The sequence below is a fragment of the Streptomyces sp. 7R007 genome (genome assembly GCF_054850255.1).
Window position 1 is genome coordinate 1 of the sequence record NZ_JBTWMV010000021.1, and the last position, 114,095, is coordinate 114,095.

A 114,095-nucleotide genomic window follows, 5' to 3' on the forward strand; every position below is an offset into this window, starting at 1 on the left:
GTGTCTCCCCTCAGCCCTTCTTGGGGTGCGGTGTCGAGCCGTATGCCGTCAGGAACCTGTCGCGGAACGCGCTCATCTTCCAGACCGGGGCGTTGTGGGCCGGGCGTAGGCCGTCGGTCCAGCCCCAGGAGGAGATTTTCGCCAGGACTTTGGGGTCCTTGGCCACGATGGAGATCGGGACGTCCCTGCTGGCGTGGTTGCCGCTGACCCTGGCTATGGGCTGGTGGTCGCCCAGGAAGACCAGGACGGTGTCCTTGGTGCCGTAGCGCTCCAGCCACTCGGTGAGGGCCGTGACCGAGTACTGGACCGACTTGCCGTACTCCGCCTGCGACTTGGGCGAGCTGGTGATGATGTCCGAGGGCTTCTTGCCCGCCTTCTGGATGGCGTTGAAGACCGAGCCGTCGCCCAGGTCCTCCCAGGGGACCATCTTGGGGATCGGCGCCCAGGGCTGGTGGCTTGAGGTCAGGATCACCAGGGACATCAGCGGCTTGCTGCGCTTCTTGCTGTGTTCCAGGTCCTGGAAGGCCTGGAGGGCGTACTGGTCGGGCATCGTCGACCAGCTGAACTTCGGTCCCTTGTAACCCATCTGGAAGGCGTTGCGGTAGGAGTCGAGGCCGTAGAAGGCCGATTCCGGCCAGCCCTTCTGGACGCCCGGCATGATGCCGACCGTGTCCCAGGCGCCCGACTTCTGGAACGCCCCGGTGAGGCTGAGGTGGTCGCTCGCCATCACCGTGCGGTAGCGCTGCTGGTTGTCGATCCACAGGCCCGACATGGTGGTGGAGTGGCCGAGCCAGCTGCTGCCGCCGTAGGTCGCCGACGTCAGCCAGCCGCTCTTGGCGTGGAAACCCGCCTTGGCGAGGGCCTGCGTGCGTGCGTCGAGCGTCTTGTCCACGCCGGGCGCCTCCACCGGGTCCTCGATCGCGCTGCGGCCGTAGCTCTCGATGAAGGTGAAGACCACGTCCTTGCCGCGCAGGTCGGGGACGAGCTGGCTCGGTGGGGTGTTGCCGAAGGCGTCCACCTTGGCGACCTTCTGGAACTCCGCCTCGTCGCGCAGGGTGTCCCGGACGCGGCGTGCCTGAATGCCCAGCGCCGCGACGGTTCGGTCGGAGGCGACGGGGACTCCCGAGATCTGCAGGCCCAGTGCCGAGCACAGGACCCAGACGACGGTGGCGATCAGCGTGCCGCGGGTCGCCGTCGGGCGGTGGCGGGCCAGCACGTTGCTCAGGTGGACCGTCGCCAGCGCCATGACGGTGAGGACGAGGAGGACCAGGACGAAGACGCCGACGGTGGCGGCGATCGCCACGGACTTGCCCATCGCGTCCTCGACGTAGGACTGCGCGTCGGGGAGCAGCTCCCAGTCCAGGACCAGGTTGAAGCCCCGGCCCAGGTACTCCAGGAAGCCCATGTCCAGGAAGTTGACGATCGTCATCGCGCCCAGGGCCACCCCGGAGAGCACCGCCAGCAGGAGGCGGGGGCGGCGGGGGAGGGCGAGGGCCACCGCCGCTCCGATGATCGCCTCCACCGGTATGCGGGTGAAACGGTCCGTCTGGAGGGCCTCGATGCGGTTCGGCAGCAGGAGTGCGCCCAGGACGAGGACCGTGCTGAGCGTGGTGAGGGCCCAGCGGGCGTTGCGTACGGCGGTGGGGTGGGCCGCTCGCCAGGCGGTCAGGCGGGGGCGGATGCCGGTTTGGGGCGGAGTGGCTTCCGGTTCGGTCTCGGGGGCTGTGTCGGTTGTTTCCGGCTGCTGGCGAAGGCGCGTGAAGACAGGCACCCGGGGGTCCTTCCGTCCGTGCGTGGCCCATGAGGAGGCGGGCCACGCGAGGAGGAGGGCCCGCCACCAACTCGTACGCTGCCTTGCATCGGCTTGTTCACGACTTACGGCAAACACCCGGCAAACGGCTGGTCAACGCCCTGAGGGGCGCGGAGTGCTACGCGCCTCCGACCGCCGTCAGCAGGGCCAGGGGGGCCGCCGCCGAGCGGGACTCCCGCACGCACGCATGCGGGTACGGCACCGGTTCCCCGTGCGTGTCCCGGCCGTAGCCGGCCAGGACCTCCGGCAGGCGGTGTCCCGTCGCCGTCGCCGCGTCCACCAGGGCGTGGGCGACCGTGCGGGCCTCGTCGTGCAGGCCGTAGCGGGCCAGGCCGAGGGTGATCAGGGCGTTGTCGTGCGGCCACACCGAACCGCGGTGGTAGGAGAGCGGGTGGTACGCCGGCTGGCCGGAGGCGAGGGTGCGCACCCCCCAGCCCGAGAAGAAGTCCGGCTCCAGCAGGCGCCGGCCCACCAGCTCGCCGTACTCCTTGTCGAGCAGGCCGGACCAGAGCAGGTGTCCGGCGTCCGACGCCAGCGCGTCGACCTGGCGGCCCTCGCCGTCCAGGGCGAGGGCGGGGAAGGCGCGGTCCGGCATCCAGAAGTCCCGCTGGAAGCGGTCGCGCAGGTCACCGGCCGCCTGTTCCAGCAGCGCGCCGTACGTCTCGTCCGCCCACACCGTGCGCGCGAGCCACGCCGTGCGGCGCAGGGCGTCGTAGGCGTAACCCTGGGCCCCGGCCGCCATCACCGGGCCGGTCGGACGGGTTCCGTCGGCGGAGCAGATCGCGCCGGGGGAGTCCTTCCAGTTCTGGTTGGCCAGGCCGCCCTGGTCGGCGCGGTAGACCAGGTAGCCGCGGGAGGTGAGGCCGCCGTGGTCCAGCATCCAGCCGATCGCCGCGCGGGCGTGGGATTCCAGGCGGCGGGCCAGGGCGGTGTCGCCGGTGCGCTCCACGTACGCGCCCAGGAGGACGAGGAAGAGCGGGGTGGCGTCCACCGAGCCGTAGTAGCGGCCGTAGGGGACCTGGCCGAAGTGGGCCAGTTCGCCGTGGCGCACCTCGTGCACGATCTTGCCGGGCTGGGCCACCGCGCCCGCGCCGGTCTCGGTGGCCTGCGCGGCGGCGAGGGCCGGGAGGGTGGCGGCAGCCAGCCGGGGGCGGTAGGGGAGGGCGAAGAGGGAGGTCAGGAGGGCGTCCCGGCCCAGCAAGGTGAGGAACCAGGGGGCTCCCGCGGCGGGCACGCGCAGCTCCTCGCCGTCCGGGCCCGTGGCGGGGACCTGGAGGGAGGCGAGGTCGGCCAGGCCGCGGGCGCAGGCCGCCGCCAGTTCCGGCCAGCCGGTGGGGAAGGCCACGCCCTCCACGAACTCGCCCTCCAGCGCGAGGAGTTCGTCGTTGAGGGCGGTGGGGGAGGACGGGACGCGGCGGGCGCGTTTGTCGCCGTGCGGGCGGGCCATCACGCGCAGCGCCAGCTCCGTCGTGCCGTGGGGGGCCAGGTCCAGGGTCCACACGAGGCGGCGGGCGCCGGTGCCGGTCTCCTCGACCGCGGCGGGGGCGGGGTCCGCCGTCACCGTCGTGCACGAGCGCCATTCGCCGCGCTGGTAGGTGAACTCCAGGCCGTCGTCCAGGACATGGCGGGAGCGGGTGGCGCCGATCTTGGTGTAGGTGCGGTGGTCCGAGCGCAGTTCGAACTGGTCGGTGAAGTCGGCGTCGACGGTGAGCGCCAGGCGGACGGTGGTGGGGACCGGGCGGTTGCTGGTGAGGCGGAGGGACTCGACGAACGATCCGTCGCCGACCGCCTGTTCGCGGAAGATGGTGAAGGCCGGGGGTTCCTGGCGGCCGCCGCGCGGGACGAGGACACAGCGGGCCGTGTCCCCGTCCGCGACCGGCGTGAGCGGCTCCGGCACCGCGCCGTCGGCCGTCAGTTGCCAACGGCTCAGGTGGCGGGCGTCACGCACGAACAACCCGTCCGGGGAGCCCGCGCCCCGCACTCCGCTGATGTCCCCGCCGTCGCCCACGGCTGCGAACGTCCCACCGCGCACGAGCAGATGAAGCCGGTCCGTCATCCCCGGTCCCCTCCTTTGTCCTCTTGCTCGAACGGGCCGATGCCCGTCGGGGACACGCCCTGGGTGGGGCGTGAATGGAGCAGATCCAGCGTCAGCGCGGCGGTCCAGCCGAAGCCGGTCGCGCCGCAGGCCTCGCCGGTGTACGGGTCGGCGTACTCCGCGAAACCGGAGGCGCCGGCCAGGTCGAGGACCGCGTCGCGCAGGGCGTCGGCGCGGTCCTGTTCGCCGTGGGTGCGCAGGCCGCGCTCCAGCAGCCAGCTCGTGTTGAACCAGGCCGGGCCGCGCCAGTAGCGGTGCGGGTCGAAGGCCTCGCCCAGGAGGTCGTAGGACGGGGGCAGGCGGGTGGTGTCGCCGAGGCCGAAGTGGGGGCCGTGCAGGGTGCGGACGAGCGCCTGCGCGATCTCGCGGGGGAGATCGGGGAGGAGGAGGGGGATCAGGCCGGAGACGCTCCGCTCGGGGATCAGCGAGCCCGAGCCTGCGGGGGAGCGGTGCTCTGGAGTGCGAGCGGTGCTCTCGGAGCTGGCGGGGGAGCGGTGCTCTGGAGTGCGAGCGGTGCTCTCGGAGCCGGCGGGGGAGCGGTGCTCTGTGGTGCGAGCGGTGCTCTCCGGTGCGGCCAGGGAGCGGTGCTCCGGTGTGTGAGCGGTGCTCTCCGTCGGCTCTCCTCGCAGGTCCCGGCACAGGAACATGCCGCTCTGCTCGTCCCACAGGCGCTCCACCAGCGCCGTCGTCAGGCGCTCCGCACGGGCGTGCCGCGCCGTGCCCGGCGCGCCCAGTTCCGCGGCGATGCGGGCCAGCGCGTGCTCGGAGGCGATGAGCAGGGCGTTGAACGCCGGGTCCTCGACGGCGAAGGCGTTCGCCCCGTCGGCGTACTCGGCGTCCCGGTAGTCCGTCGCCAGCCGTACGTACCGCCCGTAGTCCAGGTCCGTCGGCCGGTCCTCGGGGGCGCCGTGGGCGAGGTCGGCGCGGCGGAAGGAGCGCGACGGGGCCGGGGTGACGCGGGAGAGGGGGCCGTCCCAGCAAGGGCTGTTGTCCATGCCCTGCTCCCAGGGGTGGACGACGGACGCCAGGCCGCCGCCGCCCAGGTCGCGGCGGTGCAGCAGATAGCGGTGCCAGGCGGCCAGGCGGGGGTAGGCGCGGGTGAGGAAGCCGCGGGCGCGGGACAGGCCGGGGTCGGCGCAGTGCACCAGCCAGGCCGCCAGCGCGTGGACCGGTGGCTGCACGATGCCGGAGGTCTGTACGGTGCGCGGGGCGCCCGCAGCGCGCCCCGCGGTCGAGGAGCGCCAGAAGTCGGGGCTCGGGAAGTACGCGTCGAGCGGCACGGAGGGGTTGAAGACGATGTGCGGGATGCGGCCGTCGCCCCACTGCGCGGCCAGCAGCGTCTCCAGCTCCGTCTGGGCCCGTAACGGCGACAGATGGCGCAGGCCGATCGCGATGAACGCCGAGTCCCAGGACCACTGGTGCGGATACAGGCCCCGGGAGGGCACCGTGGAGGTGCCGGTCCAGTTGGCCTCCAGCACCTGCGCGGCCCTGACGTGCAGCGATGTCGACGCGATGTCCGGTTCGTATACGACGGCGTGCCGCAGGGCAGGGGCGGTCAGCTGGGTGGTGCGATCCACTCGGGGCTCCCCGAAGACGTTCGGCCGATCGGTTCGGTCGGGACTACCGTAGAGTTACGTCTATTTAACACGCAAAACTCAATATGTAATGCAGTCTTGAGAAACACAAGGGGGTGCGCATGACGGGACGAGGGCAGGCGAGCGCCGGAGATCTGCTCGAACTGGTACGAAGCGGGCGCGCGACCACGCGCGGAGCGCTCCAGCAGGCCACCGGACTCTCCCGTGCCACCGTCGGTCAGCGCCTCGACCGCCTCTTCCGCGCGGGCTGGCTGCGCGAGGGGGCCGGGGGACCGGTGGACTCGCCGCTGGGCGGTCGGCCCTCCATCACGCTGGAGTTCGACGACGAGCACGCCGTCGTCCTCGCCGCCGACCTCGACACCCGGCACGCGCGCGCGGCCGTGCTGTCGCTGACCGGCGAGATCCTCGCCGAGCACGCGGGCACGCTCGTCATCGAGGACGGGCCGGACGCGGTGCTGGGCGAACTCGGGCGCTGGTTCGCCCAGTTGCTGGAGCGCAGCGGCCGGCGGGCGCAGGACGTGTGCGGGATCGGGCTCGCCGTGCCCGGGCCGGTCGACAGCGAGACCGGGCGGGTGGTGCAGCCGCCGATCATGCCGGGCTGGGACGGCTACGACATAAGAGGCCGGCTGGGGCGGGCCTTTCGCGAGCGGACGGGCGTCCCGGCGGTGCCGGTGTTCGTCGACAACGACGCGAACCTGATGGCGTACGGCGAACAGCGCACGGGCTACGCCGGCTGCTCGGCGTTCGTGCTGGTGAAGGTGAGCACCGGCATCGGCGCCGGGGTCGTGGTCAACGGCTCCGTCTACCGGGGCGTCGACGGGGGCGCCGGGGACATCGGGCACATCCGGGTGGGCGCCGAGGCGCTGTGCCGGTGCGGTTCCTACGGCTGCCTCGCCGCCGTCGCCAGCGGTGGCGCGGTGGCGCGGCGGCTGGCCGAGGCGGGGGTGCCGGCGGCCTCCGGCTCGGATGTGCGGGACCTGCTGGCGGCCGGGCACCCGGAGGCGGTCGGGCTCGCCCGGGAGGCGGGGCGGCGGGTGGGGGACGTCCTGGCGACCGTGGTGACGCTGCTCAACCCCGGCGTGCTGATGATCGCGGGAGATCTGGCCGGGACCGCCTTCCTCACGGGGGTGCGCGAGCTGCTGTACCAGCGGGCGCTGCCGCGCTCCACCGCTCATCTGGAGGTGGTGACCGCGCGGCTCGGCGAGCGGGCGGGACTGGTGGGGGCCGGGGCAATGGTCGTGGAGTCCCTGTACGCGCCGGAGCGGGTGGAGGAGCGGCTGTCCGCGATGGGCGTGTGACGTCCGCGTTTCCGGCCGGGAGGTGTCTCGTGACACCGTCCGCATGGTGATATCCGGTCGTCTGTGGCAGCGTGATTCTCGCCACCCTTGATAAGGGTTGCGCTCAGATGAGCGGATCTTGGCCGACTGTACTTCTCCAAGGGGTGGCACCGAGTGCCACCCCTTGATCGTTCATCGAGCGAAATCAGGCGTGCCGAACTATGCTCAGATGAGCGCTCTTGAGCGCTTACGAGGGTTGCTGTGTTCAAGAAGTGAAAACATAAGCGGCTGGTTGCTTGCCGAGCTTTGACTTTCGATCCGCTGGCGGACGAGTGGTTACAGGCGTATGACGCGTGAGTAGACGTACCCAGACGCCTTTGATCTGGGTATGTTCCTCGCCGTCAGGGCAGCCACCGCGTCCCGAGGGAGTCGAGACCCGTGTCGGAAAACAAAGAATCCCACGTAACGAAGTTCGTCTACGACTTCACCGAGGGAAACAAGGACCTCAAGGACCTCCTCGGCGGCAAGGGCGCCAACCTCGCCGAGATGACCAACCTGGGACTCCCCGTTCCCCCCGGCTTCACCATCACGACCGAAGCCTGCAAGGTCTACCTCGACAGCGGCGAGGAGCCGGCGGCACTGCGTGACGAGGTGAGTGCGCACCTCGACGCGCTGGAGCAGCGGATGGGCAAGAAGCTCGGCCAGCCGGACAACCCCCTGCTGGTCTCGGTCCGTTCCGGCGCCAAATTCTCCATGCCGGGCATGATGGACACCGTCCTGAACATCGGCCTCTCCGACAAGTCCGTGAAGGGCCTCGCCGACCAGGCCGGCGACGAGCGGTTCGCGTGGGACTCGTACCGCCGCCTCATCCAGATGTTCGGCAAGACGGTCCTGGGCGTCGAGGGCGACCTCTTCGAGGACGCCCTCGAGAAGGCCAAGGAGGCCAAGAAGGTCACGGTCGACACCGAGCTGGAGGCCGCGGACCTGAAGAAGCTGGTCGCCACCTTCAAGAAGATCGTCAAGAAGGAGGCCGGCCGGGACTTCCCGCAGGACCCGCGCGAGCAGATGGACCTCGCCATCAAGGCGGTCTTCGACTCCTGGAACGGCGACCGCGCCAAGCTCTACCGCCGCCAGGAGCGCATCCCGCACGACCTCGGCACGGCCGTCAACGTCTGCTCCATGGTCTTCGGCAACCTCGGTCCCGACTCCGGCACCGGCGTCGCCTTCACCCGCGACCCCGCCAGCGGCCACCAGGGCGTCTACGGCGACTACCTGCAGAACGCGCAGGGCGAGGACGTGGTCGCGGGCATCCGCAACACCGTGCCGCTCGCGGAGCTGGAGCGGATCGACAAGAAGTCGTACGACCAGCTGATGCAGATCATGGAGACCCTGGAGAACCACTACAAGGATCTCTGCGACATCGAGTTCACCATCGAGCGCGGGCAGCTGTGGATGCTGCAGACCCGCGTCGGCAAGCGCACGGCCGGTGCCGCCTTCCGCATCGCGACCCAGCTGGTGGACCAGGGCCTGATCGACGAGACCGAGGCGCTCCAGCGCGTCACCGGCGCCCAGCTCGCGCAGCTGATGTTCCCCCGCTTCGACGAGCAGGCCAAGACCCAGCAGGTCGGCCGGGGCATCGCGGCCTCGCCGGGCGCGGCGGTCGGCAAGGCGGTCTTCGACTCGTACACGGCCGTGAAGTGGTCGCGCTCGGGCGAGAAGGTCATCCTGGTGCGCCGGGAGACCAACCCCGACGACCTCGACGGCATGATCGCGGCCGAGGGCATCCTGACCAGCCGCGGCGGCAAGACCTCCCACGCGGCCGTCGTGGCGCGCGGCATGGGCAAGACCTGTGTGTGCGGCGCGGAGGAGCTGGAGGTCGACACCAAGCGGCGCCGGATGACCGTGCCCGGCGGGCACGTCGTCGAGGAGGGCGACGTCATCTCCATCGACGGCTCCAGCGGCAAGGTCTACCTGGGCGAGGTCCCGGTCGTCCCCTCGCCGGTCGTGGAGTACTTCGAGGGCCGGATGCACGCCGGCGCCCAGGACGCCGACGAACTGGTCGAGGCCGTGCACCGGATCATGGCCTTCGCCGACCGCAAGCGCCGGCTGCGGGTGCGCGCCAACGCGGACAACGCCGAGGACGCGCTGCGCGCCCGCCGCTTCGGGGCGCAGGGCATCGGGCTGTGCCGTACCGAGCACATGTTCCTCGGCGAGCGCCGCGAGATGGTCGAGAAGCTGATCCTCGCCGACACCGAGGAGGAGCGCGAGGCCGCGCTGGCGCAGCTGCTGCCGCTGCAGAAGAAGGACTTCGTCGAGCTGTTCTCGGCGATGGACGGACTGCCGGTGACGGTACGGCTGCTCGACCCGCCGCTGCACGAGTTCCTGCCGGACATCACCGAGCTGTCGGTGCGCGTCGCGCTCGCCGAGTCCCGTCAGGAGTCGCACGAGAACGACCTGCGCCTGCTCCAGGCCGTGCACCGGCTGCACGAGCAGAACCCGATGCTGGGCCTGCGCGGCGTACGCCTCGGCCTGGTCATCCCCGGACTGTTCACCATGCAGGTCCGCGCGATCGCGGAGGCCGCCGCCGAGCGCAAGAACGCCAAGGGCGACCCGCGCGCCGAGATCATGATCCCGCTCGTCGGCACGGTGCAGGAGCTGGAGATCGTGCGCGAGGAGGCCGACCAGGTCATCGCGGAGGTCGAGGCGGCGACGGGTACGCAGCTGAAGCTGTCCATCGGCACGATGATCGAGCTGCCGCGAGCCGCCCTCACCGCCGGGCAGATCGCGGAGGCGGCGGAGTTCTTCTCCTTCGGCACGAACGACCTGACGCAGACGGTGTGGGGCTTCAGCCGCGACGACGTCGAGGCGTCCTTCTTCACCGCCTACCTGGAGAAGGGCATCTTCGGCGTCAGCCCCTTCGAGACGATCGACAAGGACGGCGTCGGCTCGCTGGTCAAGGCGGCGGCGAAGGCGGGCCGCGAGACCCGTCCCGACCTCAAGCTGGGGGTCTGCGGCGAGCACGGCGGCGACCCGGAGTCGGTCCACTTCTTCCACGAGGCCGGTCTGGACTACGTCTCCTGCTCCCCGTTCCGCATCCCGGTCGCCCGCCTGGAGGCGGGCCGCGCGGCCACCCAGTCGGAGGGCAGCGACCACCGCTGACCCACCCGGGCCCCGGAGCCGCCGCCCGTCCCCGACCCTCAACCGATGGGGGGCGGCTCCGGATCACGAAAAGAGAGGGCGGCACCTTGTGCGGAGGTGCCGCCCTCGCTCGTGTCCGTCACTCGCAGGCCACGCCGTCGCCGTCGCGGTCGAGGTGGGAGTCGTAGCCGGGGTCGCCGCTGTGGAGCGGGGTGACACCGGCCGCGCGGGCCTCGGTGCAGTTCGCGTAGTAGACGCTGCCGCCGGCGTCGGAGTCATCCGCCGCGGCCGGTTCGGCGGTGACCGTCCTGGTCGCCTTCACGGTCGTTCTGACCGTCTTCGTGGCGGTCACCGTGGCGGCCGGCTCCGGGTTCGCCGTCTCGGTCGCGGTGGCGGTGACCGTCGCTGTCACGGTCGGCCGCGGCCTGGCGGCGGCCGGCTTCGCGTCGTCGGTGGTGTCCCCGCCGGAGGCGCCGGCGCCGATGCCTATGAAGAAGGCCAGTCCCAGGGCCGGGAGCACATAGCGCTTGCGGGCCCAGCGCGGTGCCGTGCGGACGGGCGCGGGCACGGGCGCGGTGTACGGGTTGGTCATGTCGTCCCCCTCGGTGCGGCTTGAGTGGCATGACCGTAGGACCCGGATGGGACATGCGGAGGGGATGTGTCCTTCTCGTGACTCGACGGTGAGCGGCGTACCGCCGTTGGATCGTCTGCGTCCCCGGCTTACAGGGAGCCCCCGCTGTCCACCACCAGGTCCGTGCCGACGACCGACGCCGCGTCGTCCGAGGCCAGGTAGAGGACGGCCGCCGCGATCTCCCCGGTGGTGGAGATGCGGCCCAACGGCAGGGTGGCCGCGGCGCGTTCGGTGCGGTCGGAGTCCGTCTCTCCCGGGCGCAGCGACATGGGGGTGTCCGTCGCGCCGGGGCTGACCACGTTGATGCGGACGCCGTCGCGGATGTGGTCCCGGGCCGCGCCCCGGCTCAGGGCCGTCACCGCGGCCTTGGTCGCCGAGTAGGCGGCCGCCCCGGCGGGACTGGTGTGCGCCCCGAAGGTGGAGGAGACGTTGACGATCGCGCCGCCGGAGGGCTGCGCGCGCATCTGCCGGACCTGGGCGCGCAGGGCGAGGAAGACGCCGGTGACGTTGGTGTCGAGCTGGGTGCGCCAGTCCTCTTCGGTGAGGTCGGCCAGGGGGCCGCCGCCGCGGAAGACGCCTGCGTTGTTGACGGCCACGTCGAGGGAGCCGAAGCGGTCCACGGCGGCCCGGACCAGCGCCTCGGCGTCGGCGGCCCGAGAGACGTCCGCGGTGACCGCGAGCGCCTTGCCGCCCGCCCCCTCGATCAGGGCGACCGTCTCCTCCAGCGGCTCCCGTCGCCGGCCGGCCACGACCACCTGCGCGCCCTCGGCGGCGAACCCGAGGGCGATCGCCCTGCCGATGCCGGACCCGGCACCGGTGACGACGGCCGTCCTGCCGGTGAAACGCGTGGTGGTCATGAGCTCCCCTGTTCTCGGGCGGTCTTTATTTGACTGATCGGTTCAGTATGGCGGCAGCAAAAAGCGCCCCCGTGAGGGCGCGATGTCCGACGTGCGTGCTCAGTCCAGCAGCCGCAGCGCCTGTTCCGCCGCGTCACGCACCCGCGCCGGGTCGGCCGACGCCTTGCCGACCACGCGCAGGCCCTGCGTCAGCACCAGCAGCGTGCGGGCCAGGGCGAGCGGGTCGCGGTCGGCGGGGAGCTCCCCCTGCGCCTGGGCGCGGGCGAGGGCCGCGTGCAGGACGGTCTCCAGCTGGTCCCAGTTGCGCTCCACGCGCCGGGCCGCCACCGGGTCGTGCGGGGCGAGCTCGCTCGCCGTGTTCGTGACCAGGCAGCCGTTCAGCCGCAGGCGCTCGTCGGCGGCCTCCGCCGCGTACCGCCGTACGACCGCGCGCACGGCCGGCAGGGCGGGGCCCGGCTGGGACAGCTCCCGCACGATCGGCGGGAGCCCGGCCCGGTCGTAGCGCTCCAGCGCCTTCAGGTACAACTCGTGCTTGCTGCCGAAGGTCGCGTAGAGGCTGGCGCGTCCGATGCCGAGGTGCTCGACCAGGTCGGACATCGACGTCGCCTCGTAGCCGCGCCGCCAGAACAGCTCCAGGGCTGCCTGCAGCGCGGCCTCCGGATCGAACTCCTTGGTCCTGGCCACGTGCCGCAGCCTAGGTCCAAGGAGAACGATCGGTCAAGAAAACAGCCTTCCAGGCGGTCGGGGACGTCCTACGCGGCCCGCACCTCGTACGTGGCGATCCGCACCGTCTCGTCGTCCAGGCACTGCCCGGTCTCCAGGTCGAACCGCTGCTTCAGCAGCGGGGAGGCCACGAACGGGCGGCCCTGGTGGGTGCCGGTCAGGCCGCGGGAGAGGACCGCCGCGCCGACGAAGGGATCGCGGTTGTCGATGCCGTACAGGCTGCCGGCGCGGTCGCGGAAGAGGGCCACCTGGCGGCCGTCGGGCAGCAGCGCCGCGACGCCGCGGCCCGGCGTCAGCTGGTTGAGGTCGCAGACCGTCAGCCAGCCCTCGTCCAGCTGGAGTTGAACCTTCAGGTCGGTCGTCTCGGGTGCCAGGGTCATCGCTGGGCGCTTCCTTCCAGGGGACGGTGGCCGATGGTGAGCAGCGGCAGGTCGGGCTTGATCTGGTCGCGCTCGGGGACGAAGCCGACCACCGGGTCGGGCGTGTCGGGCGCGTTGACGAAGGAGACGAAGCGGGCGAGCTTCTCGGGGTTGTTGATGGTCTCCGCCCACTCGTCGCGGTAGTTCGAGACGTGCGCGGCCATCAGGGACTCCAGCTCCTCGCAGATGCCGAGGGAGTCCTCCACGATCACGTCCCGGACGTGGTCCAGGCCGCCGGGGATCCGCTCCAGCCACACGCTGGTGCGCTCCAGGCGGTCCGCGGTGCGGATGTAGAACATCAGGAACCGGTCGATCAGACGGATCAGTTCGGCGTCGGAGAGGTCCTTGGCCAGCAGGTCCGCGTGGCGCGGGGTGGCGCCGCCGTTGCCGCCGACGTAGAGGTTCCAGCCGTTGGCGGTGGCGATCACGCCGAAGTCCTTCGACTGGGCCTCGGCGCACTCGCGCTGGCAGCCGGAGACCGCCGACTTCAGCTTGTGCGGCGAGCGCAACCCCCGGTAGCGCAGCTCCAGTTCGATCGCCATGCGCACCGAGTCCTGGACGCCGTAACGGCACCAGGTGGAGCCCACGCAGGACTTCACCGTGCGCAGCGCCTTGCCGTAGGCGTGGCCCGACTCGAAGCCGGCGTCCACCAGACGGGCCCAGATCAGCGGCAGCTGCTCGACGCGGGCGCCGAACATGTCGATGCGCTGACCGCCGGTGATCTTCGTGTAGAGGCCGAAGTCCCGGGCGATCTCGCCGATCACGATCAGGCCCTCGGGGGTGATCTCACCGCCGGGGATGCGCGGCACGACCGAGTACGAGCCGTTCTTCTGCAGGTTGGCCAGGAAGTGGTCGTTGGTGTCCTGAAGGGCGGCCTGCTCGCCGTCCAGGACGTAGCCGCTCGCGCCGATCGTCGGGGCGAGGGAGGCGATGATCGAGCCGACGGCCGGCTTGCAGACCTCGCAGCCGTCGCCGCCCCGGGCGCCCTCGCGGCCGTAGCGGTCGAGCAGGTCCTGGTAGGTGTTGATGCGCAGGGCGAGGACGATCTCGTACAGCTCCTCACGGGTCTGCGAGAAGCAGCCGCACAGGCCCTTGTCGACCTCGACGCCGGACGCCTCCAGCTCGGCGGTGACCAGCTGGCCGAGCACCTTCACACAACTGCCGCAGCCCGTACCGGCCTTGGTGCACTTCTTGACCTCCGGCACGGTGGTGCACTGGTGGTCGGTGACCGCGGCGCGGATCGTGCCCTTGCTGACGTTGTGGCAGGAGCAGATGATCGCCTCGTCCGGCAGCGCGGACGGGCCGAGCTGGGCGCCGCCGCCCGAACCGGCGGGCAGCACCAGGGACTCGGGGGAGACCGGCGGGACCGAGCCGGTCAGCGCGCGCAGGGTGCCGTACGCCTCCGCGTCGCCGACCAGGATGCCGCCGAGCAGCGTGCCGTCGCGGCCGATGACCAGCTTCTTGTACAGGCCGGCCCGGGAGTCGGAGTAGACGACGTCGAGGCAGTCCTCGGTGGTGCCGTGCGCGTCGCCGAAGGAGGCCACGTCCACGCCGAGCAGCTTCAGCTTGGTGGACAGGTCGGCGCCGGTGAAGGCGGCCTCGTCGGCGGCGATGGTGGCGGCGGCCGTCTCGGCCTGCTCGTAGCCGGGGGCGACCAGGCCGTAGACCCGGCCGTCGGAGGCCAGCGCGCACTCGCCGATCGCGAAGACGTGCGGGTCGGAAACGGTACGGCACTGCTCGTCGACCGCGATGCCGCCGCGCTCGCCGACGGTCAGGCCGCAGTCCCGGGCGAGCTGGTCGCGCGGGCGGACGCCGGCGCTGAACACCACGAGGTCGGTGGCGAGTTCGGAGCCGTCGGACAGCTTCATGCCGGTGACGGCGCCGTCCTCGCCGACCACGATCTCCTGCGTGCCGACGCCCGTGTGGACGGTCAGGCCCATCTCCTCGATGGTGCGCAGCAGGGCCGCGCCGCCGCCCTCGTCCACCTGGACCGGCATCAGCCGGGGCGCGAACTCCACGATGTGGGAGGTCAGTCCGAGGCCCTTGAGCGCGCCGGCCGCCTCCAGCCCCAGCAGACCGCCGCCGACCACGGCGCCCGTCGTCGCCCTCGACTTCGCGTACTCCTCGATCGCGAGCAGGTCCTCGATCGTGCGGTAGACGAAGCAGCCGGTGGCGTCCTTGCCCGGGACCGGCGGCACGAACGGGTAGGAGCCGGTGGCCAGGACGAGGATGTCGTACTCGAAGACCTGACCGGACCGGGCGGTGACCTTGCGCGCCTCACGGTCGATCGTCTCCGCCGGGTCGCCGACGTACAGCTCGATGCCGTGCGTGGCGATGAACTCCATGTCGGTCATGGACAGTTCCTCGGGCGTCCGGCCCGAGAAGTACGAGGTGAGGGCGACGCGGTCGTACGCCGGACGCGGCTCCTCGCACAGCACGACCACGCGGTGCGTGGCGGTCAGGCCGCGCTCGGCGAGCGCTTCGAGGAAGCGCTGGCCGACCATGCCGTGGCCGACGAGCACGATCGTGGGGGTAGCCGCGGTGGCGGTCATCAGGAGCCTCCATCGTTGGTGAGCAGGTGGAGCAGGGGGCCGCCGTCGGACGGGAGCGGCTCTGCTCCCTCCCAGGCGCGGGCGAGCGCGCCGACGGTGCCGAGTTCGCCGACGAGGACCCCGCCGACCAGGCGGTCGTCGCGGACGACGACCTTGCGGTAGGTGCCGCGGGTGGCGTCGGTGAGCTGCACGACGTCGTCGCCGGGGCGGGCCTCCGTCTCGCCGAACGCGGCGAGGTCGAAGGCGGTGTGCCCGGCGAGGGTGAGCCGGGTCAGCGAACGGGTGCCGGTGTAGCGGGCGTCGGCGTTGCCGGCGAGCGACTCGGCGAGCACGTCGGCCTGTTCGAGCGCCGGGGCGGCGAGCCCGTACACCGTGCCGTCGTGCTGCGCGCAGTCGCCGATGGCCCGGATGTGCGGGTCGGAGGTGCGCAGCTCGTCGTCGACGAGGACGCCCTTGTGGACGGCGAGGCCCGCGTCCTGGGCCAGGCCGACGCGCGGGTGGACCCCGCAGGCGATGACGACGAGGTCCGCGTCCAGGGCGTATCCGTCGTGCATCTCGACCGAGCGGACCGCGCCGCCGACCGAGCGCACGTCCCGGACCCGGCACTCGGTGTGCACCTCGACGCCGAGGTCCTTGAGGTGCCGGCGGACCAGCTTCGAGGCGGCCGGGTCGAGTTGACGCTCCATCAACCGCTCGGACTGCTGGGCGAGGACGACCTGGGCGCCGCGCTGGGCGAGCGCGCGGGCCGCGGAGACCCCGAGGAGCCCGCCGCCGATGACGACCGCGCGCACGCCCGGCCGTACGGCCTTCGACAGGCCGAGGCAGTCGTCCAGGGTCCGGAAGGCGTGGACGCCTTCGGGCAGCACGTGGTCCGGCGTGAACAACCCGCGCAGCGGCGGGAGCACCGGGTTCGAGCCTGTGGCCAGGACGAGCGTGTCGTATGCGATCTTGGAACCGTCCGCGAGGCGCACGGCTCGCGCCTCGCGGTCGATGTCCGTGACCCGGCCGCGGGTCAGCTCCGCGGGCGCGGGCAGCGCGATCACGTCGGGGCTGTACCGCCCGGCCAGCACCTCGGCGAGCAGCACCCTGTTGTACGGGCGGTGCTCCTCCTCGCCGACGAGCGTCACCGGCGTGCCGAGCTCACCGAGCCGCCGGGCGAGACGGACGCCCGCGAGGCCGGCGCCGATCACCACCACACGCGTATTCGAGGTCATGTTCAGGAGCCTGCGGGGCGGGTGTTACCCGACCGCATCACCTCTGTTTCCCGCGAGGAACGCTGCCCTCAGCGGGAGCGCGGGAAGGGTGTGAGGGTTCGGGGCGGGCGCCGGGGGCGTGCTGTGAGGCGGGGCCGGGCGCGCCGGGGGTGGGGCAAACCGAACCACCGGGTTCCGTGCAGGCACCATCGTCTACGACCGCGGGTCCCGGGATGCTGGTGTGACCGCGTTTCACCAGCTCACACCCAGGGGGAAGCATGCTCGACACCAGCAGGGACCGGCCGGCCGGGAACGGGGTCGGCGAAGGGGTGCGCAGGGTCCTGCGCGAACCCTTCACCGCCGGGACCTGGCGCCGTTTCGTGTACCAAGTGATCGCGTTCCCGGTCGGTGTGGCATGCGTCCCACTGGCGCTGTGCGGGGCGCCGACGGGGCGGTGGCAGCGTGCGCTGCTCCGGCGGTGGCTGGGCGCCGACCTGGGGGACGGGCCCCGCGCCGGGCTGCGGCACGCGCTCCTCGCGACGCCGCTGAACCTGGCCGCGGCCTTCGTCACCGTGTACGGCTGGTCGATCGTCCCGATGAACCTCGGCTGGCCCCTGCGCGCCGGCTCGGACTACTCCGACGCGTGGGGCGGTCCCACGTTCGCCGGGGCGTGGGCGTTCCACGCAGTGGTGGGAGGCGGGGGATTCCTGCTGGTGATGCCGTGGGTGGGGCGGGGTCTTGGATGGGCGCAGGCGCGGCTGGGGAGGCGGCTTCTGACGGGGCGGCGGGCGGAGGCCGGCGGGGCCGGGGGTGCGGCGTGAGGGGACTGGCGCGGGGGTGCGAGGTGAGGGGGTGTGAAATGACGGCATTGGTGCAAGGGGTGCGCAGTGACCGGATGGGTGCGAGGGGTGTGAGGTGACGGGAGGCGACGGGATGGGAGGTTGACCCCGTGACCCGTATCCGCTCCCTGCTCGGCACTGCGCTGCTCGGTTCCTTCGGCCCGCGTGCCCTTGCCGTGCTGTTCTACGGCGTGCTCTCCTTCCCGCTCGCGCTCGTCGGGGGTTTCGTGACGCTGGCCGGGCTGGTGTTCGGCGGGGCGTTGTCCGTGACGACGCTCGGGCTGTGGCTGCTGGCGGCGACCGTGCGGGGCGCCTCCGCGCTGGGGGCGGTGCAGCGGCGGCTGGCCCGGCGGCTGCTCGGGGTGGAGATCGAGGAGCCGGCGCGGGCGGCGGGCCGGGGTCTCCTCGGCTGGCGGCGGGCCACGCTGGCGGACCGGGCCGGCTGGCGAGCCGTCGGCTGCGCGCTGCTGACCCCGTTCACGGCGGTCTTCCCGTACGCGGCCGTCTTCGTCGGCTACGTCTACGGCGCCCTCTTCACCCTCCACCCCCTGCTCGCGCCCTGGAACCAGCACACCGTCCACCACCGCGACGGCACCGTCACCCACGTCTCCCTGGAGGTCTTCGGCCACCAGGTCGACACCTGGCCGCGCTGGCTGATCCCCGTCACCGCGGGCCTGGTCCTGCTCACGGCGGCCCCCCGCCTCCTCCGCCACGCCCTCGGCCCGCACCGCGCCCTGCTCACCGTCCTGCTCGGTCCCGACGCCGCCGAACGCCGTATCCGCACCCTTCAGGAGACCCGCGCGCAGGCCGTCGAGGACGCCGCCGCCACCCTGCGCCGTATCGAACGCAACCTGCACGACGGCACCCAGGCCCGCCTGGTCGGCCTCGCCATGCACCTGACGATGATCCGCGAACTGCTCGGCGCCGGGGCCGCCCCCGACCGCGTCCTCGCCGTCGTCGACACCGCCCAGGGCAACGCCACCCAGGCCATCGCCGACCTGCGCGCCCTGGTCAAGGGCATCCACCCGCCCGTCCTCGACGAGGGACTGCCCGCCGCCCTCGCCACCCTGGCCGCGGACAGCGCCCTGCCCGTCGACCTCAGCACCGACATCCCCGAACGCCCCGCCCCCGCCGTCGAGTCCATCGCCTACTTCTGCGCCGCCGAACTCCTCGCCAACGCCGCCAAACACAGCGGTGCCCGGTCGGCGTCCGTGACCGTCACCGCCCGCGACGGCCTGCTGCGCCTGCGCGTCGCCGACGACGGCCGCGGCGGCGCGGTGATCGGCACCGGCTCCGGCCTCACCGGCCTGCGCGCCCGCGCCCGCACGGTGGACGGCACCCTGACCTGCGACAGCCCCCCGGGCGGCCCTACGATCGTCACGGTCGAGCTCCCTTACGGCTGACCGGTGGCCCTACCGTGGTCACGGTCACGGTCACGCCCGTCCCGGCCGGCCGTGCACCGTCCGACCGAGCCACCCCCTGATCGGAGCCGTATGCGGGTCGTCATCGCCGAGGACTCGGCCATCCTGCGCGACGGGCTGGCGCAGCTGCTCCGGCTGCGCGGGGTCGAGGTCGCCGCGGCCGTCGCGGACGCCGACGCCCTGCTCGCCGCCGTCGCCGAGCACGCCCCGGACGTCGCGGTCGTCGACATCCGGCTGCCGCCCACCCAGACCGACGAGGGCGTCCGGGCCGCCGTACGCCTGCGCGAGCGGCACCGCGGCACCGGTGTGCTGCTGTTTTCCCAGTACGTGGAGACCACGCACGCGGCGCGGCTGCTGTCCGACCCGGCCGGCTTCGGCTACCTCCTGAAGGAACGGGTCGTCGACATCGGCGAGTTCGTCGGCGCGCTGGAGCGGGTCGCGGCCGGCGGCACCGCGCTCGACCCCGAGGTGGTGTCCCAGCTGTTCGGCGCGAGCCGCCGCGCCTCGGCCCTGGACGCGCTGACCCCGCGGGAGCGCGAGGTGCTCACGCTGATGGCCGAGGGCCGCACGAACCACGCGATCGCGACCGCGTTCACGGTCACCGAACGCGCCGTGGAGAAGCACGTCGCCAACATCTTCGCCAAGCTCGACCTGCCCCCCTCCGAGACGGGCCACCGCCGGGTGCTCGCGGTCCTGCGCTACCTGGAATCCACGAGCTGAGACGGCCGTCCCGACGTTACGGTGACCCCCGTGACGACTCAGGTGATCGTGCTCAACGGCGGTTCCAGCTCCGGCAAGTCCGGGATCGTGCGGTGTCTTCAGGCGGTGCTGCCCGAGCCGTGGCTGGCGTGCGCGATCGACGCGTTCGTCGCGTCCCTGCCTGCCTCGCTGCAGGCGGCGCTCGTCTCGGCGGACGGCGGGGTGCACGTGGGGCCGGAGTTCCGGGCGCTGCAGACGGCGTGGCAGGAGGGCGTCGCGGCGACCGCGCGGGCGGGCGCCCGGGTCGTGATCGACGACGTCTTCCTCGGCGGCACCCACTCCCAGGAGGGGTGGCGCAAGGCCCTCGGCGGCCTCGACGTGCTGTGGGTCGGCGTGCGGTGCGAGCCGGCCGTCGCCGCGGGGCGGGAGATCGCGCGGGGCGACCGGGTGCCGGGGATGGCCGAGCGGCAGGCGGAGCTCGTCCACCGGGGCGTGGTCTACGACGTCGAGGTGGACACCACCCGCGCCGAGTCCCTGGAGTGCGCCCGCACCATCGCCGCGGCCGTGCTCAGCGGCTCCCGGTGAGGTGCGCGAAGACGACCACGTTGCCCTGGTAGCCGGTGGCCCGGGAGTAGCCCCCGCCGCAGGTGATCACCCGCAGTTCGGGCCGGCCGGCGGCGCCGTACACCTTCTCGTCCGGGAAGTGCCGGGCGTCGTAGACCTCCACCGCGTCCACCGTGAACACCGCGACGCTCCCGTCCCGCCGGTCGACCTCGACCCGGCTGCCCTTGCGCAGGGCGCCGAGGTCGTAGAAGACGGCGGGACCGTCGGCGTTGTCGACGTGGCCGGCGACGATCGCCGTGCCCCGCTCCCCGGGGGTGGTGCCGGACTCGTACCAGCCGGCGAGGTTCTTCCTCCCGGCCGGCGGCGCGTCGAGGCTGCCCGTGGGGGTCAGGCCGAGGCCCGTCAGGGGGGCGTCCACGCGGATCGACGGGATGCGGATGCGGTCCGGCGGGGAGGGGGGCAGCGCGGGGGCGCCGGGCAGCTCGCCGGAGCGGCCGGCGCCCGCCTGCGCGGCCGACGGCTGCGGCGGGGGGTGCGGCGCCGTGCCGTGGCCCAGCAGCCAGGCGCCCGCGCACAGGGCGACGGCGGTGACGGCCCCTATGGCGGCATTGCTGATCCTGCGCATACGAGCCTCCTGCCAGACGGGCTGGTCCAGACGGGCCCGGTCCCCCTCCGGGCCGCGAGGGGCGTCGGACCCGGAGGGGGAGGGGACATGCGGTACCGGCGGACGGACAGCGGAGGGTGTCCGTCAGATCCCGTCGCCTCTCGCCCGACGATGCAGGAGCCAGGTACCGCCCGCGGCGGCGACGGCGAGAGCCGCCACGCCGGCCGCGGTCTGCACGGGATCGGGGCCCAGAGCGCCGCCGACCCCCGTCTTCACACTTCCTCTGGGGTGCACCTGGCCGCGCGCCGACGTCAGCGTGACCACCAGGTCGCCGGAGACCTCCCGGTCGCCCTCGGCGCACCGCGCGACGATCTCGTACGTCCCCGGCTGCGCGCTCGGCGGCACCCTGAACTGCCCGATCGCCTCGCCCTCGTGCGCGCTCGGCGCCAGCGTGAAGGTCCCGGCGCCCACCGCGCCGGCGTCCCCCGCCGCCGTACCGTCGTCGCCGCACTCCGCGGTGTCCACGGTGACCCGCCCGCCCGGCACCACCGACGAGGGATACACCTCCAGGCCGCCCTCGCCGTCCCCGTCGTCGGCGTGGGCCGGTGCCGCGAGGCAGGCCGCGGCCGCGACGGTGAGCGCGGTACCGGTCAGCAGACGGGCGGTACGTCGCATCGGTGCTCCTCCGAGCTGTTCGGTGTCCCCTGCTCTATCGAGGTAAGTGGCAGCGGGCCGAGCGCGCTTCCTGAAGCGGTGTCAGAAATGGGGTGAATGGGTGTCAGCTCGGGTGGCCGGACGCCGGGTGCCGGGGAGTTTCAGCAGGTCAACGCCGTACGCGGGCCGCTGTGGCAAGTGCACCCGAAGGGCGCAGGCCGGAGGTGTGAACGGGTGACGGGGCCCCGGTCGGCCCGCGAACCGGCGCCCGTCTCGCGAGCCGGTGCCGCCGGCCGGGAACGGACCGGCCGGGACCGGCGTTGATCCGGACGGCAAGTCCCGTCGGTGTGCGGCGGGTTCGGCCGAGAGGAGCACACTGTGACCCAGGACGGCGGCGCCGCCGTGGAGATCGACACCAGCAGACCGCACCCCGCGCGGATCTACGACTACCTGCTGGGCGGCAAGGACCACTACGAGGTGGACCAGCGGGCCGGTGACGCGCTGGTCGCCGTCGCCCCCGAGGCCCGCGTCGGAGTCCGCGCCAACCGCGCCTTCCTGCACCGGGCCGTCCGGCACGTCGTCGCCGACGGCGTCCGCCAGATCCTGGACATCGGCACCGGGCTGCCCACCTCGCCGAACGTGCACGAGGTCGCCCGCGCGGCGGCGCCGGACGTCCGCGTCGCCTACGTGGACAACGACCCCATCGTCAAGGCGCACGCCGACGCCCTGCTCAGCGGCTCCGGCGCGACCAGCGTCGTCCTGGCCGACCTGCGCGACCCGCAGTCCATCCTGGGCCATCCCGACATCGCCCGGTTGATCGACTTCGACGAGCCGGTCGCCGTGCTGCTCGTCGCGATCCTGCACTTCGTCAGGGACGCGGAGCGGCCGGCCGAGATCGTCGCCGCCCTGCGCGACGCCCTGCGGCCCGGCAGCTACCTGGTCCTCTCGCACGCCACCGGCGACTTCGCCGAACGCGACCAGGCCCAGGCTGTGTACGACAACGCCTCCGCCACCATGAACCTGCGCACCCGCGCCGAGGTCGAGCGTTTCTTCGACGGCTTCGACCTGGTCGACCCGGGACTGGTCCAAGTCCCCTTCTGGCGCCCGGAGTCGACGCCCGGGGCGCGGGCGCGCGAGATCGGCTTCTACGGGGGCGTGGCGCGCAAGAGCGGCTGAGCCGCCCTACGGCCGCCCCGGGCCGAGCCCCCGGGGCGGCCGGGCCGGCTCAGTTGACGTTGACCGCGCTCCAGGCGGCGGCCACCGCGGCGTACTCCGTGCTGCCGGCGCCGTAGAGGTCCTTGGCGGCGTTGAGGGTCGCCGTCCGGGCGCCGGCGTAGTTCGTCGACGACGTCATGTACACCGTCAGCGCCCGGTACCAGATCCGCCCGAGCTTCTCCCGCCCGATCCCGGTGACCGTGGCGCCGTTGTAGGTGGGCGAGTCGTAGCCGACCCCGTTGACGGTCTTCGGGCCGCTGCCCTCCGCCAGCAGGTAGGCGAAGTGGTTGGCGACGCCCGAGGAGTAGTGGACGTCGAGGCTGCCGACCGAACTGCTCCAGTAGTCGGCGGAGTTGCCGTCCCTCGACGGCTTGTCCATGTAGCGCAGCGCCTCCCGGCCGAAGCCGGACTTCACGACCTTCTCGCCGATCAGGTAGTCCCCGGGGTCGGAGGCGTTGCCGGCGTACCACTCCACCAGGGTGCCGAGGATGTCGGAGGTCGCCTCGTTGAGCCCGCCGGACTCGCCCGAGTAGGTCAGGGCGGCCGTCTTCGACGTCACGCCGTGGGTCATCTCGTGGCCCGCCACGTCCAGCGACACCAGCGGCCCGAAGGTCGTCCCGTCACCGTCGCCGTACGTCATGCAGAAGCAGCTGTCGTCCCAGAAGGCGTTGTTGTAGCGGGTGCCGTAGTGGACGCGGTTGTACGACCCCTTGCCGTCGCCGGCGATGCCGTTGCGGCCGAACTCGTTCTTGTAGAAGTCCCAGGTGACGTCCGTGCCGTACTGGGCGTCCACCGCCGCCGAGGCGCGGTCGTCCGCCGTTCCGTTGCCCCAGTGGTTGTCGGAGTCGGTGAACACCGTCGAGGGGGCGCGGCTGATGCAGATGCTGGTCAGGAAGCACAGGTCGGTCTTGTTCGCCGCGTCGCCCGTGTAGGTGTTCCCGCGGGTGGGGTCCTTGAGCTGGTACGTCGAGCCGGAGGACGTCGTCTCCAGCGCAACAGTGCCGCTGTACAGCGACCTGCCGTCGCCACTCGCCGTCTCGATGTCGTCCCAGGCGTCGATCTGCGCGCCGGTGCGGGCGTCGGTGAGGACCGTGCGGGCGACCGGGTTGCCGAGGGAGTCCTGCGCCGCCGCCTGCGTCCGCCAGGCCAGCTTCGGGGTGCCGTGCAGGGCGTCGACGACCAGCTGGGGCGTGGCCGTCAGCTTCCGCAGCGTCTCGCCGAGGTTGACGGCGCGCAGGGCGTTGGCCGCGATGTCGGCGGCCTTCGGCGCGGAGACGGCCGGGGTGGTCGAGGCGAGGGATATCGTGCCGCGGGTCGCCCGGTCGGCGCTGCGGTAGTCGCCGTTCGGCGCCAGGTGGACCACGAAGTCGCCGCCCAGGACCGGCAGTTCGCGGTAGGTGCGGTCGTAGCGGACGTGCTGGGTGCCGTCGCTGTCGACGATCACGTCCCGGACCGAGGTGTCCTCGGCGGAGGTGAGCCCGAGGCTCGTGGCGTGTGCGAGGAGGGCGGAGGCCGCGTTCGCGAGGGCGGTCGCCGTGGTCGGTCTGCCGTCCGCGACGGCGGCGGGGGAGAGGGCGGAGGCCAGCAGGGTGGCGGTGGTCGCGGCCACGCCGGCGGCGGCGAGACGACGGGAACCTCGGACGTACGGCCGTATCCGGCTCATCGGTCTCCTCGGGAAGGCGCCAACGGGCGCGTGGGGGGCGCTGCGTTGACCAAGATTTAAGAGGCCATGACATGTCGAGGTCCATAGGGCGTACGCGGAGGTGTGTGAAGAGAGAGAATCGTTTTTGTGAGCCCCCGACTGCCCTTCTTCGTCTACGGCACCCTGCGCCCCGGCGAGCCCAACCACGACCTCTTCCTGCGCGGCCGCACCCACGCCGAGGAACCGGCCCGCCTGAGCGGCGCGGTGCTGTACGAGGGCCCCGGCTACCCGTACGCGGTGGAGCGGCCCGGCGGGGTGGTGCACGGCGAGCTCGTCACGGCCCGCCCCGAGGAGTACGCGCGGCTGCTGGCCGACCTGGACCGCCTGGAGGAGTACGCCCCCGGCGACCCCCGCAACCTCTACGAACGCGTCCCCCGCAAGGCCCTGCGCGCCGCCGACGGCACCCTCACCGAGGCCTGGGTCTACCTCGCCGCCCCCACCGTCACCGCCCGCCTGCGCACCCACGGCAGGCTGATCGCGAGCGGCGACTGGTCGAACCGGAGCTGACGGCTCACTCCGCCTCGACGGGCGTCGACGAGGGCCGCAGAAAGGTGCGGTCGAACCGGCGGATGCAGCCGGTGCGTTCGCCGAGCTCCCACAGCCGGCGCGCCTCCGGGTCCTGCCGGATGGCCTCCCGGTAGACCTCGTACGCGGCGAGGCTGGGGAAGGAGAACAGGGCGTAGGCGATGTCGTTGGCCCCTTCGTGCGGCAGGAAGCAGCCGTGATGGACGCCCCCGAGCCGCCGCACGATCGGGATCCAGCCCGTCACGTACCGCTCGAACGCCGGGAGTTGACGCGGATCTATCTCGTAGCGCAGATGGCAGGTGATCACCGCGCCATTGTCGGCGAGGAGCCCGGCCGGCGCCTCCGCACTACGGCGTGACCGCCTCCAGACGCACCGCGCACGCCTTGAACTCCGGCATCCGGGAGGTGGGGTCCAGGGCGGGGTTGGTGAGGGTGTTGGCGCGGCCCTCCCCGGGCCAGTGGAAGGGCATGAAGACGGTGTCGGGGCGGATGCCGGTGGTGATGCGGGCCGGGGCCACCGCGCGCCCGCGCCGGGAGACCACGGCCACCGGGTCGCCCTCGGCCGCGCCGAGCCGCTCGGCGAGACGCGGGTGCAGCTCCACGAAGGGGCCCGGCGCGGCGGCGTTCAGCTCGTCCACGCGGCGGGTCTGGGCGCCGGACTGGTACTGGGAGACGACCCGGCCGGTCGTCAGCAGCACCGGGTACTCCTCGTCCGGCTCCTCCGCGAGCGCCCGGTGCGCGACCGGCACGAACCGGGCCCGGCCGTCCGGCGTGGCGAAGCGGTCCAGGAAGAGGCGGGGCGTGCCGGGGTGCGGCCCGTCGTCCCCGGCCGGACAGGGCCAGAACACCCCGTTCTCCTCGGCGAGCCGGCGGTAGGTGATCCCGGAGTAGTCCGCGGGCCCGCCCGCGCTGGCCCGGCGCAGCTCCTCGAAGACCTCCTCCGGGTCGGTCGGGAAGCCCTTCTCCACACCCAGCCGGTCGGCGAGCTCCCGCAGCACCTCCAGGTCGCTGCGCACCCCCTCGGGCGGGCTGATCGCGCGCCGGCGCAACAGCACCCTGCCCTCCAGACTGGTCGTCGTCCCCGTCTCCTCCGCCCACTGGGTGACCGGCAGCACGACGTCCGCAAGGGCCGCCGTCTCGGACAGCACCACGTCGCACACGGCCAGGAAGTCGAGGGACGTCAGCCGCTCCTCGACATGCGCGGCGCGCGGCGCGGAGACCACCGGGTTGGAGCCCATCAGCAGCAGCGAGCGGATGTCCGTGCCCAGCGCGTCGAGCAGCTCGTACGCGCTGCGCCCCGGCCCCGGCAGCGAGTCGGGGTCGACCCCCCACACCTCCGCCACGTGCCGCCGCGCCGCCGGGTCGTCCAGCTTGCGGTAGCCGGGCAACTGGTCGGCCTTCTGGCCGTGTTCGCGCCCGCCCTGCCCGTTGCCCTGCCCGGTCAGACAGCCGTACCCGCTCAGCGGCCGGCCCGCCCGTCCCGTAGCCAGGCACAGGTTGATCCACGCGCCCACGGTGTCGGTGCCCTTGGACTGCTGCTCGGGTCCGCGCGCCGTGAGCACCATCGCCGCCTCGGGCTCGCAGAACAGCCGCACCGCCTCCCGCAGTTCGGGAACGGACACCCCCGTGATCCGCTCCACGTACTCCGGCCAGTGCGCCATCGCCGCGGCCCGCGCCTCCTCCCAGCCGACGGTCCGCCCGGCCACGTACTCCTCGTCGACCCGCCCCTCGGCGACGACCAGGTGCAACAGCCCGAGGGCGAGGGCGAGATCGGTGCCGGGCCGCGGCGCCAGGTGCAGGTCGGCCTGCTCGGCGGTCCGGGTGCGGCGCGGGTCGACGACGATCAGCGTGCCGCCGTTCTCCTTCAGCTCGCTGAAGAACCGCAGCGACGGCGGCATGGTCTCGGCGAGGTTGGACCCCACCAGGATCACGCAGCCCGTCTTCGGGATGTCCTCCAGCGGAAACGGCAGCCCCCGGTCGAGCCCGAACGCCTTGATCCCGGCCGCCGCCGCCGACGACATGCAGAAACGGCCGTTGTAGTCGATCTGCGAGGTGCCGAGCGCCACCCGCGCGAACTTGCCGAGCGTGTACGCCTTCTCGTTCGTCAGCCCGCCCCCGCCGAACACCCCGACCGCGTCCGGCCCGTGCTCGGCGCGCGTGCGGCGCAGCCCCGCGGCGATCCGGTCCAGTGCCTCGTCCCAGGAGGCGGGCACCAGCGTGCCCGCGGAGCGCACCAGCGGGGAGGTGAGGCGCACCCGGGACGAGAGCACGGCCGGCGCCGTACGGCCCTTGCCGCACAGCGCACCCCGGTTCACCGGGAAGTCCGCGCGCTCGCTCACCTCGACCGTGCCGTCCGGTGCGGGCGTCAGGTTCATCCCGCACTGCAGGGCGCAGTAGGGGCAGTGGGTGGGCGTCACGGTGTTCTGCATACCGGCCAGCGTGCTTCGGCCGTGTTACGTGCGGCGCGGCCCCTTGTTACGCGGGCGGGACGGCGACCTCCCCGCGCCGTGCGGGCCCGCGTGAGCCGCGCCGTCACCGGGCGTCGGCCAGCGCCTTCGCCACGCCCGTCTCCTTGCGCCCGAGGAACCGCGGGTCCGGCTGGAACACGGCGTCCAGCGCCGCCTTGCCGGCCGCGAAGATCTCCCGGGTGCCGCCGTAGTACCAGGTGACGTCGTGCTTGTCCTGGACCCCGACGCCGTACGACGTCACGCCCGCCGCCTCGCACAGCGCGACCGCCCGCCGGATGTGGAAGGCCTGGCTGACGAGCACCGCCCGGTCGACGCCGAAGATCTTCTTGGCGCGCACGCAGGAGTCCCAGGTGTCGAAACCGGCGTAGTCGCCGACGATCCGCGAGCCCGGCACGCCGTGCTCTTGCAGGTAGGCGCGCATGGCGTCCGGCTCGTCGTAGTCCTCGCGGCTGTTGTCGCCGGTGACCAGGACGACCTCGATGCGGTGCTCCCGGTACAGCTCGGCCGCCGCGTCCAGGCGGTGGGCGAGATACGGGGACGGCTCGCCGTCCCACAGCCCCGCGCCGAAGACGACGGCGACCTCGGTGCGGGGCACGTCGGCCGTCGTGCGCAGCCGGTCGCCGGTCGCGACGTACAGCCACGTCGCCGGAAGCAGCGCCAGCACGCACACCGCCATCACGCCCTGCACCAGCCGCCGCCACCCGGCACGGGTGCGGGGCAGACGCGGTCTCGGCAGCCTCGGTCGGCGCATGGACGGTCCCCTCCCTGGCCCTCGGTCTCGACAGCCAGAGACGTCCCGGCAGGCCCCACGGTTCGGCGCACCGTACGTGACGAGCTTCACCGCGGCCGGTGAAACCGCAGGTCACCTCGGCTCACACAGCCCACCCACCCCACCGTGAACCGCCGGAAAACCCCCGTGACCCCTCCGCAACGGGGCGGCAACGTCCCCCGGTCAGGATCGGTGCATGACGGACAGCACGGCGCACCTCATGAGCCAGATCGGCAGCCGCCTCGCCGGCCAGCTCAGCCTCATCTCCCTCGACGGCCGACGCCGCCCCGGCCCGCCCGCGCTGGTGGTCGTGGCCCACGGCAGCCGCGACCCGCGCGCCCTGAACACCGTCCGCGCCCTCCTGGAGCGGGTCCGCGAGCGGCGCCCCGGCCTTGCGGTCCACCTGGGCCACATCGAACTGAACGACCCCCTGCTCCCCGACACCCTGGCCGCCCTCGGCTCCCGGGAGGCGGTCCTCGTCCCCCTCCTGCTCAGCCGCGGCTACCACATCAAGCGGGACATCCCCGAGATGGCCGCCGCGTCGGACGTCCACGCGCGCGTGGCCGGCGCCCTGGGCCCCCACGCCCTCCTCGTGGACGCCCTGTACGCCCGGCTGGTCGAGGCCGGCTGGCGCACGCGGACGACCGAGGCGACGCGCCGGGAGAGCGCCGTCGTCCTGGCCGCGGCGGGCTCCCGCGACCCCGAGTCCCGCCTCGACACCAACCGCACGGCCGAGCTCCTCGCCGAACGCCTGGGAGTCCCGGTGGTCCCCGCCTACGCCACGACGGCCGCCCCGACGGTCCCGGACGCGATCAGCGCCCTGAAGGAGAGGGGCCGCCACCGGGTCGCCGTGGCCTCCTACTTCACGGCCCCCGGCCGCTTCGCGACGGAATGCGCGGAGGCGGCCCCGTGGATCGCGTCGGCTCCCTTGGGCACGCACCCGGCGATGGCCGACCTGGTGCTGCACAGGTATGACCAGACATGGTCAACGCCCGCCGGGGGCAACGCCCCAAGGGGCGCGGGGCTGTGTCGATCTGCGGCTCCGCCGCGGGGCGCGAACAACCCCACACAACCCGCACTCGCCGTATGACAGCGCCCGGCAGACGCACAGGCGGATTGTCAGCCCCTGCCCTTACTGTCGAGACATGTCGTACGACGCGCACTCGACCGAACGCTGGGCCCCCGAACCCGACAAACGCCCCGGCCGCACGGCCTTCCAGCGCGACCGTGCGCGCATCCTGCACAGTGCGGCACTCCGCAGGCTCGCCGGCAAGACCCAGGTCGTCACACCGGGAACCCGCACCCAGGTCTGGGACGCGAGCCCCCGCACCCGCCTCACCCACTCCCTCGAATGCGCCCAGGTCGGCCGGGAGCTCGGCGCGGCCCTCGGCTGCGACCCCGACCTCGTCGAAGCCGCCTGCCTCTCCCACGACCTCGGCCACCCGCCCTTCGGGCACAACGGCGAACAGGCCCTCAACGAGTTCGCGCAGGACTGCGGCGGCTTCGAGGGCAACGCCCAGTCCCTGAGGCTCCTCACCCGCATCGAGCCCAAGCGCTTCACCGAGGAAGGCTCGGTGGGCCTCAACCTCACCAGGGCCACCCTCGACGCGGCCACCAAGTACCCCTGGCCGCGCGGCACGTACGCGACCCCGAAGTTCGGCGTCTACGAGGACGACCTGCCGGTCTTCGAGTGGGTCCGCAAGGACGCCCCCGGCACCCGCACCTGCTTCGAGGCCCAGGTCATGGACTGGTCCGACGACGTGGCCTACTCCGTGCACGACGTCGAGGACGGCCTGCACGCGGGCCACATCGACCCCAACCTCCTGCACGCGGACCCGGAACGCGCGGAGGTCTTCGCGGTCGCCCGCGGCCGCTACGTCCCCGAAGACACCGACCCGGCGGAGCTGGCCGCCGCCCTCGACCGCCTCCAGGACCAGGAGTGGTGGCCGCACGGCTACGACGGCTCCGCCGTCGCGCAGGCCCGCCTCAAGGACGCCACCAGCCAGCTCATCGGCCGCTTCTGCCTCGCCGCCGAGGGTGCCACCCGCGCGCGGTACGGCACCGGACCGCTCACCCGGTACACCGCCGAACTCGTCGTACCGCGCGAGACCCGCCTGGAGTGCGCCGTCCTCAAGGCCGTCGCCGACCGGTACGTCATGCAGCGCGCCGAACAGGAGCGGCTGCGCGCGGACCAGCGGATCGTCGTCGCCGAACTCGCCGACGCGCTCACCGCCCGCGCCCCCGACGGCCTCGACCCGCAGTTCCGCGCGCTGTTCGACCAGGCGTCCGACGACCGGGCGCGCAAGCGGGTGATCGTGGACCAGATCGCCTCACTCACCGACGCGTCGGCACGCTCGCTTCACGCTCGTCTCATGGGACACATGTAGAACACACGCGACAGGAGTGATGGGGAAACAGGCCCGAATGTGACCCTCCGTGGCCTGATCGGGCCACTCCCTCTTCCCCCATCACGCTGCGTGCGGGACGCTCGCATGTGGCGGCACCCTTACGAGGAGGCATCAAGTGGTCGACGCGGATCAGACATTCGTCATCGTCGGAGGCGGACTCGCCGGCGCGAAGGCGGCCGAGACGCTCCGAGCGGAGGGCTTCACCGGCCGCGTGATACTGATCTGCGACGAGCGCGACCACCCCTACGAGCGTCCTCCCCTCTCCAAGGGCTACCTGCTGGGCAAGGAGGAACGCGACAGCGTCTTCGTCCACGAGCCCGCCTGGTACGCGCGCAACGACATCGAGCTGCACCTGGGCCAGACCGTCGAGTCCATCGACCGCGCGGCGAAGACGGTCCGCTTCGGCGAGGACGGCACGGTCGTGCACTACGACAAGCTGCTGCTGGCGACCGGCGCCGAGCCGCGCCGCCTCGACATCCCGGGGACGGACCTGGCCGGCGTGCACCACCTGCGCCGGCTCGCCCACGCCGAGCGGCTCAAGGGCGTCCTCGCGGCCCTCGGCCGGGACAACGGCCACATCGTGATCGCCGGCGCCGGCTGGATCGGCCTGGAGGTGGCGGCGGCGGCCCGGGAGTACGGCGCCGAGGTCACCGTCGTCGAGCCGGAGCCGACGCCGCTGCACGGCGTGCTCGGCCCCGAACTCGGCACCCTCTTCGCCGAGCTGCACCGCGAGCACGGCGTCCGGTTCCACTTCGGCGCCCGGCTGACCGAGATCACCGGCCAGGACGGCATGGTCCTGGCGGCCCGTACCGACGACGGCGAGGAGCACCCGGCGCACGACGTCCTCGCGGCGATCGGCGCGGCCCCGCGCACCGGCCTCGCGGAGGCGGCGGGCCTGGAGATCGCCGGGCGGGCGCACGGGGGAGGGGTGGTGGTCGACGACCGGCTGCGCACCTCCGACCCCGACATCTACGCGGCCGGCGACGTCGCCTCCTTCCACCACGCCCTGTTCGAGACCCGGCTGCGCGTCGAGCACTGGGCCAACGCGCTCAACGGCGGCCCGGCGGCGGCCCGCGCGATGCTCGGCCGGGACGTCACCTACGACCGCGTGCCCTACTTCTTCTCCGACCAGTACGACCTGGGGATGGAGTACAGCGGGTGGGCGCCGCCGGGGTCCTACGACGAAGTGGTGATCCGGGGGGACGCCGGCAAGCGTGAGTTCATCGCCTTCTGGGTCCGGGACGGCCGGGTGCTGGCCGGGATGAACGTCAATGTGTGGGACGTCACGGACCCCATCCAGCAGCTGATCAGGTCGAAGACCCGGGTGGACACGGAGCGGCTGGCGGACCCGCACGTTCCGCTCGAAAGCCTCGTCCCGTGAGTGTCGGTGCACCCCCGTAGAATCACCTCGTGGCAGGACGGATCAACGACGAGGACGTGAAGGCGGTACGGGACGCGGTCCCGATCGACGCCGTGGTGTCCGAGTACCTCCAGCTGCGCAACGCGGGCGGCGGCAACCTCAAGGGGCTGTGCCCGTTCCACGACGAGAAGTCGCCGTCCTTCCAGGTCAGCCCCAGCAAGGGACTCTTCCACTGCTTCGGCTGCCAGGAGGGCGGCGACACCATCACGTTCGTGATGAAGGTCGACCACCTCTCCTTCTCCGAGGCGGTCGAGCGCCTCGCCGCCCAGGCCGGCATCACCCTGCGCTACGAGGAGGGCGGCTACAACCCCTCCCACCAGCGCGGCGAGCGCATCCGGCTGGTCGAGGCGCACAAGATCGCCGCCGAGTGGTACGCCGAACAGCTCGCCACCAGCCCCGAGGCCGACGCCGGCCGGATCTTCCTCGCCGAGCGCGGCTTCGACCAGGCGGCCGCCGTCCACTTCGGCGTCGGCTACAGCCCCCAGGGGTGGGACCACCTCACCCGCTATCTGCGCGGCAAGGGCTTCACCGACAAGGAGCTCGTCCTCTCCGGCCTCTCCCAGGAGGGCCGCCGCGGCCCCATCGACCGCTTCCGCGGCCGCCTGATGTGGCCCATCCGCGACATCGGCGGCGACGTCGTCGGCTTCGGCGCCCGCAAGCTCTACGAGGCGGACAACGGCCCCAAGTACCTCAACACCCCCGACACGGCGATCTACAAGAAGTCCCAGGTCCTGTACGGCATCGACCTGGCGAAGAAGGACATCGCCAAGGCGTCCCGCGCCGTCGTCGTCGAGGGCTACACCGACGTCATGGCCTGCCACCTCGCCGGTGTGACGACGGCGATCGCCACCTGCGGCACGGCCTTCGGCTCCGACCACATCAAGATCCTGCGCCGGCTGCTCATGGACAACGGCTCGGCCCGCGTGATCTTCACCTTCGACGGCGACGCGGCCGGCCAGAAGGCGGCCCTGCGCGCCTTCGAGGACGACCAGAAGTTCGCCGCCGAGACGTACATCGCCATCGCGCCGGACGGCATGGACCCCTGCGAACTCCGGCTCGCCAAGGGCGACGAGGCGGTGGCCGACCTGGTCGAACCCCGCACCCCGCTCTTCGAGTTCGCGCTGCGCCAGATCGTCGTCCGCTACGACCTGGACACCCCCGCCGGCCGCGCGGCGGCCCTCGACGAGGCCGCGCCCATCGTCGCGAGGATCAAGAACACCGGCGCCCAGCACGAGGTCGCCGTCCAGCTCGCCGGCATGCTCGGCATCCTCGACACCCAGTTCGTCGTCAAGCGCGTGGCCCAGCTGGCCCGCTGGGCCCGGGACCGCGGCGGCAGGGGCCCGGCGCCGAGCAGCCGCGGCCCGCAGCAGCCGTACGACGCCGCCCCCCGCCCCGCCACCTCCGGCCCCGCCCTCACCCTGCGCAACCCCGTCTACGCCACCGAGCGCGAACTGCTCAAACTCGCCCTCCAGCGGCCCGAGTTGGTCTCCCCGGCCTTCGACGCGTACGGCGTGGACGAGTTCACCGCCGCGCCCTACGCCGCCGTACGCCAGGCCGTCATGGACGCCGGCGGCGCCGAGTACGGCACCCAGGACCCGCAGGAGTACCTGGTCCGCGTCCGCGAGGCCGCACCCGACGACACCGTCCGCGCGATGGTCACCGAGCTGGCCGTCGAGCCGATCATGCGGCGCGCGGTGGACGAGGTGTACGCCGGCACCGTGCTCGTCCAGGTCCGGCGGCGCGCGGTGGAGCGCCGTATCCGCGACGTCCAGTCCCAGATGACCCGCCTCTCCGCCGGCGGCGACCCGGCCCAGCTGGCCGCCGTACAGAACGAGTTGTGGGTGCTCCAGCAGTACGACCAGGCGCTGCGCGAGCACGGCGCCGCCGCGCTCTAGGCAGGCCGTACGGCGCGGTAACCGCGCGGTCACGGGCCGATTGCAAAAAGTCACCGCACGCCCCTCGTGGCGGCGATGTGTCGTACCCCACACTGGGTTCCGGTGCCTGAGTCCTCGGAGCGCGGCCGATCCGTCCCACACGGGTCACAGACCCCCGCGGTTCCGCTCAACGCGTACGGGACGGACAGCGGCGTGGCCGCCGACTCCGCCCCTGAAGTACCGCTGCCGCACACCTCTGCAGCGATCACCCTGGAGGTCGCCCTCGTGCAGACCCAGACCCTCACCCAGACCGACGTCAGCACGGACGGCACGGACGCCGACACCGACGTTCTCGTCGCGGTCCCGCCGCAGACCCGTGTCGTGCACCACCCCGAGGCGGAGCCCGACGAGCCGCCCGCCGAAGCGCTGGGGACCGCGGAGCCCGCCGAGCCCGCCGAACCGGTCGAGGCGCCCGAACCGGCCCGCGGCCGCGCCGACACCAGCGGCCCCTCCTCGGACCTGTTCCGCCAGTACCTGCGGGAGATCGGCCGCATCCCGCTGCTCACCGCCGCCGAGGAGGTCGAACTCGCCCGCCGTGTGGAGGCTGGCCTGTTCGCCGAGGAGAAGCTGGCCGGCACGCCCGACCTGGACAGCCAGCTCGCCCTCGACCTGGACCGGCTCGTCGTCATGGGCCGCATGGCCAAGCGCCGCCTCATCGAGGCCAACCTGCGGCTGGTCGTCTCGGTGGCCAAGCGCTACGTCGGCCGCGGGCTCACCATGCTCGACCTCGTGCAGGAGGGCAACCTCGGCCTGATCCGGGCCGTCGAGAAGTTCGACTACGCCCGCGGCTACAAGTTCTCCACCTACGCCACCTGGTGGATCCGCCAGGCCATGTCCCGCGCCCTCGCCGACCAGGCCCGCACCATCCGCGTCCCGGTCCACGTCGTCGAGCTCATCAACCGGGTCGTACGGGTGCAGCGCCGCATGCTTCAGGAACGCGGCTACGAGCCGACGCCCGAGGAGGTCGCCGCCCACCTCGACCTGCCGCCCGAGCGGGTCGGCGAGGTGCTGCGGCTGGCGCAGGAGCCGGTGTCGCTGCACGCCCCCGTCGGCGAGGAGGACGACGTCGCCCTCGGCGACCTCATCGAGGACGGCGACGCCACGTCACCCGTGGAGTCGGCGGCGTTCCTGCTGCTGCGCGAGCACCTGGAGGCCGTGCTCTCCACGCTCGGCGAGCGCGAACGCAAGGTCGTACAGCTGCGGTACGGGCTGGTCGACGGGCGTCCGCGCACGCTGGAGGAGATAGGCCGCATCTTCGGGGTGACCCGGGAGCGGATACGGCAGATCGAGTCGAAGACACTCAACAAGCTCCGCGATCACGCATTCGCGGATCAGCTTCGGGGTTATCTGGACTGATGCCGGGTGCGGGTGTGCGGGGGCTGGTCGCGCAGTTCCCCGCGCCCCCAAAAGCAACCAGCCCCCGGATGATCAGTCCACCTCCGCCACCGCCTGCGCGAACTGCGCCTTGTACAGGCGTGCGTACGCCCCGTCGGCCGCCAGCAGGTCCTCGTGCGTGCCCTGTTCGACGATCGCGCCGTTCTCCATCACCAGGATCGTGTCCGCGTCCCGGATGGTGGAGAGCCGGTGCGCGATCACGAACGACGTGCGCCCGTGGGCCAGTTTGGCCATCGCCTTCTGGATGAGCACCTCGGTCCGGGTGTCGACGGAGCTGGTCGCCTCGTCCAGGACCAGGATCGTCGGGTCGGACAGGAACGCCCGCGCGATGGTGATGAGCTGCTTCTCGCCGGCGCTGACCCCCGTGCCCTCGTCGTCGATGACCGTGTCGTAACCGTCGGGCAGGGTGCGGACGAACCGGTCGGCGTGGGCCGCCCGCGCCGCCTCCTCGATCTCCCCGCGGGTGACCTCGCGCGTGGCGCCGTACGCGATGTTCTCCGCGATCGTGCCGCCGAACAGCCAGGTGTCCTGCAGCACCATGCCGATGTGGGAGCGCAGTTCGTCCCGGGACATCCTCGCGATGTCGACGCCGTCGAGGGTGATGCGTCCGCCGGAGACCTCGTAGAACCGCATCAGCAGGTTGACGAGGGTCGTCTTGCCGGCGCCGGTCGGGCCGACGATGGCGACCGTGTGCCCGGGTTCCGCCTTCAGCGAGAGGTCCTCGATGAGCGGCTTGTCGGGGTCGTAGCGGAAGGAGACGTGCTCCAGCGCGACCCGCCCGCGCAGTTCCTCGGGCCGCTCGGCCTGCTGCGGGTCCGGCTCCTGCTCCTCCGCGTCCAGGAGTTCGAAGATCCGCTCGGCCGAGGCGACACCCGACTGCACCAGGTTCGCCATGGAGGCCACCTGCGTCAGCGGCATCGAGAACTGCCGCGAGTACTGGATGAAGGCCTGCACGTCACCGATGGACAGCGCGCCCGAGGCCACCCGCAGCCCGCCGACGACGGCGACCAGCACGTAGTTGAGGTTCGAGACGAACATCATCAGCGGCTGCATGATCCCGCTGTTGAACTGCGCCTTGAACCCGGCCTCGTACAGCGCCTCGTTCTGCTCGGCGAACTGCTGCGCCGACTCGTCCTGCCGTCCGAACACCTTCACCAGGGTATGCCCGGTGTACATCTCCTCGACATGGGCGTTGAGCTTGCCCGTCGAACGCCACTGCTGCACGAAGTGCGGCTGGGACCGCTTGCCGACGCGCGTGGCGACGACGAACGACAGCGGCACGGTGACCAGCGCGACCAGCGCCAGCAGCCAGGAGACGTAGAACATCATCGCCAGCACGCCGATGATCGTCAGCAGCGAGTTGATGAGCTGGCCCATCGACTGCTGGAGCGTCTGCCCGATGTTGTCGATGTCGTTGGTCGCGCGCGAGAGAACCTCGCCGCGCTGGCGCTTGTCGAAGTACGACAGCGGCAGCCGCGACAGCTTCGTCTGCACGTCCTCGCGCATCCGGTACATCGTGCGGTTCACGGTCCGGTTGACCAGCCGGGTCGCGATCGCCATCAGCACACCGGCGAGCAGGAACGTGCCGAGCGCCAGCAGCAGCACGCTGCCGACCGAACCGAAGTCGATGCCCTTGCCCGGCGTGAAGTCGGTGCTGCGCAGCATGTCGGCGATCTGGCCCTGCCCGCGCTGCCGCATCGAGTCCAGGACCTGTTCCTTGGTGGCGCCGGCCGGCATCTGCCGCCCGATGATCCCGGCGAAGACCAGGTCGGTCGCCTTGCCGAGGATCTTGGGTCCGACCACGTTGAGGCCGACGCTGAGGACCACGCAGCACAACAGCGCGTAGATCGTGAGGCGTTCCGGTTTGAAGCGGGCGAGCAGGCGTTTGCCCGACACCTTGAAGTCCATCGAACGGCTGTCGGGGCCGCCGCCCTGCCCCATCATCCGCGCCATCGGCCCGGCCATCAGGCAGCCTCCGCTTCCGTCAGTTGGGAGAGCACGATCTCCCGGTAGGTCTCGTTGTCCGCCATCAGTTCGTGGTGACGGCCGGTGCCGACGACCCGTCCCTCGTCGAGGACGACGATCCGGTCGGCGTCCCGGATGGTGGCCACCCGCTGGGCGACGATCACCACGGTCGCCTCCGCGGTCTCCTGGGCCAGGGCCGCGCGCAGGGCCGCGTCGGTGGCGTAGTCGAGGGCGGAGAAGGAGTCGTCGAAGAGGTAGATCTCGGGGCGCTGCACCAGCGTGCGCGCGATGGCGAGCCGCTGGCGCTGACCGCCCGACACGTTCGTGCCGCCCTGCGCGATCGGCGCGTCGAGCCGGCCCTCCAGCCTGGAGACGAAGTCCTTGGCCTGCGCCACCTCCAGCGCGTGCCACAGCTCCTCGTCGGTGGCGTCCGGATTGCCGTAGCGCAGGTTGGTCGCCACGGTCCCGGCGAAGAGGTACGGCTTCTGCGGCACCAGCCCGACCGTCCGGGCCAGCAGCTTCGGATCGATGGCCGACACGTCGACGCCGTCCACCAGCACCTCGCCGTCGGTGGCGTCGAACAGCCGCGGCACCAGCCCCAGCAGCGTCGACTTGCCGCTGCCGGTCGAGCCGATCACGGCGGTCACCTCGCCGGGCCGGGCCACCAGGTCGATCGCCTTGAGCACGGGCTCCTCGGCGCCCGGATAGCGGAAGCCCGCGCCCCGCATCTCCAGATACCCGTGCCGGCGCAGCTCGCGCACCGGACTGGCCGGCGGCACCACGCTGGAGGAGGTGTCCAGGACCTCCTCGATGCGCTCGGCGCACACCTCCGCGCGCGGCACCATCATGAACATGAAGGTGGCCATCATCACGGACATGACGATCTGCATCAGATAGGCGAGGAACGCGGTCAGGTCACCGATCTGCATCCCGCCGCTGTCGATGCGGTGGGCGCCGAACCACACCACCGCGATCGACGACAGGTTCACCGTCGTCATGACCACCGGGAACATCAGCGCGAGCAGGTTGCCGGTCTTCAGCGACATCTCGGTCAGGTCGCCGTTGGCCTTCCGGAACCGGCCCTCCTCGTACTCGTCGCGCACGAAGGCCCGGATCACCCGGTTGCCGGTGATCTGCTCGCGCAGCACCCGGTTGACCGTGTCCAGGCGCACCTGCATCGACCGGAACAGCGGCCTGAGGCGCCGCACGATCAGCGTCACGCAGATGCCCAGCACCGGCACGACGGCCACCAGCACGCCGGACAGCGGCACGTCGAGACCGAGGGCCAGCACGATGCCGCCCACGCACATGATCGGCGCGGACACCATGAGCGTGAACGTCATCAGGGCCAGCATCTGGACCTGCTGCACGTCGTTGGTCGTACGGGTGATCAGCGAGGGCGCGCCGAAGTGGCCCACCTCGCGCGCGGAGAACGACTGCACCCGGTCGAAGACGGCGGCGCGCACGTCCCGGCCGAGCGCGGACGCGGTCCGGGCGCCGTAGTAGACGGCACCGATGTTGCACACGACCTGCGCCAGCGAGATGCCGATCATCAGGGCGCCGAAGGAGAGGATGTAGCCGGTGTCACCCTTCACGACGCCGTTGTCGATGATGTGCGCGTTCAGCGTGGGCAGGTAGAGAGTGGCGCAGGTCTGCAGGAACTGCAGCAGCACCAGCACACTGATGGGTTTCTTGTAGGGCCTGAGATAGGTCCGCAGTAGTCGTATGAGCACGCTACGTCTCTCGGAGTCGGCGACAGAGCGGGCTGAATGCCCGAGGCTCCTATCGTCCGACACTCCACCCGCGTTACCTCAACCGATTAAGCCGACAGCAGTGCGCTTTGCAGTCTTACGGGCGGAAGGCTCCGGGGTGGGTCTGGTCCCGTACGGACACGTACTGCTGACGCACCGCCTGCCCCACCGCCAGTTCGTCGCCGGGCTCCAGGACCTGCGCCGCCGCGCCCTGCCAGGGCGGCGGGGTGCGCGGGTCGAGCGTGCCCTGCGAGACGCCGAGCGCCCAGGCGGCCTGCCGGGCGGCGCCGATCGCCGCGTAGTCCGCGGGCTGCGGTACGACGACCTGCGCGCCGAAGAGCGCGGGCGCCGCGGCCTGCACGGCGGGCAGCTCGGCGGCGGCCCCCAGCAGGAAGATCCGCCGCACCTCCACGCCCCGGCCGCGCAGCACGTCCAGCGCGTCGGCGAGTCCGCACAGCATGCCCTCGAACGCGGCCCGGGCGAAGTGCTCCGGCTTCATCGACTCCCGGCGCAGCCCGGCCAGGGTGCCCGCGGTGTGCGGCAGGTTCGGCGTCCGCTCGCCCTCCAGATACGGCAGCAGCACCAGCCCGTGCGAGCCCGGGGTGGACTTCATCGCCAGGTCGGACAGGCTCTCCAGATCGGGCAGCCCGAGCATCTCGGCGGCCCCGCGCAGGGTCCGTACGGCGTTCAGGGTGGTGACGACGGGCAGGTGCATGCCGGTCGCGTCGGCGAGGGCGGTGATCATCCCGGTGTTGTCGACGAGGGCCTCGGGATGGACGGCCATGACGGACCCGGAGGCGCCGAGCGAGACCACCGCGTCGCCGAGCCCGATGCCGAGCCCGAAGGCGGCGGCCATGGTCTCGCCGGTGCCCGCCGATATCAGCAGCCCCTCCGGGGTCGTACCGGCCGCGTCCGCCGGCCCGATCACCTCGGGCAGCATGGCCTGGTGACCGAGGGCCAGCTCCACCAGGTCGGGCCGGTAGTTGCCGGTGGCCGCGGACCAGTAGCCGGTGCCGGAGGCGCCGCCCCGGTCGGTCGTCCTGCGGACCGGCCGCCCGAGCAGCTGCCACACCAGCCAGTCGTGGGCCTGCAGGAGGATCGCCGAGCGCAGCGCCGCGTCCGGTTCGTTCTTCGCCAGCCAGCGCAGCTTCGTCACCGGCTGCGCGGCCTGCGGCACACACCCCACGGCCTGCGCCCACGCCTCGCGCCCGCCCAGCGCGTCGATCAGGTCGGCCGCCGCGACCTGGGTGCGCTTGTCGCCGCCGACCATCGCCGGGCGGACGGTGTTGCCCTGGGCGTCCAGCGGGACCACCGCGTTCTGCTGCGCCGACACGCCGATGGCCTGCACGCTCTCCAGCAGCCCGCCGCCGGCCGCCTCGCCGAGCGAGAGCAGCCACGCCTGCGGATCCACGTCGGCGGGGCGGTCGCCGTCCAGCGGGTGGGGGGCGTACCCCTGCCTGAGCACGGCACCGGTGTCCGTGTCGCAGACGACGATGCGAGTGAAATCGGGCGAACTGTCCAGCCCGGCGACTATCCCCATGGCGGAAATTCTATGGGGGGCCCGCGGTGGCAGTGCGGGGGCTTTGCCGGGTGCGGAGACCGCGGCCGCCCCCGGGGTGCCTTAAGTGTCGCTCGTGCCCCACTCGTCCGCGCCCGTGCCGTTGGCGTTGCGGTCGCGCAGCTGACGCACGCGCTGGGCCACCGAGTCGGGGACCCGGTCGCCCACCTTCTCGCTCACGGCGTGGTACGCCTTGCCCGCGAACTCACGGCCCTGCTGCGCCGCCGTCTCGGCGGTGTTGCGCACGGCGGGGTTCTGGGACACCTGGCGTGCCGACTTCTTCAGCTGCTCGTAGCGTTCGCGTCCGGCGCGTGTGCCCAGGACGTAACCCAGTGCCAGTCCGACGACGAACGTGAGCTTGTAGCGCATGGAGGCCACCCTTCCCTCGTGTAGGTCGGCGCCGGGGGAACCGATTGGCGGAGCACCCCCCTGCTTGCGCTAATGTATGTGTCGCAGCGAGCGCCCGCCCCCTGGCGAATACCCAGGTAGGTACGTTCGATGCAACGAGGCATTCCTCCGTAGCTCAATTGGCAGAGCAGCCGGCTGTTAACCGGCAGGTTACTGGTTCGAGTCCAGTCGGGGGAGCTCGGTCCTCCGTAGCTCAATTGGCAGAGCAGCCGGCTGTTAACCGGCAGGTTACTGGTTCGAGTCCAGTCGGGGGAGCACGCTGAACGAGGACCCCGCAGGGGTCCTTTTTCATGTCCGGCGGCGCGCCACGGGAACCGTGCAGGTCATGGCGGAGTCCTGAAGGGCGTGCGAAGTCGCCCCTACGAAGCAGGAGATCGTATGAGCGGCTATGCTGCGGCAGACGGCGCGCACACATGTACGCGACACGCCGCTATGGGGCGGTAGCTCAGCCGGTTAGAGCAGCGGACTCATAATCCGTCGGCCGTGGGTTCGAGTCCCACCCGCCCCACCAGAAAGAGGCCCTGCTCTGCGGAAACGTCTCTTCTTGGCGGAGAGATCGCAATTCTGGCTCGATGGAGAAGATCCGCTGCTCAGAGGTGCTGTAGGAAGCCGCGGAGGGTCGCCTTGCTGATCCTGGCAGGGTCCTGACCTGCGGTAACATGAGCGTCTGGGCGCACCGGGAGCCACCTCGCGGCTCTGTGGTCCAAGATCCAGTGGACGCACAGTGGACGCGAGGACGTCGAGTTGGTCGCAGAGCGGTACGGCCGGTTCGGGGACCAAGAGGATCGGCGGAGCGGTTGTCCAAGCTCGAAGTGTCTGCCCCATCCGGGCAGGAGGCGCGTCAGGTGGCCTTGGGGGCGGGGAACCGCATGCACCAGGTCGAAACGTGATCCCGGCGCCCGGTTGTGGACGGCACTGACCGGCGCAGCGGATGTTGACGGCGCCCGTGACGGCCAGGGCCGAGCGGCTGTCGCGGAGCGGGCACCGCGGCGGGCGAGATGGATAGCGGTGCGGATGCGGCGCGGGCGCGATCTTCGCTGCGCTACGGCACAGGCGGCTGCGCCACGCCGCACCGACGTGCTGGTGTTGGTGCTGGGTGTCGCGCCAGGGGGGCGGCCTACAGGTCGTCGGGTAGGAGCCGGAAGGCGGGGTGGCCGGTCAGGGGGCGGACCATGCGGAAGTGATGGTCGGTAGTGAGGAGGGCGTCGGTGCGGTAGGCGGCGGCCAGAGCGACGTTCATGGCGTCGGTCAGTCCGATGCCTTTTCCGCCGTCGGCGTCGGCGTACCCCTCTGCGACAGCGATCGCCGCGCTCAGGTGTGCGCTGACGGGCGGTACCTCGAATCGGCGCGTCGCTACGTTGCGTTCAATGAACCGGGCCGCCGCCAGGGCTTTGCGGGCTCCGGCGCGTGTCGCAATCAGGTAGTCGAGTTCGGCCAGAACCAGGGGGGAGATGACCAGGTGGCTGGTCGCTGCCAGGGCCTTCTTGTGCTCCTGGTGTCCGGTGAGGTTCGGGTCGAGCAGGCGGTACAGGCCGTTGGTATCGGCGATGGCGACGAGGGTCACGTGCCCATCCCCTTGAGCGTGTCCTCGATCTCGTCGTCGGTGAGGTCGGGCAGGCCGAGGTCGGGCAGGTCGAGGTCCCCCATGGGGTCGGTCGGGTACGGGGGAATGTCGGTATCGCCTATCGGTACGACCCGAGCCACAGGGGTGCCGTTCTTGGTGACTGTGACGGTCTCGCCACGGGCCGCGGCGGCAAGGATCTGCGAGGACTTCTGGTTGAACTCGCGAGCAGTGGTCTCCATGTAGTACATGTTACTACCCTGGGCTGTCGGCGACGGACGGTGCCGCTCATTCGGTGTCCCAGCGAAACAGCCGGAACGCGAGTGCTGACGCCCCCAGGAGGGGGTACGGCCGCCTCGCACGCCTTGGCACGCCGCCCTGGCGTTACGCCGGGGGCATCACCCCATGAATCCGAGACAGGGTGAACACCCGCTCCGCGTCGCGTAGATGACACCAGGCGTATAGATACGGAGGGTCGAGGTCGAGGCCGCTGATGGTGCGGATCGTGCGGCTGCCCGTGGTGGCGACGTACTCGATGGTGACCGCCGTCCCGCTGTCAACGGCGTGGGCGAGTTGACGGACGTCGGCGTGGGGGATCTGGGTCGCGTATCCGGCGATGACCTCTTCGGTATCGGTGGCGAAGGGGATGCCGTCGCAGGGGTCGGGGGCGGGGTGGGCCAGTGGGGCGCCCGCGAGTCGGACGGCCAGCGCGGCCAGCTCGACCTGCTTCGGGGGTGCGGTCGTACGGGATGAGGTGTTGGGCCAGCTGACCGCTCTGCGCGGGGGCGGTACCGGCGCGGTCACCCGGGGGCTGCGGGGTCGTTCGACGCGCACGGTTCCGTCGGCTGTCTCCGCGACCGGCGCGTATCCCTCGGTCCGCAGTGCGGCGAGGGTTTTCTCCAGCGGGGTGCGGCTGAGGAGGACGGTCGGGGCAAGGTGCCTCAGGCCCAGTTTGGAGAGTTTGCGGTGGGCGGCGATCTCGGTGAGGAGGGCGGGTTCCTCGCTGTGGATGACGCAGGCGGCCGAGGCGATGCGGATCCGGCCGTGGCTGCGTGCCGTGTCCGTGATCAGATAGGACAGGGGCTGGGGCAGCGGGTTGATGGCGACGGCAGCCAGGTCGGCCTCGATGGAGTCCGGCCCGCGGCCGGCGTCCAGGGCGCGGCGGACGCTCGCCGGGCTGAACCGCCACAGTGAGGCCGTGCCACCGGTCTTCCGGTCTGCGACCGAGTCCAGCAGCGTGACCAGGCGCGCGGCGGGCGTGCCGGTGACGACAGCGGTCAGGTCGCTGCCGAAGCGGGCCGTCACGGTGGCGGCAGGAAGCAAGCGGTGGCAGGCGGCGGCCAGTTCCTCGGTGCTTTCAGCCAGCAGAGCGGCGCCGATCGGGGACAGCGCACCGCGAGCGAGGACACCGAGCAGCTCCGCCTCCCGGATCACGGTGGCGAACGGCGTCGCGTCCTGTAGCAGCACCTCGGCGAGCGGCCTCGACCAGTGGGCAAGAGGACCAAGTTCGGCTGCGTTCTTCGCGCCTTGTCCGGCCGGAAGCCGGGAAGCGGCGGTGAGCAGCCCCTTCCGGGCCTGGAGACAGCCGGTGCAGGACGAGGTTCCGGCCAGGGCGGGCAGCACCTTGTTGTCGTTGTCCCGGGCCTGCGAGGGGGTGAGCCCAAGTGCCCACCAAGCGTGCAGCAATACCGGAAGTCGTTCTGCGGGCTCCGACTCGGCCCAGATGTCGTAGGTGTCCGTCGTCGCGACCCTGTCCCCGTCACGGGCCATGAGACCGGCCTTGCACGCCGTCTCAAGGGTGAGGCGTACGAAGGGCTCCTCGCATCGTGCCGCCTTGCCGATCCTGGCCAGTTCGCGGGCCCCGACGCCGCCGGACTTCAACCGGGCGGGCGGAGTCGTCGCGCACACCGACAGGACCGAGGCGGCGTGATCGGCGAAGGCCGTGGCCGCGGCGGACGCCTCACTGTCGACCTCCGCCGGGGAGACGGGTACCAGAGGTGTGATGGGTGGCGTGGGGTCGAACGGAGCATGCCAGCCTGGCCCGCGCAGCGCGAGCGCCACCTCGGCGGGCATCCGTACAGGGCCGTAGCCGTATCGCCCCTGGACCAGCAGTCCCCGCTCCAGCGCCCAGCGTGCACCTGGTTCGGGGGCGTCCTGCCCCCCGAAGAGGACGAATGCCTGCGGTCGGTATGCGGGGTCCGCCTTGCGTTCCAGCAGTTTCCGGGTCTCGGCCGGTGCCTGTGCGACCACCGCGGCGACGCGTGCCGGGTCGCTGTGGTGCTCCACGAGCGTCGTGAGGCGCTGCGGTTTGGTGCCGGGAGGCCGCACGTCCAGAGCCGTGAGCATGCGGCGCAACTCCTCGGAGGCCGTGTCCTTCAACAGCGTCGCCAGCGGCTGGTCCAGTCCGAGCGGCGTGTCCCACGCCTGCCGCAGGGGCGTGGCCATGCGCAGTGTTCCCTCGCTGTCCGGCCAGACCAGCGCATACGTGGACAGTGTCTGGAGCGCCGCTTCCAGACCGCGTGCGGTCTCGTCCTCCGTCGCCTCCAGCAGGTCCGTCAGGACCTCCCGAGAGGCCGGCGCACTCAGTGCCGCCAGTGCCTCGGCTGTCTGCAGGGCGGGCAGCGTGAGTCGGGGCAGCGCGAGGGCAACCGAGCCCGGGCGTTGCAGGCGTTCGGCCAGTTCGCTTACAGAGCGGGGCTCCGGCGGGGACACGGCATCCGGCCGTGCCGCGAGTACCTGCTCCAAGTCTTCGGCGTCGAGGCGGTGGAGCCATGCTGCGAGGGTCGACTTACCGGACTTCAAATCAGTGCACCTCGTTGGGGAAACGCCGCGCTTCACGCCGACACGCTGGGCGAGACGTGCTGTGCCGTACGGCCTCCAAGCATGGCGCACCGGGCGGGTGCCGCAGGGCCGTCATCAGAGGAGAGGGGACCGTAGCCGTGCGGAGGGCTGCACGGTGGGCCGGTAGTGGACAGGCAGTGGATGGAAGGATCGGTAACGATCAGGAAGACCCGAGCAGGAAGCGGCAGTCGTCACCATTGTGACCTGCACAAACAGGAAGATCAGGGAAGGAATCCAGACGGGAGCGAAACACCCGCAAGGACTCATAATCCGTCGGCCGTGGGTTCGAGTCCCACCCGCCCCACTTCGTGGTTCTGCTGGAGAACCGTTTCGACCTGTGGCTCCGTGGGAGCGGGCGGCGGGTCGTCCGGTCAGGTGCCGTCCGTGCTCGTGCCGTCGGCTGCCGGGGCGCCGCTGTTCCCTGCGTCTCCGCCGTTGCCTCCGTCCCCGCCGTTCTCCCCGTACCCGCTGTTCCCGCCGTCCACGTCACCGGTCGCCGTGGAGGACGTGTCCGGGTCCGGGGACGGGTCCGTTGAGGGATCGGCCCCGGCCGTCGGCGACGCCGAGGCCGCCGCGACCCTCAGTGTGACCGTCGAGCCGGGGGCCACCGTGCTGTCGGCGGCCGGGTCGGTCGAGGTGACGGTGCCCTCCGGCTGGTCGGACTCGGGGTCGGGTTCGGTGACCGGCTGGAGGCCGAGCTGCCGCAGCTGCTCGCTCGCCGCGTCCGCCGACTGGCCCACCAGGTCGGGCACGGTGACGGTGGCCGGCACGGTCCGGTCCGCCGCCCAGCCGTCCGCGCCCACCTGGCGCACGATGTCGGCGTCGGGATGGTCCGGGTCCGCGAGGACCAGGCTCTTGCGGCGCACGTCGCTCTTCTTGACCTTCACCATCCGCTTCTTGTCGAAGCGCCACTTCCCGCTGCCCTTGAACTCGACCTTGATCTTGACGTCGATGTCCGTCTTCGCCGTGGTCAGCGGGTTGCCGCAGTTGCACTTGACGGCGGGTACGCCGTGGATGTCGACGAGCACGGCCATCCCGGCCTCCAGCACGGAGTCGTAGCCGTTGGCCTTGCCCTTCCTCTTGTCGTAGCCGTGGTTGCGGACGAGGGTGTCGTTGCCGAGGAGCACCGGCGTCACCTCGTGCAGGAGGAAGTGCCCGATCCGGTCCGGGGACAGGCCCAGGATCTGCGCCCAGGCCGCGGACTTCTTCCGGTTGGCGGGATTCTTCAGGAAGGTGAGGAGGCGTCGGACGTCGCAGGTCGACCTCTTCAGGCTGCCGCCGTACAGGCCGACCGTGCCGCCGGCGTACTCACCGCCCTTGTGCAGGGTTTCGCGGGCGAGAGCGCGCTCGCCCGAGGCGACGGCGCCTCGGACGAAGCCCGACTCCGCGATGTAGCCGACGGATTCGCCGGCCACGGCCACCGCTTCCGGGGCGCAGGCCGCCGCCGTCAGGCCGAGCGCCAGAGCGAGAGTGACGAAGATCGCCGCGATGCGCCGGACGGGCGCAGCAGAAACCGGACGCGCCATGACAGTCCCCCGTGGTCCGTTCGCGAAGCGTCCACGGTCTCGCGCCGGCCACGCGACGGCCATACGCCACGGAGCGTATTCACAGGCTCGGCACAGGGACGGAAGAACCGCTGGCGAAGTCGTATGGCGCGCGCGAAGGGGTGGGTCACTGTGCGTGCACGGAGTGGTGCCCTAGTCGTCGTGCCGGAGGGCAGGGCGCGAAAGTGCCGTGGGGTTCAGGCGCCGGACGCTTCGGCCTGGGCGCGCAACGCGTCCCGCAGCAGGCGCAGTTCGTCCGCGTGGCGGCCCAGGCCGTTGAGGCGCAGGCGGGTCGCCTCGGTGCGGGAGTCGGGGCGGAGGGTGAAGGCGAGGTTGAGGGACTCGCGCAGCATCCAGAGGTCGTAGGCGAGGAGGCAGGCCGCCCGGGCCCGCGCCGAGGCCAGCTCCGGGTCGGTGATCTGCAGGTCCTGCAACCGGGTGCGCAGCCGGTGCAGTGCGATGCTCTGCCGCCCGCACAGCTGTGCCGTCTGCCGCGACACCGGCCCCGGCTCGCCGCACGCGGCCACCGCCGCGTCGGCCGGGGTCTGCGCGCGCACCGCCTCGTCCAGCACCGCGACCAGCGCGCGGAGTTGGGCCGGACGGGAGGGGCGGGCCGGGGCCGGGCGGCGCAGCCGGCGGGCGAGGAGGTGGGCGGCGCGGCAGCGGACGGCGGTCACCGTGGGAGCGGTCCGCGCGGGATGCGGACGTAGGCGCAGACGCATGGCTCCTCCTCGGCGTCGGCCCCGGGCGTACCCGGTCGGGCATCGCCGGTGCGCCTCCAGTGTGCTGCGGCTTCCGGCCGCCAACCAGGACCTCGTCCAGCCCACCCCGCCATCCCCTCCCATCCCCTCCTCTCCTTCTGCGAAAACCGGGTCGCAGGAGGACGATGAGAGCAGCGGTGCCCGTGTGCGCACCGGGTTCGCGGGGCCGTGTTCTGCAGAAGGAGGCCGGCCATGGCTGACTCCGGTTCCGGGACCGCGACCCACGCGGACCTTCCCCTGGGCGGCACCGAGAAGGAACGCCACCCCTGGGAGATACAGCTGGTCAAGCACCCCAAGCGGTTCGAGTCCGCACAGTTCCGCGCCGCCAAGCAGACGGCGGGGAGAATCCTGGACGAGATGAGGGAACAGCAAGGGGAGGACGAACTGCCGTACGGGCCCGGGCCCTACGAGATGCACCACGGCGGGAGCCTGTGGGTGAAGGGCGACGGCGGCTGGCGGATGTACCGGGCACGGGTCGGCATCGAGTGGAGCATGCAGTTCTGCGCCGACCCCGCGAAGATCGACCGGCTGCGCAGGGAGGCCGCGGACCTGGTCGCCGCCTTCCCGGAGACGCTCCCCGCGCTGGAGGCCCTCGGCTACAAGCGGGCCCGCAAGCTGCTGGAGACGCCCATCGAGGACGCGGACGGGGTGGCCGCCTGGACCGACTGCCTGTTCAACTCGTGCGTGCCGCTGGCCAGGCCCCACCACCAGGGCATCCTGCCCAAGGCGGCCGGCGAGCACCACTACCCCTGGCCGGTCAAGGGCGCGGACTTCTTCCGCTACGACGACTTCAACCTGTGGGTCACCCTGCCCGACGGCACCCACGCGGGCGTCGTCCCCGTCGCCCCCCGCGGCTCCGGCGACGGACATCTGCGCATCGTCCACGCCCGGCACGGCACCCCCGCCGGCGACGCCCTGGCCGAGGCGCAGCGGCGCCGGGTGATGGCGGTGCTGCCGCCGGACAGCCCCATGGCCCTCGAAGCGTTCCAGCAGCAGATACGGCCCGGGGCGCGCACCGCCTCCGGCCCGCTGCGACGCCGCCGCTAGCCGGGGAGCCGTCATGCCGCGCAAGATCGTCGTCTGTCTCGACGGCACCGCCAACCAGGTCGGCGCCCGCAACCCCACCAACGTCGTCCGGCTGTACGAGATGCTGGAGAGCGAGGACCCCTCCGGGCAGCTGCTCTACTACGACCCCGGCGTCGGCACCATGGCCGCGGCCACCGCGCGCGGGCCGCTGGGCCGCGGGCTGTCCCGGCTCGGCGGCCTCGCCTTCGGCGCCGGCCTGCGGGCCAACCTCGCCGAGGCGTACACGTACCTGATGCGGACCTGGCAGCCGGGCGACGCCGTGTACGTCTTCGGCTTCAGCCGCGGCGCCTATACGGCCCGTGCGCTGGTCGGCATGCTCAACAAGCCCGGGCTGATGCGCCCGGGCGCGGAGAACCTCGTGCCGTACGCCGTCGCCAGGTACGCCTTCAACCAGGACATCGACCGCAGCGAGCAGCAGGTCGCCCGCTTCTCGCACGCCTTCTGCCGGCGCACCGAGGACGAGCCGCTGTGGCCGCAGGTCAAGCGCAACGACCCCCGCCAGGTCTCCCACCACGCCCTGCCGGTCGCCTACCTGGGCGTCTGGGACACCGTGAAGGCGGCGGGCGTCCTGCGTCTGGGCACCCTGCGCTGGCCGTACACCCACTCCCTGCCCAACGCGGCCCGCATCCGGCACGCCGTCTCCCTGGACGAGAAACGGCGGCCCTACCGGGAGTTCCTGGTCCGGCCCCGGGAGCCCGACCCGGAGACCGGCGAGAGCACGGCGGAGGAGGTGTGGTTCGCCGGGGTCCACTGCGACGTCGGCGGCACCTTCGACCACGCCCCGGGCGATCCGCTGCTCTCCACGATCGCGCTGAAGTGGATCACCGACGGGGTCCGCGACGAGCTGGACTTCCGCGAGGACGCCTACGCCGAGCAGACCGCGGTGACCGAGGCCTTCGCCGAGGCGCCCGTCCACCACAACGGCCCGCTGTGGGTCCTCGTCGGCCGGCGTTCCCGTCCCGTGCCCCCGGCGGCTGTCCTGCACTCCAGCGTCCGTCTGCGCCGCGAACGGCACCCCGGCTACCACCCGGAGCTGGCCGGACGCACCCTGTGGGCCGACCCGGACTGGATCAAGCCGGAGGGCGACTGACGGAGCGCACCGTCGTGACGGCTCAGGGCAGGAGTGAGGCATCGGCTCGGTGCCGGCAGCGGGACGCCGTCTCGGCGCGGGCAGCGGGATGTCGCCTCAGTGCAGGCAGTGGGTTATCGCCCGGCGCAGCGCGCTGCGCACCTCGGGCGGCGGGGGCGGGGCGTTCGTCTCGGTGACCGCGGTGACCGCGGCGGCCACCGTGCGCAGTTTGGTGTTGGACAGCTGGGACGCCTCCCGCAGGATGTTCCACGCCTCGTCCGAGGTGCAGGACTGGGTGGCCATCAGCACGCCCCGCGCCTGGTCGATCACCGGCCGGGAGACGATGGCGTGCCGCAGCTGCTCGACCTCCTCCTGAAGGAGCCGCAGCTGCTCCGCGCGCTCCCGGGCCACCGCGGACCGCGGCGGGGACCCCGGTTCGGGGGCCGGGTGCCGGACGGGGGAGCGCAGGGGCGCGTCGGCGTCGAGGCCGGCGAGCTCCAGGATGCGGCGCGGCTGGCCGTTCCAGTTCCGCGTGCGCACCGGAACGCGGTGCAGATCGCCGTACGCCTGCAGCAGGTCCAGGAACTGCAGGCCGGCCGTGTCCATGAACACCACGCCGGACATGTCCAGCTCGACGCGGTCGGGCTCGACCGGCAGCTGGGTCAGTGTCCTGGACAGGGTGTGCGCGCAACCGTGGACGAGTTCCCCGCGCGGCATGAGCAGTGCCTGTCCGTCGGCCAGCTGGGCCTCGATGACCAGGGTGTTCAGTCGTCCCGCCCGAGATGTGTGTGCCGCTGAGGTCATGGTCCGCCTCGCTGCTCCCGACTGTCGTCACGACGTTGAGTCATCGATCGCCGCCGGGCACCGACACGGTGGGTCGAACTGCGCTCCGCGGGGGCCTGGCGGTGCTGACAGTGCACCTGCCCGCAGTGGGCCGCGCTACACGCCGTCCCGCGGAATGGCGCATTCGGCGCGGGGGGAGGCGTTCACGCGGGGAGAATGCGGGAAGGTGACCGGGAGGAACGAGGAGAGTCGGCAGACGTACGCACAGTCGGGAGAGGGTGTGGGCGACCACGACCGGGCGACGCCGTCCGGAGCGCACCGGGTGTCCGGAACGCGCGGCGGGTCCGGGGGCCTGACCGTGGTGCCCTGGCAGGGGCGGCCGGGCCTGCGGATGACCGGTGAGGTCGGGCTCGCGACCCGCGCCGTGTGGCAGGGCGCACTGGACCGGGCGGTGGACGCGCACTGGAGTTCGCGTGTGTACTGGCTGGAGCTGTCCGCCGTGACCTTCGTCGACGTGGCCGGCACCGGAGCCCTCGCGGCCGCCGCGAACCGTCTCGACGACGGACGGCGTCTCCTCCTGTACCGGCCGCCGACGACCCTGCGCCGGGCACTGGGGTTGTTCTGGCCGGACCACGAAGGGATCGAGGTGTCGCTGTCATGAGCGCGGACGTGATGGACGGCGCAGCCACGGACCCCTTCGTGCACCCCGCCCTCTTCTACGAGGACGAGCAGAGCTACCTCAGCGGCACCGTCCCCTTCGTCCGCGCCGCGCTCACGGCCGGCGAACCGGTCGCGGTGGCCGTCCCCGAGGAGAACCTGCGCCTGATCCGCGACGCCCTCGGCGAGGCCGCCGGATCGGTACGGTTCCTGGACATGCGCCAGGCCGGGCGCAACCCGGGCCGGATCATCCCCGGCGTGCTGCGCGCCTTCGCCGACGCCCACCCCACCGCCGAGCGCGTCAGCATCATCGGCGAGCCGATCTGGGCCGGCCGCTCGGTCACCGAGTACCCGGCCTGCGTCCAGCACGAGGCGCTGATCAACGCCGCCTTCCAGGGTCGCGCGGCGACTATCCTGTGCCCGTACGACACCCGGCGCCTGGACCCGCGGATCATCGCCGACGCGCACGCCACGCACCCCACACTGCGCTACGCCGGCGACGGGCGGGAGCAGCAGAGCCACGCCTACGCGCCGGGGGACGTCGTCGCCCGCTACAACGAGCCGCTGCCGCCCGCGCCGGACGTGCCGGAGATCCGCTTCGACGCGGACTCGCTCTCCGCCTCCCGCCACATGGCCGCCGACGAGGCCGCGCGGCTCGGCCTGAGCGGCGCCCGCCTGGACGACCTGACGCTGGCCGTCGCCGAGCTGGCCACCAACAGCGTGGTGCACGGCGGGGGTTCGGGCACGCTCGGGGTGTGGGCCGAGGACGGGCACGTGGTGTGCGAGGTGCGCGACAAGGGCCACCTCACCGACCCGCTGGCCGGACGCCGGCCGGCCCCCCGCGACCGGCGCGGCGGCCGGGGTCTGCTGCTGGTCAACCTCGTCGCCGACCTGGTCCGTGTGCACACCGGCCCGGAGGGCACCGCGATCCGCTGCTGGTTCGCGCTCTGAGCCGCGCGATCGGTCTCACAGCGGCGCCTGCCAGATCACCGTCGAGCCGTTTGAGCCGTTTGAGCTGTCGGAGCTGTCGGAGCTGTCCGAGCCGTCTGAGCTCTCCGAGCCGCCACCCGCGCCCTCGCCCTCCCCGTCGTCGGTGACCGTCAACCGTACGGCGTCCCGTCCGTCCGGCAGGCGTGCCGTCGCGTCGACCGTGACCTCGATACGGGAGACGCCGGGGCGCCGGGAGGCGGCGGCGAGGGCGCGGCGCAGGGCGGTGAGCAGGTGGCCCGCGACCGGGTCCGGGACGCGGGCGTCGACGGCGCCCGTGAAGCGCGTGGACGGCTGGAAGCCCAGCAGCGCGCCCGCGCCCGCCGTCTCCCTCAGCACCCGGCCGCGGAAGGTGGCCGGCGCCTCGGCGGGCGGCTGCTGGAGGGCGAAGATCGCGGTGCGCACCTCCTGGACGGTCGACTGGAGCTGGTCGACGGCACGCGCCAGGATGGCGCCCACCTCGTCGTCGGCCGGGCCCTTGCGCCGGGTGGACTCCAGCATCATGCCGGTGGCGAACAGCCGTTGGATCACCAGGTCGTGCAGGTCGCGGGCGATGCGGTCGCGGTCCTCGTAGACGGCGAGGCGTTCGCGGCCGTACGCCGCGTCGGCGAGGACGAGGGCGAGCGCGGCCTGCGAGGCGAACTGGGTGGCCAGCAGCCGCTCGACGGAGGTGTACGGGCGGTCGCCGCGCCGGCGGGGCAGGGCGAGGGTGCCGATGAGCCGCCCCTCCGCCCGCAGCGGCAGCATCATGCTGGGCCCGAACCGGTGCCGTACATGGGTCGTCATCCTCGGGTCGGTCGCCGAGTCGTCGATGAACACCGGTTCGCCGCCGAGGAGTTGAACCAGCACCGGGCTGCCCGGCTGGATGGTCGTACCGACGATGTCGCCCGGGTCGTCGTGCGTGGAGGCGGTCACGATCTCCATGCCGCCCTCCTCGGTGGGCTGCAGGATGACGCCGGCGGCGGCGTCGGCCAGGACGCGGGCGCGTTCGGCGACCGTCATCAGGGCGTTCGCCGTCCGCTCGCCGGTCAGCAGGGCGGTGGTGACGGCCGCCGCGCCCTCGATCCACCGCTCCCGCTGCCGGGCCGCCTCGTACAGCCGGGCGTTGCCGATGGCGATGCCGGCCTGGACGGCGAGGACGTGCAGCACCTGTTCGTCCTCGGCGGTGAAACGGGTGCCGTCCTGCTTGCCGGCCAGGTGCAGCTCCCCGAACTCCGCGCCCTGCACGCGGATCGGCACGTCGAGGGCGTCCGGCGCGGGCGGCGGGGCCGAGGCGGTGTGGATCTCGGCGAGTCCGTCCCGGCCGGGGTCCTTGGTGCCGAGTGCCGCGTAGCTCGCGCCGGTCAGTTCGGCGGCGCTGTCGACGATGTGCTGGAGGGTGGTGCGCAGTTCGAGGTCGGTGCCGACGGCGAGAACGGCTTCCAGCAGCGGTGGCAGGGGATCGCTCACGTGGCCAGCGGGTCGAGCACCAGCGGCTCGATCTTGCCCTCCAGCATGGCGCCCAGCCCCTGGGCCGCGCAGATGTCGGGCCGCTCCGCGATGTGCACGGGCATGCCGGTGGCCTGCCGCAGCATCTGGTCGAACCCGGGCAGCAGGGCGGTGCCGCCGACCATGGTGATCCCGCGGTCGGCGAGGTCGGCGACCAGGTCGGGCGGGCAGTCGCGCAGCACCTTGCCGATGCCGTCGAGGACGGCGGTGAGCGGGGTCTGGATGGCGTCTCGTACGGCGGCGGTGTCGACCTGCACGGAGCGGGCGAGGCCGGTGGCGACGTCCCGTCCGTGGATCTCGGTGGAGGCCGGTCCGTGCGGGGTGAGCCCGTTGCCGGACAGGGCGAGCTGCAGGGGCCGTACGGATTGGCTGGGCAGCATCAGTTCGTGCTGGTGGCGCAGGTGCTGCACGATCGCGTGGTCGACGGCCTCACCGCCGACCGGGATGCGCTCGGCCGTGACGATCGAGCCCAGCGACAGCACGGCGACCTGGGTGGCCGCCGCGCCGCACACCATGATCATGGTGGCCTCGGGCCGCTCCACGGGCAGCCCGCAGCCGACGGCGGCGGCGATGAGCGTGTCCACCAGTTCCACGCGCCGGGCGCCGAGCCCGACCAGCGTCTCGATCGTGGCGCGCTGGGCGAGCGGGTCGGCGTCGTGCGGGGTGCAGGCGGCGGCCCGCAGGAACGGCTTGCGGCGCAGGGCGCGGCGGATCTTGTCGCCGAGCAGGTGCCGCAGCATGCGCTGGGCCATCTCGATGTCGACGACCGTGCCGCCGGAGACGGGCCGGACGACGCGGATGTAGTCGGGCGTACGGCCCGTCATCTTCTCGGCGAACTCGCCGACCGCGATCAGCGCGCCGGTCCGGGTGTTCACGGCGGCGGCGGAGGGCTGGTCGACCACGAGGCCGGCGCCCTTGACGTAGACGCGGGTCCGGGCGGCTCCCAGGTCGACGGCGAAGTGGCAGCGTCGCAACTGCTCCAGACTGGCGGTCATGGCAGGTCCTCCCGAGAGCACAGACCGTGGGGGCCGCCGGTGGGCGGCGGTACCGGGCCGCCGGGCGGCGGGCCTCTCTGGCATCGTGCGGGGGGCGGGGGAGGGGGCGCGTGTTGTGGTGGGCCGGGCGGGGCGCCGCTGAATGGGGGGTTTTGTCGCTTATGTGCCAAATAAGCAACACGTAAAGACCTGCGGAGCCCGGGTGAGGGCTTATAAGGCACGGGCGGCTTCGAGGCTTGGCGGCTGGGTGGCGGGCGGCAGGCGGCTCGGCGAGGGTGACGCGGTGGCGGGTCGGGGCGCGTCCGGCGGGGCCTGCGGCCCCGGCTCCTCCGGGCGGTCCCGCGGCAGCCGGTCCCCGGCACGCCCGTGCCCCTCCCCGTCACGGGCGGTGTGGGGCGCCGTCGCTGAGGGGGGCCGCGCCCGCGATGCCGCGGATCACGCCCAGCTCCACCAAGTCCTGTGGACGGACGCGGAGTTGGTCGGCCGTCGCCTCCACCTGGGTCGGCGGGCGCTTGAGGATGGCGGCGGCGAGCTCCGGGGCGATGACGGAGAAGTAACTGTCCGGCGTGGCGTACGTGTTGCCGGGGGCCGCCAGCGCCAGCGCGCCGCCGGAGCCGCCCTCGCCGACGACGAGCGTGGTCACCGGCGTGCGGGCCGCCGCCACCGCGCCGAAGACGTCGGCGATCGCCGCGCCCGCGCCCTCCCGCTCGGCCTCTGCGTCGTTGGCCGCGCCGGGCGTGTCCACCAGGGTCAGCACCGGGATCCCGAGCCGGTCCGCGAGCCGGATCAGCCGGGCGGCGGTGCGGTAGCCGGCGGGCCGGGTGGCGGCGCCGGTCTGGGCGGCGTAGGCGACGGTACGGCCCTCGTGCTCGCCGAAGCCGCAGAGCATGCCGTCGGGGTCGGTGCCCCCGGCGCGGTCGCCGCTGATGGCGACCCGGTGGCTGAAGTAGGCGTCCAGGTAGGCCCGGGCGCGCGGGCGTTCGGGGGAGCGGGCGCGCTGGACGGCGGCCCAGCCGGTGGCGGGGAGGGCGGCGGTGCCGAGGGCGGCGGGGACGGGGGCGGGCTCGGGCGCCGGCCGGGGCGCCGCGTGCCCGGCGCCGGTGCCGGGCCCACGCGCCGCCGCGCCGTTGTCACTGCGGGGCTCCCGCACCCTGTCCCCGTGCCGCGCCACACCGTCCGTGAGCAGCCGCAGCCACCGGCCCAGCACCTCGCGCAGCTGCGCCGGCGGCACCACCGCGTCCGCCGCCCCCGCCGCGACCTGGGCCTCGGCCGTGTACGCCGCCGGGTCGGCGTCGGCCGGGCGGACCCGGGAGCCCGCGAAGCCGACCTGGGCGGCGGGCAGGGCGAGGACGACATCGGCGCCCGCGCCCAGGGTGGCCCAGCCGCCGCCGGTCGTCGGGTCGCGCAGCACCGCGATCTGCGGCAGCCCGGCCTCCCTGGTGAGCGCCGACTGGCGCGCCACACGCTGGAGTTGGGTCAGCGCGAGCATGCCCTCCTGCATGCGGCTGCCGCCGGTGGCGACCAACGGCACGACCGGCAGCCGGTGTTCACGCGCGTACGTGTAGGCCGCCACCAGCCGGTCCCCGGTGCGTTCGCCCAGCGAGCCGCCGAGGAAGCCGAACTCGAAGGCGATCAGCACGGCTTGCGTGCCCTCGACGCTCGCCGTCCCGCACACCACCGACTCCTCCTCGCCGGTGCGCGCGGCGGCGCGGGCGCGCGAGGCGTCGTAGCCCTGCCAGGCGAGGGGGCCGTCGGGCTTGGCTTCGCTTACGGGGTGCGGGAGTTCGGTGAAGGTGGCGTCGTCCGTGACCAGGGACAGGAACGCGCGCGCGGAGAGGCGTTCAGTCACGCGTCAGCGCCCGCTTCATGATCTTCCCCATGTCGTTGCGGGGCAGCGCGTCGAGGTGGTGCACCACGCGCGGCCGCTTGTGCGGGGCGAGCCGGCGGGCGACGTGGTCGGCCAGTTCCTCGACGCCGGGCGGCGCCTGCGGGTCCGCCGGCACCACCCAGGCCACGATCCGCTCACCGAGATCCGCGTCCGGCTCGCCGGTCACCGCGGCCTCCCGCACCCCCGGGTGCTCCAGCAGCGCGTTCTCGATCTCACCGGCACCGATCTTGTACCCGCCGCTCTTGATCAGGTCGGTGGCCTTGCGGCCGACGATCCGCACGTACCCGTCGGGATCGCGCACCGCCATGTCACCGGTCCGGAACCACCCGTCGGCGGTGAAGGCCGCCTCGGTGGCGTCCGGCCGGTTGAGGTAGCCGCTGAACAGGTTCGGCCCGCGCACCTGGATCTCGCCGACGGTCTCCCCGTCGTACGACGTGATCCGCGAGCCGTCCTCCTCCACGAGCCGCAGCTCGACCCCCGGCAGCGGCACCCCCACCGTGCCGGCGCGCGCCTCCCCGTCGGCGCGCACGCTGGTGTTCATCAGCGTCTCCGTCATGCCGTACCGCTCGATCACCCGGCGTCCGGTCGCGGCGGCGATCCGCTCGTGGTCGTGCACGGGCAGCGCGGCGGAACCGGACACCAGCAGCCGCGCCCCGCTCAGCGCCTCGACCAGCTCCGGGTCACCGGACAGCGCCTCCGCGAGCCGGTGGTACATCGTCGGCACCCCGAACAGCATGGTCGCCCCGCTGTTCAGCTCCCGTGCCACGCCCTCCGGAGTGAACCGCCCGAGGTGCCGCACCGAGCCCCCGCGCCGGAGCGGCCCCAGGATGCCCAGCACCAGCCCGTGCACATGGAACAACGGCAGCCCGTGCACGAGCACGTCCGCGCCGGTCCACTGCCAGGCGTCGGCGAGCGCGTCCAGGGTGGTGGCGAGGGCGCGGCGGGGCAGGACGGCGCCCTTGGGCGGGCCGGTGGTGCCGGACGTGTAGACGATCAGGGCCGGGTCCTCCGCGGCGGCCTGCTCCGCCGGGAGCGTCCCGGTCCCGTGCACGTCGACGTCGATACGCTCCAAGTCCCGTACCGGAGGCGGCAGTTCGTCACCCGGAGCGGCCAGCACCAGCCGGGGCGCGCTGTCGCCCAGGATGTGCCCGAGCTCCTTCTCGCCCGACTTCGGATTGAGCGGCACCGCCGCCGCCCCCGCCTCCAGCACCGCCACCACACCCACGGCGGTCTCCAGCGCCGGCGTGGCCCACACGGCCACCCGCCCACCCCGCGGCAACCGCCCGGCCAGCCCACCGGCCGCGGCGGCCAGCCCGGCGTAGCTGAGGAAACGGTCACCGAAGCGGAGGGCGGTCTGGTCACCCGGTCCGTGCGTCAGGGCCGGAAAGAGAACGGACACGTGGGGCACTCCTCGTCGTGGACAACACCACCGTTCCTACACCAGCCGCCCTACCCCCGTGCGTCACCCCTCAGGCAGTCGTTTCCACCACATCCGCCACCACGCAGCTGACGTTGTCCGGGCCGCCCGCTTCGTTCGCCTCGGTGATCAGGGCGTGGACCGTCTCGTCCGGGGTGCCGGTGGAGGTGAGGAGGGTGCGGATGCGGGCGTCGGGGACGGCCGTGGTGAGGCCGTCGGAGCACAGCAGGTAGCGGTCGCCCGGTTCGGCGTCGTGCAGTGCGACGTCCGGGGCGCCCGTGGTGAGGGCCTTCAGGAGAAGGGCGCGCTGGGGGTGGGCCGTCGCCTCCTCCGGCGTCAGGCGGCCCTCGTCGATCAGCGACTGGACCACCGTGTGGTCGTGGGTGATGCGGAAGAGGGCGCCGGACCGCAGCAGGTAGGCCCGGCAGTCGCCGATGTGCACCAGGGCGAGGCGGGAGCCGGTCCACAGCAGGGCGGTGAGGGTCGTGCCGTCCTCGTCGGAGCCGTCGGTCGCGTCCCGGACCGCCTCGGTGGCGCCCTGCACGGCGTCCTCCAGGAGGTTGAGCACGTCGCCCGCCGGCAGCTCCTCGGCGTCCAGGAAGCGCAGCGCCTCCACGACGGCGCTGCTGGCCGGCGCGCCCGCCGGTCCGAAGCCGTCGGCGACCGCGAGCAGCCGGGTGCCGGCGTAGGCGGTGTCCTGGTTGGCGGGGCGGACCCGGCCGGGGTCGGAGTGGGCGGAGTACCGCAGTTCCAGCATGGTGGTGTCCTTCCGGGGCTGGTGTGAGAGGTGGTCCACGAGGAACGCGGCGAGGTCCCGCCGTACCGCCGTCTCCGCCTCGACCCGCGCCCAGTACGCGCGGATCTCCACGGCCGCCGCCGCCCGGTCCAGCGCGCGGACCTCGCGGATGCGGGCCAGCGGCATGCCGAGCCGCCGCAGCCACGCCACCAGCCGCGCCTGTTCCAGCTGCGCGGGGGCGTAGTAACGGTAGCCGGTGCCGGGGTCGACGCGGGCCGGACGCAGCAGGTCCAGCTCGTCGTAGAGGCGCAGCGCCTTCGGCGACAGCCGGGACGCCTTGGCGAAGGCTCCGATGGTCAGCATGTCCGTCTGCACCCTTGCGTCCGCATTCACCGCGACTCGACCCCTTTCCGTTCCCGCCACCGATGCTGGGGCTTCCCCGAAGGGGAAGGTCAAATGGGTTGCGGCGGTTGCGGCACGGCTGGTTAGCCTGCGGGCGGATCACCCCGGACCGCCCCCGCACCCGAACGGAGCGCCACCGTGCCCCGAGTCGCCCTCGTCACCTACGATTCCCGGCCCCAGCCCCACCGCGACCGCGACCTGCCCGTGCTGCTCGACGCGCTGCGGGCGGCCGGGGCCGAGGCGGACCGCGTCTTCTGGGACGATCCGGAGGCCGACTGGGCGGCCTACGACCTCGCCGTCATCCGCTCCACCTGGGACTACAGCTGGCGCGCGGCCGAGTTCGCGGCCTGGGCGGAGCGGTGCGGCAAGCTCACGCGGCTGGCCAACCCGGCCGACGTCGTGCGCTGGAACACCGACAAGCGCTACCTCGGCGACCTGGCGGCGGCCGGAGTGCCCGTCGTGCCGACCCGCTACCTCCCGCCCGGCGCGGCGGCCGACTTCCCCGCCGCCGGCGAGTACGTGGTCAAGCCCACCTCCGGCGCGGGCGCCCGGTACGCGGCCCGCTACCGGCCCGAGGAGCACGACAGCGCCGTACGGCATCTCGCGCGCCTGCACGACGAGGGGTTCACGGCGATGGTGCAGCCGTACATGCGCGGCATCGACGCCGGCGGCGAGCGGGCCCTGCAGTTCTTCGGGGGCCGGCTGCTGCACGCCAGCCGCAAGCGCGCGGTCCTGGAGCGGGGCGTGGCCTACGACGCCGACAAGGTGGCCCACCCCGACCTGGAACCGTGGACGCCGGCGCCGGCCGAGCTCGCCGTCGCCGAGCGCGCCCTGGCCGCCGTACCGGAGGCGCCGGAGCTGCTGTACGCGCGCGTGGACCTCGTCGACGGGGACGACGGGCAGCCGCGGGTGATGGAGCTGGAGCTGGTCGAGCCGAACCTCTTCCTGTTCCTGCACCCGGGGTCGGTGCCGCGCGTGACCGAGGCGATCCTGGCGACGGCCACCGCCACCGGCTGATCGCGGGCTGCTACCGGCCGGTCTGCCACCGTTGCAGCAGCCCCCACGTGAACTCCGCGACGACCTCCCGTCGCACCCCCTCCTCGTCCGGTGCCGTGAAGGCGAGGCCCCAGCGGGTCGGGGCCGTGCCCTCCAGGGGGCGGGCGGGGGCGAAGGCGCGGGCGGCCTCGTCGACCGTGCACGACCAGGGGGCGAGGTCGGCGACGGTCGCGAGGTGCGGGCCCGGCGCTCCGGGGGCGCGGACCAGCCACTCGTTCCAGACCGCCCCGTTCGGGGCGAGCAGCACCTCGAAGCGCAGGTCGGGCCAGAGCGGGACGGGCCACAGCCACGCCTCGCAGTCCAGGTCGCCGACCTTGCGGCGCACGGTGGTCTCCGGCTCGCCCAGGACCGAGCGGTACCGAGAGGCGGCGGCCCGCGCACGCGGGGAGTGCAGCATCGCCTGCCACCGCTTGTTGGCCTCCCGCATGTCGGCGATCGAGGCGCCCAGCGCGTGGCGGGCGTCCTCCACCAGGTCCGGGTTGTGGTCGGCCATGCGGCGCAGCAGCACGAGCTGGAAGTCGAGCGGGGTGAAGGGGCTAGCGGGGCGTTTCGCGGACGGCATGCCTCCTATCGTCGCCGACGCCGCCGGCACCGGGGCGGCGGCCGTCCGGGAGGAAGAGGACGGAGTTGACGTACCGCGGATGGCTGCGGAAGGGCAGGACGCGGCCCAGCAGGCCCTGGGCGACCACGTGCGAGACGCTCGCCTGGTGCTCCTCCAGGGGGAACTTGGCCAGCGGCACCCAGCGCCTGCCGGGCAGCACCCAGCCCTCGTAGCCGAGCAGCGAGAGATGGCTGACGACCGGTGCGACGGGCTGGATGCGGGTCTCCAACTCGACGAAGAGCGCGGGCCGGTCGCGGGTCAGCAGACCGGTCGCCCCGCGCAGCACGGCGAGTTCGCTGCCGTCGACGTCGATCTTGACGAAGCCGACGTCCCGCAGGCCCAGTTCGTCGAGCGTCACACAGCGGACGTCCACCGCGTGGGTGTGGATGTCCCGGCGCACCAGCGAGGACACGCCCCGGTCGCCCGCGTCGCCGGACGGCAGCCACAGGCGGGCGGTGCCCGCGTGGTCGGAGGCGGCGGCCTGGATCACCCGGACGTTGGCCGGGGCGCCCGCCGCCAGCAGCCGCGCCAGGTGCGGCACCGGTTCGACGGTGACCACCCGGCGTGCCCGTCCGGCGAGCCGGCGGGTCCAGGGGCCGTACCAGCCGCCGACGTCCACGGCGGTGCCGCAGCCCGGCGGGCACAGCTCGGCCAGCCGGGCCAGCTCCGGCTCGAAGCGCGGGTAGACGGCCCGGGCGACGGCGGCCACCAGCCGGGTCGGCAGCCGGCGGGCCAGCCGGGCGGCCGGCGTGGTCATGAGGACATCCTCTTGAGCAACTGCTCGTGCTCGTCGTCCGAGACCTGCTCCCCGGAGGACGGCAGCAGCTGCGGGATGCCGTCGACGATCGGGTAACGGCGGTGCAGGCGCGGGTTGTAGAGGGCCTCCCCGGCCGCCGGCCCGTCCGGTGCGAGAAGGTGCAGCGGGCCCTTGTCGAGGGGGCACGCGAGTATCTTCAGCAGCGGGTCGTCGGGATTCATGGCGGAGTCAACTCCTTGGCACCGATGGGGGGTTGAGGCGACGCGGTGTCCTGCCGGGGCATGGTCAGCAGAACGCAGACGGCGAGCGCGGTGCCCGCCACGCGCAGGGCGAGCCGCAGCGGGTCGTGCGGCAGCGCCTCGCCGAACGAGAGCGTGCCGAGCACCGCCGTGTACAGACAGGTCACGGTCGTGCACACCGGCACGATCAGCGAGGCCCGGCAGCGCTGGAGCGCCGCCTGCGACATCACCAGGCCGAACGCGCCGGTGAACAGCAGCAGATACGGGTACGGGGAGCGCAGCAGCCCGGTCACCGCGCCGCCCAGCCCCCTGGTCGTCAGACAGCTCGACACGCCCTTGATGGCGAGCGAGCTCACCCCGTACAGCAGTCCCACCGCCACGCCGTACTCGACGCCGGTCGTCGGCGCCCGGTGCCGGTGGCGGGCGCGCCGCTCGGTGGCCCGGTACAGCCACACGCCCGCCGCCAGCGACGGCACGCACACCAGCAGGATCAGCTGGTACGGGGCGCTGCGGCTGACCGTGTCGGAGCTCTCCCTGAGCGACAGCACGACCATGATCAGCGCGGCCAGGATCGCCCCGAGCGCGTACCGCTCCCGCCCGCTGGTCCGCTCGCCCAGCAGCCGCGCCGACAGCAGCACCAGCAGCACCAGGCCGGAGACGAAGATGCCCTGGGCGGCGGCGATCGGCAGGGTCCGGTAGACCAGGAGCTGGGCACCGAAGCCGGCCGCCAGGGACAGGGAGCCGCCGATCCACAGCGGGCTGCCGAGGACGAGCCGCAGCAGCCGGGCCGGCCGGCGCACGTCCACCTCGGGCAGGGCCGCGAGCGCCCGTTTCTCCAGCACGAAGCCCACGCTGTACAGGAGATTCGCCAGCAGCGCGGCGGCCACCCCCCACCACACGGCTACGTCCTTCGCGCGTGCAGCAGCAGGATCGAGGCGAGGGACGGTCTGGCACACGCGAGCCGGTCGAACGGCCGCAGCGGGCGCGGTACGCCGTGGAAGGGCGCCCCGGCCAGTCGTACGACGTCGAAGCCGGCGGCGGCCACGAACTCGCGCAGCGCGCGGGCCGTCGCCAGCCGCAGGTGGCCGACCACCTCCCGGCCCGGCCGGCCGTGGACGGCGCGCAGACTGACCTCGGAGAAGACGGGCTGCACCCCGGCGAGCAGCAGGGCGCGGTTGTACCAGGCGGCCAGGTTCGGTGTGGAGAGCATGAGATGGCCTCCCGGGCGCAGGACACGGCGGATCTCGTCGAGCGCCGCGTCCGGGTCGACGAGGTGCTCGATCACCTCGCTGAACAGCACGGCGTCGGCCGAGGCGGACCTGAACGGCAGGCCGCCGCCGGTGAGTTCACCGCGCACCACGTACGGCAGCCGGGTGCGCGCCCGCCCGAGCGCGTCCTGGGACCAGTCGACGCCGATCAGCCGGTGGCCGGGCAGCAGCGGGGCGGCCGTGGCGGCGGCGGTGCCGTCGCCGCAGCCGATGTCGAGGATCGTGCGCGCGGTCGTGCCGGCCAGGGCGGCGGCCAGCATGCGGGCCTGGCGCAGGCTGCGGGGGGTGCCGGAGGCGACCGGCACGGACGGGTCCTCGTAGAAGTCGCGCAGCCCCTTCGGGGGCGTCGCGGTGGTCGGCACGCCGGTGGTCATGCGCCCACCTCCGTGGTGTGCAGGTGGTGCTCGAACAGGTCCCGCAGATGGACGCCGTCGCCGTGCCCGAGCAGCGCCCGCGACCAGCGCAGGGCCAGGTGCAGACGGCCGGCGGTGGAGGCGGTGGTGACGGTCAGGCCGCGGGGCATGCGGGCGGGCGCGGAGAACCACACGGCGTGCGCGCGGCCCGCCTCCTCGCCGAAGTCCAGCGGGTACGGGATGCGGCCGATGTTGCTGAGCAGGGTGGTCGACGTCCAGGGCGCGGCGGCCCTGCGCAGCCCGCGGGTGAGGGCGGCGCGCCAGGCGACGGGGGTGACGGGGGCGGTCAGCAGGGCCGCGCCGTGGCCAAGTTGAGGGCGCGGGAGGGACTTGAGGGCGCGCGTGCGGGCGGCTGTGCGCCGTAGCAGCTCGGGAAGCTGATGGTCAGTCAACTCACTTGTACTGAAAGGAACTTCGACCAGCCGCGTCCCGTTTCCGATGGGCATGGTGGCGTCGCGGGGGCGGTCGTCGACGGGCATGGTGATGCGCAGGGGGCGGGGGCGGGCGCCGTGCTCGCGGTTCCAGTGGGCGATCGTCAGGGCCGTGGCCACCATGAGCTGGTCGTTGACCGTGTAGGGGGCGCCCTTGGGACGGTGCGGGAGGGGGAGGTCGGTGACGAGCATGCCGTTGCCGGGGGAGGGCTCGGGCGTGCCGGGGGCGACGCGGGCGGGCGGGGACCAGTTGGAGGGGGTCTCGGTAGGGGGCTGGGGGGTGTCGGGGGCGGTGCGGACGGGGGGTGCGGCGGGGGAGTTGTCCCGACCGCCGTACAACTCGGCGGCGGTGGCGAGGACACGGAGGCAGGCGGGGCCGTCGAGGGCGGTGTGGTTGATGGTGAGGAAGAGGACGGTGCCGTGGGGGGAGCGGGGCGGTGGGGTGGTGGCGTGCCGGTGCGGTGGGAGCAGGCCGACGGCGTCCGTGGCCTCGCTGCCTTCCACGGCGCCGGGGCCCTCGACCACCTCCAGGCGGATCGGCGGGGACAGCGACAGCGGAGGGGCGCTGGTCAGGGCCCGGGTCCGCGCGTCTCGCAGGGCGTCCGGACCGGACGGCGGGAAGCTCACCACCTGCACGTCCGGGTCCTCGGTCAGCTCCCACTCGTAGCGACGCCGGTACCAGCGGCCGGGGGCCTCGCGCATCAGGATGCGGGGGTGGCGGCGCAGCGCCTCCGTGAACGCGCCGGTCAGCCGCTCCCGGTCGAGCCGGCCCGGCAGATGCACCTCGATGTGCACCGTCTCCGGCTCCTCCTCCTGGAGACAGTGCCGGGCGACCTCGTCGACGACGGGGAACGGGATGCGGGCGGCGGGGGGCCGGGCGGGGTCGCCGGCCCGAGCGGGGTGATCGAGAGCGGTCATGTGGATTCGCCCTTCCCCGAGGGGTCGTTGGGGTGTTGACGGGTGGGGGGCGGAGGCGGCGGTGGCGTGTCGGTGGGCGGAGGCGGGGGTGGGGGAGGCGTGTCGGTGGGGGGCTGCGGGGGTCGTACGTCGTCCGGGGCTCCCTCGGCGTCGGTCGCCGCGGGCGCCTGGTCCGTCCGGGGCCTGCGGAACGGGAAGCGCGTGGTCGGCGGGTCGGGTTCGAGGCCGCCGGGGCCGCGTGCCGAGATGGTGGAGCTGGATTCGGGGCGGGGGAGCGGGGCCGGGGCGCCGCTGACCGACGAGGGATACGCCCCCTCGGCCGCGCCGGCACTCTCGTGCGCGCCCTCGGCCGCGCCGGCACTCTCGTGCGCTCCCTCGACCGCGCCGGCACTCTCGTGCGCGCCCTTGGCCGCGCCGCCAGTCTCGTGCGCTCCCTCGGCCGCACCGCCACTCTCGTACGCGCCCGCGCCCGTGCCTTCGTCGACTCCCGTCGGCTCGCCCCCGCCCCGGCCCCGGCGCCACCGCCGTAGCCGCCGGGTCCCGGGCGCCGCCCCGGGCGCGCCCTCGGTCGCCAGGCCGCGGTCGCCCTCGGTCGTCGTCCCGGGTGGGCCCTCGGTCGCCGAGCCGGCCTCCCTCTCGGGGGCCGGGGTATCGCCGTGCTCGGGGCGTGCACCCCGCTCGCCCGGGGCCCCCGGTCCGCTCTCCCCCCGTATCCGATGCGGAAGCGGTCGGGTCGGGGCCTCCGACGGTGGTGGGGTGCCGTAAGCGGTCGCGGGGGGCAGCAGCGCTGTCGAGCCGGGGCCCTCGTCCGGCTCGTGGACGCTCACCGTTCCTGCGAACAGGCCGATCAGTGCGAGGAGTTGGGCCGCGTGACCGAAGGCGCCGTGGCCCGCGCCCGGTGGGTCGCCGGCGCCGGTCGTCGCCGCGACGGCCGCCCCCGCGAGGGCGAGGAACGCGAGCGGCACGAGGAGGGCGTGCCGGCGTGACGCCAGCAGTGCCAGCGCCGGGACCAGGAGCGCGAACCAGCCGGCGATCACGATGCCCACCAGCGTCAGCACCACCGTGCCCAGCCACAGCCCGGGCAGCGGCGGCACCCTCTGCGGCACGTCCGGGTTGGGCTCCCGGCGCCGCCACAGCACCAGCCCGACCAGCGCCGCGAGCCCCACCGCACTGCCGATCAGCCCGCCCTCGTACGTCGTCGCGGGCTCGTACGACAGCTTGACCGTGCCGCCGGCCCCGGCCGGGATCCGCCAGCCCTGCTGCCAGCCGTCGAGCCGGACCGGCGTCAGCTCCTTGCCGTTCAGCGTGGCCTTCCAGCCGTCGTTGTAGTTCTCGTACGTCGTCAGGTACGTGGCGTCACCGGAGCCGACGGTCACCTCGCGCCGGTCGCCGAGCCAGTCCCGTATCGCCAGCTGCCGCGTCGACCCGGCAGGCCCGGCGCTCACCGAGCCCCGGGTCAGCGTCACGTCGGTCAGCGTGAGCGGCCCGGCGTCCCCGGCCTCGACCCGGTGCGTACCCGACGTGAGGTCCAACGCGCCGTCCTGCGCGCCCTCCTGACAGAGCGTCACCTTGACGGACCGGCGTTCCGTCAGGTCCCGTACCGTTCCCTTCACGCTCGTCTGGTACAGCTTCCCGTCCACCGCCACGTCCGGCCCCTGCCCGCACGGCAGGGAGAAGGTCCGCGTGGCGCTCGGCTGCGGGGTGCGGTACCGGTCGAGCGCCGGGATGTACGCCTCGGACAGGCCCACCGGCAGCTGGAGGTTGTCGTCGGCGACCGGGTTGTGCAGGGTCAGCGGCGCCGTCTTGGTGATCGTGATGTCGAGCCGGTCCGTGGTGATCGGGTCGAAGCGGACCACGCCGTTCTCGTCGACGCCCGCGACCGTCGCGCCGTCGGGGGAGCTGATGTCGACCTCGGTGGCCCGCGTCGACAGCCCGCCCGCCGGCGCCAGCACCACTTCGCCGACGGCCTGTTTGCCGCTCCAGCTCAGATGGATTGTCGGCCGGTCGCCCGCGATCCACGCGGTGGTCAGGTCCCCGTCGGTGAGGTTGCGCGCCGACAGCCCCGCGCCGAGGGCCGCGGTGGAGTCGGCCGTGGCGACGATACGGTCCTGCTGGTCGGGCGCGACCTGGTACAGCAACTTGTCGAGGGCCTCGCCCGGCACCGGCACCGCGCTCGCCCTCACCTCGTACGTCCCGGCCGTGTCGGTCGAGAAGCGGCGGTGCAGGCCGGCCTCCGTGCCGGTGGGGGACAGCCCGGTGGGGTCGGGGGTGCGGTGCAGGGAGATCGTCTCGGCGGCCGCGTCGGCGCTCTGCGCGTCGGTGGGCAGCCGCAGCAGGCGGGTCACCTGCACCTTCGGCAGCGACACCTCGGAGAAGCCCGCGCCGGTCAGTCCGGCCTTCCGGGCCTCCGAGGCGACGATCGTCAGTTTCATCCAACGCGTCGCTCCGGCGGGCGCCTTGACGCGCTGCGTCATGCCGTCGGGCCGCAGGAAACTGGTCTTCGCCCCCTTCTCCGTCTCCACCCGCACCTTGGTCGCCGCCGAGCGCACGCTCTGCTGCGGCAGCGGGGTCACCTTGAACGACGACGGCATGTCGTAGCGGCCGTCGAAGGCGATCCGCAGCCACTGCCCGTTCGCCGAGCCGGGCGCGCCCTCGGCCCACGCGGTGCCGGGGTTGCCGTCGAAGGCGTTGACCGGGTCGTACTGGGGGAGGTGGAAGAGCCAGTTCCCGTACGAGGAGGCGGTCACGGAGCGCGCCCCGCGCAGCTGGGCCACGGTCTGGTGACCGAGGCCCTTGACCGGCAGGATCTGGTGCGGTTTCCTGCCCGCGTCCTGCGTGGCGTCGGGCGCGTTGCGCTCCGAACTCGTGTAGGTGTACGAGGTGTTGGCGTCCACCAGCCCGAACCGGGTGTCGGCGCGGCGCAGTCCGTCGCCGACGATCTGGTACGGCGGGGTGCCGAGCCCGGGGTGGTTGTCGCCGGTCAGCACGGTCGCCCGGCCGCGCAGGTCCGAGGCCGGCGGCAGCAGCGACTCGGGGCCGCCGGAGACCACGGCGGTGTCGGAGACCGGGTAGAGGCGGGCCTGGCCCGGCCGGGGGACGTCCTTGCCGGTGGGTTCGTAGATCTCCACCGCCCGCTGCCGTGGATACAGTCCCTCCACCTGCAGGGGCGTGTGGTTGGCGATCCGGCCGCCCGTCATGACGGGGCCGAACCCCGTCACCCGCTGGTAGCCGGACTGTTCCAGCGTCCGCTTGACGGTGGTGGTGGGCACCTGGCCGATCTGGTCGGGGTCGAGGTCGTTGCGGACGACGACGTAGTAGACGCCGGCACGGCTCAAGTAGTCCGCCAGGCCCGGCACTTCACTCCCCGACGCCAGCGCCTCCTCGACGGCGTCCATCGCGCGCCGGTTGCCGGGGGTGCCGAAGGGGACGAAGTCGCGTTGCGCCCAGCGGGACGTGGCGAGGACGTCGAGGGGCTGGTCGATGGGGGAGCCCCAGGTGTAGATGCCGTGCGCGGTCGCCGGGACGACCAGGGCCCGGGAGTCGGGCGAGTACCTGTGCAGCCAACTGGCGGTCGTCTTCCAGTACTTGGGCAGTTCCTGGAAGGAGCCGGGGTTGAGGATCGAGCCGTTGAGGTACGGCCACAGCAGTCCGGGCAGGATCAGCACCGCGGCGACGAGCGGCGCGAACCGGCGGCCGCGCACCGGGCGGGCGCCTCGCGGCTCCGCGGCCACCCCCACCAGGTGGGCGAGGCCCAGCACCAGCGCCAGGGCGAGCCCCGTCTGGAACTTGTAGATGTTGCGGAAGGGCACGAGCCCGTCGTTCAGCAGGTCCTGCACGACCCCGTGGAAGGGGGCGCCGAACGCGCCGCCGTACCCGGCGAGCAGCACCAGCGCGCACGAGACGACGGTCAGCACCAGCCACCGCCGCTCGGGCAGGTCCCGTCTGGCCAGGCCCGCCAGGCCCAGGCCGGCGGCCAGCGCCGAGCAGACGATCACGATCACCGAGGCGGCGACCGTCCACCCGGCCGGCAGCCACGCCTGCCCGAAGTGCAGGTACGCCACCCAGTTGCCGGCCCCGCGCAGCGCCTCCGTGGCCGACATGGGGGCCGTCGTCGTCTGCGAGGTCTCCACGTAGGGGAGGAAGTTCTCGCCGTAGACGCCGAGCATCAGCAGCGGGATCCACCACCAGGCGGTCGCCACGATCACGCCGGGCACCCACCAGGCGATCAGCTTGCGCTGCCGTGGCCCGGGCGGCCGGGACAGCAGGTACAGCCCGACCGGCAGCAGCGAGGCCAGCGTGGAGGCGCCGTTGACGCCGCCCATGAACGGCACGACGAGCGCGGAGCGCAGGGCGGCGACCCGCGCGCTGTACCGTTCGTCGATCAGCGGCAGCAGCACCCACGGCAGGAAGGCGCCGGGCAGCGCGGCGGCCGACGTGGAGCCGATGACGATGGTGAACACCGGCCACAGCGCGTAGACGATCCCGGCGAGCAGCCGCGAGGCGCCACTGCCCACGCGCAGCCGCTCGACCAGCCGCAGCGCACCCCAGAACGCCACCGACACGATCAGCGACATCCACAGCCGCTCCGCCAGCCACACCGGCAGGTGCAGGACATGGGCCAGCCAGTAGAACGGCAGCATCGGCCACAGGTAACCGGCGTACTGGTCCTGGATCCCGCCGAAGCCGCCCTGGTCGTGCCAGAGCTGCCCGAGGTCGGAGAAGAACGCGCCCGGATCGACGGTCACGCCCAGCTTGGTGTCGAAGGTCTGCCGGCCCGGGTGCGCCGCCAGGAACAGCACGAACACCACGGCCCAGAACCCGACCAGCCACAGCCGCGACCGCGGGCCCCCAGGCGGACCCGAGGTGGCCGCGGTGGTGGGGACGGCTGCCGGAGGAGGAGCCTGGACCGTGGTCGTCATGGTGGACACCGCCGGAGGAGGAGAAGGAGGTTCCAGGTGGCCAGCTCCCTGATGCCGGGGGCCTTGACGACGGTCTCGGCGAGGAACGGCCAGTAGCGGGAACGGGCCGAGACGACCGTGACGTCGTCGCGGGCCCGCACCTGCCGCAGGGTGGCGCCGATGTGCACGGCGAACAGGTTCTCGCCGAGGGTGTGCTTGGCCGGCTTTCCGGTACGGCGCCGGTAGCGGGCGCGGGCCCGCTCGGCGCCGAAGTAGTGCCAGGGCGCCCACTCGTGACCGCCCCACGGGGAGAGCCAGTTGGTGAACGACACGTAGATCAGCCCGCCGGGCCGGGTGACCCGGACCAGCTCGCTGAGGAAGGTCTGCGGATCGGCCACGTGCTCCAGCACGTTGGACGAGAAGGTCACGTCCGCGACGCCGTCGGACAACGGCAGCAGATACCCGTCCGCGATCACGGTCCCCTCGGGCGGCTTCGCCCCGAGCTCCCGTACGTCGGGCTCGAAGAGGTAGGCCAGGGCCCCTCGCCGGCGGAACTCCTCGGTGAAGTACCCGCCACCGCCGCCGACGTCCACGACGACCCGCCCGGCGACGGCTCCGTCGTACGCCTCGACCTGGTTGACGGCATCGCGGGCGAGCAGCTCGTAGCAGCTCTCGGGATCCTCCTGTTCACGCCGGAAGGCCCGGCAGAGGGCGAGGGACCTCCGGAAGGAGGGATCTCTCCATCGCCGGTCCGCCGCAGCGCCCCCGAAGGGGCGCGAGGAACGGCGCGCCAGGCCACGACGGGCCCGCGCTCGCGCACCCGCACCGGCCCCCCACCCCTTAGGCGACACGGCCCCGCACCGCCTCCGCCGCGACCGCCCGGAACTGTCTCACCGTCCGATCCCAGCGATAGCGCGCCGCCCGCTCCCGCGCCGCCTTCCCCATCAGCTCCCGCCGCCGGCCCGACAGGGCCAGCGTGCACCAGGCCGCCGCGAACGAGGACTCCCCGTGCGCCAGCACCCCGGTCTCCCCGTCCACGACGGAATCCCGCAGCCCCGGCACGTCGAAGGCGACCGTCGGCGTCTCCCGGGCGGCCGCCTCCGTGACGACCAGCCCCCACCCCTCCACCGCGGAAGGGTGCAGCAGCAGCCAGGCCGCGCACAGCAGCCGGTGCTTCTCGGCCTCGGACACGTGTCCCGTGAACTCCACGCCCGGACCGGCCAGTTGCTCCAGCCGCTCACGCTCGGGGCCGTCGCCCACGATGACCAGCCGGCCGCCGGTCACCGGCCGTACCCGCTCCCAGAGTCTGAGCAGCAGATCGATCCGCTTGTACTCGACGAGTCGGCCCACCGCCACGAACAGCGGCTCCGCGGACCGGTCGGCGCGCGGCCCGGGCTCCTCGACGCCGTTGTGGACGACCCGGATCCGGTCGCGTTCGACGCCGATCGCGCGCAGCGCGTGCGCCGTCGACGGCGACACGGCGACCAGCAGGCTGCGCCGCTGCGCACCGGTCAGCGCCCAGTGCTCGAGTCTGCGGCCGAGCCGGGCGGCGGGTGTCAGCGGGCCGCCGAACCGCATCCGCCACAGGTCGGTGTGGACGTGGTTGACCAGGCACAGCGTGGGACCGCGGTGCCAGACGGGCGCGAAGTACGGCATCCCGTTGCACACCTCGACCAGCAGATCGGTCTCGCCGACCTGCCGGGCGAAGGCGCTGCGGGCGCGCAGGAAGTGGCCGAGCTCGCCGCCCGCGGACACGACCCGGTAGTCCCGGAAGGACGCGGGTCCGCCGCACAGCAGCGTCACCTGGTGGCCGAGCCGGGTCAGTCCGTCGGCGAGCCGGTCGACCAGCAGCTCGGAGCCGCCGGCGGCCGGGTTGTCCAGGTCGCGATGGGCGAGGAAGGTGATCCGGCGCGGCTGTGGGGGGAGCGCCGGGGGGTGCTGCGGCGCCGTGGGATGGGCGCGCAGCGGGGATGGCACGTGCTGGGGCATGGGTGCTCCAACTCGTCTCAGGGTGCGGAACTCGGTGGTGGCAATTCCGGTCTGTCTGTGGGGGGACTGAGAGCTTCTTGGGCGGGGGGTGTGAACTGGTTGTGCTCGGGTGGGGTTGGACAGTTTTCGCCCCGCCGTCCGTCACGGCTACTCACCGAGGTGACAATTTCCGGCTTTATTAGAACTGACGTCGTGTCACATCGTGAGCGGAGCCCCGGGCGTCTCGGGCGGATCGGGGCGCTCCCGTCCACGGAGCACCAAAACGCCCCCTACTGCCGCGAGGACGAATCCGGCCACAGCAGTCGTGATGGGCAACGTCTGCCCCACGGCACGCAGTTGGCCGCTCTCCTTTTTCGCCAGTTTCACCTGCTCCTTCTGCGTCGCGGTGGTGAACCCGAGTTTCCTGCTGTCCAGCAGCAGCACCGCGTCCTTCGTGTGCCCCGGAGCGCGCAACGTACGCCGTGGCCCGACCTGTGCGTACAGCACCCGGCCGGTGCGCTGGTCGACGACCAGCTCGATGCCGTGGTTGGAGTACCACTCCTCGGCCAGCACCTGCGGCCGGTTCGGCTCGTCCACGAGGGTGCCCGGCACCAGCCGGCTGCCGATCCTCGTCGGCGGGACCGTGCCGGTGAAGCGGTAGCCGGTGTAGCCCTGGACCTTCCGGGTGCCGGCGTAGTGCAGGACGACCGTGGAGCCGAGCGAGTTGTCCCACCAGGTGTAGGAGCGTTTGTGCACGTCGAAGGGGAACTTCAGGTAGGCGTCGCCCTCGAAGTAGGGGTTCTCGTGGCAGCAGTGCACCGGCTTGTTGGTGTGGCGGTCGGTGACCCAGCGGTTGGCGAAGAACTCCAGCGCGTCGTGGGGGTCGGCGGCCGGCAGCGACTTGTCCGTGTCGACGGTCGTCGTCACGTCCCACACGGCCCGCCCGCTGCGCTCGCTGTCGGCGACGTCGCCGCGCACCTGCTGCGTGACGGTGATGCGCTTGTCGTGCACGGTGCGGATCGCGTCGGTGTCGAAGTAGGCGCCGGTGCCGCTGTAGACGGCGGTGATGTCGATGTCGATCGGGTTCACCGCGGCGCGCGGCTCGACGTACCAGGCCAGCATCGGCGCCAGGACCAGCAGAAACGTGCCGAGTCCCAGCAGAATCAGGGAGAGGGGTGAGGCTGTACGGCGCATCCGGACACTCCTGGGGCGAGGGAAACGGAGTTCGGGCCGCTCTATGGGCCGGGAACCGTATGCGCCCCTTGACGGGGTGTCAATGCTTGTCGAGACTGAGCCGACAGGCAGGGGTGGGACACCGGGGTGGGGACGACCTTTCGCACAGAGAGGCTGACCCTGCGATGTCCAGACTGCTCGCCGCCGCGGTGACCGTCGTGATCGCCGCCGTCCTCGCCGTGGGCGCGGCCCTCGGCATCGTCGCGCTGCTGGAGGCGACACCGGACCAGCCGAACACGCCGCTGATCACGTACGAGCAAGCCGGGCAAGGGAGTTGACCGGTGGCGGCCGCACGCTCACCGTCGTCCGTCTCCGCCCGCTCCGCCTGGCACGACGTGCCCCGCCTCCAGGTGCGCCGGTTCGCCGCCATCGCCATGGCCGAGGCGCCCGAGCTCGCCGAGGAGATCCTGCGCGAGATCCGCCGCGAGTACCCCCATCTGCCCGTCGTCCTCGACGAGTCGGGCGAGCCGATGGCCCTGGTCGGCATCCGCCGCGCCATCGAGGTCTTCGTCCAGCACCTGGAGCAGTCGGAGGGCCGGCCCACGGTCCCGCCGGGCGTCTTCCAGGAGTTCGGCCGCGGCGAGGGCCTGCACGGCCGTTCCCTCGACTCCCTCCAGGCGATCTACCGCATGGGCGTACGGCTGGCCTGGCGGCGGTTCGCCGAGATCGGCCAGCGCGTGGAGATCCCGCCGCCGGCGATGTACGAACTGGTCGACGCCGGCTACGAGTACCTCGACGGCCTGGTCGACCAGTCGGTGCGCGGCTACGCCGAGGCGGCGGCGCGGCAGGCCGGCGAGCGCCTGCGGTTGCAGCGGCGGCTGATGGAGCAGTTGCTCGCCGAACACCACCGGGGCGATCCGGCCGAGGCGCTGACCGAACGGGCCGCCCGGGTCGGCTGGCCGCTGCCGCGCAAGGTCGCGGTGGGGGTGCTGCTGCGCCCGGCGCGGGAGGCGGTCGCGCCCGCCGTCGGCCAGGGAATCCTGCTCGACATGGAGTACGAGCAGCCCCGCATGGTCGTGCCCGAACCGGACGCCGCCGGCCGCCCCGAGCTGCTGCACCGGGCGCTGACCGGCTGGTCCGGCGCGATCGGGCCGCCCGTGCCGCTGGCCGACGCGGCGAAGTCGCTGCGGTGGGCCGAGGCGGCCGTACACCTGATGGAACGGCGGCTGCTGCCGGCCGGGGACGTGCTGTACTGCACGCAGCACACGGAGGCGCTGGTGCTGCTCCAGCCCGAGGAGCTGATCGACGACCTGGCGCTGCGCTGCCTGGCCCCGCTCACGCACTGCGGGCCCACGCACGGCCGCCGGCTCGCGGAGACGCTGCTGGCGTGGCTGGAGACGCGGGGCGGCGCGCCCGAGGTGGCGGCCCGCCTCGGCGTGCACCCGCAGACGGTCCGCTACCGGCTGCGCCAGATCCGGGAGCTGTGGGGCGACGAGATCGACGACCCGGACCGCCGCTTCGAGCTGGAACTGGTGCTGAGGGCGCAGAGGTTGCGGGGGCAGCTGGGGGAGACGAGACGGAGGTGAGCCGGTGAGCCGCCTCTAGCGGTGCTGGGCGCGCCATGCCTCGTAGTGATCGAGCACGGTCTCCTCGATCGGCCGGTAGGTGACTCCCAGCTCCCGCACGCTGCGGCTGTTGTCGACCCGGAACCTGATGCCGAGGTGTTTGCGGATGTAGTCCTGGCTGAGCCCGAAGGCGGGCCCGAGGATGCGAACGGGCCAGTGCGGAAGCCGGTTGCGGGGCAGCCGCAGGTTCCTCGGATACCGTCCCCGGATGATGCGGGCCATGTCGTGGAAGGACGTCATCTCCGGCGCCGCGACGATGTACCGCCCGTGCGCGTCGGGCTGTTCGGCGGCGGCGATGTGCGCGTCCGCCACGTCCCGCACGTCGGCGGTGGTGAAGCTGAAGTCCGGGGCGCCGTAGCAGAAGTAGCCCTTGAAGAGCTCGTCGAGCAGGAACAGGCTGCCGGACTCGGAGGCCGGGGTGAGCGAGGGGCCGAGCACGAGCCCCGGGTTGACGGCGACCATGCGCCAGCGGGACTGTGCCTTCGCCGTCTCCCAGGCGGCCTGCTCGGCGACCGTCTTGGCGTAGTGGTACGGGTTGTTCTCCACGGTGCTGGTGGTGTTGACGTAGGCCTCCGTCAGCACCTGCCCGTCCATCTGCTCCAGGACGTCGGCGTAGTCCCCGAAGATCGCGCCGACGGTGGACGTGAAGACGACCCTGCGCACGCTCGGCGTCCGCTCCACGCTGCCGAGCACGTTGCGGGTTCCGGTCAACGCGGGCTCCACCATGTCCCGTTGGCCGTCCTTGATCTTCTCCGGCATGAAGAAGGGCGAGGCGACGTGGAAGACGACCTCGCACCCCTTCATCGCCGCGTCGAAGGCACCGTCGACCAGCAGATCGGCCTCGAACAGCTCAAGCCGGCCGGGGTGGCGCTCCCGCAGCCGCTCCAACGGCCGTACCTTCGCCGCGTTGGCGGTGCTGCGGACGGTGGTCCGCACCTGATGGCCACGCTCCAGCAGCCGCGCCACCAGATGACACCCGACGAACCCGCTGCCCCCGGTCACCAGTACATCCATGCGCATCAGGGTGCCCGATCGTTAGGCTCGTGTCATGAACGGGGTTCACGACGAGGAAGTCGACCGGCCGCTGACCCGGCCCGTGCTGCTGGAACTGAGCGCGGGCCAGGGCGATTTCGCGAAGCTGGAGGAGGCGCTGGCCGGGATCGAGGCGCCGGGGGTGTCCCTGCACGAGAGCGATCCGGCCGGCCTGGCGCTGCTGACCGCCGGCTGGCAGACGATCGTCGTCTCGGTCGTCTCGGCGGGCGGACTGAAGATGGTGCGGGACGTGCTGATCGCGCACATCTCCGGCAAGCAGGTGAAGATCAACATCACGCGTTCGGGTACGGAGCAGTCGGTGACCTTCGAAGGCCGCCTCCAAGACAGCCGCGAGGTCGAGCAGCTTGTCCGTGACATCACGGCTGAACAGCCATCGGAATGAGTCCGCCAGCACCGCCTTCCACAGCGGACTGGGCCGGGTCGACCCGGTCGCCGTCCGGCTCGAACTCGGCGAAGTGGTCGACGAGTCGGGCACCCACGAGGAACGGATCGCCGTGCTCGCCGCGCTGCTGCACGAGCGCCATCACTGGCTCCAGCACGTCGGCACCGGCGCGGGTCTGTTCGGCACGCTGCTGCTGGAGCTCCAGCTCGGCATGATCGAAGGGGACGTGCCGCTGGGGGAGTTGCGGGAGTCCGACCTTCCGTTGCTCGGGCAGGAGGACCGGTTCGGCGACGCGCTGGGCCGGTGGGAGCGGCTGGAGGCCACCCGGCGGCTCTACTTCGGCTGCCGGAGGGGAGACCTGGACGTCCTGCGGCAGGACGGCCGGGAGCCGCTGTGGGGTGAGCTCGTTCCGACCATCAGCAGTGTGATGGGCGGCATGCTGCCCAACTCCCCGTACATAGAGCGGTACCGCGCGTTCCTCGAAGACCGTCGCCGGCATCTCCCGGTCGACCGGCATTTCGTCACGGAGAGCGGTTGGTCGGTGGGGGCGCGCCATCTGATGGAGGGCGCCGCACGGCAGAGCGAGATGTTCCGGCTGCTCGCGGCGGCGCTCGACGGGCATCGCCATTCCGGGGCTGCGGCGGAGGAGTTCGCGTTCAACGTCTCGGAGCACTACTCGGGTCTCTACGGTGTGGCGCGCCGCCTGTTCGACCACACCGTCACCACCCGGACCGCGGCGGCGGACGTCGGTTTCTCCTTCGCCTGCGACCTGGCGCTCAACGTGCTCGCCCCGCCGCTCTACCCCGTCACGCCGGTCAACCCGGGGACGTACTTCGCCCATGTCGTGCGCAGACTGGCCGACTTCCGCTTCGACCGGGTCATCGACTTCACGGACCCCGCACACGTGAGGGCACTGATCGCGGAACTGACCGACCACGTCGCGCGCGCCCCCGGCCTGGACCTGACCCAGCCCCTGGACTTCAAGAAACAGGTGGTCGACGCCCTCTTCGGCCACCTGCACCCCGACGAGGTGGCCGGCGAGCTCTTCACCCTGCCGCACGCCGACGCCGTACCCGTGCCCAGCGGACCCTCCTCCCGGCTGCGCTACCTCTTCGCCCTCACGGCGGAGGCGGAGCGGGTCCGGGCCCGGGCGCCCGAGATCTTCGTCTTCCCGTCCGCCTCCTACCTCCACGACCGGGCGGCGTTCCGCACCCTGTTCGAGCGCGTCCAGCCCCCGCTGCTCGCCTACGGCGCCGACGGCCTCCACGGCACCCGCCCGATCCCCGGCTGGCCGGAGTACTTCGTCGCCACCGGCATCCACTACGAGGTCATGCGCGGCCTGGTCATGCACGACGCCCACACCCTGGGCACCCACCTCGCCCCCTACTTCCGCCTGTCCCCCGGCCTCCTGGCCACGGTCCTCAAAGGCACCCTCCACGACGCCCCGGCGGCCGACGCAATCCACCACCACGCGGAAAAAGCCACCGAAACCCACTGACCGCGGCCCTCACCCGGCGGGGGTGGGGTCTTTCGGCGAGGCCTTCCGCGGGGCCGTCCCGTCCAGGTGCACCACGACTGCCGCGTAGAACCGGTTCACGGCATCGTTCACGCTCCGGATGAAGCCCGACTCGGCGCTGCCCCGACCGCTGCCCATGCTCTTGAGCAGGGAGAGGCGGAAGCCGGTGATATGGGTGGCGGAGTCCTTCGGGAGCAGGTCCGCCGGCTCCGGGCGGAGACGTTCCAGCGTGCCCCGGGGTCCGCCCGTGTCACCGTCCACCAGCGTCTCGATGTGCAGGTCCGCCGGAGCCTCCTCCAGACGGCGGACCAGCCGCTTGGCCCAGGTCAGTGGGTACCCCGCGGTCGGAGCGGGGATCTGCACAGACGTGCGCAGCTTGCCGGTGCGCAGGTCGGCGGTGACGGCCAGGACCCCTGGAGCGCCCTCGACCCGCAGCTCCGCGTGCAGGCGACCGTCCACGCAGAGGCGGTCGGCCAGCAGGGCACGGCGCGCCCCCGGATCCGCGCCCCGCTTGGACCGCTGGACGGGCAGCACCTTCTGCCCGAGCTCACCTCCGAGCCCCAGGCACACCTGGCGGATGAGCCGCTCCCAGCTCTCCACCACTTCCAGCGCGCGCGGGTCGCCCTGGCACAGGGTCTCGTCGTCGATGCCGTTGCGCACCGGGACCCAGGCCGCGCCCATGTTCTGGAAGCCGTGGCAGCCGGAGTTGTCGTGCTGCAGGTAGTGCAGCAGCTCCTGTAGCAGCCAGGCGTGCGCCGCGTTGCCCACGCCCTCGTGCCTGATCAGCATCTGGGCCTGGTGGGCCACCTCGGCCCAGGACAGATGCCGCAGTGCGACCTTGTGCTTGCGCCGTCCGTCGGTCTTGACGTCGACGAGCGGGCTGCCCTCCAGGGCGACGTCGTTGGACAGGGTGATCACGGCCTCGTAGCCGCGCCGGGCGGCGATGTCCATGTACGCCTGCACCTGGTCCGGCTTGAGAGCGTTGCCGTTGGTCTTCGTCTCGACCAGCGCCGTCCACAGCTTGCCGGCCCGTTCGACGCGGATGACGCCGTCCGGGCGCCGGGGCGTGTCACCGTGCGGCAGGGAGACCTCCGTGAATGTCTCCATACGGCCCGCCGGCGCACCGAACGCCGCCGTCAGGCGCCTGCCGAACTCCGGCACCTGCGCCATCACCGACAGCAGCACCGAGGTGGCGCGGGTCTCCCGGTCCCGGTCGCTCTTGAGCACCGACACCGGGAACAGCCGGGCCTCTTTCCAGGAGTCGTTGTCCGCGAGGGACTTCCTGGTCACCTTGGGCAGGGTGACCTTCTTCTTCGCGGTACGGGGCCGGGCCGTCGGCCTGCCCGGACCACCGGACTCGGCGGACCGGCGAGGCGACGGAACCGCCTCGAGAGCCGGCTGCGCGGCAGGCTCCTCGGACGCGGTCTCCTCGCCGCCCTCGGGCTCGTCGTCGATGTCGACCCCGAAGTCCGTGGCCAGGCCGGCCAGTCCGGACTCGTACCCCTGGCCCACGGCCCGGAACTTCCATTCCTCCCCGCGCCGGTACAACTCGCCGAAGATGATCGCGCTCACCGGACCGGCGTCATCGACGGCGAAGCGCAGGAGCTGTTCGCCCGTCGCGTCCGCCAGTGTCAGGCGCAGATCCTCCAACTCGCCGAAGCGCGCCCCCTCGTACCGGCTCGCGGCCACGACCAGCCGCTCGACGTCCGGCGGCACCGCGGACAGATCGAAGCTGATGCGGTCCTCGTTTCCGTCCCCGGTGGGCGTCTTGCCCAGCAGCTGCACGCAGCCGTCGGCGGCCACCGGGTTGTTGTAGAAGCAGAAGTCGCCGTCGCTGCGCACCTTGCCGTTCCCGTCCAGCAGCAGGACGGACACGTCCGCGTCCCCCTCACCGCTCGGGCTCACCCACCCCAGGCCGACGATCACCGAGCCGGCGTTCTCGCTCAGGGCCGACAGAGACACGTTCGAGCCCTTGACCATGTCGCGCATGAAATCCCCCCACATACCCCTCACTGGGCGACGTGATGTGACGTGTCGCACAGGAGAGTCAGTATGACCCACGGGCCGCCGTCAGGTGGTGGGCGCAGGACCATTGCCGGGGTAAACGCACTATGACTAGCCTGTGTTCGTCATGCCGATCGTCTGTTGAAATTTCGAACACAGACGCACATACCCAAGGGAGGGGGCCGGTCGTGGGACGTCTTGTACCTGCGGTGACCCGGGCTCTCGACATTCTTGAGCTCTTCCTCGACGGGGACGGGACGCTCTCCGCCCCCGACATCGTGCGCAAGCTCCAGCTGCCGCGCACCACCGTGCACGAGCTGGTCACCACGCTCGCCGCCCGGTCCTACATCGTGCAGGTGCCCGGTCAGCCCGGACGCTACCGGCTCGGCGTACGGCCGTACCAGCTCGGCAGCCGGTACGCCGAGCAGCTGGACCTCGCCGCCGAGGGCCAGCAGGTCGCCCGGTCGGTCGCGGAGACCTGCGACGAGACCGTGCACGTGGCGATCCTGGAGGGCACCGACGTCATCTACATCGCCAAGGTCGACTCCACGCACGCCGTGCGCATGGTGTCCGCCGCCGGCCGCCGGCTGCCCGCCCACTGCACGTCCGTCGGGAAGATGCTGCTGGCCTCCCTTCCGGAACAGGAACTCGCCACGCGGGTCCCGGACGACGCCGAGCTCGCCGCGATGACACCCAACAGCATCACCGACCCGGCCGCCCTGCGCGAGGCCCTCGCCCGGATCCGGCAGCGGGGCATCGCGGTCGAGAGCCGGGAGTCCAACCCGGACGTCAGTTGCGTCGCCGCCCCGGTCCGGGACCGTACGGGCCAGGTCGTCGCCGCGCTCTCCATCTCCGTACCCATGATCCGCTGGAGCGACGAGCGCCGCGCGGAGCTGGAGCAGCTCGCCGCCAAGGGCGCCGCCGAGCTGTCGGAGCGCCTCGGACACCGGAGCGTGGCATGACCGGCCGGTACGAGGTCGCGGTACGGGCCGAGGCCACCCTCGGCGAGGGACCCACCTGGGATCCCGCCACCCGGCGGCTGATCTGGATCGACATCCTCGGCTCCCGGGTGCACACCTACGAGCCCTCCACCGGCCGCCGCGGCGTCCGCGTCACCGAGCAGCACGTCGGCGCCGCCAAGCCCCGGGCCGGCGGCGGACTGGTCCTGAACCTGCGGGACGGCGTCGGCCTCGTCGACCCCGACGGCGCCTTCCGCTGGCTGCACCACGAGCCCGTCCCCGGCCGCCGCGCCAACGACGCCGCCGTCGCCCCCGACGGCTCCCTGTGGGCCGGCACCATGCGCTACGACGAGGCTCCCGGCGGCGGCACCCTCTCCCGCGTCACCGCCGACGGCACCGTCCGCACGGTCCTCGACGACGTCGCCGTCAGCAACGGCACCGGCTTCAGCCCCGACGGGCGGCTCATGTACTACATCGACTCGCCGACCCGCCGCGTGGACGTCTTCGATCACGAGGAGGGGCAGGTCACCGACCGGCGTCCCTTCGTCGAGATCGAGGACGGCGCCGGGTTCCCGGACGGTCTGACGGTGGACGCGGACGGGTGCGTGTGGGTGGCGTTGTGGGACGGGGGCGCGGTACGGCGCTACACGCCCGCCGGTGACCTGGACCGGACGATCACCCTGCCGACCCCGCGGGTGACCGCCTGCGCCTTCGGCGGCTCCGACCTCACCGACCTGTACATCACGACGGCCAGGGTGGGTCTGGAGGCCCCCCATCCGACGGCGGGCTCGTTGCTGGTGGTGCCGGGCGCGGGCAAGGGCCTGGCGCAGCCCCCCTTCGCCGGCTGAGCTACCGCAACCCCGCCACCTTCAACTCCTCCGCGGTCAGCGGCGGTTCGGTCAGCCCCGGCTTCAACGGCCCCACCGCCGCCGCCAGCAGCACATCCGGCGCCAGCAGCACCTCCGCCCGCCGCTCCAGCGACGTCACGTCGGTGACGCGGCGGGCGATCCGCCCGTTCCCGGTGGCCGTGCGCATCAGGCGGGAGACGTACGCGGCCAGCACCCGGTCCCGCAGCGTCGGTCCGCCCTCCGTCGCCCCGGGATAGAAGACGTCCTGCCCGGTCGCCAGGTCCCACGCCGCCCCGACCGGACGCGCCACCGCCTTCTGGACGCGGCGCGACAGACCGCGTGCGCCGATGCCGTGACGGGCCGTCAGTTTCCGTAGCAGCAGGGCACTTTGCGCGCCCACCGCCAGCCCGTGTCCGTACACCGGGTTGTACGCCGCCAGCGCGTCGCCGAGCACCGTGAAGTTCTCCGGCCACCTCCGCACCCGCTCGTAGAAGTACCGGCGGTTGACCGTGGTGCGGGTGAAGGCGACGTCGGACAGCGGCTCGGCGCGGTCGATCAGGTCGCCGATGAGCGGGTGGCGCAGTTCCTCGCGGGCGAACCGGACGAAGTCGTCGCCGGAGGCGTTGGCCGGGCCGGGCTCGCCCCCGCGCGTGCCGTTGACCGTGACGATCCAGCGGCCGTCCTCGATGGGCAGCAGGAAGCCCGACCGGCCGGGGCCGCCGTCCCGCGGGTCCGGCTGGACGCTGACCACCGGGAAGCCGGCGCGGGCCGGCTCGGGGGCGAGGTAGAGCCGGCTGGCGTAGGCGAGACCGGTGTCGACCTCGCGCGGCTCCGGCGCGGGCAGGCCGAGGTCCGAAAGCCAGCGGGGCGCCCCGGAGCCCCGGCCGGTGGCGTCGACGACCAGGCCCGCCTCGATGGTCCGCTCCCCGCCGTCCCGCCCGCGCACCCGGACCCCGGTGACCGCCTCCGCGTCGCCCGCGAGCCCCAGCACCTCCGTGCCGTCGAGCACCTCGACGCGCTCGTCGGCCAGGACGCGCGCCCGGACCGTCGCGTCCAGCAGATCGCGCCCGGCGAGGATCACGTGGTGCGATTCGGGCCAGCGCCGGAACCAGCCGTGCGCCGAGAAGATCACCATGTCCGTGGTGACCGGCGCCCGGCGCGCCCCGGCGTCCAGGAGCGTTTCGGTGATGCCCGGCAGCAGCTCCTCCATCGCCCGCACCCCGCCCGACCAGAGCATGTGGGCGTGCCGGGCCTGCGGAAGTCCCTTGCGCGGCCCGGGAGCCGGCGGCAGCTCGTCGCGCTCCACGACGACGACCCGCTCGGCGAGACCGGTCAGGGCCCCGGCCGCGAGCATGCCGGTGTGCGATCCCCCCAGGACGACGGCGACTCCGGCGGGGGCGGGGCGTTCACTCATGCGCGGACATGCTCTCTGCCGGGACGGCCGCGCGGGTGCGTACCGCCGTGATCTCGTCAGGGTGGCGCAGGGCGTCGGAGACCGACAGGATCTCCCGGAGCAGGTACGAGGTGTCCGCCTCGCCGGTGCCGGTCTCGCCGGCGCGGGCGTACCGGCCGCTGTCGACGGCGTCCAGGATCGTCACGGCGGCGGCGAGGGCCTGCGCCCGGGCGGGCTCGTGGCCGAGGGCCAGGGCGGCCTGGTGGGCCCGTTCGCGCAGGTCCTCGTCGAGGAAGCGGGACAGTTGCAGCAGCGCGTCGCGGATGAACGTCTCGCGGCGGATCAGGCGCATCTCGGCGGTGGCGCGCAGGGCGAGCGGTTCGCGGCCGCCGGCGACGGTCCGCATCAGCCGGGCCAGCGGACGCAGAGCGCGGTAGCGGCCGCGGACCAGCCAGCGGTCCTGCAGGTACTGGCCGGCGTGCGGGACGATGAACCCGACCGCGACGAAGGTGGCGGCGATGCAGGCGGCCGACGGGGCGATGTTGGCGTTCAGCCAGTCCAGGTCGTGACCGGTCCAACGGGCCGCCACCGCCGTGAACTTGGCGGCGCTGAACAGCAGGTTCGTCGCGTAGCCGATGCCCAGGAAGCGCAGTCCCCAGCGCAGCCAGCCGTCCAGGCCGTCGGTGCGGATCCAGTTCCACACGAGCCGGGTCGTGACCGAGCAGGCGACCGTGTGCGCGGTGAGGTAGAGCAGGATCTCCTCGCGCATGAACGGCGTGCTCGCGTAGTAGGTGTCGAGGTTGCGGGGCTGTTCCACGGGCACGTCGGCGAGCGCGAACAGCACCCACAGGGCGACGACCACGCCCGCGTAGACGGAGACCACCCAGCGGGTCGCGCGCCGGGTCTGCTCGCGGCGGTCGGTGTGGCCGTTGCGCCAGTGCACGACCAGCAGCAGCCAGGACGCGGACAGCGCGGTGATCAGGGAGTAGACCAGGGGAGCGGCGATGTTCGGCACGCCGGTGACCCGGTTGGTCCAGCTGATGGTGGCGGGGGAGGCGAAGGCGAACACCGCGCAGGCGAACAGCAGCAGACCGCCGACGGCCCGCAGCAGCGGGTCGCGCCACAGCTTGATGATGCTGGGCAGCTTGATCACCAGGGCCGCGGTCAGCACCAGGCCCGGCAGCCAGAAGGAGACGTACAGCCCGGTGAAGAACGCGGCCGGGCCCTCGGCCATGGGCACGGCGGTCACCGCACCCCGCCCTCGCGTCCGCGGTAGCCGAGGGTCCGCTGGACCGGGCCGGGACGGGCGGCGCCGCCGTGTCCGGGCAACTGGGGCCGCAGCGCGGCGGCGAGCCGGTGCCCGAAGTCGTCGGCCTCCGCCTCGTCGGCCTCGCGGGAGCCGTCGCGGGCGGCCACCGTCAGGGCGACGGAGTCCCAGTCCGGCCGTCCGGCGAGGGCGTTCGCCGCGACCGGCGCGACGGGGTGGTGGTGGGCGTGACCGGCGTGCATGTGCCACAACTCGTGCCCCAGGATGACCAGTTGCTGCACGCCCTCGGCCCGCTCCTCGACGATGACGAGATCGAAGTGCTGGAACTCCACCCACATGCCCGTCACTTGGATCTCGTCCGGAAACCGTTCGAAGCGCAGCTCGACGGGGCGGCCGGCCCGGCGCGCGCTCATCTCCTCGCACAGGGCCGCGCACACCGCGCGGACGTCCGCCGGCGGACAGGGCCGGGCCCGCAGGGCCGCGGCGAGGTCGGCCGTGAGGGCACGCATCGTGGCACCGCGCCGCGAACCGCGCAGCGCCGCGGAGATCCGGGACGCCGTTCTGCGCGCGCCCGCGATGTCCATCGCACCCCCTCCTCACCGCCGTTCGGCGGCCTGTCCGAGAGTACGCGCCTGAACTGTCCCCGTCACGCGATCGCTTGGTCGACTTACCGACTCCGGTTCGGCCCACGGACCCGCGGCGTCTTTTTCGTGCGCGAACCATTGACTGGAAAGCGCTTCCTCCCTACGGTCCCGTTCGAAGTTACGAGCGTACGCCGATATTTCGAACGGTAAGGCCCACAGAAACGTCAAAGACGACAGATAGGGCGGGGCATGGGACGACCTGGCCTGAATCGCAGGCAGCTTCTGGGCGGGCTCGGAGGGCTGCTCGTCGCCGGCAGCGCCGGCTTCGCCGCACTCGGCACCGGCGCCGACGCGCTCGCCTCCAGCGCGCACACCCGGGTGCGCTACTGGAACCTCTTCAGCGGCGGCGACGGATCGAACATGATCGCGATGCTGGACGCCTTCCGCAAGGAACACCCCGGCATCGCCGTGAAGGACTCCACCCTCCAGTGGGGCAGCCCCTTCTACACCAAGCTGGCCATGGCCGCGGCCGGCAACCGCGCCCCCGAACTCGGCGTGATGCACATGGGCCGGGTCGCGGGCTTCTCGCCGGGCCGCCTGCTGGACCCCTGGGACGTCGACCTGCTCGCCAAGTACGGCGTGCGGGAAGCCGACTACAACCCCAGACTGTGGCAACGCGGCGTCATCGACGGCGAGTTGTACGCCCTGCCGCTCGACATCCACGTACAGCTCTGCTTCTACCGCAAGGACGTGCTGAAGAAGGCCGGCCTGCTCGGCGACGACGGCCGGATGATCCCGGTGACGTCCACCACGGAGTGGTTCGACGTCCTGAAGAAGGCCAAGCGGGCCCAGAAGAAGGGCCTGCAGACCATCGGTCTGTGGACCAACGACCAGAACTTCCAGTGGTGGTTCTTCGTCGCCTTCTACACCCAGCTCGGCGGCCAGTGGTTCGACGACGCCCGCACCGAGGTCCTCTTCGACACCGACAAGGCCACCCAGGTGCTGGAGTTCTTCCGGCAGCACGTCACCGACGGCTACGTCATCCCGGGCGCGCCCACCGGCGAGCAGTTCATCAACGGCGCCCCCTTCACCTGGGAGGGCAACTGGTCGGTGCCCGTCTTCTCCGCCGCCAAGCTCGACTACGGCGCCACCCCGCTGCCGCCCGTCTTCGGCAGACAGGCCACCCACGCCGAGTCGCACTCCTTCGTCCTGCCGCACCAGGCCGGCCGCGGCGGCGCCACCAACGAGGCCGCGCACGAACTGGCCGCCTACGTCGTGCGGCACGCCCTCCAGTGGGCGGCCGGCGGCCACATCCCCGCCTACACGCCGACCCTGTCCACGGCCGCGTACAGGAAACTCCAGCCGCAGAACGAGTACGTCTCCGCCATGGACCACCAGGCCACCGAGCCGAAGGTGTGGTTCGCCGGCTCCACCGGCATCCTCGCCCAGGACCTCGGCCCGATGGTCGTCTCCTCGACCATGGGCTCCGCCAAGCCCGCCGCGGTCGCCCGGAAGATGAAGAACCAGCTCGTCAAGCTCCTCGCCGGCAAGAACCCGATGGACGGCAAGACCGCCGCGCAGGGAGGCGCGCTCGCATGACGACCAGTGCCGAGAACATCCTCGCCCCCGCGCGCGTACGCACCGCCGCGGCCACCGCCACCGTCCGCCGCAAGCAGGGCTTCCAGCACGGGGGCTGGTTCGTCGCCCCGTTCCTGCTGCTGTTCGTGCTGTTCGTGGTCTGGCCGCTGCTGCGCGGCGTCTACCTCAGTTTCACGGACGCCAACATCTCCGGCGAGGGCGCGAGCTTCATCGGCCTCGACAACTACCGCGAGGCACTGCACGACCCGATGATGTGGGACGCGCTCGGGCACAGCGCCTACTTCACCCTGCTCGTCGTGCCCTGCATCACCGTCCTCGCCTTCCTCCTCGCGATGCTGGCCCACCACATCGAGCGCGGGAAGTGGCTGTGGCGCCTGTGCTTCTTCGCGCCCTTCCTGCTGCCCTCGACGGTCGCGGGCAACATGTGGCAGTGGCTGTTCACCCAGGGCATCGGCCTGTTCAACCACACCCTCGGCATCGAGACACCCTGGCTGACCGACAAGTCGTACGCGATGCTCGCCATCGTCATCGAGACCCTGTGGTGGACGGTCGGCTTCTCCTTCCTGCTCTACCTCGCCGCCCTCCAGGGCATCCCCGCCCACCTCTACGAGGCCGCCAAGCTGGACGGCGCCAACGCCTGGCACCGCATGGTCCACATCACCCTGCCGATGCTGCGCCACATCACCGGCCTGGTGATCGCCCTCCAGGTCCTCGCCTCGCTCCAGCTCTTCGACCAGGCCGTGGTGATGTTCGACTTCGGCACCGGACCGGAGAACAGCACCCGGCCGTTCGTGCAGTACACCCTCGAACAGGGCTTCACCAGCTACCGCGTGGGCTACGCCTCCGCGATGTCCATCATCTTCTTCGTGATCATCGCAGTCGTCGCCCTGGCGCGGATGTGGCTGCTGCGCACCCGTGAGGAGGGCGGCCGATGACCACCGCCGTACAGATCCGCAAGCAGTCCCGCAGGCCCTGGACGCCGAGCCAGATCGTGCTCACCCTGCTCGGTGTCGCCGTCTCCGGCGTCTTCGTCGCGCCGATCGCCGCGGCCCTGTTCACCTCGCTCAAGTCCGAGGCGGAGGCGGCCGAGATCCCGCCGCACTGGCTGCCGAGGACCTGGACGACCCAGGCGTGGCGGGCGCTGTGGTCGACCGGCAACATCACCGACTGGTTCGTCAACTCGCTGGTGGTCTCGGTCCTGGTCACCGCCATCGTGCTGACGGTGGCGGCCCTCGCCGGATACGGCTTCGCCCGCACCGAGTTCCGCGGCAAGGGCGTGCTCATGGGGATCGTCATGTCCGGCCTGATGATCTCGCCCGCCGTCCTCGGCGTCCCCCTCTTCACCACCGTCCAGCAGATGGGCATGGTCGACACCTACTGGGGCATGATCCTGCCGCAGTGTGCGCCGGCCGCGATGGTCTACATCCTCTACAAGTTCTTCCAGGGCATCCCGCGCGAGCTGGAGGAGGCCGCCTTCATCGACGGCGCGGGCCGCTGGCGGGTCTTCTTCACGATCGTGCTCCCGCTGTCGCGGCCCTCCCTCGCCGCGGTCGGCATCTTCACCTTCATCGCCTCCTGGAACAACTTCCTGTGGCCCTACATGGTGACCAACAACCCCGACCTGATGACCATGCCGAACGGCATCGCGACCGTCATGAACTCCTACGGCATCCAGTGGGCCCAGCTCATGGCCGGCGGCCTGATGGCGGGCCTGCCGCTGATCGTCGTCTTCGTCTTCTTCCAACGGCAGATCGTGGCGGGCGTGGCCCACACGGGATTGGCGGGACAGTGAGGGTGCGCAGAGCGGTGACGGCCGCGGCGGCCGCGGTCCTCCTGGCCTTCCTCCCCAACGCGGCGCAGGCGGACCAGAGTTACCCGGACCCGCTGCCGGTCACCGGCCAGCGGATCATCCACGACCCCAGCGTCGTCGCGCTCAGGTCCGGCGGTTACGTGGCCTACTCGACCGGCGGTGTCATCGGAGCCCGCACGTCGAAGGACCTGCGCCAGTGGGACGACGCGGGCAACGCCTTCGCCGAGCCGCCGAGTTGGTGGTACGCGTACAACGACACCGGTGACCCCTGGGCCCCGGACATCTCCTACCGGGCGGGCCGGTACTGGCTGTACTACGCCGTGTCGAGCTGGGGCACCAACCACTCGGCGATCGGCGTGGCCACCTCCCCCTCGGGCCTGCCCGGCACCTGGACGGACCACGGCACGGCGTTCACCTCCGAGACGACGGACACCTGGAACGCCATCGACCCGGCGATCATCAGGGCCGGCGGCCGGCTGTGGATGGCGTTCGGCTCGTACTGGACGGGCATCCGCATGGTCGAACTGGACCCGGGCACCGGCAAGGCCCTGCCGGACGCCCCGGTCGCACACCTGGCGACCCGCCCGGACGCCCCGTACGCGGTGGAGGGCGCGTCCATCGTCCGACACGGCCGCTACTACTACCTCTTCGCCTCCTACGACGCCTGTTGCGCCGGCGTGAACTCCACCTACAAGATCAGAGTGGGCCGCTCGACGAAGGTGACGGGCCCCTACACCGACAGCACCGGCAAGGCCCTCCTGGACGGCGGCGGCGACCTGCTGCTGGCGAGCCACGGCAGGTACGTCGGCCCCGGCGGCGAGTCGGTCTTCCGAACCCACGGCCAGGACTGGCTGGCGTACCACTACTACGACGCGGACGACAACGGCACCCCGAAGCTGGGCCTGAACAGGCTCGGCTGGGTGCGCGACTGGCCTGTCATCAAGTGACACGTTTCCGAGAGGTCCCCATGAGCAACAGCACCGCCCGCTTCACCCTCGACCCCGCCTTCACCGTCGGCGAGGTCAACCCCCGTGTCTTCGGATCGTTCGTCGAACATCTCGGCCGCTGCGTCTACACCGGCATCTTCGAACCCGGCCACCCCACCGCCGACGACAAGGGCCTGCGCCAGGACGTCCTCGACCTGGTCCGCGAGCTCGGCGTCACCGCCCTGCGCTACCCGGGCGGCAACTTCGTCTCCGGCTACAAGTGGGAGGACTCCGTCGGCCCCGCCGAGAGCCGCCCGCGCCGTCTGGACCTCGCCTGGCACTCCACCGAGACCAACCGCTTCGGCCTCTCCGAGTACATCGACTTCCTGCGCAAGGTCGGCCCCCAGGCCGAGCCCATGATGGCCGTCAACCTCGGCACCCGCGGCGTCGCCGAGGCCCTGGAGCTCCAGGAGTACGCCAACCACCCCGAGGGCACCGCCCTGTCCGACCTGCGGGTCGCCCACGGCGACAAGGACCCCTTCGGCATCAGGCTGTGGTGCCTGGGCAACGAGATGGACGGCCCCTGGCAGACCGGCCACAAGACGGCCGAGGAGTACGGCCGTCTCGCCGCCGAGACGGCCCGCGCGATGCGCCAGCAGGACCCGAAGGTCGAACTCGTCGCCTGCGGCTCCTCCAGCCAGTCCATGCCGACCTTCGCGGAGTGGGAGGCGACCGTCCTCAAGGAGACCTACGACCTGGTCGACTACATCTCCCTGCACGCCTACTACTGGCCCGAGAACGGCGACGTCGACTCCTTCCTGGCCTCCGCCGTCGACATGGAGTCCTTCATCGAGAACGTCGTGGCGACCGCCGACCACGTGGGCGCGCGCCTGAAGTCGAAGAAGCGGATCAACCTCTCCTTCGACGAGTGGAACGTCTGGTACCTGCCGGAGTGGGAGGAGCGGGCGAAGGAGTTCGAGCAGGACGACTGGCCCGAGGCGCCGCGGCTGCTGGAGGACAACTACAGCGTCACCGACGCCGTCGTCTTCGGCTCCCTCCTCATCGCGCTGCTGCGCCACGCCGACCGCGTCACCGTCGCCTGCCTCGCCCAGCTGGTCAACGTCATCGCCCCGATCATGACGGAGCCGGGCGGCCCGGCCTGGCGCCAGACGACGTTCTTCCCCTTCGCCCAGGCCTCCCGGTACGGCCGCGGCCGGGTCCTCGACGTCCGCGTGGACTCGCCGACGTACGAGACGAGGAAGTACGGCGAGACCGACCTGCTGCACGCCACCGCCGTCCGCGCCGACGACGGCACCGTCACCGTCTTCGCCGTCAACCGCAGCCGCACCGAGCCGCTCCCGCTCGAAGTCGCCCTCAACGGCCTGGAGTTGACGCGGGTCGTCGAGCACAGCGCCCTCGCCGACGCCGACCCGGACGCCCGCAACACCCTCGACGAGCCCGAGCGGGTCGCCCCGCACCCGGTCGAGGGCACCGCCGTCGCGGACGGCACCCTCACCGCCGTACTCGAACCGCTGTCGTGGAACGTGATCCGGCTGGCGTAGGGACCACGCGTCACACCGGGGTGACCGGCACCCCGCCGGCCGCCGCCCCCAGCAGGGTCAGCCGTACGTCCGACGGGCCCGACGGTGTCGTCCCGTCGGACAGTACGGCCAGGGCGAGGGTGTTGGCGCCGCGGGTGCGCAGGATGCCGTTGGGGAGGACGAACGTGTGCTGCGGGCCCACGTCGTTGACGTACTGGCCCATGTTCCAGCCGTTGAGGAAGATCTGGACGCGGTAGGCACGGGACGGGTCGTCGTCGAGGGTGAGGCCGATCGAGGCGTCCGTGGCGGTGTCGACGGCGAGGGTGAACTCCTTGCGGTACCAGGTCACGCCCTGGCGGCGGTCGGCGCGCGGCAGGTCGGCCGGGGCCCAGGCGGTGTCGTCGTAGGCCGGCAGATGCCAGCCGTGCCGTTCCCCGTACAGGCCCCCGTTGTTCTGCGGGCCGCGCACCGGGTCGGCGGCCCGCTCGCCCTGAAGCCGCCAGCTCACCGCCGGGGCGGCCCCCGTGAAGGTGACCGACGTCAGTCCCCGGGCCACCTTGTGGGTGTCCTGGCTCTTGCCGTCCTGGTCGTGCTGCATACGGCGGACCAGGACGGACAGGACGTGCGGGGCCGGGGTGCGCAGGTCCGCGGGGACGGGGAGGACCGCCGTCGCCGCCCAGCTCCCCTGCCGCACACTGCCGATGTCCGGCACCGGCATGCGGTGCGTGCCCAGTGGGCGCCCGTCCAGCCAGGCCATCAGCAGGCCCTGCGTGCCCGTGCTGTAGGACAGGGACACGGACTCGGCGCCGGTCGCGTCGGTGAAGCGGCCGCGGTACCAGACGTCGCCGTAGTGGAAGCCGTAGTCGTCGGCGAAGAGCACGGGCTGCCCGGCCGGGACCGGGGTGACGCTGTGCGTGGTCGTCCGGTCGGCCTTGCGCCAGGCCGAGTCGTCGTAGCCGGGCGCGGACTCGGGGTTCTCCGTCCTGCGCCGCCAGCCGGTGCGCAGGGAGGGCAGCGTGACGGCGCCGACGCCGGGCAGCGGTGCGGTGGCGCGCAGGCTGTCCGAGGAGGTCGCCTCCGTCTTCAGCGCGCGCCCGTTCCAGGTGACGTCGCGCAGTCCGCGCGGCCCCCAGACCTCCAGTGCGGCGGCGGCGACCGTGTCCCCGGTGAGGTGTACGGCCGATCCGCTCACCCGCGCGGTGCGCAGCAGGGCGGGCCCGTACACCAGCGCCGGTCCCGCCGGTGTCTCGCGCGGCCACAGGCGCAGGGACGTCGGGTCGTCGGCGAGCAGCAGGAGCAGCGGGGCCGCCGTACCGCCGCCGCTCACCAGCACCCGCGTCAGACCGTTCAGTTCGGCCTCCACCCGCAGCAGCCCGTCCTCGTACGCGCAGTCGGCCTCCCCGTCCAGCACCCGCACCGCCGGCCGGCTCGCGCACTCCAGGACGGTGACCGTCGCCTCGCCGGGCCGCCCGGTGAACACGGCGATCTCCTGCCGCCCGGCGCCGACCGCCAGCATCGGCTGGGCGGTGGAGCACCGCACCGTCCGCCGCCCCAGCCGCATCCCGGCGACCAGCAGCCGGGCGTCCCGGGCCGGGACCGTGACGGGCAGGCCGGATCCGGGGGCCGGTGACGTGACCCACGCGGTGCCGTCGTTGCGCAGGACGTACACGTGCGCGCCGGTGTCGGGGTTGGCCAGGTGGTACACCCTCAGGCCCGCCGCCTCGACGTCCTCCGCCCGGTCCAGCTTGGCGAAGTCCGGTACGTGGCGCAGCAGATGGCCGAGCTGGTGCATGGGGACCAGCTTGTCGGTGGGCTGCCGTCCCTCGTCCAGGGCCGCCCCGTAGTCGTACGACGTGTAGACGACCGGCGCGGGCAGCCAGCCCCAGGAGGTGCCGCCGAAGGTCATGTAGACGCTGTGCAGGGTGATGCCGTTGGCGAGGTTGGTCAGGTAGAAGCGCCGCTCGTACGCCGCGTCCCGCTGCCGGCGCGACTCCGCGTACCCCTTCCCGCCGAACCACGCCCCGCCCCACGGGTCGAACCAGCCGCCCCCGAACTCCGGTGTGAAGCCCGGCGTTTCGGGACTCGCCGTGGCCCCGCCCTTCATCCCGCCGGTCCCGAAGCGCCCCCAGTCGGGCGGGGTGGCGGTCGGCGACGGATAGCCGTCGAAGCCGTACAGCCAACGGCCGCTCTCCCCGCCCGTGTCGAAGGACCCGGGGGTCCAGTAGCCGTTCCTGCCCTTGTCGTTGTGGAACAGCGGCACGTCGATGCCGTCGGCGCGCACCTTGCGGTACAGGTGGGCCAGGTAGGCGCGGCCGACCCCGTCGGTGACGTGGGCGTCGTACTCGTTCTCGATCTGGTAGAGCAGGACCGTGCCCGTGCCGCGCGTGTACAGGTGCCGGGCGGCGATCGCGTTGACCCGGGTCAGCCACTCGTCGGCGTGCTTCAGGTAGGCGGGGTCGGTGGTGCGGGCGGTGCCCTCGGTCGCCGTCAGCCAGCCGGGGAAGCCGCCGGCGTCGATCTCGGCGTTGATGTAGGGGCCGGGGCGCAGGATGACGTACAGGCCGGTCTCGGCGGCCGTGCGCAGGAACAGGTCCAGATCGCGCACGCCCGTGAAGTCGTAGTGGCCCGGCGCGGGGGAGTGGTAGTTCCAGGAGACGTAGACGCTGACCGTGTTGTAGCCGTACGCCCGCATCTTCTGCAGGACGTCCCGCCACAGCGACGGGCTCGGCAGCCGGAAGGGGTGCATCTCGCCCGACCAGACGACCAGGCGGGCGCCGTCGACGAGCAGGGAGTAGCGGTCGAAGCCGACCGTGTGCCGCACGCCGTCCGCGGCCGGCGGCGCGGGCGCCGGGCCCGTCGGCACCGTCGGCGCCGCGTACGCGCGGGTCGGCTCGCTGCTGCCGCCGAGCGCCACGCCCAGCGCGGCGCTTCCGGCGAGGGCGCTGAAGGTACGTCTGCTGAGCCCCATGGGAGCCTCCCGTCGTGCCGGTCGGTCGGCGGCGCGTGCGGGGTCATTGTGTACGCCCTCACCCATCACAATGGTGCTATGAGGATCTCGGCACGGGCGGATTACGCGGTACGGGCGGTACTGGAGCTTGCCGTCCGGCAGGACACAGGACCGGTGAAGGCGGAGGCCATCGCCGGTGAGCAGGGCATCCCGCACAAGTTCCTGGAGGGGATCCTCGGCGATCTTCGGCGCGGTGGCCTCGTCGACAGCCGGCGCGGGGGCGGCGGCGGGTACCGGCTGGCCCGCGAGCCGGAGAAGATCACGATCGCGGACGTGATCCGGGCCGTCGACGGTCCCATCGTCTCCGTGCGCGGGGAGCGGCCCACGCGTCTGGAGTACACCGGGTCGGCCCAGCCGCTGCTGCCGCTGTGGATCGCCCTGCGCGCGAACGTGCGCCGCATCCTGGAGGGCGTCACGATCGCCGACATCGCCGCCGACGCGCTGCCGACCCCGGTGAGGGAACTGGCCGCGGAGCCGGCGGCCTGGGAGAACCCGTAGGGCCTGTCGCGGTCACAGGCCGGTGACCGTGAGGGCGTAGAAGCGGGTCGTCTGGCGCTTGCTGTCGTTGTCGTCGGTGATCAGGTACAGCGGCCGGGCGCCCGCGTGCGGACCGTCGTCCAGGGGCGGTCCCAGGGCGATGCCCTCGGCGTTGTCGAGCAGGGGGTTGCTCTGCGGCTCCTTCTGCCGAGCCCCGGACGGCGGGCACGCGGCCAGGTCGATCACCGGCCGCTTGGCCGCGAAGGCGGAGCGGCGCACGGTGGTCAGGGAGCCGGCGCCGGTGACGTCGGGCAGGTGGGCGAACGACGTCTCGTAGACGTGGACGCTGTTGCCCTGCCCCTCGGCGAAGCCCCGCTCCAGCGCGAGGAAGGTGTCGCCGTCCCCGGTGGCGACCAGGTCCGCGAGGCGCAGTCCGGAGTCCGTCTCGTAGGCGAACTCGCCGTCGGGCGTGTACGCGCCGCCCGGGGTGCCGGTGTAGCGCAGGACACGGATCAGGTTGCGGCCCTGGTCGGTGCCGTCGCCGTTGAGGGGGTCCTCCAGGCCGACGTAGAGATGACGGCCGTCGGGGGAGAGGGCCAGCGACTCGAACACCGCGTTCTTCACGGCCTCGCCCGCCGGCGCGACCCGGAAGCGCCGCGGCACCGGGAAGTCGGCCAGCAGCCGGCCGGTGCGCAGGTCGAAGCGGCTGACGGACGGGCCGGCCTCGGAGGCGGCGAGCACGGTACGGCCGCCCCGCTCCAGGGCGAGGGCCTCGCCGTCGAAGTCGTGCGGGCCGAAGGGGGTGCCGTCGCGGCGCAGCAGGGTGGTCACGCCGGTGATCTCGGGGCGCGGCGGCCGGCCCGGGTCGCCGGTCGTCATGCGGTAGAGCAGCGGCGGCGAGTTGTCGGCCAGCGACAGCATGGTGCGGGGACCGTCGAGGGCGAGGGAGGACAGGCCGTAGACGCCGTTGCCCCGGAACACCGACTTGTCGAGGCGGTCGGAGTAGCCGGTGAGGGCGACGGTGGGGGAGCACAGGTCGGACGGCAGCCGTCCGCTGTCGGCGGCGACGGCGGTGACGGGCAGCAGCGCGGCGACGACCCCCAGGGCCAACGCCCGGTGCGCGCGGGACATCTGCGGCGGCGGCGCCGGCCTCGGGCGGGCGAGGTTGTGGGCGAAGGGCTGCCGGCCGAGCTGCCCGTTGTCCTGCGACTGCGGACTGGGCCGGTTGCGGCGCTCCAGCGCGGCGCGGACCTCCTCGTAGATGCGGTCGAGGGTGAGATACGGCGGTGGCGGGCCCTTCTCCTCCCGCACCCCCTCGCGCAGCACCCGCACCAGCTCGCCGGTGAACGCCGTGCACTCCTCGCCCTCCGGCGCCAGCGCGCGCACGTTCGACCGGGACGCGGTCAGCAGGTAGCTGCCCTCCACCTCGGCCACCTCCCGCAGCGGGATCCGCGGGCCGGACAGCCTGCCGAGGGCGCGTCCGCTGTAGCAGCAGTCGAGGATGACGACCCGGCGCCGGGCCCGGTTGTGCTGGAGCAGGCTGTCGCTGAGCCACTCGTACGGGACCGCCGTGTACGGGATGCCGTCGCGGGAGCCGGTCACGGTGAGGTGCAGCGCGCCGTGCCGGTCGATGAAGCCGTGGCCGGCGTAGTAGACGATCAGCAGGTCCCGGGGCACGCGCGCCGCGGCGACGATCGGGTCGAGCAGGTCGGCGGGCTCGGCCGGATCGGCCACCGAGACGCACTGGTTCGCCGGCAGCCCCAGAATCCTCGGGTCGGTCAGCGCCGACGCCAGGTGGGTGAGGTTGTTCGCGGCCGACGGCAGCTTGGGCATGGCCGTGTAGCCGCTGACGCCGACGAGCACGGCCGCGGAGTTGCCGGGGTCGCGCAGGTCCGGTCTCACGACCACGTGATGTCGTCCTCCGGCTCGCCGGCGTCCGGATGGCCGTCCTCTCCCTCCGTGCGCCCCGCCCCGGTGCCGTCCATGCCGCGCAGGGTGTCGAGGAAGGCGTCCACCGTCTCCGGCGAGGTGTCGGCGGGCAGCTCGACGCGGACGCCCCGGTATTCCACGACGATGACCGAGCGCGGCCGCTGGGCCCGGCGCCAGGCGAGCAACGCGGCGCCGAGCGAGGCCAGTTGGAAGCCGGAGTCGAGCACGAGCTGGACGATGTCGAAGGCGTCGCCCATGGTGACGTCGTCCGGCTCGCGGGCCGAGCCGGCGCGCAGTGAGATGTCGGCCACCGGGTGGAGTTCGTGGTCCCTGATCAACCAGTCGTACAACTGCTTCAGTTCGACGCCGTCCGGATCGTCGGGCAGCCGAAGTCGCACGTCCATGCCCTGCCTACGCCCCCTGCCGAGTCGGGCCCTGGGAAACCGCACCGCTTCCAGCGTACGGTCCCCCAGGGCGTGTTGGGGCGCGAGTTGCGTTCGGTTTCGTATCGGCTTGTCAGCTCTCGTCGACGCCGAGGGTGAGGGTGCCGGTGTAGCCGGCGGAGGCCGAGCCGCCCAGGGCGGTGAGGGTGAGCAGGCCGGAGGAGGCGCCGCCGCCGTCGTAGATGGAGTCCTGGGAGAGCGTGGTGCGGGTGACCGTGTTGGCCGAGTACGGCGAGACCGCGGCGACCTTGGTCGTGACGGACTCGGCGAAGAAGAGCTGCCCGGTGTGGAGTTCGGTGCCGCCGGTGAACGAGCCGTCGGAGGTGAGCGTGACGCCGGTGTGCACCTTGACGTGGATGTGGACGCACCGGCCGCGGTACCAACCGGGGTAGACCGTGGTGATGTTGGCGACGCCGCCGGCGTTGGTGAGCACACCGCCGCGCAGGAAGGTGCCGTCGTCGGACTCGTTGTGGCCGTTGCTGCCGACGTAGCCGGAGTACTCGCCGAGCGCGTCGGCGTGCCAGATCTCCACCAGGGCGTTGGGGATCACCGCGCAGGCGGAGTTCACGACGGTGAGCGCGAGCTTGAGCGGGATGCCCGCCTTGCCTTCGGTGACGTCGGAGCGGACGAGCGCTCCGTCGAGGTAGTAGGGGCCTTCGGTCATCTCCTTCGTGAGGGTGCAGACGGCCGCGGCGGCGACGGGGGCGGCGTCGGCCGCGTTCGCGGTGTCGGCGGCGGGGGCGGCGGGCGCGGCGGCGGCGACGGCGAGGGTCGCGGCCGTGGCACCCGTGGCGATCAGTACGGTGCGGCGCCCGATCGCGGGCTCTGAAGTGTCTGTCATGGACACGGCACCGTAGGAAGCGTTGCTGTAGGGGAGCTGTCAGTTCGGCAAAGTGACGCCCCGTCAAGTTTCTTGTCGGTCACGCCGGTTTCTCTCTAGCGTGGCCCGCATGAGTGACAACCGGATCGAGCTGGCCGACGCCGTACAGGCCGTGCGCGACGAACTGATCACCGCGGCGGGGCGCTCGTCCGGACAGGACGTGGTGTTCGAGGTGGGGGACATCGAGCTGGAGTTCGGCGTGGAGCTGCGCAGGGAGGTCAAGGGCGGAGCGAAGGTCAGGGCGTGGGTGGTCGAGGCGGGCGTCGACGGGGGCGGCGGCACGACCCGCACCCACCGGGTGGCGGTGACGCTGAGGGCGCTGGACGCGCGGACCCGGCAGCCGTGGAAGGTGCGCAACGACAGCCCGGGGAGCGTGGGCCGGTTCGGCGGGGGTGACGAGGGGCGGTGACCGGGGGGAGGGCCCTGGACCGGGCCGTCGTGGTCTGGGGGAACGGGCAGGGCAGCGGGGTGCTGCTCGACCGGCGGCGGGTGCTGACGGCGTGGCACGTGGTGTCGATGACGGGCGGGATCGTCAACGTCATCCACCCTTCGTCGAGCCGGTACGTCTCCTGCTCCATCGAGTGGTTCGACGAGGCGAGCGACTTGGCCCTGCTGATGGCCTCGGCAGACGTGATCACCGCTGAGCGCGCCGCGCCGCTGGGGCGGATCAGGCTCGGCCGGGTCGCCACGCGCGCCGCGCTGCCGCACTGCGACATCGTGGGGTTCCCGGACCTCCAGCGGTACGGGGAGGGCGGCCTGGACCTGGACTACGACCACTACCGGGCGAGCGTGCTGCCCATGGCCGGGCGGGTCAAGGGCGTCCTGACCTGCGAACTGGACCGGCCGGCCGCCGACGGGCCGGCGCCCGAGAGCCTGCCGCTCGCCGGGCTGTCCGGCGCTCCGGTCTTCGCGGGTCCGGTGCTGCTGGGCGTGGTCACCCAGGTGCCGCAGGGGCGCGGGCACTTCAGGATCGAGGCGGCACCGGTCCTCGACCTGGAACTCTTCGGCAGATCGCGGTGGTTGGAGGACGTCACGGACGTCCACCCCCGGGACGAGCAGTTCGAGGCCCGGTACGCGACGGACCTGGGCTTCCAGTACCGCAAGACGGAGATCTTCGGCATCGAGGAACTGGGCCGGAGCGAGTCCCGCTGGGACCTCGACACCGCGTATCTGAGCCTGCGGGCCGAGGCGCCCGTCTCCTCGCGCGACTGGTTTCCCCCGCGGAGCGCCGTCCGCCCGTCCGCCGGCGCCCAGCGCATCGACACCCTCCTGACCGACCGCCCCCGCGCCCTCCTGCGCGGCGAGGCCGGCGCCGGCAAGACGACCCTCGTGTGGTGGCTCGCCGCCCACGCCGCGAACGGCACCCTCGGTGACGACCTCGCCGACCTCAACGGCCTGGTCCCCTTCGTCATCCCGCTGCGCGAGGTGCACGCACGCGGTGGCCGCTTCCCCACGGTGTCGGAACTCGCCTCCGCCGGACGCGTCGTCACGGACGGCCAGCCCGAGGGCTGGGCCCGCCGGGTGCTGGAGGCCCGCCGCGGCTTCCTCCTGGTGGACGGCCTGGACGAGGTCCCGGCGGAGCAGCGCGAGGAGGCCCGGCGCTGGCTGTGCGACGTCCTCGACCGCTATCCCGGCACCCGGTGCCTGGCGACCGTACGCCCCAACGCGGTCGGCAAGCAGTGGCTCGACGCGGACGGCTTCGCCGAGCTGACCCTCCTGCCCATGAGCGACGACGACATCCGCGCCTTCGTACGGGCCTGGCACAACGCGGCCCGCCTGGAGAGCCCGGAGGAACACGAGCTCCTCACCACCCTGGAACAGGACCTCGCGCACCAGCTGGACCAGAACACGGCACTGCGCGACCTCGGCCGCACCCCCCTGCTGTGCGCCGTGATCTGCGCCCTGCACCGCCGTCGCCGCGGCCTGCTGCCCACCACCCGCTGGCAGCTCTACCGGGCCGCCCTCGCCATGCTCCTGGGCGGACGCGACGCCGGCCGGGGCGTCCGCCACGCCGACCACATCGCCCTGGACTCCGAGGACCAGCACGCGCTGCTCCAGCGGCTGGCCATCTGGCTGGTCCGCACCGGGCGGCAGCAGATGACCCGCAAGGAGGCCGTCCGGCAACTGGGGCACGCGCTGTGGGACATGCCCCACGTCGAGGGGCAGAGGTCGGCCGAACGCATCCTGCGCTTCCTGCTCGACCGCAGCGGGCTGCTCCAGGAACGGACGGACGACGCCATCCAGTTCATCCACCGCACCTTCCAGGACTTCCTGGCGGCCAAGGAGTTCCACGAGAGCGGCTATCTGCCGGAACTCATGGAGCATGCCGACAACGAGGCGTGGCAGGACGTGATCGTGCTGGCCGCAGGTCACGCGGCTCGTCCGGACGCCGGGCGGCTCATCGCCGGACTGCTCGATCTCGGCGACGGCGAGACGCAGCGGACGCGGCGGTACGAGTTCCACGTCCTGGCCGCGCGGTGCGCCCTCAACGTGCAGTCGCTGAGCCCCGCGCTGATGAGCAGGGTGAAGGACGGGATCGTCGCCCTGATGCCGCCGCGGGACCGTGAGGAGGTGGAGGACCTCGCGGGACTGGGCGACTGGATCGTGGAGCTGGCGCCGGACGCGGACCGGTTGCCCGAGAGCGTGGCCCTCAGCACGGTGCAGCTCCTCGCCCGGGTGCGCAGCACGAAGTCGCGACGGAAGCTGAGGCAGTGCGCCTCGCACCCCCAGCAGTCCATCCGTGGCGAGGTCGCGAGGGCCTGGGACCTCCAGCCGCTGGAGGAGTACGTCCGCGAGGTGCTCGACGGGGCCCATCTGCCGTACCTGGTGATCGACAAGCCCGCGCGGCTGGCCCGGCTGCACCGGCTGGGGTCCGTCGCCCAACTCGTCGTGCGCGGACCGTATGCCGAGCACCAGCTGGACAGACACCTGCCGACGCGGCACCTCGAATCCCTGGTGATCGAGGACGACCCGGCGCTCACGAGCCTCGTGTTCCTGCGCACCCGACGGGACCTGAGGAACCTGGAACTCCAGGACTGCGCGTCCGTACGGGATCTCTCCGCGCTGGCGGACCTCGACCTGACGGCGCTCCGGCTCGGCGGCGGCACGACGGGAGACCTCGAACCGCACCCGGGCGTCCGCCACCTGACGCTGGGCACCGAGAACCCCGAGTGGCTGGGGGACCTGGACGCCTGGCCGAGCCTGGAGGCCCTGACGGTCGAGGGATACGCCAAGGACCCCTGCTGGCTCCTGCGCACCGCGCTGCGGGCATCCCGGCTCACCAGGATCGCGCTGGGCATCGACGCGCTTCACCTGCTGGCGCCGCTGACACCGTGCCCCCAGGTCGAGCGCCTCATGATCACCGGCGTGCAGAACCACACGGCCATCGGGCTGCTCGGCCGTCTCTTCCCCAACCTCAAGAAGCTCGGACTGGGGCTGGTCGGACGGTCGTCCGGTGTCGACCTGACCGGACTGGACGGCATGACCGACCTGCGACTCCACCTCTGGGGCGACGTCCCCGAGAGGTCCGCCATCAAGGGCGCGGAAGCCTTCGGCGACCGGCTGCTATGTCGGTGAGGAAGCCGGCCCAGGTGGCGGGGGAGAGGGTGAGGCGGGCGGCCTGGGGGGCCTTGGAATCGCGGACGTGGACGGTGGTGGGGGTGAGGGCGACCTCTACGCAGTCGCCGGAAGCGCTGCTGCTGTAGCTGCTCTTGAACCAGTCCAGTTCGGAGGTGGTCATAGCTCTCCTCGGATCCGCTCCAGCAGGCTCAAGGAGTCCCTCACGCTGAGAGCCTGCGAACGCATCCTCGCATACCGGCTTTGGAGCACGCTGACCACTTTCGGATCGGTGATCAACTGACCGCTTTCCTGGCCTTCGTTGTAGGCGAACCACCGGTTCTCCGGCGTCTCCAGCAGATGGATGGTGCCCTGCAGCCCCGCATGGGACTCCTGCACCAGAGGCATGACCTGGATCTCGACGTTTCGCAGCCGGGCCATCTCCACCACGTGGTCGATGAGTTCGCGGGTGACGTCCGCCCCGCCCGTGCGCCGCAGGAACAGGTGCTCTTCGAGGATGAAGCTGAACGCGGTGTTCGGGTGGTCCCGCAGCATCCGCTGCCGCTCGGCGCGGGCGGCCCACCGTTCCTCGATCTGCTCGTCGGCCAGCGGCGGCAACTGCTCGTCGGCCAGGGCTCCAGCGTAGGCCTTCGTCTGCAACAAACCGGGGATCATGCGGCACTCGTACGTCCACAGCGTGATGGCCGTCGCCTCCATCCGCGCCCACTGCCGGAACCAGGCCGCAAGGCCCGGCTGCCGCCCCAGCTTCGGAAGCGACTTCCGCAGTGCCCCCGTGTTCCCAGTGACCTCCTCCGCCCGCTCCACGAGGTCGTGATCCGGCATCCTCCTCCCCAACTCCACCGACGCCACCGTGTGCTTGGAGAACCGCACCAGGTCGGCGAACTCCTCCCTGCTCAGTCCCGTGTGTTCGCGCAGGGCCTGCAACACCGCCCCGAACGTCCGCATGCTGTCCGACGACTCCGGCTCACCACCATCGACCACGGTCGGTCACCTCCCCGGCGTATGGTTACGGCCCGTCACGCGTACTGTCCAGACCGTGACCGCGTACGCTCGCGCAGCGTACGCGCGTCCTGCCTGGTGAAGTCGGTGCCGGGGCCGCCAGATTGGGCCCATGACCGCACCGCTCACCCCTCAACCTCCGGTTACCGTACGTATGTTCACCCAGCGCCTCAGCCCCACACCGCGCGGCGCCCGTCTCGCCCGCCGCCTCGCCGTGCACCAGTTGCACGCCTGGGGCATCCCGCACGGCACCGACACCTCCGACACCGTCGAGGCGGTCGTCGCCGAGCTGGCCGCCAACGCCGTCACCCACGGCCGCGTCCCGGGGCGCGACTTCGAGCTGCGGCTCTCGCTCGTCACGGGCAGCGTGCGGATCGAGGTCAGCGACACCCGGGCCGGCGGACCGTGTCCGCCCGCGCCCGCCGCCGTGCGGATGCCGTCGGCGTTCGACGAGTGCGGACGCGGTCTCGCGCTGGTGGCCGCGCTCGCCGCCAGGTGGGAGGTGGTGGACCGGGAGCCGCCGCCGGGGAAGACGGTGCGCGTGGAGGTGGATCTGTCGGCCCGTGGGAGGAGGTGGGGCTGCGCGGGTCATTGACGCGCAAGGGGTTCGATTCTACGGTCCGTCCGAGACTCTGATCGGCGATCGGCATTTCGAACGTCCCCTTGCTGTTCCCCCCACTCAAGGAGCGTCAGCGTGAGCCGCACCTCTCGCCCCAAACGTGCACTCCTCGCCGTCCCCGCAGCCGTCCTGCTCGCCCTCGTGCCGGGCACGGCGAACGCGTACCCCAACCCCGGCACGGTCACCGGGGACGTCGTGGTGCACGACCCGACGATGATCCGCACCTCCGCCGGCCGCTACCTGCTGTACTCCACGGGCGGCGGCCTGGGCTACCGCACCTCCACCGACCGGATCGCCTTCACCGCCGGCGGCGACGCCTTCACCACCAAGCCGAGCTGGTGGTCGTCGTACGCCACGGAGGCGTGGGCACCCGACATCTCGTACCACGGCGGCAAGTACCTGATGTACTACGCCGTCTCGACCTTCGGCTCCAACAAGTCGGCGATAGGGCTGGCCGGTTCGAGCACCGGCCTGCCGGGCTCCTGGACCGACTACGGCGTCGTCTACACCTCCACCACGTCCAGCGACTACAACGCCATCGACCCCAACCTCTTCGTCGACGACGACGGCACCTGGTGGCTGTCGTTCGGCAGTTGGTGGACCGGCATCAAGATGATCCAGATCGACCCGGGCACCGGGAAGCAGCTCTCCTCCCACACCACCCGGTACTCGATCGCCTCCCGCCCCACCGGCACGAAGGCGGTCGAGGCGCCGTACATCGTCAAGCGCAACGGCTACTACTACCTCTTCGCCTCCTACGACGTGTGCTGCCAGGGCACCAGCTCGACGTACAAGGTGAAGGTCGGCCGCGCCACCGGCATCACCGGCCCGTACTACGACAAGAGCGGCGTCGCCATGACGAACAACGGCGGCACGGCGGTGCTGGAGTCGCACGGCAGCGTCATCGGCCCCGGCGGGCAGTCCGTCATGAACGACTCCGACGGCGACCTGATCGTCTACCACTACTACGACGGCAACGACAACGGCACGCCCAAGCTCGGCATCAACCTCCTGAACTGGAGCACGGGTTGGCCGGTGGCGTACTGACCGACCCGGACCCGCACGCGCACGGATCAAGCCCCCGCCGCGTTGGGCCAGCTCTGCGAGTTCGGCCACCCCGTGGCCGGAGCCGGCGAGAGTCCCGGCGCGGTCGTCCCCCGCACCTGCGCGGCCGTGAGTCCCCCACGGGCCGGCACCCCGGGCGGCGTGGGCCCGGGCATCTGAGCGGCGGCCGGCACGGGCGCGGGCATGGGGGCGGGCGTCGGCATGGGCGCGGGCGCGGGCATGGGCGCGGGCGTCGGCATGGGCATGGGCGCGGGCGCCGGCACCTGCGCGGGGAAGCCGACCGGCTGAGGCATCTGCTGCGGCACCGGCTGCGGCGCCACCGGTGACGGTATCCCCGCCCCGTTCGTCGCGCTGACCAGCCGGTCCACGGCCGCCGTACCCGAGCTGTAGCTGGTCCCTGCGCCCAGCTCGGGCACGGCGGCTCCCCTCCTGGTCCCGTAGAGCACCTGTTCCAAGCCGGACACCAGGCGACGCACGTCCACCTCGGGGCGCACCACGAGCCTCAGGAAGCGACTGGACGAACCGATCTTGTTGCCGCACTCGCGGACCAGGATCCGGTGCTCGGTGAGCATCCGGTCCCGGACCACGGTGCCTTCGGCGCCCACGGGGAGGCGCACGAAGAGGAAGTTGCCCTGCGACGGATAGACGGTCAGACCGGGCAGGTTGGACAGCTGGCCGGCCATCTCCAGACGGTCCCGGCGGACCTGCTGGAGGCTCTGCGCGTACTCGGCGCCGTGCTCCTTCAGCATGAACACCACGTGCTCGGCGAAGGAGTTGAGGTTCCACTTCGGCAGCATGGAGCGGACCTTGCCGGCCAGGGCGGGGTTGGCGACGAGGTAGCCGAAGCGTATGCCGTGCAGGCCGAAGTTCTTGCCGAGGCTGCGCAGCACGACGACGTTCGGGCGGAGCATCGCCTCCTGCACGACCGAGGGTTCGGCCTCCGCGTCGGCGAACTCCAGGAACGACTCGTCGACGACGACCAGGTCGAGGTCGGCCATGGCGTCCATGAACTGCACCAGCGCGTGCTTGTGCAGGAAGCCGCCGTCCGGGTTGTTGGGGTTGCAGACGACGGCGACCCGGGTGCCCCGGGCCCGGATGAACTCGGCGTACTGGGCGAGGTCGAGGGCGAAGCCGCTGGACTCCTGGAGCGGGAACATGTCGACCCGCTTGCCGGTCTCCATGGGCTGGTCGGTCCAGCGGCCGAAGGTGGGGACGGGGACGGCGAGGGACTCGCGCACCAGCAGGTGGTCGATCCAGGTGATCAGCTCCGTGGAGCCGTTGCCCATCGCCACACACTGCGGCGGGAGTTGGAGGAGGTCGCACAGCTCGGCCGTGATCGTCTCGGCGCTGCTCGGGTAGTACGTGATGATGTCCCGCAACCGGGCGGCCATGTCCTCGAACATCGCCGGGGTGGGGAAGTACGGGTTGCAGGGGATGCAGAAGTCGACCGGGCCGGTCCCTTCGCCGCCTTGCCGCGTCAGCGCCGCCATCGACGGGCTGTGGGCCGCTGTGCTGCGGAACAGCGAGGTGACGTTGTCGGCCATGGAACCTCCGTATGGGGCGGGCCCGCCGGGGACGCCCGGGCCCGTCGTCACTGGGTGGCCCGCGCGGGGGAGCGCGGGCCGCTGTTAGATACGGGGGCTCGGGGGGCGTCGTTCAACGGATGTGAAAACAGTGTGAGTTCGGGAACCGATGGGCGGCGCGGTGCGTCGGGGTCCGCCGCCCGGCCCCGTTGGGCCCCCGCGGCGGGCCTGACGGCCCCTGTGCGCGGTGTGCGGCCCGGTGGACTCTGGAGACATAGCGGTCCGAGTCTCGAACCTCATTCGATATACCGAACACGTCGAAGATCCGGAAGGGTGGCCGGTCATGAACCCCGAACGCTGCGTCGTGGGAGTCGACTTCGGCACGCTGTCGGGGCGGGCGGTGGTGGTCCGCGTCCGCGACGGCGCCGAACTGGGCACGGCGGAACACCCCTACGCGCACGCCGTCCTCGACCGCGAGCTGCCCGACGGCACCCCCCTGCCGGCCGGCTGGGCCCTCCAGGTGCCCGCCGACTGGCTCGACGTCCTGCGGCACGCCGTCCCCGAGGCCCTCGCCCGCGCCGGCGTGCGGCCCGGGCAGGTCATCGGCATCGGCACCGACTTCACCGCCTGCACGGTCCTGCCCGCCCTCGCCGACGGCACCCCCCTGTGCGACCTGCCCGCCTACGCCGGCCGCCCGCACGCCTACCCCAAGCTGTGGAAGCACCACGCGGCCCAGCCCCAGGCCGACCGCATCAACCGGCTGGCCGCCGAGCGCAAGGAACCCTGGCTGGAGCGGTACGGCGGGAAGATCTCCTCGGAGTGGGAGTTCGCCAAGGCGCTCCAGGTCCTGGAGGAGGACCCGGAGCTCTACGCCCGCACCGAGCGCTGGCTGGAGGCCGCCGACTGGATCGTGTGGCGGCTGTGCGGCACGTACGTGCGCAACGCCTGCACGGCGGGCTACAAGGGCCAGTACCAGGACGGCGGTTACCCCTCCCGCGACTACCTGGCCGCCCTGCACCCCGGCTTCGCCGGCTTCGTCGCCGACAAGCTGGAGCAGCCGATCGGCCGGCTCGGCGACCCGGCCGGGCGGCTGACGGCCGAGGCCGCCGCCTGGACCGGGCTGCCGGAGGGCGTCACCGTCTGCGTCGGCAACGTGGACGCGCACGTCACCGCCCCCGCGGCCGCCGCCGTCGAGCCCGGCCGGATGGTCGCCATCATGGGCACCTCCACCTGCCACGTCATGAGCTCCGACCGGTACGGCACCGTGCCCGGCATGTGCGGGATCGTCGACGGCGGCATCCTGCCGGGCCTGTGGGGCTACGAGGCCGGACAGAGCGGCGTCGGCGACATCTTCGGCTGGTTCGTCCGCACCCACCTGCCCGCCGGGTACGCCGAGAAGGCCGCCGCCGCGGGCCAGAGCCCGCACGCCCACCTGACCGGCCTCGCCGCCCGCCAGCGCGTCGGCGAGCACGGCCTGGTCGCCCTCGACTGGCACAGCGGCAACCGCTCCGTCCTGGTCGACCACGACCTCAGCGGCGTCCTGGTCGGACTCACCCTCGACACCCGCCCCGAGGACGTCTACCGCGCCCTGCTGGAGGCCACCGCCTTCGGCACCCGCACCATCATCGAGGCGTTCGAGACGGCCGGCGTGCCCGTGCGCGAACTGACCGTCGCGGGCGGCCTGATCAGGAACGACCTGCTCATGCGGATCTACGCCGACGTCACCCGCCGCCCGCTCGGCGTCATCGACTCCGCCCAGGGCCCCGCCCTCGGCGCCGCGATGCACGCCGCCGTCGCGGCCGGGGCGTACGACGACATCCGCGCCGCCGCCCGCGCCATGGGCAAGGTCCGCCGCGGCGTGTACCTCCCCGACCCCGCGCGGGCCGCCGCCTACGACCGCCTCTACGCCGAATACCGCCTGCTGCACGACTACTTCGGCCGTGGCGCCAACGACGTCATGCACCGCCTGCGCCGTCTGCGCGCCGAAGCCTCCCAGTGACCCGGATCTCCGCGAAAGGACCCGTCATGACCGCATCGAGCGCGACCCACCAGCCCCAGGAGATCTGGTTCCTCACCGGCAGCCAGAGCCTCTACGGCGAGGAGACCCTGCGCCGGGTCGCCGAGCAGTCCCGCCGGATCGCCGACATCCTCGACGCCGCGCCGAAGATCGGCGCGCGGATCGTGTGGAAGCCCGTCCTCGCGGACGCCGACGCGATCCGGCGGCTGTGCCGGCAGGCCAACGCCTCCGACGCCTGCACCGGCGTGATCGTGTGGATGCACACCTTCTCGCCGGCCAAGATGTGGATCGGCGGCCTCGGCGTCCTGGACCGGCCGGTGCTGCACCTGCACACACAGTTCAACCTGTCGCTGCCCTGGTCCAGCATCGACATGGACTTCATGAACCTCAACCAGGCCGCCCACGGCGACCGCGAGTTCGCCCACATCGAGGCCCGCCTCGGCCTGCCCCACAAGATCGTCGCCGGGCACGCCACCGACCCCCGGGTGACCGACCGGGTGGCCGCCTGGTCCCGCGCCGCGGCCGGCCGGCAGGCCGCCCGCACCCTGCGCCTGGCCCGGTTCGGCGACAACATGCGCGACGTCGCGGTGACCGAGGGCGACAAGGTGGAGGCCGAACTGCGCTTCGGGTTCTCCGTGAACACCTACCCCGTCGGCGACCTGGCCGCGCTGGTGGACGCCGTCCCCGACAAGGAGGCCGCCGAACTCGCCGCGGAGTACGAGGAGTCGTACGACGTCGTGCCCATCCTGCGCGCCGACGGACCCCGCCACGACTCGCTGCTGTACGAGGCCCGGGTCGAACTCGCCCTGCGCGCCTTCCTCCTGGACGGCGGGTTCACCGCCTTCACCACCAACTTCGAGGACCTGGGCCCCCTGCGCCAGCTGCCCGGCCTCGCCGTCCAGCGGCTGATGGCCGACGGCTACGGCTTCGGCGCCGAAGGCGACTGGAAGACCTCCGCGCTGCTGCGCACGATGAAGGTCATGGGCCGCGGCCGGCCCGGCGGCGCCACCTTCATGGAGGACTACACCTACCACCTCGGCCCCGGCGTGCCGCGCATCCTCGGCGCCCACATGCTGGAGGTCTGCCCCTCCGTCGCCGCCGCCCGCCCCCGCTGCGAGATCCACCCGCTGGCCATCGGCGGCCGCGAGGACCCCGTCCGGCTGGTCTTCGACGCGGCACCCGGCCCCGCCCTCGTCGTCGGCCTGTGCGACCTCGGCGACCGGTTCCGGCTCACCGCCAACGCCGTCGACGTCGTCGCCCCCAGCGAACCCCTGCCCTACCTTCCGGTGGCCCGCGCGGTGTGGCAGCCGCGGCCCTCGCTCGCGGAGTCCGCCGAGAGCTGGCTGCTGGCCGGCGCCCCCCACCACACCGTGCTCAGCACGGCCGTCGACCTGGAGACCCTCACCGACTACGCGGCCATGACCGACGTCGAACTGCTCACCATCGACGAGCACACCGACTCCGGCCGGCTGGCCAAGGAGATCAGGTGGAACTCCGCCTACTACCGCCTCTCCCAAAGGAGCCGGCCATGACGACCACGCCTGACCTGGACGCCCTGCGGCAGGAGGTGCTGGAGGCGAACCTCGCCATCCCGCGCGCCGGCCTCGCCACCCTCACCTGGGGCAACGTCAGCGGCGTCGACCGGGAGGCCGGGGTCTTCGTCATCAAGCCCTCGGGAGTGCCGTACGAGGAACTCAAGGCGGACGACCTGGTGACGGTGCGCCTGTCGGACGGAGCCGTCGTCGGCGGCACGCTGCGCCCCTCCACCGACACCGAGACCCACCGCTGCCTCTACCTGGCCTTCCCGTCCATCGGCGGGGTGACCCACACCCACTCCACCCACGCGGTCGCCTTCGCCCAGGCCCGCCGGGAGATCCCGGTGCTGGGCACCACGCACGCCGACACCTTCAACGGGCCGGTCCCCTGCACGCCCGACCTCACACCCGAGCAGTGCGCGGAGGACTACGAGTACAACACCGGCCGGGTCATCGTCGACCTGCTGGGCGGCGACGACGAGCGCGCCGTCGAGGTCCCCGGCGTCCTGGTCGCCCACCACGGCCCGTTCACCTGGGGTGCCGGCGCCCGCCAGTCGGTGGAGCACGCCGTCATCTGCGAGGCCGTCGCCGACATGGCGATCCACACCCTGGCCCTGGCGGCCACCGCCCCGCCCCCGCGCCATCTCCTGCGCCGGCACTACACCCGCAAACACGGCCCCACCGCCTACTACGGCAACCACTGAACGACGGCGGCGGCCCGTGCTGTTCACACAGCACGGGCCGCCTTTTGCGGCTGTGACGGCAGGTCAGCAGCCGAAGGTGTGGACCGTCGACGTCCGGTACGTCTGACCGGGCCGCAGCACGGTCGACGGGAAGTTCGGGTGGTTCGGCGAGTCCGGGAAGTGCTGCGTCTCCAGGCACACCGCGTCGCCCTGGCGGTAGGTGTGGCCGCCGGTGCCGGTGAGGGTGCCGTCGAGGAAGTTGCCGGAGTAGAACTGCAGGCCCGGCTGGTCGGTGGCGATCTTCAGGGTGCGGCCGGAGCGCGGGTCGCGCAGGGTCGCCACGTGCTCGGGCCTGGACGTGATCCCCTTGTCCAGGACCCAGTTGTGGTCGTAGCCCTTGGCCTGCACCTGCTGGACGTGGCCGGCGCGGATGTCGCGGCCGATCGTCTTGGTCTTGCGGAAGTCGAACGGGGTGCCGTGCACGGTCGCCAGCTCGCCCGTCGGGATCAGCCCCGAGTCGGTGGGCGTGTAGCGGCCGGCGGCGATCGTGAGCTCGTGGTCCTCGATCGTGCCGCTGCCCTCGCCGCCGAGGTTCCAGTAGACGTGGCTGGTGAGGTTGACGACCGTGGCCTTGTCGGTGGTGGCCTCGTAGTCGATGCGCCAGTCGCCGTGCTTGGTGAGGGTGTAGGTCACCTTCGCCTTGAGGGTGCCCGGGTAGCCCATCTCGCCGTCGATGCTGGTGTAGTGCAGCACCAGGCCGACGTCGGAGCCCTTGGTGAACGGCTCGACGTCCCAGATGTGCTTGTCGAAGCCCTGGGCGCCGCCGTGCAGGCTGTTGACGCCGTCGTTGACGGACAGCTGGTAGCTCTTGCCGTCCAGGGTGAACTGGCCCTTGGCTATGCGGTTGCCGTAACGGCCGATCAGCGCGCCGAAGTACGGGGTCTTGGCGACGTAGTCCTCGATGTTGTCGAAGCCGAGGGAGACGTTGGCGTAGTGGCCGCGCCGGTCCGGGATCTCCAGACCCTGCACCACACCGCCCCAGTTCAGCACCTTCAGCCGGGTGCCGCCGTTCTCCAGCGACCAGCGGTAGACCTTCGTGCCGTCGGCGAGCTTGCCGAAGAGCTCCTTCACGGGCTTCCTGCCTCCCGAGGCCGCCTCTGCCGTACCCGCGCCGAGGGTGGTCGCGGCGATGCCCGCCGCCGCGGCTCCTGCGATGACCGTGCGTCTGTTCAGTTCCATGTTGCGGCTCCCGTAACGGGGTGGGGTCCCGTCGTCTCCGACGGGACCCGAGCTGACTTACGAACCGGACTTGCGCTTGTTCCACACATCGAAGCCGACCGCGGCCAACAGGGCGAGGCCCTTGATGACCTGCTGCCAGTCGGTGCCGACGCTGAGGAGGTTCATGCCGTTGTTCAGCACACCGAGGACGAGACCACCGATGATCGCGCCGAGGACGGTGCCCACACCGCCGCTCATGGACGCGCCACCGATGAACGAGGAGGCGATGGCCTCCAGTTCGAAGTTCAGGCCCGCCTTCGGAGAGGCCGCGTTCAGACGGGCGGCGACCACCAGACCCGCCAGGGCCGCGAGCACGCCCATGTTCAGGAAGACGAAGAAGGTGACCTTCTTGTCCTTGACGCCGGACAGCTTGGCCGCCGGCAGGTTGCCGCCGATCGCGTAGATGTGCCGGCCGAAGACCGCGTTGCGCATGACGTAGCCGTAACCGACCACCAGCACACCGAGGATGATCAGGATGATCGGCGCGCCCTGGTAGCTGGCGAGCAGCATCGTGACGGCGACGATCGCGGCGGCGATGGCGGCGAGCTTGAGCAGGAAGGCGTTGCGCGGCAGCACGTCCAGCGAGAACGCCTGCTCGCGCTTGCGCTCGCGGATCTCCTGGAAGACCACGAAGGCCAGCAGCACCAGGCCCAGCAGCAGGGTGAGGTTGTGGTAGTTGGTGTCCGGGCCGACCTCGGGCAGGAAGCCGTTGCCGAGCTTCTGCAGACCGTCCGGGAACGGGCCGAGCGTCTGGCCCTGCAGGAAGATCTCCGTCAGGCCGCGGAAGAGCAGCATCCCCGCCAGGGTCACGATGAAGGAGGGTATGCCGAGATACGCGATCAGGTAACCCTGCACCGAGCCGGCCACCGCGCCCAGCACCAGGCACAGCACCAGGGCGAGCGGCCAGGCCACGTTGTGTTCCACCGTCAGCACGGCCGCCGTCGCGCCGACGAACGCGGTCAGCGAACCGACCGACAGGTCGATGTGCCCGGCGATGATCACCAGCATCATGCCGATCGCCAGGATCAGGATGTAGCTGTTCTGCAGCACCAGGTTGGAGACGTTGCGCGGCAGCAGCAGGTCGCCGCCGGTCCACACCTGGAACAGGATCACGATCAGGCCGAGCGCGATCAGCATGCCGTACTGGCGCATGTTGCGCTTCAGGCCGCCCAGCATCAGCTGCAGCAGGCCCTCCCCGGAGGCGGAGTCCCCGCTCTTGCCGGGCGGCGCCGAGGCCGGGACCTTGTCCGTCACATCCGTGCTCATCGGGTTACCTCTTTGTCCTTCGTCATCTGACGCATCAGCACTTCCTGCGTGGCCTCGGCCCGCGGGACCTCACCCGTGAGCCGCCCGGCGGCCATGGTGTAGATGCGGTCGCACATACCGAGCAGCTCCGGCAGCTCGGAGGAGATGAAGACGACCGCCTTGCCCTCGGCCGCCAGCTGGTCGATGACCGTGTAGATCTCGTACTTGGCGCCCACGTCGATGCCGCGCGTGGGCTCGTCCAGGATGAGCACGTCCGGCCCGGCGAAGATCCACTTGCTGAGGACGACCTTCTGCTGGTTGCCGCCCGACAGCTTGCCCACCGGCTCGAAGACGGTCGGCGCCTTGATGTTCATCGACTTGCGGAAGCGCTCGGCGACCTGCCGCTCCTCGTGCTCGTCCACCACACCGCGCCGGGAGACCTTGTCCAGCGCGGTCAGCGAGATGTTGCGGTTGACGTTGTCGATGAGGTTGAGGCCGTAGTGCTTGCGGTCCTCGGTGACGTAGGCGATGCCGTGCCGGACCGCCTCGGCGACGGTCCTGGTGCGGATCTCCTTGCCGTCCTTGAGGACCGTGCCGGTGGCGTGCCGGCCGTAGGTGCGCCCGAAGACGCTCATCGCCAGCTCGGTGCGGCCGGCGCCCATCAGGCCCGCGATGCCGACGATCTCCCCGCGCCGCACGTTGATCGACACGTCGTCGACGACCTTGCGCTGCTGGTCGATGGGGTGGTGGACGGTCCAGTTGCGGATCTCCAGCGCGGGGGCGGCGCCCACCTCGCCCTCGAACGGCGTGCGCTCGGGGAAGCGGTGGTCGAGGTCGCGGCCGACCATGCCGGAGATGATCCGGTCCTCGGTGGTCTCCGGCGCCTTCACGTCGAGGGTCTCGATGGACCGCCCGTCGCGCAGGATCGTCACCGAGTCGGCGACCCGGCGAATCTCGTTCAGCTTGTGGGAGATGATGATCGAGGTGATGCCCTGCTTCTTCAACTCCAGGATGAGGTCCAGGAGTTTGCCGCTGTCCTCGTCGTTGAGGGCCGCGGTCGGCTCGTCGAGGATGAGCAGCTTCACCTTCTTCGACAGCGCCTTGGCGATCTCCACCAGCTGCTGCTTGCCCACGCCGATGTCGGCGATCCGGGTCTCCGGGTGGTCGGTCAGACCCACCCGGCGCAGCACCTCGGTGGCGTGCTTCAGCGTCTCGTTCCAGTTGATGAACCCACCGGAGGCGTGCTCGTTGCCGAGGAAGATGTTCTCGGCGATGGACAGGAACGGCACCAGGGCCAGTTCCTGGTGGATGATGACGATTCCGCGCTCTTCGCTCGCCCGGATGTCCTTGAACTCGCAGACTTCACCCTCGAAGAGGATCTCGCCCTCGTACGTGCCGTGCGGATGGACGCCGGAGAGCACCTTCATCAGGGTGGACTTTCCGGCGCCGTTCTCACCGCAGATGGCGTGGACCTCGCCCTGACGGACCGTCAGCGTAACGTCCGACAGCGCTTTGACGCCGGGAAAGGTCTTGACGATCGAGCGCATTTCCAGGACGGGTCCCGCCATGGTGTGCCCTTTCAATCCGTAGGAATCACCGACAGTTGCCGCTACTGGAGCTCACTCGCCTTGTAGTAGCCGGTGTCGACCAGTTCCTTGGTGTAGTTGGTCTTGTCGACGCTCACCGGCTGGAGCAGGTAGGCGGGGACGACCTTGGTGCCGTTGTCGTACGTCTTGGTGTCGTTGACCTGCGGCGTCTTGCCGTTGAGGACGTCGTCGACCATGGTCGCGGCGACCTTGGCGAGCTTGCGGGTGTCCTTGTAGACGGTCTGCGTCTGCTCACCGGCGATGATCGACTTCACCGAGGCGAGCTCGGCGTCCTGGCCGGTGATGACGGGCAGCGGCTTGCCGGCCGAGCCGTAACCGTCCGACTTCAGCGCGGAGATGATGCCGATGGAGATGCCGTCGTACGGCGACAGCACCGCGTCGACCTTGCCGCTCTTGTAGGACGAGGTGAGGATGTCCTCCATGCGCTTCTGGGCGGTGGTGCCGTCCCAGCGCAGGGTGGTGACCTGGGTGAGCTTGGTCTGGCCGGACTTGACGACGAGCTTCTTGCTGTCGATGTACGGCTGGAGCACGCTCATCGCGCCGTTGAAGAAGTACTTGGTGTTGTTGTCGTCGTTGGAGCCGGCGAACAGCTCGATGTTGAAGGGGCCCTTGCCGTTCTTCAGGCCCAGCTTGTCGACGATGTAACTGGCCTGGAGCTCACCGACCTTGGTGTTGTCGAACGACGCGTAGTAGTCGACGTTCTTGGTGCCGAGGATCAGACGGTCGTAGGCGATCACCGGGATCTTGGCGTCGGCGGCCTGCTGCAGCACGTTGTTCAGCGACTTGTTGTCGATGGCCGCGATGATCAGGCCCTTGACGCCCTGCGTGATCAGGTTCTCGATCTGCGAGACCTGCTGGTCGGGGTCGTCCTCGCCGTACACCAGCTTGGTCTTGTAGCCCTTGGCTTGCAGGTTCTTGACGACGTTGTTGCCATCGGCGATCCAGCGCTCGGAGGACTTGGTGGGCATCGCGATACCGATGGTGCCGCCCTTGGCACTGCCGGTGTCCTCCTTGCTGCCGCCCTCGCTGTTCTGTCCGCAGGCGGTCAGCGTGAGGGCGAGGGAGGCGGCTCCGGCTATCAGGGTGAGGGCGCTTCTACGAGTACGCATGGTGATCTGTCCCTGTTCTTCTCGTCGTTGAGAGGTGGTGGCCCCGGCGTGGGGTTTATGCGGCTGGGAA

Annotated in this window: 94 protein-coding genes and 3 tRNA genes (1 of these 97 running past the window's edge); 40 read left to right on the plus strand and 57 right to left on the minus strand. The window is 72.2% G+C overall.

Features of this window, described 5'->3' with window-relative positions:
• Positions 1-10: 10 nt before the first annotated feature.
• The 3 genes from ACYF6T_RS25785 to ACYF6T_RS25795 all read right to left on the minus strand — a co-directional run bounded on the left by ACYF6T_RS25785 (position 11) and on the right by ACYF6T_RS25795 (position 5,482).
• Positions 11-1,771 carry an alkaline phosphatase family protein gene (locus ACYF6T_RS25785; protein WP_461699298.1) on the minus strand — a complete coding sequence of 587 codons (1,761 nt, stop codon included), beginning with the start codon at positions 1,769-1,771 and terminating at the stop codon, positions 11-13.
• Positions 1,772-1,928: 157 nt separating this feature from the next.
• The gene (locus ACYF6T_RS25790) at positions 1,929-3,866 is read right to left on the minus strand and encodes an amylo-alpha-1,6-glucosidase (RefSeq protein ID WP_461699300.1); all 1,938 of its coding nucleotides are present in this window, start codon (positions 3,864-3,866) and stop codon (positions 1,929-1,931) included.
• Positions 3,863-5,482 (minus strand): MGH1-like glycoside hydrolase domain-containing protein, encoded by a 1,620-nt coding sequence (locus ACYF6T_RS25795; protein ID WP_461699301.1) that lies wholly within the window; start codon positions 5,480-5,482, stop codon positions 3,863-3,865. Before ACYF6T_RS25795 ends, ACYF6T_RS25790 begins: the two co-directional genes overlap by 4 nt.
• A 119-nt stretch (positions 5,483-5,601) precedes the next feature.
• On the opposite strand from ACYF6T_RS25795, the gene ACYF6T_RS25800 reads away from it, so the two are divergent.
• Entirely contained in the window at positions 5,602-6,798 is a 1,197-nt protein-coding gene (locus tag ACYF6T_RS25800; RefSeq protein ID WP_461699302.1) for an ROK family protein, read from the plus strand.
• Positions 6,799-7,215: 417 nt separating this feature from the next.
• The gene (gene ppdK, locus ACYF6T_RS25805) at positions 7,216-9,936 is read left to right on the plus strand and encodes a pyruvate, phosphate dikinase (protein WP_461699303.1); all 2,721 of its coding nucleotides are present in this window, start codon (positions 7,216-7,218) and stop codon (positions 9,934-9,936) included.
• Between the two features lie 118 nt (positions 9,937-10,054).
• Here ppdK and ACYF6T_RS25810 read toward each other — a convergent pair whose 3' ends face one another.
• The 6 genes from ACYF6T_RS25810 to ACYF6T_RS25835 all read right to left on the minus strand — a co-directional run bounded on the left by ACYF6T_RS25810 (position 10,055) and on the right by ACYF6T_RS25835 (position 16,311).
• Positions 10,055-10,507, minus strand: a complete 453-nt coding sequence (locus ACYF6T_RS25810) for an excalibur calcium-binding domain-containing protein (protein WP_461699304.1) — start codon at positions 10,505-10,507, stop codon at positions 10,055-10,057.
• A gap of 128 nt (positions 10,508-10,635) precedes the next feature.
• The gene (locus tag ACYF6T_RS25815; RefSeq protein ID WP_461699305.1) at positions 10,636-11,403 is read right to left on the minus strand and encodes an SDR family NAD(P)-dependent oxidoreductase; all 768 of its coding nucleotides are present in this window, start codon (positions 11,401-11,403) and stop codon (positions 10,636-10,638) included.
• A gap of 99 nt (positions 11,404-11,502) precedes the next feature.
• Positions 11,503-12,087 (minus strand): TetR/AcrR family transcriptional regulator, encoded by a 585-nt coding sequence (locus ACYF6T_RS25820; RefSeq protein ID WP_461699306.1) that lies wholly within the window; start codon positions 12,085-12,087, stop codon positions 11,503-11,505.
• Positions 12,088-12,155: 68 nt separating this feature from the next.
• The gene (nirD, locus tag ACYF6T_RS25825) at positions 12,156-12,506 is read right to left on the minus strand and encodes a nitrite reductase small subunit NirD (RefSeq protein ID WP_461699307.1); all 351 of its coding nucleotides are present in this window, start codon (positions 12,504-12,506) and stop codon (positions 12,156-12,158) included.
• On the minus strand, positions 12,503-15,097 hold the full coding sequence (gene nirB / locus ACYF6T_RS25830; protein WP_461699308.1) for a nitrite reductase large subunit NirB: 2,595 nt from the start codon (positions 15,095-15,097) through the stop codon (positions 12,503-12,505). Before nirB ends, nirD begins: the two co-directional genes overlap by 4 nt.
• A complete protein-coding gene (locus ACYF6T_RS25835) occupies positions 15,097-16,311 on the minus strand; it encodes an NAD(P)/FAD-dependent oxidoreductase (protein ID WP_461699309.1) in 1,215 nt (404 codons plus the stop codon). Before ACYF6T_RS25835 ends, nirB begins: the two co-directional genes overlap by 1 nt.
• A 257-nt stretch (positions 16,312-16,568) precedes the next feature.
• On the opposite strand from ACYF6T_RS25835, the gene ACYF6T_RS25840 reads away from it, so the two are divergent.
• The 4 genes from ACYF6T_RS25840 (at position 16,569) to cpt (ending at position 19,834) form a co-directional block, all read left to right on the plus strand.
• A complete protein-coding gene (locus tag ACYF6T_RS25840; protein ID WP_461699310.1) occupies positions 16,569-17,111 on the plus strand; it encodes a sensor domain-containing protein in 543 nt (180 codons plus the stop codon).
• Between the two features lie 128 nt (positions 17,112-17,239).
• On the plus strand, positions 17,240-18,532 hold the full coding sequence (locus tag ACYF6T_RS25845) for a sensor histidine kinase (RefSeq protein WP_461699311.1): 1,293 nt from the start codon (positions 17,240-17,242) through the stop codon (positions 18,530-18,532).
• Between the two features lie 90 nt (positions 18,533-18,622).
• Positions 18,623-19,270, plus strand: coding sequence for a response regulator (locus ACYF6T_RS25850; protein WP_461699312.1), 648 nt, complete (start codon positions 18,623-18,625; stop codon positions 19,268-19,270).
• Between the two features lie 30 nt (positions 19,271-19,300).
• Positions 19,301-19,834 (plus strand): chloramphenicol phosphotransferase CPT, encoded by a 534-nt coding sequence (gene cpt, locus ACYF6T_RS25855; RefSeq protein WP_461699314.1) that lies wholly within the window; start codon positions 19,301-19,303, stop codon positions 19,832-19,834.
• Here cpt and ACYF6T_RS25860 read toward each other — a convergent pair.
• Both ACYF6T_RS25860 and ACYF6T_RS25865 read right to left on the minus strand, forming a co-directional pair.
• On the minus strand, positions 19,818-20,438 hold the full coding sequence (locus tag ACYF6T_RS25860) for a class F sortase (RefSeq protein WP_461699315.1): 621 nt from the start codon (positions 20,436-20,438) through the stop codon (positions 19,818-19,820). The two genes, cpt and ACYF6T_RS25860, sit on opposite strands and share 17 nt — an antisense overlap.
• A 123-nt stretch (positions 20,439-20,561) precedes the next feature.
• On the minus strand, positions 20,562-21,092 hold the full coding sequence (locus ACYF6T_RS25865; RefSeq protein WP_461699316.1) for a hypothetical protein: 531 nt from the start codon (positions 21,090-21,092) through the stop codon (positions 20,562-20,564).
• A gap of 357 nt (positions 21,093-21,449) precedes the next feature.
• On the opposite strand from ACYF6T_RS25865, the gene ACYF6T_RS25870 reads away from it, so the two are divergent.
• On the plus strand, positions 21,450-22,247 hold the full coding sequence (locus tag ACYF6T_RS25870) for an SAM-dependent methyltransferase (RefSeq protein ID WP_461699317.1): 798 nt from the start codon (positions 21,450-21,452) through the stop codon (positions 22,245-22,247).
• A 49-nt stretch (positions 22,248-22,296) separates the two neighbouring features.
• On the opposite strand, the gene ACYF6T_RS25875 is transcribed toward ACYF6T_RS25870, so the two are convergent.
• Entirely contained in the window at positions 22,297-23,949 is a 1,653-nt protein-coding gene (locus ACYF6T_RS25875; protein ID WP_461699318.1) for a M4 family metallopeptidase, read from the minus strand.
• 126 nt (positions 23,950-24,075) lie between these two features.
• Here ACYF6T_RS25875 and ACYF6T_RS25880 point away from each other — a divergent pair, with 126 nt between their 5' ends.
• Positions 24,076-24,495 carry a gamma-glutamylcyclotransferase family protein gene (locus tag ACYF6T_RS25880; protein WP_461699319.1) on the plus strand — a complete coding sequence of 140 codons (420 nt, stop codon included), beginning with the start codon at positions 24,076-24,078 and terminating at the stop codon, positions 24,493-24,495.
• 4 nt (positions 24,496-24,499) lie between these two features.
• Here the strand turns inward: ACYF6T_RS25880 and ACYF6T_RS25885 are convergent, their stop codons facing one another.
• The 3 genes from ACYF6T_RS25885 to ACYF6T_RS25895 form a co-directional block, all read right to left on the minus strand.
• Positions 24,500-24,820, minus strand: coding sequence for an NIPSNAP family protein (locus ACYF6T_RS25885; protein ID WP_461699320.1), 321 nt, complete (start codon positions 24,818-24,820; stop codon positions 24,500-24,502).
• A gap of 40 nt (positions 24,821-24,860) precedes the next feature.
• Entirely contained in the window at positions 24,861-26,942 is a 2,082-nt protein-coding gene (locus ACYF6T_RS25890) for a molybdopterin oxidoreductase family protein (protein ID WP_461699321.1), read from the minus strand.
• Between the two features lie 103 nt (positions 26,943-27,045).
• Positions 27,046-27,732 carry a SanA/YdcF family protein gene (locus tag ACYF6T_RS25895; RefSeq protein ID WP_461699323.1) on the minus strand — a complete coding sequence of 229 codons (687 nt, stop codon included), beginning with the start codon at positions 27,730-27,732 and terminating at the stop codon, positions 27,046-27,048.
• A 214-nt stretch (positions 27,733-27,946) separates the two neighbouring features.
• On the opposite strand from ACYF6T_RS25895, the gene ACYF6T_RS25900 reads away from it, so the two are divergent.
• The 5 genes from ACYF6T_RS25900 (at position 27,947) to ACYF6T_RS25920 (ending at position 34,868) form a co-directional block, all read left to right on the plus strand.
• On the plus strand, positions 27,947-28,840 hold the full coding sequence (locus ACYF6T_RS25900) for a sirohydrochlorin chelatase (protein WP_461699324.1): 894 nt from the start codon (positions 27,947-27,949) through the stop codon (positions 28,838-28,840).
• Positions 28,841-28,895: 55 nt separating this feature from the next.
• Positions 28,896-30,137: a deoxyguanosinetriphosphate triphosphohydrolase gene (locus ACYF6T_RS25905; protein WP_461699325.1), complete on the plus strand. Its 1,242-nt coding sequence runs from the start codon at positions 28,896-28,898 to the stop codon at positions 30,135-30,137.
• 136 nt (positions 30,138-30,273) lie between these two features.
• On the plus strand, positions 30,274-31,539 hold the full coding sequence (locus tag ACYF6T_RS25910) for an NAD(P)/FAD-dependent oxidoreductase (RefSeq protein ID WP_461699326.1): 1,266 nt from the start codon (positions 30,274-30,276) through the stop codon (positions 31,537-31,539).
• A gap of 29 nt (positions 31,540-31,568) precedes the next feature.
• A complete protein-coding gene (gene dnaG, locus ACYF6T_RS25915; protein WP_461699327.1) occupies positions 31,569-33,473 on the plus strand; it encodes a DNA primase in 1,905 nt (634 codons plus the stop codon).
• A gap of 102 nt (positions 33,474-33,575) precedes the next feature.
• Entirely contained in the window at positions 33,576-34,868 is a 1,293-nt protein-coding gene (locus tag ACYF6T_RS25920) for an RNA polymerase sigma factor (RefSeq protein WP_461699329.1), read from the plus strand.
• A gap of 72 nt (positions 34,869-34,940) precedes the next feature.
• Here the strand turns inward: ACYF6T_RS25920 and ACYF6T_RS25925 are convergent, their stop codons facing one another.
• From ACYF6T_RS25925 to ACYF6T_RS25940, 4 genes are all read right to left on the minus strand, one after another.
• The gene (locus ACYF6T_RS25925; protein ID WP_461699330.1) at positions 34,941-36,872 is read right to left on the minus strand and encodes an ABC transporter ATP-binding protein; all 1,932 of its coding nucleotides are present in this window, start codon (positions 36,870-36,872) and stop codon (positions 34,941-34,943) included.
• Positions 36,872-38,605, minus strand: a complete 1,734-nt coding sequence (locus tag ACYF6T_RS25930) for an ABC transporter ATP-binding protein (RefSeq protein WP_461699331.1) — start codon at positions 38,603-38,605, stop codon at positions 36,872-36,874. The genes ACYF6T_RS25925 and ACYF6T_RS25930 overlap by 1 nt, the downstream gene beginning before the upstream one ends.
• A gap of 115 nt (positions 38,606-38,720) precedes the next feature.
• Complete coding sequence (locus ACYF6T_RS25935) at positions 38,721-40,163, minus strand: FGGY family carbohydrate kinase (RefSeq protein WP_461699332.1); 1,443 nt, start codon at positions 40,161-40,163, stop codon at positions 38,721-38,723.
• An 81-nt stretch (positions 40,164-40,244) separates the two neighbouring features.
• Positions 40,245-40,550 carry a YtxH domain-containing protein gene (locus ACYF6T_RS25940; protein ID WP_461699333.1) on the minus strand — a complete coding sequence of 102 codons (306 nt, stop codon included), beginning with the start codon at positions 40,548-40,550 and terminating at the stop codon, positions 40,245-40,247.
• A gap of 143 nt (positions 40,551-40,693) precedes the next feature.
• On the opposite strand from ACYF6T_RS25940, the gene ACYF6T_RS25945 reads away from it, so the two are divergent.
• From ACYF6T_RS25945 to ACYF6T_RS25955, 3 genes are all read left to right on the plus strand, one after another.
• Positions 40,694-40,766: transfer RNA gene (locus ACYF6T_RS25945), tRNA-Asn, on the plus strand.
• 5 nt (positions 40,767-40,771) lie between these two features.
• Positions 40,772-40,844, plus strand: a tRNA-Asn gene (locus tag ACYF6T_RS25950).
• Between the two features lie 179 nt (positions 40,845-41,023).
• Positions 41,024-41,100 (plus strand) — tRNA-Ile (locus tag ACYF6T_RS25955).
• A gap of 606 nt (positions 41,101-41,706) precedes the next feature.
• On the opposite strand, the gene ACYF6T_RS25960 is transcribed toward ACYF6T_RS25955, so the two are convergent.
• From ACYF6T_RS25960 to ACYF6T_RS25980, 5 genes are all read right to left on the minus strand, one after another.
• Positions 41,707-42,153, minus strand: a complete 447-nt coding sequence (locus ACYF6T_RS25960; protein ID WP_461699334.1) for a PIN domain-containing protein — start codon at positions 42,151-42,153, stop codon at positions 41,707-41,709.
• The gene (locus tag ACYF6T_RS25965; RefSeq protein ID WP_461699335.1) at positions 42,150-42,392 is read right to left on the minus strand and encodes a type II toxin-antitoxin system Phd/YefM family antitoxin; all 243 of its coding nucleotides are present in this window, start codon (positions 42,390-42,392) and stop codon (positions 42,150-42,152) included. The genes ACYF6T_RS25960 and ACYF6T_RS25965 overlap by 4 nt, the downstream gene beginning before the upstream one ends.
• 142 nt (positions 42,393-42,534) lie before the next feature.
• Positions 42,535-44,952 (minus strand): helicase C-terminal domain-containing protein, encoded by a 2,418-nt coding sequence (locus ACYF6T_RS25970; protein ID WP_461699337.1) that lies wholly within the window; start codon positions 44,950-44,952, stop codon positions 42,535-42,537.
• Positions 44,953-45,362: 410 nt separating this feature from the next.
• On the minus strand, positions 45,363-46,517 hold the full coding sequence (locus tag ACYF6T_RS25975) for a DUF6777 domain-containing protein (protein WP_461699338.1): 1,155 nt from the start codon (positions 46,515-46,517) through the stop codon (positions 45,363-45,365).
• A 215-nt stretch (positions 46,518-46,732) separates the two neighbouring features.
• On the minus strand, positions 46,733-47,257 hold the full coding sequence (locus tag ACYF6T_RS25980) for a hypothetical protein (protein ID WP_461699339.1): 525 nt from the start codon (positions 47,255-47,257) through the stop codon (positions 46,733-46,735).
• Between the two features lie 231 nt (positions 47,258-47,488).
• On the opposite strand from ACYF6T_RS25980, the gene ACYF6T_RS25985 reads away from it, so the two are divergent.
• Both ACYF6T_RS25985 and ACYF6T_RS25990 read left to right on the plus strand, forming a co-directional pair.
• Positions 47,489-48,343 (plus strand): DUF6424 family protein, encoded by an 855-nt coding sequence (locus tag ACYF6T_RS25985; RefSeq protein ID WP_461699340.1) that lies wholly within the window; start codon positions 47,489-47,491, stop codon positions 48,341-48,343.
• A gap of 13 nt (positions 48,344-48,356) precedes the next feature.
• Complete coding sequence (locus ACYF6T_RS25990) at positions 48,357-49,472, plus strand: DUF2235 domain-containing protein (RefSeq protein WP_461699341.1); 1,116 nt, start codon at positions 48,357-48,359, stop codon at positions 49,470-49,472.
• Between the two features lie 96 nt (positions 49,473-49,568).
• On the opposite strand, the gene ACYF6T_RS25995 is transcribed toward ACYF6T_RS25990, so the two are convergent.
• Positions 49,569-50,255: an STAS domain-containing protein gene (locus ACYF6T_RS25995; RefSeq protein ID WP_461699342.1), complete on the minus strand. Its 687-nt coding sequence runs from the start codon at positions 50,253-50,255 to the stop codon at positions 49,569-49,571.
• 259 nt (positions 50,256-50,514) lie between these two features.
• Here ACYF6T_RS25995 and ACYF6T_RS26000 point away from each other — a divergent pair, with 259 nt between their 5' ends.
• Together ACYF6T_RS26000 and ACYF6T_RS26005 are read left to right on the plus strand one after the other, a co-directional pair.
• Positions 50,515-50,895 carry an STAS domain-containing protein gene (locus tag ACYF6T_RS26000; protein WP_461699343.1) on the plus strand — a complete coding sequence of 127 codons (381 nt, stop codon included), beginning with the start codon at positions 50,515-50,517 and terminating at the stop codon, positions 50,893-50,895.
• Complete coding sequence (locus ACYF6T_RS26005) at positions 50,892-51,842, plus strand: anti-sigma factor RsbA family regulatory protein (protein WP_461699344.1); 951 nt, start codon at positions 50,892-50,894, stop codon at positions 51,840-51,842. Before ACYF6T_RS26000 ends, ACYF6T_RS26005 begins: the two co-directional genes overlap by 4 nt.
• Before the next feature lie 15 nt (positions 51,843-51,857).
• Here the strand turns inward: ACYF6T_RS26005 and ACYF6T_RS26010 are convergent, their stop codons facing one another.
• The 5 genes from ACYF6T_RS26010 to ACYF6T_RS26030 form a co-directional block, all read right to left on the minus strand.
• Positions 51,858-53,327 carry a sensor histidine kinase gene (locus tag ACYF6T_RS26010; protein ID WP_461699345.1) on the minus strand — a complete coding sequence of 490 codons (1,470 nt, stop codon included), beginning with the start codon at positions 53,325-53,327 and terminating at the stop codon, positions 51,858-51,860.
• Positions 53,324-54,361, minus strand: coding sequence for a rod shape-determining protein (locus ACYF6T_RS26015; RefSeq protein ID WP_461699346.1), 1,038 nt, complete (start codon positions 54,359-54,361; stop codon positions 53,324-53,326). The genes ACYF6T_RS26010 and ACYF6T_RS26015 overlap by 4 nt, the downstream gene beginning before the upstream one ends.
• 379 nt (positions 54,362-54,740) lie before the next feature.
• Entirely contained in the window at positions 54,741-56,210 is a 1,470-nt protein-coding gene (locus ACYF6T_RS26020) for a carboxyl transferase domain-containing protein (protein ID WP_461699347.1), read from the minus strand.
• On the minus strand, positions 56,203-57,648 hold the full coding sequence (locus tag ACYF6T_RS26025; RefSeq protein ID WP_461699349.1) for an acyl-CoA synthetase: 1,446 nt from the start codon (positions 57,646-57,648) through the stop codon (positions 56,203-56,205). Before ACYF6T_RS26025 ends, ACYF6T_RS26020 begins: the two co-directional genes overlap by 8 nt.
• A gap of 70 nt (positions 57,649-57,718) precedes the next feature.
• Entirely contained in the window at positions 57,719-58,765 is a 1,047-nt protein-coding gene (locus ACYF6T_RS26030) for a MerR family transcriptional regulator (protein ID WP_461699350.1), read from the minus strand.
• Positions 58,766-58,942: 177 nt separating this feature from the next.
• On the opposite strand from ACYF6T_RS26030, the gene ACYF6T_RS26035 reads away from it, so the two are divergent.
• Positions 58,943-59,821, plus strand: coding sequence for an ATP-grasp domain-containing protein (locus tag ACYF6T_RS26035; protein WP_461699351.1), 879 nt, complete (start codon positions 58,943-58,945; stop codon positions 59,819-59,821).
• Between the two features lie 10 nt (positions 59,822-59,831).
• Here ACYF6T_RS26035 and ACYF6T_RS26040 read toward each other — a convergent pair whose 3' ends face one another.
• From ACYF6T_RS26040 to ACYF6T_RS26085, 10 genes are all read right to left on the minus strand, one after another.
• Positions 59,832-60,422 carry a hypothetical protein gene (locus ACYF6T_RS26040; protein ID WP_461699352.1) on the minus strand — a complete coding sequence of 197 codons (591 nt, stop codon included), beginning with the start codon at positions 60,420-60,422 and terminating at the stop codon, positions 59,832-59,834.
• Positions 60,397-61,218 (minus strand): FkbM family methyltransferase, encoded by an 822-nt coding sequence (locus tag ACYF6T_RS26045; RefSeq protein ID WP_461699354.1) that lies wholly within the window; start codon positions 61,216-61,218, stop codon positions 60,397-60,399. The genes ACYF6T_RS26040 and ACYF6T_RS26045 overlap by 26 nt, the downstream gene beginning before the upstream one ends.
• Positions 61,215-61,439, minus strand: coding sequence for a Trm112 family protein (locus ACYF6T_RS26050; protein ID WP_461699355.1), 225 nt, complete (start codon positions 61,437-61,439; stop codon positions 61,215-61,217). Before ACYF6T_RS26050 ends, ACYF6T_RS26045 begins: the two co-directional genes overlap by 4 nt.
• The gene (locus tag ACYF6T_RS26055) at positions 61,436-62,344 is read right to left on the minus strand and encodes a hypothetical protein (RefSeq protein WP_461699438.1); all 909 of its coding nucleotides are present in this window, start codon (positions 62,342-62,344) and stop codon (positions 61,436-61,438) included. Before ACYF6T_RS26055 ends, ACYF6T_RS26050 begins: the two co-directional genes overlap by 4 nt.
• 14 nt (positions 62,345-62,358) lie before the next feature.
• The gene (locus tag ACYF6T_RS26060) at positions 62,359-63,099 is read right to left on the minus strand and encodes a class I SAM-dependent methyltransferase (protein WP_461699356.1); all 741 of its coding nucleotides are present in this window, start codon (positions 63,097-63,099) and stop codon (positions 62,359-62,361) included.
• Positions 63,096-64,487 carry a condensation protein gene (locus ACYF6T_RS26065; protein WP_461699357.1) on the minus strand — a complete coding sequence of 464 codons (1,392 nt, stop codon included), beginning with the start codon at positions 64,485-64,487 and terminating at the stop codon, positions 63,096-63,098. Before ACYF6T_RS26065 ends, ACYF6T_RS26060 begins: the two co-directional genes overlap by 4 nt.
• A complete protein-coding gene (locus ACYF6T_RS26070) occupies positions 64,484-69,406 on the minus strand; it encodes an alpha-(1->3)-arabinofuranosyltransferase domain-containing protein (RefSeq protein WP_461699359.1) in 4,923 nt (1,640 codons plus the stop codon). The genes ACYF6T_RS26065 and ACYF6T_RS26070 overlap by 4 nt, the downstream gene beginning before the upstream one ends.
• Positions 69,403-70,179, minus strand: coding sequence for a class I SAM-dependent methyltransferase (locus tag ACYF6T_RS26075; RefSeq protein ID WP_461699439.1), 777 nt, complete (start codon positions 70,177-70,179; stop codon positions 69,403-69,405). The genes ACYF6T_RS26070 and ACYF6T_RS26075 overlap by 4 nt, the downstream gene beginning before the upstream one ends.
• Positions 70,180-70,225: 46 nt before the next feature.
• Positions 70,226-71,374: a glycosyltransferase family 4 protein gene (locus ACYF6T_RS26080; RefSeq protein ID WP_461699361.1), complete on the minus strand. Its 1,149-nt coding sequence runs from the start codon at positions 71,372-71,374 to the stop codon at positions 70,226-70,228.
• 195 nt (positions 71,375-71,569) lie between these two features.
• The gene (locus ACYF6T_RS26085) at positions 71,570-72,547 is read right to left on the minus strand and encodes a PorA family protein (protein ID WP_461699362.1); all 978 of its coding nucleotides are present in this window, start codon (positions 72,545-72,547) and stop codon (positions 71,570-71,572) included.
• A 164-nt stretch (positions 72,548-72,711) separates the two neighbouring features.
• On the opposite strand from ACYF6T_RS26085, the gene ACYF6T_RS26090 reads away from it, so the two are divergent.
• On the plus strand, positions 72,712-72,864 hold the full coding sequence (locus ACYF6T_RS26090) for a hypothetical protein (protein ID WP_461699364.1): 153 nt from the start codon (positions 72,712-72,714) through the stop codon (positions 72,862-72,864).
• Positions 72,865-72,867: 3 nt separating this feature from the next.
• Positions 72,868-74,112 (plus strand): PucR family transcriptional regulator, encoded by a 1,245-nt coding sequence (locus tag ACYF6T_RS26095; protein WP_461699365.1) that lies wholly within the window; start codon positions 72,868-72,870, stop codon positions 74,110-74,112.
• Positions 74,113-74,127: 15 nt separating this feature from the next.
• Here the strand turns inward: ACYF6T_RS26095 and ACYF6T_RS26100 are convergent, their stop codons facing one another.
• Complete coding sequence (locus ACYF6T_RS26100) at positions 74,128-75,165, minus strand: NAD-dependent epimerase/dehydratase family protein (protein WP_461699367.1); 1,038 nt, start codon at positions 75,163-75,165, stop codon at positions 74,128-74,130.
• Between the two features lie 34 nt (positions 75,166-75,199).
• Here ACYF6T_RS26100 and ACYF6T_RS26105 point away from each other — a divergent pair, with 34 nt between their 5' ends.
• Together ACYF6T_RS26105 and ACYF6T_RS26110 are read left to right on the plus strand one after the other, a co-directional pair.
• Entirely contained in the window at positions 75,200-75,586 is a 387-nt protein-coding gene (locus tag ACYF6T_RS26105) for a hypothetical protein (RefSeq protein ID WP_461699368.1), read from the plus strand.
• Entirely contained in the window at positions 75,555-77,084 is a 1,530-nt protein-coding gene (locus tag ACYF6T_RS26110) for a hypothetical protein (RefSeq protein WP_461699370.1), read from the plus strand. The genes ACYF6T_RS26105 and ACYF6T_RS26110 overlap by 32 nt, the downstream gene beginning before the upstream one ends.
• A gap of 9 nt (positions 77,085-77,093) precedes the next feature.
• Here ACYF6T_RS26110 and ACYF6T_RS26115 read toward each other — a convergent pair whose 3' ends face one another.
• A complete protein-coding gene (locus tag ACYF6T_RS26115; protein ID WP_461699371.1) occupies positions 77,094-79,091 on the minus strand; it encodes a TerD family protein in 1,998 nt (665 codons plus the stop codon).
• Positions 79,092-79,294: 203 nt separating this feature from the next.
• Between ACYF6T_RS26115 and ACYF6T_RS26120 the strand changes: the two genes are divergently transcribed.
• On the plus strand, positions 79,295-80,068 hold the full coding sequence (locus ACYF6T_RS26120) for an IclR family transcriptional regulator (RefSeq protein ID WP_461699372.1): 774 nt from the start codon (positions 79,295-79,297) through the stop codon (positions 80,066-80,068).
• A complete protein-coding gene (locus ACYF6T_RS26125; protein WP_461699373.1) occupies positions 80,065-80,913 on the plus strand; it encodes an SMP-30/gluconolactonase/LRE family protein in 849 nt (282 codons plus the stop codon). The genes ACYF6T_RS26120 and ACYF6T_RS26125 overlap by 4 nt, the downstream gene beginning before the upstream one ends.
• A gap of 1 nt (position 80,914) precedes the next feature.
• On the opposite strand, the gene ACYF6T_RS26130 is transcribed toward ACYF6T_RS26125, so the two are convergent.
• From ACYF6T_RS26130 to ACYF6T_RS26140, 3 genes are read right to left on the minus strand one after another with little or no spacing between them, the layout of a single operon-like run.
• The gene (locus ACYF6T_RS26130) at positions 80,915-82,327 is read right to left on the minus strand and encodes an FAD-dependent oxidoreductase (RefSeq protein ID WP_461699374.1); all 1,413 of its coding nucleotides are present in this window, start codon (positions 82,325-82,327) and stop codon (positions 80,915-80,917) included.
• Positions 82,320-83,540, minus strand: coding sequence for an MAB_1171c family putative transporter (locus ACYF6T_RS26135; protein ID WP_461699440.1), 1,221 nt, complete (start codon positions 83,538-83,540; stop codon positions 82,320-82,322). Before ACYF6T_RS26135 ends, ACYF6T_RS26130 begins: the two co-directional genes overlap by 8 nt.
• Before the next feature lie 11 nt (positions 83,541-83,551).
• Complete coding sequence (locus ACYF6T_RS26140; RefSeq protein ID WP_461699375.1) at positions 83,552-84,157, minus strand: toxin-antitoxin system, toxin component family protein; 606 nt, start codon at positions 84,155-84,157, stop codon at positions 83,552-83,554.
• 249 nt (positions 84,158-84,406) lie between these two features.
• Here ACYF6T_RS26140 and ACYF6T_RS26145 point away from each other — a divergent pair, with 249 nt between their 5' ends.
• The 5 genes from ACYF6T_RS26145 to arfA are packed head-to-tail and all read left to right on the plus strand — an operon-like array spanning position 84,407 to position 90,054.
• The gene (locus tag ACYF6T_RS26145; protein WP_461699376.1) at positions 84,407-85,756 is read left to right on the plus strand and encodes an extracellular solute-binding protein; all 1,350 of its coding nucleotides are present in this window, start codon (positions 84,407-84,409) and stop codon (positions 85,754-85,756) included.
• A complete protein-coding gene (locus ACYF6T_RS26150) occupies positions 85,753-86,691 on the plus strand; it encodes a carbohydrate ABC transporter permease (RefSeq protein ID WP_461699377.1) in 939 nt (312 codons plus the stop codon). The genes ACYF6T_RS26145 and ACYF6T_RS26150 overlap by 4 nt, the downstream gene beginning before the upstream one ends.
• Positions 86,688-87,548: a carbohydrate ABC transporter permease gene (locus ACYF6T_RS26155; protein WP_461699378.1), complete on the plus strand. Its 861-nt coding sequence runs from the start codon at positions 86,688-86,690 to the stop codon at positions 87,546-87,548. Before ACYF6T_RS26150 ends, ACYF6T_RS26155 begins: the two co-directional genes overlap by 4 nt.
• Positions 87,545-88,513: an arabinan endo-1,5-alpha-L-arabinosidase gene (locus tag ACYF6T_RS26160; protein WP_461699379.1), complete on the plus strand. Its 969-nt coding sequence runs from the start codon at positions 87,545-87,547 to the stop codon at positions 88,511-88,513. The genes ACYF6T_RS26155 and ACYF6T_RS26160 overlap by 4 nt, the downstream gene beginning before the upstream one ends.
• A gap of 20 nt (positions 88,514-88,533) precedes the next feature.
• Positions 88,534-90,054, plus strand: coding sequence for an arabinosylfuranosidase ArfA (gene arfA / locus ACYF6T_RS26165; protein ID WP_461699381.1), 1,521 nt, complete (start codon positions 88,534-88,536; stop codon positions 90,052-90,054).
• A gap of 10 nt (positions 90,055-90,064) precedes the next feature.
• Here arfA and ACYF6T_RS26170 read toward each other — a convergent pair whose 3' ends face one another.
• Positions 90,065-93,001 (minus strand): glycoside hydrolase family 35 protein, encoded by a 2,937-nt coding sequence (locus tag ACYF6T_RS26170; protein WP_461699382.1) that lies wholly within the window; start codon positions 92,999-93,001, stop codon positions 90,065-90,067.
• Between the two features lie 78 nt (positions 93,002-93,079).
• On the opposite strand from ACYF6T_RS26170, the gene ACYF6T_RS26175 reads away from it, so the two are divergent.
• The gene (locus tag ACYF6T_RS26175) at positions 93,080-93,538 is read left to right on the plus strand and encodes an RrF2 family transcriptional regulator (protein ID WP_461699383.1); all 459 of its coding nucleotides are present in this window, start codon (positions 93,080-93,082) and stop codon (positions 93,536-93,538) included.
• A gap of 12 nt (positions 93,539-93,550) precedes the next feature.
• Here ACYF6T_RS26175 and ACYF6T_RS26180 read toward each other — a convergent pair whose 3' ends face one another.
• From ACYF6T_RS26180 to ACYF6T_RS26190, 3 genes are all read right to left on the minus strand, one after another.
• The gene (locus ACYF6T_RS26180; RefSeq protein WP_461699384.1) at positions 93,551-95,425 is read right to left on the minus strand and encodes a caspase, EACC1-associated type; all 1,875 of its coding nucleotides are present in this window, start codon (positions 95,423-95,425) and stop codon (positions 93,551-93,553) included.
• A complete protein-coding gene (locus tag ACYF6T_RS26185; protein WP_461699385.1) occupies positions 95,416-95,850 on the minus strand; it encodes an effector-associated constant component EACC1 in 435 nt (144 codons plus the stop codon). The genes ACYF6T_RS26180 and ACYF6T_RS26185 overlap by 10 nt, the downstream gene beginning before the upstream one ends.
• Positions 95,851-95,962: 112 nt before the next feature.
• On the minus strand, positions 95,963-96,730 hold the full coding sequence (locus ACYF6T_RS26190; protein WP_461699386.1) for an intradiol ring-cleavage dioxygenase: 768 nt from the start codon (positions 96,728-96,730) through the stop codon (positions 95,963-95,965).
• Positions 96,731-96,839: 109 nt separating this feature from the next.
• Here ACYF6T_RS26190 and ACYF6T_RS26195 point away from each other — a divergent pair, with 109 nt between their 5' ends.
• Both ACYF6T_RS26195 and ACYF6T_RS26200 read left to right on the plus strand, forming a co-directional pair.
• Positions 96,840-97,178 (plus strand): trypco2 family protein, encoded by a 339-nt coding sequence (locus tag ACYF6T_RS26195; protein WP_461699388.1) that lies wholly within the window; start codon positions 96,840-96,842, stop codon positions 97,176-97,178.
• Entirely contained in the window at positions 97,175-100,345 is a 3,171-nt protein-coding gene (locus ACYF6T_RS26200; RefSeq protein WP_461699389.1) for an NACHT domain-containing protein, read from the plus strand. The genes ACYF6T_RS26195 and ACYF6T_RS26200 overlap by 4 nt, the downstream gene beginning before the upstream one ends.
• Here the strand turns inward: ACYF6T_RS26200 and ACYF6T_RS26205 are convergent.
• On the minus strand, positions 100,302-100,508 hold the full coding sequence (locus ACYF6T_RS26205; RefSeq protein WP_461699390.1) for a DUF397 domain-containing protein: 207 nt from the start codon (positions 100,506-100,508) through the stop codon (positions 100,302-100,304). The two genes, ACYF6T_RS26200 and ACYF6T_RS26205, sit on opposite strands and share 44 nt — an antisense overlap.
• Entirely contained in the window at positions 100,505-101,290 is a 786-nt protein-coding gene (locus tag ACYF6T_RS26210; RefSeq protein ID WP_461699441.1) for a helix-turn-helix domain-containing protein, read from the minus strand. The genes ACYF6T_RS26205 and ACYF6T_RS26210 overlap by 4 nt, the downstream gene beginning before the upstream one ends.
• 166 nt (positions 101,291-101,456) lie before the next feature.
• Here ACYF6T_RS26210 and ACYF6T_RS26215 point away from each other — a divergent pair, with 166 nt between their 5' ends.
• Positions 101,457-101,939: an ATP-binding protein gene (locus tag ACYF6T_RS26215; protein ID WP_461699391.1), complete on the plus strand. Its 483-nt coding sequence runs from the start codon at positions 101,457-101,459 to the stop codon at positions 101,937-101,939.
• 99 nt (positions 101,940-102,038) lie between these two features.
• Positions 102,039-103,010 carry an arabinan endo-1,5-alpha-L-arabinosidase gene (locus tag ACYF6T_RS26220; protein WP_461699392.1) on the plus strand — a complete coding sequence of 324 codons (972 nt, stop codon included), beginning with the start codon at positions 102,039-102,041 and terminating at the stop codon, positions 103,008-103,010.
• 26 nt (positions 103,011-103,036) lie between these two features.
• Here ACYF6T_RS26220 and ACYF6T_RS26225 read toward each other — a convergent pair whose 3' ends face one another.
• Entirely contained in the window at positions 103,037-104,572 is a 1,536-nt protein-coding gene (locus tag ACYF6T_RS26225) for a pyridoxal phosphate-dependent aminotransferase (protein ID WP_461699393.1), read from the minus strand.
• Positions 104,573-104,894: 322 nt separating this feature from the next.
• Here ACYF6T_RS26225 and araB point away from each other — a divergent pair, with 322 nt between their 5' ends.
• Genes araB through araD form a run of 3 tightly spaced genes read left to right on the plus strand, consistent with a single transcriptional unit; the run spans position 104,895 to position 108,807 of the window.
• Entirely contained in the window at positions 104,895-106,550 is a 1,656-nt protein-coding gene (gene araB / locus ACYF6T_RS26230; protein WP_461699394.1) for a ribulokinase, read from the plus strand.
• A 26-nt stretch (positions 106,551-106,576) separates the two neighbouring features.
• Positions 106,577-108,100, plus strand: coding sequence for an L-arabinose isomerase (araA, locus tag ACYF6T_RS26235; protein ID WP_461699395.1), 1,524 nt, complete (start codon positions 106,577-106,579; stop codon positions 108,098-108,100).
• Positions 108,097-108,807, plus strand: coding sequence for an L-ribulose-5-phosphate 4-epimerase AraD (gene araD / locus ACYF6T_RS26240; protein ID WP_461699396.1), 711 nt, complete (start codon positions 108,097-108,099; stop codon positions 108,805-108,807). Before araA ends, araD begins: the two co-directional genes overlap by 4 nt.
• 63 nt (positions 108,808-108,870) lie before the next feature.
• Here araD and ACYF6T_RS26245 read toward each other — a convergent pair whose 3' ends face one another.
• The 5 genes in view from ACYF6T_RS26245 to ACYF6T_RS26265 are tightly spaced (at most 57 nt apart) and all read right to left on the minus strand, a layout consistent with a single transcriptional unit that may run on beyond the window.
• Positions 108,871-110,025, minus strand: a complete 1,155-nt coding sequence (locus ACYF6T_RS26245; RefSeq protein ID WP_461699397.1) for an aldose epimerase family protein — start codon at positions 110,023-110,025, stop codon at positions 108,871-108,873.
• 57 nt (positions 110,026-110,082) lie between these two features.
• On the minus strand, positions 110,083-111,330 hold the full coding sequence (gene mmsB, locus ACYF6T_RS26250) for a multiple monosaccharide ABC transporter permease (RefSeq protein WP_461699398.1): 1,248 nt from the start codon (positions 111,328-111,330) through the stop codon (positions 110,083-110,085).
• Positions 111,327-112,877 carry a multiple monosaccharide ABC transporter ATP-binding protein gene (mmsA, locus tag ACYF6T_RS26255; RefSeq protein ID WP_461699400.1) on the minus strand — a complete coding sequence of 517 codons (1,551 nt, stop codon included), beginning with the start codon at positions 112,875-112,877 and terminating at the stop codon, positions 111,327-111,329. Before mmsA ends, mmsB begins: the two co-directional genes overlap by 4 nt.
• 41 nt (positions 112,878-112,918) lie before the next feature.
• Positions 112,919-114,025 carry a multiple monosaccharide ABC transporter substrate-binding protein gene (gene chvE, locus ACYF6T_RS26260; RefSeq protein WP_461699401.1) on the minus strand — a complete coding sequence of 369 codons (1,107 nt, stop codon included), beginning with the start codon at positions 114,023-114,025 and terminating at the stop codon, positions 112,919-112,921.
• 55 nt (positions 114,026-114,080) lie between these two features.
• Positions 114,081-114,095, minus strand: the 3' portion of a protein-coding gene (locus ACYF6T_RS26265) for a hypothetical protein (RefSeq protein ID WP_461699403.1). The gene runs 954 nt beyond the window's last position; the window shows 15 of its 969 coding nt (coding positions 955-969); its start codon lies beyond the right edge, outside the window; it ends in the stop codon at positions 114,081-114,083.

What these genes read in the sequence shown, in the direction of transcription:
- ACYF6T_RS25790 (WP_461699300.1), bottom strand. Translation starts at nt 3,866, where the DNA reads ATGACGGACCGGCTTCATCTGCTCGTGCGCGGTGGGACGTTCGCAGCC.
- ACYF6T_RS25800 (WP_461699302.1), top strand. Translation starts at nt 5,602, where the DNA reads ATGACGGGACGAGGGCAGGCGAGCGCCGGAGATCTGCTCGAACTGGTA.
- ACYF6T_RS25810 (WP_461699304.1), bottom strand. Translation starts at nt 10,507, where the DNA reads ATGACCAACCCGTACACCGCGCCCGTGCCCGCGCCCGTCCGCACGGCA.
- ACYF6T_RS25815 (WP_461699305.1), bottom strand. Translation starts at nt 11,403, where the DNA reads ATGACCACCACGCGTTTCACCGGCAGGACGGCCGTCGTCACCGGTGCC.
- nirD (WP_461699307.1), bottom strand. Translation starts at nt 12,506, where the DNA reads ATGACCCTGGCACCCGAGACGACCGACCTGAAGGTTCAACTCCAGCTG.
- nirB (WP_461699308.1), bottom strand. Translation starts at nt 15,097, where the DNA reads ATGACCGCCACCGCGGCTACCCCCACGATCGTGCTCGTCGGCCACGGC.
- ACYF6T_RS25835 (WP_461699309.1), bottom strand. Translation starts at nt 16,311, where the DNA reads ATGACCTCGAATACGCGTGTGGTGGTGATCGGCGCCGGCCTCGCGGGC.
- ACYF6T_RS25840 (WP_461699310.1), top strand. Translation starts at nt 16,569, where the DNA reads ATGCTCGACACCAGCAGGGACCGGCCGGCCGGGAACGGGGTCGGCGAA.
- ACYF6T_RS25850 (WP_461699312.1), top strand. Translation starts at nt 18,623, where the DNA reads ATGCGGGTCGTCATCGCCGAGGACTCGGCCATCCTGCGCGACGGGCTG.
- ACYF6T_RS25860 (WP_461699315.1), bottom strand. Translation starts at nt 20,438, where the DNA reads ATGCGCAGGATCAGCAATGCCGCCATAGGGGCCGTCACCGCCGTCGCC.
- ACYF6T_RS25865 (WP_461699316.1), bottom strand. Translation starts at nt 21,092, where the DNA reads ATGCGACGTACCGCCCGTCTGCTGACCGGTACCGCGCTCACCGTCGCG.
- ACYF6T_RS25875 (WP_461699318.1), bottom strand. Translation starts at nt 23,949, where the DNA reads ATGAGCCGGATACGGCCGTACGTCCGAGGTTCCCGTCGTCTCGCCGCC.
- ACYF6T_RS25890 (WP_461699321.1), bottom strand. Translation starts at nt 26,942, where the DNA reads ATGCAGAACACCGTGACGCCCACCCACTGCCCCTACTGCGCCCTGCAG.
- ACYF6T_RS25895 (WP_461699323.1), bottom strand. Translation starts at nt 27,732, where the DNA reads ATGCGCCGACCGAGGCTGCCGAGACCGCGTCTGCCCCGCACCCGTGCC.
- ACYF6T_RS25900 (WP_461699324.1), top strand. Translation starts at nt 27,947, where the DNA reads ATGACGGACAGCACGGCGCACCTCATGAGCCAGATCGGCAGCCGCCTC.
- ACYF6T_RS25905 (WP_461699325.1), top strand. Translation starts at nt 28,896, where the DNA reads ATGTCGTACGACGCGCACTCGACCGAACGCTGGGCCCCCGAACCCGAC.
- ACYF6T_RS25925 (WP_461699330.1), bottom strand. Translation starts at nt 36,872, where the DNA reads ATGGCCGGGCCGATGGCGCGGATGATGGGGCAGGGCGGCGGCCCCGAC.
- ACYF6T_RS25935 (WP_461699332.1), bottom strand. Translation starts at nt 40,163, where the DNA reads ATGGGGATAGTCGCCGGGCTGGACAGTTCGCCCGATTTCACTCGCATC.
- ACYF6T_RS25940 (WP_461699333.1), bottom strand. Translation starts at nt 40,550, where the DNA reads ATGCGCTACAAGCTCACGTTCGTCGTCGGACTGGCACTGGGTTACGTC.
- ACYF6T_RS25965 (WP_461699335.1), bottom strand. Translation starts at nt 42,392, where the DNA reads ATGGAGACCACTGCTCGCGAGTTCAACCAGAAGTCCTCGCAGATCCTT.
- ACYF6T_RS25975 (WP_461699338.1), bottom strand. Translation starts at nt 46,517, where the DNA reads ATGGCGCGTCCGGTTTCTGCTGCGCCCGTCCGGCGCATCGCGGCGATC.
- ACYF6T_RS25980 (WP_461699339.1), bottom strand. Translation starts at nt 47,257, where the DNA reads ATGCGTCTGCGCCTACGTCCGCATCCCGCGCGGACCGCTCCCACGGTG.
- ACYF6T_RS25985 (WP_461699340.1), top strand. Translation starts at nt 47,489, where the DNA reads ATGGCTGACTCCGGTTCCGGGACCGCGACCCACGCGGACCTTCCCCTG.
- ACYF6T_RS25990 (WP_461699341.1), top strand. Translation starts at nt 48,357, where the DNA reads ATGCCGCGCAAGATCGTCGTCTGTCTCGACGGCACCGCCAACCAGGTC.
- ACYF6T_RS25995 (WP_461699342.1), bottom strand. Translation starts at nt 50,255, where the DNA reads ATGACCTCAGCGGCACACACATCTCGGGCGGGACGACTGAACACCCTG.
- ACYF6T_RS26005 (WP_461699344.1), top strand. Translation starts at nt 50,892, where the DNA reads ATGAGCGCGGACGTGATGGACGGCGCAGCCACGGACCCCTTCGTGCAC.
- ACYF6T_RS26015 (WP_461699346.1), bottom strand. Translation starts at nt 54,361, where the DNA reads ATGACCGCCAGTCTGGAGCAGTTGCGACGCTGCCACTTCGCCGTCGAC.
- ACYF6T_RS26030 (WP_461699350.1), bottom strand. Translation starts at nt 58,765, where the DNA reads ATGCTGACCATCGGAGCCTTCGCCAAGGCGTCCCGGCTGTCGCCGAAG.
- ACYF6T_RS26040 (WP_461699352.1), bottom strand. Translation starts at nt 60,422, where the DNA reads ATGCCGTCCGCGAAACGCCCCGCTAGCCCCTTCACCCCGCTCGACTTC.
- ACYF6T_RS26045 (WP_461699354.1), bottom strand. Translation starts at nt 61,218, where the DNA reads ATGACCACGCCGGCCGCCCGGCTGGCCCGCCGGCTGCCGACCCGGCTG.
- ACYF6T_RS26050 (WP_461699355.1), bottom strand. Translation starts at nt 61,439, where the DNA reads ATGAATCCCGACGACCCGCTGCTGAAGATACTCGCGTGCCCCCTCGAC.
- ACYF6T_RS26060 (WP_461699356.1), bottom strand. Translation starts at nt 63,099, where the DNA reads ATGACCACCGGCGTGCCGACCACCGCGACGCCCCCGAAGGGGCTGCGC.
- ACYF6T_RS26065 (WP_461699357.1), bottom strand. Translation starts at nt 64,487, where the DNA reads ATGACCGCTCTCGATCACCCCGCTCGGGCCGGCGACCCCGCCCGGCCC.
- ACYF6T_RS26070 (WP_461699359.1), bottom strand. Translation starts at nt 69,406, where the DNA reads ATGACGACCACGGTCCAGGCTCCTCCTCCGGCAGCCGTCCCCACCACC.
- ACYF6T_RS26080 (WP_461699361.1), bottom strand. Translation starts at nt 71,374, where the DNA reads ATGCCCCAGCACGTGCCATCCCCGCTGCGCGCCCATCCCACGGCGCCG.
- ACYF6T_RS26085 (WP_461699362.1), bottom strand. Translation starts at nt 72,547, where the DNA reads ATGCGCCGTACAGCCTCACCCCTCTCCCTGATTCTGCTGGGACTCGGC.
- ACYF6T_RS26090 (WP_461699364.1), top strand. Translation starts at nt 72,712, where the DNA reads ATGTCCAGACTGCTCGCCGCCGCGGTGACCGTCGTGATCGCCGCCGTC.
- ACYF6T_RS26100 (WP_461699367.1), bottom strand. Translation starts at nt 75,165, where the DNA reads ATGGATGTACTGGTGACCGGGGGCAGCGGGTTCGTCGGGTGTCATCTG.
- ACYF6T_RS26105 (WP_461699368.1), top strand. Translation starts at nt 75,200, where the DNA reads ATGAACGGGGTTCACGACGAGGAAGTCGACCGGCCGCTGACCCGGCCC.
- ACYF6T_RS26115 (WP_461699371.1), bottom strand. Translation starts at nt 79,091, where the DNA reads ATGCGCGACATGGTCAAGGGCTCGAACGTGTCTCTGTCGGCCCTGAGC.
- ACYF6T_RS26125 (WP_461699373.1), top strand. Translation starts at nt 80,065, where the DNA reads ATGACCGGCCGGTACGAGGTCGCGGTACGGGCCGAGGCCACCCTCGGC.
- ACYF6T_RS26130 (WP_461699374.1), bottom strand. Translation starts at nt 82,327, where the DNA reads ATGAGTGAACGCCCCGCCCCCGCCGGAGTCGCCGTCGTCCTGGGGGGA.
- ACYF6T_RS26135 (WP_461699440.1), bottom strand. Translation starts at nt 83,540, where the DNA reads ATGGCCGAGGGCCCGGCCGCGTTCTTCACCGGGCTGTACGTCTCCTTC.
- ACYF6T_RS26140 (WP_461699375.1), bottom strand. Translation starts at nt 84,157, where the DNA reads ATGGACATCGCGGGCGCGCGCAGAACGGCGTCCCGGATCTCCGCGGCG.
- ACYF6T_RS26145 (WP_461699376.1), top strand. Translation starts at nt 84,407, where the DNA reads ATGGGACGACCTGGCCTGAATCGCAGGCAGCTTCTGGGCGGGCTCGGA.
- ACYF6T_RS26150 (WP_461699377.1), top strand. Translation starts at nt 85,753, where the DNA reads ATGACGACCAGTGCCGAGAACATCCTCGCCCCCGCGCGCGTACGCACC.
- ACYF6T_RS26155 (WP_461699378.1), top strand. Translation starts at nt 86,688, where the DNA reads ATGACCACCGCCGTACAGATCCGCAAGCAGTCCCGCAGGCCCTGGACG.
- arfA (WP_461699381.1), top strand. Translation starts at nt 88,534, where the DNA reads ATGAGCAACAGCACCGCCCGCTTCACCCTCGACCCCGCCTTCACCGTC.
- ACYF6T_RS26170 (WP_461699382.1), bottom strand. Translation starts at nt 93,001, where the DNA reads ATGGGGCTCAGCAGACGTACCTTCAGCGCCCTCGCCGGAAGCGCCGCG.
- ACYF6T_RS26175 (WP_461699383.1), top strand. Translation starts at nt 93,080, where the DNA reads ATGAGGATCTCGGCACGGGCGGATTACGCGGTACGGGCGGTACTGGAG.
- ACYF6T_RS26185 (WP_461699385.1), bottom strand. Translation starts at nt 95,850, where the DNA reads ATGGACGTGCGACTTCGGCTGCCCGACGATCCGGACGGCGTCGAACTG.
- ACYF6T_RS26190 (WP_461699386.1), bottom strand. Translation starts at nt 96,730, where the DNA reads ATGACAGACACTTCAGAGCCCGCGATCGGGCGCCGCACCGTACTGATC.
- ACYF6T_RS26195 (WP_461699388.1), top strand. Translation starts at nt 96,840, where the DNA reads ATGAGTGACAACCGGATCGAGCTGGCCGACGCCGTACAGGCCGTGCGC.
- ACYF6T_RS26205 (WP_461699390.1), bottom strand. Translation starts at nt 100,508, where the DNA reads ATGACCACCTCCGAACTGGACTGGTTCAAGAGCAGCTACAGCAGCAGC.
- ACYF6T_RS26210 (WP_461699441.1), bottom strand. Translation starts at nt 101,290, where the DNA reads ATGCGGACGTTCGGGGCGGTGTTGCAGGCCCTGCGCGAACACACGGGA.
- ACYF6T_RS26215 (WP_461699391.1), top strand. Translation starts at nt 101,457, where the DNA reads ATGACCGCACCGCTCACCCCTCAACCTCCGGTTACCGTACGTATGTTC.
- ACYF6T_RS26225 (WP_461699393.1), bottom strand. Translation starts at nt 104,572, where the DNA reads ATGGCCGACAACGTCACCTCGCTGTTCCGCAGCACAGCGGCCCACAGC.
- araB (WP_461699394.1), top strand. Translation starts at nt 104,895, where the DNA reads ATGAACCCCGAACGCTGCGTCGTGGGAGTCGACTTCGGCACGCTGTCG.
- araA (WP_461699395.1), top strand. Translation starts at nt 106,577, where the DNA reads ATGACCGCATCGAGCGCGACCCACCAGCCCCAGGAGATCTGGTTCCTC.
- araD (WP_461699396.1), top strand. Translation starts at nt 108,097, where the DNA reads ATGACGACCACGCCTGACCTGGACGCCCTGCGGCAGGAGGTGCTGGAG.
- ACYF6T_RS26245 (WP_461699397.1), bottom strand. Translation starts at nt 110,025, where the DNA reads ATGGAACTGAACAGACGCACGGTCATCGCAGGAGCCGCGGCGGCGGGC.
- mmsB (WP_461699398.1), bottom strand. Translation starts at nt 111,330, where the DNA reads ATGAGCACGGATGTGACGGACAAGGTCCCGGCCTCGGCGCCGCCCGGC.
- mmsA (WP_461699400.1), bottom strand. Translation starts at nt 112,877, where the DNA reads ATGGCGGGACCCGTCCTGGAAATGCGCTCGATCGTCAAGACCTTTCCC.
- chvE (WP_461699401.1), bottom strand. Translation starts at nt 114,025, where the DNA reads ATGCGTACTCGTAGAAGCGCCCTCACCCTGATAGCCGGAGCCGCCTCC.